General features: G+C 71.5%; 111 protein-coding genes and 1 riboswitch (2 of these 112 only partly in view). Of the genes, 60 read left to right on the forward strand and 51 right to left on the reverse strand.

Going from position 1 to position 108687, the window contains the following annotated elements; genetic code table 11:
* The 5 genes from ACQEVJ_RS21700 to ACQEVJ_RS21720 all read left to right on the forward strand — a co-directional run.
* On the forward strand, positions 1 to 3211 hold the 3' portion of the coding sequence (locus tag ACQEVJ_RS21700) for an efflux RND transporter permease subunit (RefSeq protein ID WP_433103743.1). 53 nt of this gene lie to the left of the window's left edge; the window shows 3211 of its 3264 coding nt (coding positions 54-3264); its start codon lies off the left edge, out of view; its stop codon occupies positions 3209 to 3211.
* An 80-nt stretch (positions 3212 to 3291) separates the two neighbouring features.
* Positions 3292 to 3921, forward strand: a complete 630-nt coding sequence (locus ACQEVJ_RS21705) for an ArsR/SmtB family transcription factor (RefSeq protein ID WP_433103745.1) — start codon at positions 3292 to 3294, stop codon at positions 3919 to 3921.
* Entirely contained in the window at positions 3918 to 5231 is a 1314-nt protein-coding gene (locus ACQEVJ_RS21710; protein WP_433103747.1) for an MFS transporter, read from the forward strand. The genes ACQEVJ_RS21705 and ACQEVJ_RS21710 overlap by 4 nt, the downstream gene beginning before the upstream one ends.
* A gap of 223 nt (positions 5232 to 5454) precedes the next feature.
* Positions 5455 to 6882: an adenylosuccinate lyase gene (gene purB, locus ACQEVJ_RS21715; protein WP_433103749.1), complete on the forward strand. Its 1428-nt coding sequence runs from the start codon at positions 5455 to 5457 to the stop codon at positions 6880 to 6882.
* Positions 6883 to 6890: 8 nt separating this feature from the next.
* The gene (locus ACQEVJ_RS21720) at positions 6891 to 7655 is read left to right on the forward strand and encodes a GNAT family N-acetyltransferase (protein WP_433103751.1); all 765 of its coding nucleotides are present in this window, start codon (positions 6891 to 6893) and stop codon (positions 7653 to 7655) included.
* Positions 7656 to 7735: 80 nt separating this feature from the next.
* Here the strand turns inward: ACQEVJ_RS21720 and ACQEVJ_RS21725 are convergent, their stop codons facing one another.
* Positions 7736 to 8473, reverse strand: coding sequence for an HAD family hydrolase (locus tag ACQEVJ_RS21725; protein WP_433103753.1), 738 nt, complete (start codon positions 8471 to 8473; stop codon positions 7736 to 7738).
* A gap of 98 nt (positions 8474 to 8571) precedes the next feature.
* Between ACQEVJ_RS21725 and ACQEVJ_RS21730 the strand changes: the two genes are divergently transcribed.
* Both ACQEVJ_RS21730 and ACQEVJ_RS21735 read left to right on the forward strand, forming a co-directional pair.
* A complete protein-coding gene (locus ACQEVJ_RS21730; protein ID WP_433103755.1) occupies positions 8572 to 8991 on the forward strand; it encodes an ArsR/SmtB family transcription factor in 420 nt (139 codons plus the stop codon).
* Positions 8988 to 9434 carry an SRPBCC family protein gene (locus ACQEVJ_RS21735; RefSeq protein ID WP_433103757.1) on the forward strand — a complete coding sequence of 149 codons (447 nt, stop codon included), beginning with the start codon at positions 8988 to 8990 and terminating at the stop codon, positions 9432 to 9434. The genes ACQEVJ_RS21730 and ACQEVJ_RS21735 overlap by 4 nt, the downstream gene beginning before the upstream one ends.
* Positions 9435 to 9668: 234 nt before the next feature.
* On the opposite strand, the gene ACQEVJ_RS21740 is transcribed toward ACQEVJ_RS21735, so the two are convergent.
* Entirely contained in the window at positions 9669 to 10586 is a 918-nt protein-coding gene (locus ACQEVJ_RS21740; protein WP_433103759.1) for an NADP-dependent oxidoreductase, read from the reverse strand.
* A 339-nt stretch (positions 10587 to 10925) separates the two neighbouring features.
* On the opposite strand from ACQEVJ_RS21740, the gene ACQEVJ_RS21745 reads away from it, so the two are divergent.
* The gene (locus ACQEVJ_RS21745) at positions 10926 to 11801 is read left to right on the forward strand and encodes a helix-turn-helix transcriptional regulator (protein ID WP_433103761.1); all 876 of its coding nucleotides are present in this window, start codon (positions 10926 to 10928) and stop codon (positions 11799 to 11801) included.
* A 231-nt stretch (positions 11802 to 12032) separates the two neighbouring features.
* Complete coding sequence (locus ACQEVJ_RS21750) at positions 12033 to 13538, forward strand: RICIN domain-containing protein (protein WP_433103763.1); 1506 nt, start codon at positions 12033 to 12035, stop codon at positions 13536 to 13538.
* A gap of 37 nt (positions 13539 to 13575) precedes the next feature.
* Here ACQEVJ_RS21750 and ACQEVJ_RS21755 read toward each other — a convergent pair whose 3' ends face one another.
* Together ACQEVJ_RS21755 and ACQEVJ_RS21760 are read right to left on the reverse strand one after the other, a co-directional pair.
* The gene (locus tag ACQEVJ_RS21755) at positions 13576 to 14739 is read right to left on the reverse strand and encodes an RNA polymerase sigma factor (RefSeq protein ID WP_433103765.1); all 1164 of its coding nucleotides are present in this window, start codon (positions 14737 to 14739) and stop codon (positions 13576 to 13578) included.
* Positions 14736 to 15143 carry a YciI family protein gene (locus tag ACQEVJ_RS21760; protein WP_433103767.1) on the reverse strand — a complete coding sequence of 136 codons (408 nt, stop codon included), beginning with the start codon at positions 15141 to 15143 and terminating at the stop codon, positions 14736 to 14738. The genes ACQEVJ_RS21755 and ACQEVJ_RS21760 overlap by 4 nt, the downstream gene beginning before the upstream one ends.
* 165 nt (positions 15144 to 15308) lie before the next feature.
* Here ACQEVJ_RS21760 and ACQEVJ_RS21765 point away from each other — a divergent pair, with 165 nt between their 5' ends.
* Both ACQEVJ_RS21765 and ACQEVJ_RS21770 read left to right on the forward strand, forming a co-directional pair.
* Positions 15309 to 16121, forward strand: coding sequence for a MerR family transcriptional regulator (locus ACQEVJ_RS21765; protein ID WP_433103769.1), 813 nt, complete (start codon positions 15309 to 15311; stop codon positions 16119 to 16121).
* Positions 16118 to 16675, forward strand: coding sequence for a GyrI-like domain-containing protein (locus tag ACQEVJ_RS21770; RefSeq protein WP_433103771.1), 558 nt, complete (start codon positions 16118 to 16120; stop codon positions 16673 to 16675). The genes ACQEVJ_RS21765 and ACQEVJ_RS21770 overlap by 4 nt, the downstream gene beginning before the upstream one ends.
* A 9-nt stretch (positions 16676 to 16684) precedes the next feature.
* Here ACQEVJ_RS21770 and ACQEVJ_RS21775 read toward each other — a convergent pair whose 3' ends face one another.
* From ACQEVJ_RS21775 to ACQEVJ_RS21785, 3 genes are read right to left on the reverse strand one after another with little or no spacing between them, the layout of a single operon-like run.
* A complete protein-coding gene (locus tag ACQEVJ_RS21775; protein ID WP_433103773.1) occupies positions 16685 to 17776 on the reverse strand; it encodes a tyrosine-type recombinase/integrase in 1092 nt (363 codons plus the stop codon).
* Positions 17777 to 17828: 52 nt separating this feature from the next.
* Positions 17829 to 18302 carry a ribosomal protein L7/L12 gene (locus ACQEVJ_RS21780; protein WP_433103775.1) on the reverse strand — a complete coding sequence of 158 codons (474 nt, stop codon included), beginning with the start codon at positions 18300 to 18302 and terminating at the stop codon, positions 17829 to 17831.
* A 60-nt stretch (positions 18303 to 18362) separates the two neighbouring features.
* Complete coding sequence (locus ACQEVJ_RS21785; RefSeq protein WP_433103777.1) at positions 18363 to 18938, reverse strand: helix-turn-helix domain-containing protein; 576 nt, start codon at positions 18936 to 18938, stop codon at positions 18363 to 18365.
* Between the two features lie 111 nt (positions 18939 to 19049).
* Between ACQEVJ_RS21785 and ACQEVJ_RS21790 the strand changes: the two genes are divergently transcribed.
* Both ACQEVJ_RS21790 and ACQEVJ_RS21795 read left to right on the forward strand, forming a co-directional pair.
* Positions 19050 to 19886 (forward strand): EamA family transporter, encoded by an 837-nt coding sequence (locus ACQEVJ_RS21790; RefSeq protein WP_433103779.1) that lies wholly within the window; start codon positions 19050 to 19052, stop codon positions 19884 to 19886.
* 38 nt (positions 19887 to 19924) lie between these two features.
* The gene (locus ACQEVJ_RS21795) at positions 19925 to 20572 is read left to right on the forward strand and encodes an FMN-binding negative transcriptional regulator (protein WP_433103781.1); all 648 of its coding nucleotides are present in this window, start codon (positions 19925 to 19927) and stop codon (positions 20570 to 20572) included.
* A gap of 64 nt (positions 20573 to 20636) precedes the next feature.
* On the opposite strand, the gene ACQEVJ_RS21800 is transcribed toward ACQEVJ_RS21795, so the two are convergent.
* On the reverse strand, positions 20637 to 22952 hold the full coding sequence (locus tag ACQEVJ_RS21800; protein ID WP_433103783.1) for a fibronectin type III domain-containing protein: 2316 nt from the start codon (positions 22950 to 22952) through the stop codon (positions 20637 to 20639).
* A gap of 247 nt (positions 22953 to 23199) precedes the next feature.
* Between ACQEVJ_RS21800 and ACQEVJ_RS21805 the strand changes: the two genes are divergently transcribed.
* From ACQEVJ_RS21805 to ACQEVJ_RS21825, 5 genes are all read left to right on the forward strand, one after another.
* Positions 23200 to 24141: a carbohydrate ABC transporter permease gene (locus ACQEVJ_RS21805; RefSeq protein WP_433103785.1), complete on the forward strand. Its 942-nt coding sequence runs from the start codon at positions 23200 to 23202 to the stop codon at positions 24139 to 24141.
* A gap of 12 nt (positions 24142 to 24153) precedes the next feature.
* Positions 24154 to 25035 carry a carbohydrate ABC transporter permease gene (locus ACQEVJ_RS21810; RefSeq protein ID WP_433103787.1) on the forward strand — a complete coding sequence of 294 codons (882 nt, stop codon included), beginning with the start codon at positions 24154 to 24156 and terminating at the stop codon, positions 25033 to 25035.
* Between the two features lie 26 nt (positions 25036 to 25061).
* Positions 25062 to 26426, forward strand: a complete 1365-nt coding sequence (locus ACQEVJ_RS21815; protein ID WP_433103789.1) for an ABC transporter substrate-binding protein — start codon at positions 25062 to 25064, stop codon at positions 26424 to 26426.
* 30 nt (positions 26427 to 26456) lie between these two features.
* Positions 26457 to 27953 carry a glycoside hydrolase family 36 protein gene (locus ACQEVJ_RS21820; RefSeq protein ID WP_433103791.1) on the forward strand — a complete coding sequence of 499 codons (1497 nt, stop codon included), beginning with the start codon at positions 26457 to 26459 and terminating at the stop codon, positions 27951 to 27953.
* Between the two features lie 82 nt (positions 27954 to 28035).
* Positions 28036 to 29220: an ROK family transcriptional regulator gene (locus tag ACQEVJ_RS21825; RefSeq protein ID WP_433103793.1), complete on the forward strand. Its 1185-nt coding sequence runs from the start codon at positions 28036 to 28038 to the stop codon at positions 29218 to 29220.
* Positions 29221 to 29239: 19 nt separating this feature from the next.
* Here the strand turns inward: ACQEVJ_RS21825 and ACQEVJ_RS21830 are convergent, their stop codons facing one another.
* Together ACQEVJ_RS21830 and ACQEVJ_RS21835 are read right to left on the reverse strand one after the other, a co-directional pair.
* A complete protein-coding gene (locus tag ACQEVJ_RS21830; protein WP_433103795.1) occupies positions 29240 to 30190 on the reverse strand; it encodes a DUF2218 domain-containing protein in 951 nt (316 codons plus the stop codon).
* A gap of 135 nt (positions 30191 to 30325) precedes the next feature.
* Positions 30326 to 31711, reverse strand: coding sequence for an HIT domain-containing protein (locus tag ACQEVJ_RS21835; RefSeq protein ID WP_433103797.1), 1386 nt, complete (start codon positions 31709 to 31711; stop codon positions 30326 to 30328).
* A 73-nt stretch (positions 31712 to 31784) separates the two neighbouring features.
* Between ACQEVJ_RS21835 and ACQEVJ_RS21840 the strand changes: the two genes are divergently transcribed.
* The 3 genes from ACQEVJ_RS21840 (at position 31785) to ACQEVJ_RS21850 (ending at position 33774) form a co-directional block, all read left to right on the forward strand.
* Positions 31785 to 32690, forward strand: a complete 906-nt coding sequence (locus ACQEVJ_RS21840; protein ID WP_433103799.1) for an aminoglycoside phosphotransferase family protein — start codon at positions 31785 to 31787, stop codon at positions 32688 to 32690.
* 75 nt (positions 32691 to 32765) lie between these two features.
* Positions 32766 to 33239 (forward strand): AAA family ATPase, encoded by a 474-nt coding sequence (locus tag ACQEVJ_RS21845; RefSeq protein WP_433103801.1) that lies wholly within the window; start codon positions 32766 to 32768, stop codon positions 33237 to 33239.
* Positions 33240 to 33354: 115 nt separating this feature from the next.
* The gene (locus tag ACQEVJ_RS21850; RefSeq protein WP_433103803.1) at positions 33355 to 33774 is read left to right on the forward strand and encodes an ester cyclase; all 420 of its coding nucleotides are present in this window, start codon (positions 33355 to 33357) and stop codon (positions 33772 to 33774) included.
* Positions 33775 to 33825: 51 nt separating this feature from the next.
* On the opposite strand, the gene ACQEVJ_RS21855 is transcribed toward ACQEVJ_RS21850, so the two are convergent.
* On the reverse strand, positions 33826 to 34593 hold the full coding sequence (locus ACQEVJ_RS21855) for a group II truncated hemoglobin (protein WP_433103805.1): 768 nt from the start codon (positions 34591 to 34593) through the stop codon (positions 33826 to 33828).
* A 99-nt stretch (positions 34594 to 34692) separates the two neighbouring features.
* Positions 34693 to 35571, reverse strand: a complete 879-nt coding sequence (locus ACQEVJ_RS21860; protein WP_433103807.1) for a LysR family transcriptional regulator — start codon at positions 35569 to 35571, stop codon at positions 34693 to 34695.
* A gap of 134 nt (positions 35572 to 35705) precedes the next feature.
* Here ACQEVJ_RS21860 and ACQEVJ_RS21865 point away from each other — a divergent pair, with 134 nt between their 5' ends.
* On the forward strand, positions 35706 to 36923 hold the full coding sequence (locus ACQEVJ_RS21865; RefSeq protein ID WP_433103809.1) for an MFS transporter: 1218 nt from the start codon (positions 35706 to 35708) through the stop codon (positions 36921 to 36923).
* Between the two features lie 84 nt (positions 36924 to 37007).
* On the opposite strand, the gene ACQEVJ_RS21870 is transcribed toward ACQEVJ_RS21865, so the two are convergent.
* Complete coding sequence (locus tag ACQEVJ_RS21870; RefSeq protein WP_433103811.1) at positions 37008 to 38372, reverse strand: nitroreductase/quinone reductase family protein; 1365 nt, start codon at positions 38370 to 38372, stop codon at positions 37008 to 37010.
* A 527-nt stretch (positions 38373 to 38899) separates the two neighbouring features.
* Here ACQEVJ_RS21870 and ACQEVJ_RS21875 point away from each other — a divergent pair.
* From ACQEVJ_RS21875 to ACQEVJ_RS21885, 3 genes are all read left to right on the forward strand, one after another.
* Positions 38900 to 39631 (forward strand): dienelactone hydrolase family protein, encoded by a 732-nt coding sequence (locus tag ACQEVJ_RS21875; RefSeq protein ID WP_433103813.1) that lies wholly within the window; start codon positions 38900 to 38902, stop codon positions 39629 to 39631.
* 49 nt (positions 39632 to 39680) lie between these two features.
* Positions 39681 to 39983 carry a hypothetical protein gene (locus tag ACQEVJ_RS21880; RefSeq protein WP_433103815.1) on the forward strand — a complete coding sequence of 101 codons (303 nt, stop codon included), beginning with the start codon at positions 39681 to 39683 and terminating at the stop codon, positions 39981 to 39983.
* 126 nt (positions 39984 to 40109) lie between these two features.
* The gene (locus ACQEVJ_RS21885; RefSeq protein WP_433112884.1) at positions 40110 to 40535 is read left to right on the forward strand and encodes a VOC family protein; all 426 of its coding nucleotides are present in this window, start codon (positions 40110 to 40112) and stop codon (positions 40533 to 40535) included.
* A gap of 367 nt (positions 40536 to 40902) precedes the next feature.
* On the opposite strand, the gene ACQEVJ_RS21890 is transcribed toward ACQEVJ_RS21885, so the two are convergent.
* The 6 genes from ACQEVJ_RS21890 to ACQEVJ_RS21915 form a co-directional block, all read right to left on the reverse strand.
* Positions 40903 to 41772: an ABC transporter ATP-binding protein gene (locus ACQEVJ_RS21890; RefSeq protein WP_433103816.1), complete on the reverse strand. Its 870-nt coding sequence runs from the start codon at positions 41770 to 41772 to the stop codon at positions 40903 to 40905.
* A gap of 20 nt (positions 41773 to 41792) precedes the next feature.
* Entirely contained in the window at positions 41793 to 42593 is an 801-nt protein-coding gene (locus tag ACQEVJ_RS21895; RefSeq protein WP_433103818.1) for an ABC transporter permease, read from the reverse strand.
* A complete protein-coding gene (locus tag ACQEVJ_RS21900) occupies positions 42590 to 43279 on the reverse strand; it encodes a hypothetical protein (protein ID WP_433103820.1) in 690 nt (229 codons plus the stop codon). The genes ACQEVJ_RS21895 and ACQEVJ_RS21900 overlap by 4 nt, the downstream gene beginning before the upstream one ends.
* A gap of 31 nt (positions 43280 to 43310) precedes the next feature.
* Entirely contained in the window at positions 43311 to 44237 is a 927-nt protein-coding gene (locus ACQEVJ_RS21905; protein ID WP_433103822.1) for an anti-sigma factor family protein, read from the reverse strand.
* Positions 44234 to 44788, reverse strand: coding sequence for an RNA polymerase sigma factor (locus ACQEVJ_RS21910; protein WP_433103824.1), 555 nt, complete (start codon positions 44786 to 44788; stop codon positions 44234 to 44236). The genes ACQEVJ_RS21905 and ACQEVJ_RS21910 overlap by 4 nt, the downstream gene beginning before the upstream one ends.
* A gap of 164 nt (positions 44789 to 44952) precedes the next feature.
* Entirely contained in the window at positions 44953 to 46119 is a 1167-nt protein-coding gene (locus ACQEVJ_RS21915; protein WP_433103826.1) for an erythromycin esterase family protein, read from the reverse strand.
* Positions 46120 to 46209: 90 nt separating this feature from the next.
* Between ACQEVJ_RS21915 and ACQEVJ_RS21920 the strand changes: the two genes are divergently transcribed.
* Positions 46210 to 46893 (forward strand): TioE family transcriptional regulator, encoded by a 684-nt coding sequence (locus ACQEVJ_RS21920; protein ID WP_433103828.1) that lies wholly within the window; start codon positions 46210 to 46212, stop codon positions 46891 to 46893.
* Between the two features lie 16 nt (positions 46894 to 46909).
* Here ACQEVJ_RS21920 and ACQEVJ_RS21925 read toward each other — a convergent pair whose 3' ends face one another.
* Complete coding sequence (locus ACQEVJ_RS21925) at positions 46910 to 47848, reverse strand: RNA polymerase sigma-70 factor (protein WP_433103830.1); 939 nt, start codon at positions 47846 to 47848, stop codon at positions 46910 to 46912.
* A 197-nt stretch (positions 47849 to 48045) separates the two neighbouring features.
* Between ACQEVJ_RS21925 and ACQEVJ_RS21930 the strand changes: the two genes are divergently transcribed.
* Complete coding sequence (locus ACQEVJ_RS21930; RefSeq protein WP_433103832.1) at positions 48046 to 48531, forward strand: carboxymuconolactone decarboxylase family protein; 486 nt, start codon at positions 48046 to 48048, stop codon at positions 48529 to 48531.
* Between the two features lie 25 nt (positions 48532 to 48556).
* Positions 48557 to 49897: an FAD-binding oxidoreductase gene (locus tag ACQEVJ_RS21935; protein WP_433103834.1), complete on the forward strand. Its 1341-nt coding sequence runs from the start codon at positions 48557 to 48559 to the stop codon at positions 49895 to 49897.
* Between the two features lie 87 nt (positions 49898 to 49984).
* Here the strand turns inward: ACQEVJ_RS21935 and ACQEVJ_RS21940 are convergent, their stop codons facing one another.
* Positions 49985 to 50956 carry a diacylglycerol/lipid kinase family protein gene (locus tag ACQEVJ_RS21940; RefSeq protein ID WP_433103836.1) on the reverse strand — a complete coding sequence of 324 codons (972 nt, stop codon included), beginning with the start codon at positions 50954 to 50956 and terminating at the stop codon, positions 49985 to 49987.
* Between the two features lie 28 nt (positions 50957 to 50984).
* Complete coding sequence (locus tag ACQEVJ_RS21945; RefSeq protein ID WP_433103838.1) at positions 50985 to 51380, reverse strand: DUF3224 domain-containing protein; 396 nt, start codon at positions 51378 to 51380, stop codon at positions 50985 to 50987.
* Positions 51381 to 51580: 200 nt separating this feature from the next.
* Between ACQEVJ_RS21945 and ACQEVJ_RS21950 the strand changes: the two genes are divergently transcribed.
* A complete protein-coding gene (locus ACQEVJ_RS21950) occupies positions 51581 to 52345 on the forward strand; it encodes an ATP-binding protein (protein WP_433103840.1) in 765 nt (254 codons plus the stop codon).
* Between the two features lie 70 nt (positions 52346 to 52415).
* Here the strand turns inward: ACQEVJ_RS21950 and ACQEVJ_RS21955 are convergent, their stop codons facing one another.
* Positions 52416 to 52865 (reverse strand): universal stress protein, encoded by a 450-nt coding sequence (locus ACQEVJ_RS21955; protein ID WP_433103842.1) that lies wholly within the window; start codon positions 52863 to 52865, stop codon positions 52416 to 52418.
* A 162-nt stretch (positions 52866 to 53027) separates the two neighbouring features.
* On the opposite strand from ACQEVJ_RS21955, the gene ACQEVJ_RS21960 reads away from it, so the two are divergent.
* From ACQEVJ_RS21960 to ACQEVJ_RS21970, 3 genes are read left to right on the forward strand one after another with little or no spacing between them, the layout of a single operon-like run.
* Positions 53028 to 53963: an ABC transporter ATP-binding protein gene (locus ACQEVJ_RS21960; RefSeq protein WP_433103844.1), complete on the forward strand. Its 936-nt coding sequence runs from the start codon at positions 53028 to 53030 to the stop codon at positions 53961 to 53963.
* Position 53964: 1 nt separating this feature from the next.
* Positions 53965 to 54756: an ABC transporter permease gene (locus ACQEVJ_RS21965; protein WP_433103846.1), complete on the forward strand. Its 792-nt coding sequence runs from the start codon at positions 53965 to 53967 to the stop codon at positions 54754 to 54756.
* Positions 54756 to 55556 carry an ABC transporter permease gene (locus ACQEVJ_RS21970; protein ID WP_433103848.1) on the forward strand — a complete coding sequence of 267 codons (801 nt, stop codon included), beginning with the start codon at positions 54756 to 54758 and terminating at the stop codon, positions 55554 to 55556. Before ACQEVJ_RS21965 ends, ACQEVJ_RS21970 begins: the two co-directional genes overlap by 1 nt.
* Before the next feature lie 100 nt (positions 55557 to 55656).
* Here the strand turns inward: ACQEVJ_RS21970 and ACQEVJ_RS21975 are convergent, their stop codons facing one another.
* The gene (locus tag ACQEVJ_RS21975) at positions 55657 to 56385 is read right to left on the reverse strand and encodes a TetR/AcrR family transcriptional regulator (RefSeq protein WP_433103850.1); all 729 of its coding nucleotides are present in this window, start codon (positions 56383 to 56385) and stop codon (positions 55657 to 55659) included.
* 106 nt (positions 56386 to 56491) lie between these two features.
* Here ACQEVJ_RS21975 and ACQEVJ_RS21980 point away from each other — a divergent pair, with 106 nt between their 5' ends.
* Positions 56492 to 58165, forward strand: coding sequence for an ATP-binding cassette domain-containing protein (locus tag ACQEVJ_RS21980; protein ID WP_433103852.1), 1674 nt, complete (start codon positions 56492 to 56494; stop codon positions 58163 to 58165).
* Between the two features lie 29 nt (positions 58166 to 58194).
* Here the strand turns inward: ACQEVJ_RS21980 and ACQEVJ_RS21985 are convergent, their stop codons facing one another.
* Positions 58195 to 58602 carry a VOC family protein gene (locus ACQEVJ_RS21985; RefSeq protein ID WP_433103854.1) on the reverse strand — a complete coding sequence of 136 codons (408 nt, stop codon included), beginning with the start codon at positions 58600 to 58602 and terminating at the stop codon, positions 58195 to 58197.
* A 259-nt stretch (positions 58603 to 58861) separates the two neighbouring features.
* Between ACQEVJ_RS21985 and ACQEVJ_RS21990 the strand changes: the two genes are divergently transcribed.
* From ACQEVJ_RS21990 to ACQEVJ_RS22005, 4 genes are all read left to right on the forward strand, one after another.
* On the forward strand, positions 58862 to 59104 hold the full coding sequence (locus ACQEVJ_RS21990) for a hypothetical protein (RefSeq protein ID WP_433103856.1): 243 nt from the start codon (positions 58862 to 58864) through the stop codon (positions 59102 to 59104).
* Positions 59101 to 60936 (forward strand): ABC transporter ATP-binding protein, encoded by a 1836-nt coding sequence (locus ACQEVJ_RS21995; RefSeq protein WP_433103858.1) that lies wholly within the window; start codon positions 59101 to 59103, stop codon positions 60934 to 60936. The genes ACQEVJ_RS21990 and ACQEVJ_RS21995 overlap by 4 nt, the downstream gene beginning before the upstream one ends.
* Positions 60933 to 62705: an ABC transporter ATP-binding protein gene (locus tag ACQEVJ_RS22000; protein ID WP_433103860.1), complete on the forward strand. Its 1773-nt coding sequence runs from the start codon at positions 60933 to 60935 to the stop codon at positions 62703 to 62705. The genes ACQEVJ_RS21995 and ACQEVJ_RS22000 overlap by 4 nt, the downstream gene beginning before the upstream one ends.
* 127 nt (positions 62706 to 62832) lie before the next feature.
* Positions 62833 to 63705 carry a helix-turn-helix domain-containing protein gene (locus tag ACQEVJ_RS22005; protein WP_433103862.1) on the forward strand — a complete coding sequence of 291 codons (873 nt, stop codon included), beginning with the start codon at positions 62833 to 62835 and terminating at the stop codon, positions 63703 to 63705.
* A gap of 25 nt (positions 63706 to 63730) precedes the next feature.
* Here ACQEVJ_RS22005 and ACQEVJ_RS22010 read toward each other — a convergent pair whose 3' ends face one another.
* The 6 genes from ACQEVJ_RS22010 to ACQEVJ_RS22035 form a co-directional block, all read right to left on the reverse strand.
* A complete protein-coding gene (locus ACQEVJ_RS22010; protein WP_433103864.1) occupies positions 63731 to 64129 on the reverse strand; it encodes a VOC family protein in 399 nt (132 codons plus the stop codon).
* Between the two features lie 93 nt (positions 64130 to 64222).
* Positions 64223 to 64540 carry a DUF952 domain-containing protein gene (locus ACQEVJ_RS22015; RefSeq protein WP_433103866.1) on the reverse strand — a complete coding sequence of 106 codons (318 nt, stop codon included), beginning with the start codon at positions 64538 to 64540 and terminating at the stop codon, positions 64223 to 64225.
* Positions 64537 to 65205: a TetR/AcrR family transcriptional regulator gene (locus ACQEVJ_RS22020; RefSeq protein ID WP_433103868.1), complete on the reverse strand. Its 669-nt coding sequence runs from the start codon at positions 65203 to 65205 to the stop codon at positions 64537 to 64539. The genes ACQEVJ_RS22015 and ACQEVJ_RS22020 overlap by 4 nt, the downstream gene beginning before the upstream one ends.
* A gap of 107 nt (positions 65206 to 65312) precedes the next feature.
* Positions 65313 to 65636, reverse strand: coding sequence for a DMT family transporter (locus ACQEVJ_RS22025; protein ID WP_433103870.1), 324 nt, complete (start codon positions 65634 to 65636; stop codon positions 65313 to 65315).
* 150 nt (positions 65637 to 65786) lie between these two features.
* Positions 65787 to 67031: an ATP-dependent Clp protease ATP-binding subunit ClpX gene (gene clpX / locus ACQEVJ_RS22030; RefSeq protein ID WP_433103872.1), complete on the reverse strand. Its 1245-nt coding sequence runs from the start codon at positions 67029 to 67031 to the stop codon at positions 65787 to 65789.
* Positions 67032 to 67040: 9 nt separating this feature from the next.
* Positions 67041 to 68237 carry a cytochrome P450 gene (locus ACQEVJ_RS22035; protein WP_433103874.1) on the reverse strand — a complete coding sequence of 399 codons (1197 nt, stop codon included), beginning with the start codon at positions 68235 to 68237 and terminating at the stop codon, positions 67041 to 67043.
* Between the two features lie 103 nt (positions 68238 to 68340).
* Between ACQEVJ_RS22035 and ACQEVJ_RS22040 the strand changes: the two genes are divergently transcribed.
* Both ACQEVJ_RS22040 and ACQEVJ_RS22045 read left to right on the forward strand, forming a co-directional pair.
* A complete protein-coding gene (locus tag ACQEVJ_RS22040) occupies positions 68341 to 69450 on the forward strand; it encodes a TetR/AcrR family transcriptional regulator (protein ID WP_433103876.1) in 1110 nt (369 codons plus the stop codon).
* Positions 69451 to 69517: 67 nt separating this feature from the next.
* Entirely contained in the window at positions 69518 to 70582 is a 1065-nt protein-coding gene (locus ACQEVJ_RS22045; protein ID WP_433103878.1) for a radical SAM protein, read from the forward strand.
* A 31-nt stretch (positions 70583 to 70613) separates the two neighbouring features.
* Here the strand turns inward: ACQEVJ_RS22045 and ACQEVJ_RS22050 are convergent, their stop codons facing one another.
* Complete coding sequence (locus ACQEVJ_RS22050; protein WP_433103880.1) at positions 70614 to 71567, reverse strand: helix-turn-helix transcriptional regulator; 954 nt, start codon at positions 71565 to 71567, stop codon at positions 70614 to 70616.
* Positions 71568 to 71629: 62 nt separating this feature from the next.
* On the opposite strand from ACQEVJ_RS22050, the gene ACQEVJ_RS22055 reads away from it, so the two are divergent.
* Positions 71630 to 72778, forward strand: a complete 1149-nt coding sequence (locus ACQEVJ_RS22055) for an epoxide hydrolase family protein (protein ID WP_433103882.1) — start codon at positions 71630 to 71632, stop codon at positions 72776 to 72778.
* An 89-nt stretch (positions 72779 to 72867) separates the two neighbouring features.
* Here the strand turns inward: ACQEVJ_RS22055 and ACQEVJ_RS22060 are convergent, their stop codons facing one another.
* Positions 72868 to 73752: a sigma-70 family RNA polymerase sigma factor gene (locus ACQEVJ_RS22060; protein WP_433103884.1), complete on the reverse strand. Its 885-nt coding sequence runs from the start codon at positions 73750 to 73752 to the stop codon at positions 72868 to 72870.
* A gap of 83 nt (positions 73753 to 73835) precedes the next feature.
* On the opposite strand from ACQEVJ_RS22060, the gene ACQEVJ_RS22065 reads away from it, so the two are divergent.
* On the forward strand, positions 73836 to 74285 hold the full coding sequence (locus tag ACQEVJ_RS22065; RefSeq protein WP_433103886.1) for a carboxymuconolactone decarboxylase family protein: 450 nt from the start codon (positions 73836 to 73838) through the stop codon (positions 74283 to 74285).
* Between the two features lie 74 nt (positions 74286 to 74359).
* Here the strand turns inward: ACQEVJ_RS22065 and ACQEVJ_RS22070 are convergent, their stop codons facing one another.
* Genes ACQEVJ_RS22070 through ACQEVJ_RS22080 form a run of 3 tightly spaced genes read right to left on the reverse strand, consistent with a single transcriptional unit; the run spans position 74360 to position 77566 of the window.
* Positions 74360 to 76168, reverse strand: coding sequence for an FtsX-like permease family protein (locus tag ACQEVJ_RS22070; protein ID WP_433103888.1), 1809 nt, complete (start codon positions 76166 to 76168; stop codon positions 74360 to 74362).
* Between the two features lie 2 nt (positions 76169 to 76170).
* Complete coding sequence (locus tag ACQEVJ_RS22075) at positions 76171 to 77028, reverse strand: ABC transporter ATP-binding protein (RefSeq protein ID WP_433103890.1); 858 nt, start codon at positions 77026 to 77028, stop codon at positions 76171 to 76173.
* Complete coding sequence (locus tag ACQEVJ_RS22080; RefSeq protein WP_433103892.1) at positions 76934 to 77566, reverse strand: PadR family transcriptional regulator; 633 nt, start codon at positions 77564 to 77566, stop codon at positions 76934 to 76936. The genes ACQEVJ_RS22075 and ACQEVJ_RS22080 overlap by 95 nt, the downstream gene beginning before the upstream one ends.
* Positions 77567 to 77752: 186 nt before the next feature.
* On the opposite strand from ACQEVJ_RS22080, the gene ACQEVJ_RS22085 reads away from it, so the two are divergent.
* Positions 77753 to 77890 carry an alpha/beta hydrolase gene (locus ACQEVJ_RS22085; protein ID WP_433103894.1) on the forward strand — a complete coding sequence of 46 codons (138 nt, stop codon included), beginning with the start codon at positions 77753 to 77755 and terminating at the stop codon, positions 77888 to 77890.
* Between the two features lie 37 nt (positions 77891 to 77927).
* Here ACQEVJ_RS22085 and ACQEVJ_RS22090 read toward each other — a convergent pair whose 3' ends face one another.
* Positions 77928 to 78896, reverse strand: coding sequence for an alpha/beta hydrolase (locus tag ACQEVJ_RS22090; protein WP_433103896.1), 969 nt, complete (start codon positions 78894 to 78896; stop codon positions 77928 to 77930).
* Positions 78897 to 79028: 132 nt separating this feature from the next.
* On the opposite strand from ACQEVJ_RS22090, the gene ACQEVJ_RS22095 reads away from it, so the two are divergent.
* The 3 genes from ACQEVJ_RS22095 to ACQEVJ_RS22105 all read left to right on the forward strand — a co-directional run bounded on the left by ACQEVJ_RS22095 (position 79029) and on the right by ACQEVJ_RS22105 (position 81145).
* Positions 79029 to 79790 carry a phytanoyl-CoA dioxygenase family protein gene (locus tag ACQEVJ_RS22095; RefSeq protein ID WP_433103898.1) on the forward strand — a complete coding sequence of 254 codons (762 nt, stop codon included), beginning with the start codon at positions 79029 to 79031 and terminating at the stop codon, positions 79788 to 79790.
* 112 nt (positions 79791 to 79902) lie between these two features.
* The gene (locus ACQEVJ_RS22100) at positions 79903 to 80625 is read left to right on the forward strand and encodes an SDR family NAD(P)-dependent oxidoreductase (RefSeq protein WP_433103900.1); all 723 of its coding nucleotides are present in this window, start codon (positions 79903 to 79905) and stop codon (positions 80623 to 80625) included.
* Entirely contained in the window at positions 80615 to 81145 is a 531-nt protein-coding gene (locus ACQEVJ_RS22105; RefSeq protein ID WP_433103902.1) for a MarR family winged helix-turn-helix transcriptional regulator, read from the forward strand. Before ACQEVJ_RS22100 ends, ACQEVJ_RS22105 begins: the two co-directional genes overlap by 11 nt.
* A gap of 32 nt (positions 81146 to 81177) precedes the next feature.
* Here the strand turns inward: ACQEVJ_RS22105 and ACQEVJ_RS22110 are convergent, their stop codons facing one another.
* Positions 81178 to 82398 carry an MFS transporter gene (locus ACQEVJ_RS22110; RefSeq protein WP_433103904.1) on the reverse strand — a complete coding sequence of 407 codons (1221 nt, stop codon included), beginning with the start codon at positions 82396 to 82398 and terminating at the stop codon, positions 81178 to 81180.
* A 102-nt stretch (positions 82399 to 82500) separates the two neighbouring features.
* On the opposite strand from ACQEVJ_RS22110, the gene ACQEVJ_RS22115 reads away from it, so the two are divergent.
* Positions 82501 to 83340, forward strand: a complete 840-nt coding sequence (locus tag ACQEVJ_RS22115; RefSeq protein WP_433103906.1) for a helix-turn-helix transcriptional regulator — start codon at positions 82501 to 82503, stop codon at positions 83338 to 83340.
* A 14-nt stretch (positions 83341 to 83354) separates the two neighbouring features.
* On the opposite strand, the gene ACQEVJ_RS22120 is transcribed toward ACQEVJ_RS22115, so the two are convergent.
* Positions 83355 to 83792: a helix-turn-helix domain-containing protein gene (locus ACQEVJ_RS22120; protein WP_433103908.1), complete on the reverse strand. Its 438-nt coding sequence runs from the start codon at positions 83790 to 83792 to the stop codon at positions 83355 to 83357.
* Positions 83793 to 83922: 130 nt separating this feature from the next.
* Between ACQEVJ_RS22120 and ACQEVJ_RS22125 the strand changes: the two genes are divergently transcribed.
* A complete protein-coding gene (locus ACQEVJ_RS22125) occupies positions 83923 to 84102 on the forward strand; it encodes a hypothetical protein (RefSeq protein WP_433103910.1) in 180 nt (59 codons plus the stop codon).
* 82 nt (positions 84103 to 84184) lie between these two features.
* On the opposite strand, the gene ACQEVJ_RS22130 is transcribed toward ACQEVJ_RS22125, so the two are convergent.
* The 3 genes from ACQEVJ_RS22130 to ACQEVJ_RS22140 form a co-directional block, all read right to left on the reverse strand.
* On the reverse strand, positions 84185 to 85339 hold the full coding sequence (locus ACQEVJ_RS22130) for an Ig-like domain-containing protein (protein WP_433103912.1): 1155 nt from the start codon (positions 85337 to 85339) through the stop codon (positions 84185 to 84187).
* 187 nt (positions 85340 to 85526) lie between these two features.
* Positions 85527 to 86336, reverse strand: coding sequence for an isocitrate lyase/PEP mutase family protein (locus ACQEVJ_RS22135; protein ID WP_433103914.1), 810 nt, complete (start codon positions 86334 to 86336; stop codon positions 85527 to 85529).
* A complete protein-coding gene (locus ACQEVJ_RS22140) occupies positions 86333 to 87385 on the reverse strand; it encodes a cytochrome P450 (RefSeq protein WP_433103916.1) in 1053 nt (350 codons plus the stop codon). Before ACQEVJ_RS22140 ends, ACQEVJ_RS22135 begins: the two co-directional genes overlap by 4 nt.
* 318 nt (positions 87386 to 87703) lie before the next feature.
* On the opposite strand from ACQEVJ_RS22140, the gene ACQEVJ_RS22145 reads away from it, so the two are divergent.
* Positions 87704 to 88795 carry a hypothetical protein gene (locus ACQEVJ_RS22145; RefSeq protein ID WP_433103918.1) on the forward strand — a complete coding sequence of 364 codons (1092 nt, stop codon included), beginning with the start codon at positions 87704 to 87706 and terminating at the stop codon, positions 88793 to 88795.
* Between the two features lie 42 nt (positions 88796 to 88837).
* On the opposite strand, the gene recD2 is transcribed toward ACQEVJ_RS22145, so the two are convergent.
* On the reverse strand, positions 88838 to 91099 hold the full coding sequence (gene recD2 / locus ACQEVJ_RS22150; protein ID WP_433103920.1) for an SF1B family DNA helicase RecD2: 2262 nt from the start codon (positions 91097 to 91099) through the stop codon (positions 88838 to 88840).
* Positions 91100 to 91397: 298 nt separating this feature from the next.
* Between recD2 and ACQEVJ_RS22155 the strand changes: the two genes are divergently transcribed.
* Both ACQEVJ_RS22155 and ACQEVJ_RS22160 read left to right on the forward strand, forming a co-directional pair.
* Positions 91398 to 92204, forward strand: coding sequence for an alpha/beta fold hydrolase (locus tag ACQEVJ_RS22155; protein ID WP_433103922.1), 807 nt, complete (start codon positions 91398 to 91400; stop codon positions 92202 to 92204).
* A 22-nt stretch (positions 92205 to 92226) separates the two neighbouring features.
* Complete coding sequence (locus tag ACQEVJ_RS22160; protein ID WP_433103925.1) at positions 92227 to 93018, forward strand: MerR family transcriptional regulator; 792 nt, start codon at positions 92227 to 92229, stop codon at positions 93016 to 93018.
* A 192-nt stretch (positions 93019 to 93210) separates the two neighbouring features.
* Here ACQEVJ_RS22160 and ACQEVJ_RS22165 read toward each other — a convergent pair whose 3' ends face one another.
* Together ACQEVJ_RS22165 and ACQEVJ_RS22170 are read right to left on the reverse strand one after the other, a co-directional pair.
* Entirely contained in the window at positions 93211 to 93570 is a 360-nt protein-coding gene (locus tag ACQEVJ_RS22165; protein ID WP_433103927.1) for a helix-turn-helix domain-containing protein, read from the reverse strand.
* A gap of 60 nt (positions 93571 to 93630) precedes the next feature.
* The gene (locus ACQEVJ_RS22170) at positions 93631 to 94236 is read right to left on the reverse strand and encodes a TetR/AcrR family transcriptional regulator (RefSeq protein WP_433103929.1); all 606 of its coding nucleotides are present in this window, start codon (positions 94234 to 94236) and stop codon (positions 93631 to 93633) included.
* 245 nt (positions 94237 to 94481) lie between these two features.
* Here ACQEVJ_RS22170 and ACQEVJ_RS22175 point away from each other — a divergent pair, with 245 nt between their 5' ends.
* Both ACQEVJ_RS22175 and ACQEVJ_RS22180 read left to right on the forward strand, forming a co-directional pair.
* A complete protein-coding gene (locus ACQEVJ_RS22175) occupies positions 94482 to 95330 on the forward strand; it encodes an LLM class flavin-dependent oxidoreductase (RefSeq protein WP_433103931.1) in 849 nt (282 codons plus the stop codon).
* Between the two features lie 15 nt (positions 95331 to 95345).
* Positions 95346 to 96290, forward strand: a complete 945-nt coding sequence (locus ACQEVJ_RS22180; RefSeq protein WP_433103933.1) for an alpha/beta hydrolase family protein — start codon at positions 95346 to 95348, stop codon at positions 96288 to 96290.
* Positions 96291 to 96380: 90 nt separating this feature from the next.
* Here the strand turns inward: ACQEVJ_RS22180 and ACQEVJ_RS22185 are convergent, their stop codons facing one another.
* Both ACQEVJ_RS22185 and ACQEVJ_RS22190 read right to left on the reverse strand, forming a co-directional pair.
* Positions 96381 to 96806: a tautomerase family protein gene (locus ACQEVJ_RS22185; RefSeq protein ID WP_433103935.1), complete on the reverse strand. Its 426-nt coding sequence runs from the start codon at positions 96804 to 96806 to the stop codon at positions 96381 to 96383.
* A 37-nt stretch (positions 96807 to 96843) separates the two neighbouring features.
* A complete protein-coding gene (locus ACQEVJ_RS22190; protein WP_433103937.1) occupies positions 96844 to 97545 on the reverse strand; it encodes an SDR family oxidoreductase in 702 nt (233 codons plus the stop codon).
* 87 nt (positions 97546 to 97632) lie between these two features.
* Between ACQEVJ_RS22190 and ACQEVJ_RS22195 the strand changes: the two genes are divergently transcribed.
* The 5 genes from ACQEVJ_RS22195 to ACQEVJ_RS22215 all read left to right on the forward strand — a co-directional run bounded on the left by ACQEVJ_RS22195 (position 97633) and on the right by ACQEVJ_RS22215 (position 102086).
* Positions 97633 to 98121: a winged helix-turn-helix transcriptional regulator gene (locus ACQEVJ_RS22195; protein ID WP_433103939.1), complete on the forward strand. Its 489-nt coding sequence runs from the start codon at positions 97633 to 97635 to the stop codon at positions 98119 to 98121.
* 167 nt (positions 98122 to 98288) lie between these two features.
* Entirely contained in the window at positions 98289 to 98726 is a 438-nt protein-coding gene (locus ACQEVJ_RS22200) for a MarR family winged helix-turn-helix transcriptional regulator (protein WP_433103941.1), read from the forward strand.
* Positions 98723 to 99568, forward strand: coding sequence for an alpha/beta fold hydrolase (locus ACQEVJ_RS22205; protein ID WP_433103943.1), 846 nt, complete (start codon positions 98723 to 98725; stop codon positions 99566 to 99568). Before ACQEVJ_RS22200 ends, ACQEVJ_RS22205 begins: the two co-directional genes overlap by 4 nt.
* 81 nt (positions 99569 to 99649) lie before the next feature.
* On the forward strand, positions 99650 to 100597 hold the full coding sequence (gene add / locus ACQEVJ_RS22210) for an adenosine deaminase (RefSeq protein ID WP_433103945.1): 948 nt from the start codon (positions 99650 to 99652) through the stop codon (positions 100595 to 100597).
* 136 nt (positions 100598 to 100733) lie between these two features.
* On the forward strand, positions 100734 to 102086 hold the full coding sequence (locus ACQEVJ_RS22215; RefSeq protein WP_433103947.1) for a serine hydrolase domain-containing protein: 1353 nt from the start codon (positions 100734 to 100736) through the stop codon (positions 102084 to 102086).
* Between the two features lie 28 nt (positions 102087 to 102114).
* Here ACQEVJ_RS22215 and ACQEVJ_RS22220 read toward each other — a convergent pair whose 3' ends face one another.
* From ACQEVJ_RS22220 to ACQEVJ_RS22235, 4 genes are read right to left on the reverse strand one after another with little or no spacing between them, the layout of a single operon-like run.
* Positions 102115 to 103311 carry an ABC transporter permease gene (locus tag ACQEVJ_RS22220; protein WP_433103949.1) on the reverse strand — a complete coding sequence of 399 codons (1197 nt, stop codon included), beginning with the start codon at positions 103309 to 103311 and terminating at the stop codon, positions 102115 to 102117.
* The gene (locus tag ACQEVJ_RS22225; RefSeq protein WP_433103951.1) at positions 103308 to 104087 is read right to left on the reverse strand and encodes an ABC transporter ATP-binding protein; all 780 of its coding nucleotides are present in this window, start codon (positions 104085 to 104087) and stop codon (positions 103308 to 103310) included. Before ACQEVJ_RS22225 ends, ACQEVJ_RS22220 begins: the two co-directional genes overlap by 4 nt.
* Complete coding sequence (locus ACQEVJ_RS22230) at positions 104084 to 105148, reverse strand: efflux RND transporter periplasmic adaptor subunit (RefSeq protein WP_433103953.1); 1065 nt, start codon at positions 105146 to 105148, stop codon at positions 104084 to 104086. Before ACQEVJ_RS22230 ends, ACQEVJ_RS22225 begins: the two co-directional genes overlap by 4 nt.
* Positions 105145 to 105714 carry a hypothetical protein gene (locus ACQEVJ_RS22235; protein WP_433103955.1) on the reverse strand — a complete coding sequence of 190 codons (570 nt, stop codon included), beginning with the start codon at positions 105712 to 105714 and terminating at the stop codon, positions 105145 to 105147. Before ACQEVJ_RS22235 ends, ACQEVJ_RS22230 begins: the two co-directional genes overlap by 4 nt.
* Before the next feature lie 156 nt (positions 105715 to 105870).
* Here ACQEVJ_RS22235 and ACQEVJ_RS22240 point away from each other — a divergent pair, with 156 nt between their 5' ends.
* The 3 genes from ACQEVJ_RS22240 to ACQEVJ_RS22250 form a co-directional block, all read left to right on the forward strand.
* Entirely contained in the window at positions 105871 to 106524 is a 654-nt protein-coding gene (locus ACQEVJ_RS22240; protein ID WP_433103957.1) for a response regulator transcription factor, read from the forward strand.
* The gene (locus ACQEVJ_RS22245) at positions 106521 to 107690 is read left to right on the forward strand and encodes a sensor histidine kinase (RefSeq protein WP_433103959.1); all 1170 of its coding nucleotides are present in this window, start codon (positions 106521 to 106523) and stop codon (positions 107688 to 107690) included. The genes ACQEVJ_RS22240 and ACQEVJ_RS22245 overlap by 4 nt, the downstream gene beginning before the upstream one ends.
* A 207-nt stretch (positions 107691 to 107897) precedes the next feature.
* Positions 107898 to 108031: riboswitch (cyclic di-AMP (ydaO/yuaA leader) on the forward strand.
* Positions 108032 to 108044: 13 nt separating this feature from the next.
* On the forward strand, positions 108045 to 108687 hold the 5' portion of the coding sequence (locus ACQEVJ_RS22250) for a CHAP domain-containing protein (RefSeq protein ID WP_433103961.1). 38 nt of this gene lie beyond the right edge of the window; only the first 643 of its 681 coding nucleotides appear in the window; the start codon lies at positions 108045 to 108047; its stop codon lies off the right edge, out of view.

The raw sequence follows: 108687 nt of genomic DNA on the forward strand, positions 1-108687 counted from the left end.
CACGCTGGTGCTCGCGGGTTTCGGCTTGTTCGCGATTCCCTCGTTGAAGCAACAGCTTTTCCCGTCGCTGCAGTTCCCGGCGGCGTTCACGGTGGCGAGTTATCCGGGTGCCGCTCCCGAGATCGTGGAGGAGCAGGTCACCAAGCCGATCGAGAGCGCGTTCCAGGGTATCGCCGGTGTCACCGACATCACCTCCACCTCGCGTGAGGGGATGTCCCAGGTGCAGGTGGCCTATGAGTACGGCACCGACATCGACCAGATGATCGGGAAGATGCAGCAGGCCGTGAGCCGGATCAAGGCGCAGCTCCCGGCCGACGTCGATCCGCAGGTGGTCGCGGGCAGCACCGACGACATCCCGGTGATGGCGATCGCGGTGGGCGACGGCGGCGACCAGCACGCCATGGTCGACAAGATCGAGAAGATCATGGTGCCGGAGCTGCAGTCGATCGAGGGCGTCCGGGACGTCACCGTCAGCGGCGCCCGCGAGGAGCGGGTCGTCATCACCCCCGACCAGGGCAGGCTCGCCCTGCTGGGGCTGTCGGCCGCGGCCATCCCCGACCTCCTGCGGGCCAACGGGGTGTCCATTCCGGCCGGCACGCTGACCGAGGACGGCAAGTCGCTGACCGTGCAGATCGGCGACCCGGTGCGCACGGTGAAGGACCTCGAGAACCTCTACCTGACCCCCGCCGCGCCCGCGGCGGGCCAGGGCTCCGCGGCCGGGCAGCGCGGCGGCGCGAGCGCGGGACAGGCCGCAGGGCAGGGTGCGGGGCAGAGCGCGGCGCTGGCGGCGGCGCAGGCACGGGCCGCCGCGGCCCGGCCGAAGCCGGTCAAGCTCGGCGACGTGGCCGACATCAAGGTCGAGGACGCTTCCGCGACCACGCTCACCCGCACCAACGGCACCTCGAGCCTCGGTGTGTCGATCACGATGGTGCCCGACGGCAACGCCGTGCAGATCTCCCACAACGTGAACGACGCCCTGCCGGACCTGACGCGCGCCCTGGGCGACAGCGCTGAGCTGACCGTGGTGTTCGACCAGGCGCCGTACGTCGAGCGGTCCATCGAGGACCTCACCACCGAGGGCCTGCTGGGCCTGGCGTTCGCCGTGGTCGTGATCCTGGTGTTCCTGCTGTCGGTCCGCTCGACCCTGGTCACGGCCGTGTCGATCCCGCTGTCGGTGGTGATCGCGCTGATCGCGCTGTGGATCGGCGACTACTCGCTGAACCTGCTGACGCTGGGAGCGCTGACGATCGCCGTGGGCCGGGTGGTCGACGACTCGATCGTGGTGCTGGAGAACATCAAGCGCCATCTCGGCTACGGCGAGGAGAAGCGGCGGGCGATCCTCAGTGCGGTGCGCGAGGTGTCCGGCGCGGTGACCGCCTCGACGCTCACGACGGTCGCGGTGTTCCTGCCGATCGCCTTCGTCGGCGGGTTGGTGGGGCAGCTGTTCAGCCCGTTCGCGATCACGGTGACCGTGGCGCTGCTGGCGTCGCTGCTGGTCGCGCTGACCGTCATCCCGGTGCTGGCGTACTGGTTCCTCAAGGCGCCGGCGATCACGCCGCAGGAGGCGCAGGCCGTACGCGAGGACGCCGAGCGCAAGGAACTGCGCAGCCCGCTGCAGCGGATCTACCTGCCGGTGCTGCGTTTCGCGACGCGGCGGCGCCTGATCACGGTGCTGATCGGGGTGGTGGTGTTCGTCGCCACGATGGCGCTGGTGCCCAACCTGAAGACCAACTTCCTCGACAGCTCGGGCAACGACACCACGCAGATCAGCCAGCGGATGCCGGCCGGGACCGACCTGGCGACCACCGACGCGGCGGCCAAGAAGGTCGAGGCGGTGCTGGCGTCCGACGGGGGAGTGAAGTCCTACCAGGTGACGGTCGGCGGCGGGAACCGCTTCCTCGGCGGGCTGGGCGGCGGCTCCGACCGCGCCTCGTTCTCGGTGACGCTGAAGGAGGGCGTGGAGACGACCGCCCTGGAGGAGCGGCTGCGGGAGAAGCTGAAGGGCCTGAACGAGATCGGCGACGTCACGGTCGGCGGCAGCGGCGGCGGGTTCAACTCCGACCAGGTGCAGGTCATCGTGCAGGGCTCGGACCAGGCCGCGCTGAAGACCGCGGCCACCGAGGTGCGCGACGCCATGGCCGGGATGGCCGGGTTGCGGGACGTCGCCTCCAACCTCGAAGACAGCGTCCCGCGGGTCGAGGTGCACGTGGACCGGGAGAAGGCCGCCGCCAGGGGCCTGACCGAGGCCGGGATCGGGCAGCTGGTCGCGCAGGCGTTCCGCGGCGCGCCGGTCGGCTCGATCGACGTCGACGGCCGCTCCAGCGACGTGATCCTGCGCGCCGGCGGTGACGCGCCCGGCGACATCGCGGCGATCAGGAAGCTCGCGATTCCCACGGCGACGGGCATGGTGAAGCTCGGCGACGTCGCCGACGTGGTGAAGGCCGACGGGCCGACCCAGATCAGCCGTCAGGACGGCGACCGCACCGCGACGGTGTCGGGCACCGCCGACGCGTCCGACCTGGGTGCGATCACCGCGAAGGTCACCGACAAGCTGAAGACGCTGACGCTTCCCGCAGGGGTGACGTACAAGATCGGCGGTGCGAGCTCCGACCAGCAGGACGCGTTCGCCGACCTGGGGCTGGCCATGCTGCTCGCGGTGGCGATCGTCTTCATGATCATGGTGGCGACGTTCCGCAGCCTGGTGCAGCCACTGATCCTGCTGGTGTCGATTCCGTTCGCGGCGACCGGCGCGATCGGGCTGCTGCTGGCCACCGACACGGCGCTCGGCGTGCCCGCGCTGATCGGCATGCTGATGCTGATCGGCATCGTCGTCACCAACGCGATCGTGCTGATCGACCTGATCAACCAGTACCGCGAGCAGGGGCTGGGCGTCGTGGAAGCGGTCATGGAGGGCGGCCGACGACGGCTCCGCCCGATCCTGATGACCGCGATCGCGACGATCTGCGCGCTCACCCCCATGGCGCTGGGCGTGACCGGTTCGGGTGGGTTCATCTCCCAGCCGCTGGCCATCGTCGTGATCGGCGGCCTGATCTCCTCGACGCTGCTCACGCTGGTGCTGGTGCCGACGCTTTACACGATGGTGGAGCGGCTGAAGGAGCGCATGCACCGTACGCCGAAGCAGCCCGCCTCGGGCGACGGTGACGGCGACCTGAAGGTGTACGGCAAGGAGGCGCTCGAACCGGCCAAGTGAGCCCGGCCCGGACGTAACCGCAAACAGTTCTTCGCGAAGAAGTCTTTGCGAAGAACTGTTTGCGGTTTACGGTGGGGTTCATGACCGATCACCGCGACACCCTTTACTCTCCGGATGCCGAGGACGCGGTCGTCCTGGACGCGAAGGGGCTTCGCGCCCTCGCGCATCCGGTGCGTGTGCAGGTGGTGGGCCTGCTGCGCAAGCACGGCCCGTCGACGGCCACCCGGCTCGCCGAGCTGCTGGGCATCAACTCCGGCGCGGCCAGCTACCACCTGCGCCGGCTCGCCGCCGCGGGCTTCGTCCAGGAGGACACCGGACGCGGGAACGCCCGCGAGCGCTGGTGGCGCGCGGTCTACCGGTCGACCTGGCTGAACGACCCGGACCTGGTCGAGCGGGAGCCCGAGGCGACGGTGGTGTACCTGCAGTCCGTGGCCGCCACTCACACCATGCGCGTTCAGCGGGCGATCAACGAGTTCCAGACGATGCCGCGCGCGTGGCGGAACGCGTCCGACATGAGCGATTGGGCGCTGCGGCTGACCCCGCAGGAGGCCACCGCCATGCGTGAGGAACTGTGGGCGGTCGTCACGCGATATCGCAGGGACAGCCCCGAGGCGGCCGGCGCCCCGGAAGACGCCGAGCGGGTGTCGGTGATCGTGCACATCCTGCCCGAGCTGGACGCGCCCGCCGCCGAGGAAGACGACGCCCGATGACGGGAGATGACGCGATCAGCGGCACTCCGTCCCGTGCGCGCAGGCTACGGCCGCTGGGCGGGTTGCTCACGGCCATGGCGGTCGCGTTGACCGGCACCCGCGTCTCGGCCATCGCGTTGCCGTGGTTCGTCTACGTCACGACCGGCAGCGCCACACAGACCGGGCTGGTGGCCTTCTGCGAGATGACCCCCTACGTGGTGGTCAAGGCGCTGACCGGGCCGCTGGTGGACCGGGCCGGGCCGCGGGTGATCTCCTGGAGCACCGACGCGGCCAGCGCGGCCGCCGCCGGCGCCGTTCCCCTCCTGCACGCCCTGGACCTGCTGTCCTTCCCCGTGCTGCTGGCCCTGGTCGCGGTGATCGGCGCCGTACGCGGACCCGGCGACCTGGCCAAGGAGGTGATGGTCCCCGAGGCGGCCGAGCGCGCCGGCGTGCCGCTGGAGCGGGCCACCGGCCTGTCCGGGGTGACCGAGCGGCTGGCCTCGACCGTCGGTCCGGCGGCCGGCGGCCTCCTGGTGGCGTCGCTGGGACCGCTGACCGGTCTCGTGCTCAACGCCGCGTGCTTCACCCTCGGGTCGCTGATCATCTCGCTGGCCCTGCCGCGCGGCATGGGACGCCCGGCGGACGGGGCCCCGGCCGCTTCCGGCTACTGGCGGCGTTTCGGCGAGGGCTTCACCTTCCTGCGCGGCGAACCGCTGCTCCTCACCATCATCGTCATGGTCGGGATCACCAACCTGCTGGACGCGGCGTTCAACACCGTTCTCCTGCCCGTCTGGGCCGGGCAATCCGGCAACGGGCCGACGGCGATCGGCCTGAGCAACGGCGTGTGGAGCGCCACGGCGGTCGCGGGCAGCCTGGTCGCCGCGGCCGTCGCGCACCGGATGCCGCGCCGGGTCGTGTTCTTCGCGGGGTTCCTGCTCGCCGGGGCGCCGAGGTTCCTGGTCCTCGCGGCCGACGCGCCCATGTGGGCCGTGCTGGCGGTGTTCGCGGCCAGCGGGGCCGGCGGCGGCTTCCTCAATCCGATCCTCGGGGCGATCACCTTCGAGCGGGTGCCGCACGGCCTGCGGGGCCGGGTCAACGCCCTGGGCGACTCGATGGCCTGGGCGGGCATCCCCCTCGGCGGCCTGGCCGCCGGTGCGGCGGCGGCCGCGTTCGGTCTCGGACCGGCGCTGCTGATCGGCGGCGCGGCGTACTTCCTGACCACCAACCTGGCCGCGCTGCTGCCGCAGTGGCGTGAGATGGACCGCCTGCGCGGCCGGGGCGTGCGGGAACGGGCAGCCGAGCCGGCGCCCGTCGGCGGCGACGTCCTGTGAGGTGGCCAACCCGCAACGACCAGGCCCGACTCGCACGCGAAGATCACCCCCCGGATGCGGTCGCGCAGGCCGAGCTCGGTGTGGTGGGCGGCGTGCTGCTCCTCCTGGCGTACGGGATGGTGGGCGTCCGTTTCCTGCGCCCCGAGCCGGCACACGGACGCCCCCGCGCGTGCCCGGCACCTGCGGACAGGCGGCAGGAGCGGGCTCAATAGACTGGGCCAACGTGAATGCCAAGCCGCGTATCCCGAATGTCCTGGCCGCCCGTTACGCTTCCCCGGAGCTGGCCCGCCTGTGGTCCCCCGAGCACAAGGTGGTGCTGGAGCGCAGGCTCTGGCTCGCCGTGCTGAAGGCCCAGGCCGACCTCGGGATCGAGGTGCCCGAGCAGGCGATCGCCGACTACGAGAAGGTCGCCGAGCAGGTCGACCTGGCCTCCATCGCCGAGCGGGAGAAGGTCACCCGGCACGACGTGAAGGCTCGGATCGAGGAGTTCAACGCCCTGGCCGGGCACGAGCAGGTCCACAAGGGCATGACCTCCCGCGACCTGACCGAGAACGTCGAGCAGTTGCAGATCCGCGACAGCCTGCTGCTGGTGCGCGGCAGGGTCGTGGCGCTGCTGGCCCGCCTGGGCCGCCTGGCCGCCGAACACGCCTCGACCGTCATGGCGGGGCGCTCGCACAACGTCGCCGCGCAGGCGACCACGCTCGGCAAGCGCTTCGCGACCGCCGCCGACGAGCTGCTGGTGGCCTACGAGCGGCTGGAGGACCTGCTCGGGCGCTACCCGCTGCGCGGGATCAAGGGCCCGGTCGGGACCGCGCAGGACATGCTCGACCTGCTCGGCGGCGAGGACCGGCTGGCCGCGCTGGAGGACCGCGTCGCCGCGCACCTGGGGTTCGCCCGCCGTTTCACCAGCGTCGGCCAGGTCTACCCCCGCTCGCTGGACTACGACGTGCTGACCGCGCTGGTGCAGCTGGCCGCCGCCCCGTCCTCCCTGGCCAAGACCATCCGCCTGATGGCGGGGCACGAGCTGGTCACCGAGGGCTTCAAGGAAGGCCAGGTCGGGTCGTCGGCGATGCCGCACAAGATGAACACCCGCTCCTGCGAGCGCGTCAACGGCCTCGCCGTGATCCTGCGCGGCTACGCCTCGATGGCCGGGGAGCTCGCCGGCGACCAGTGGAACGAGGGCGACGTGTCCTGCTCGGTCGTGCGCCGGGTCGCCCTGCCCGACGCGTTCTTCGCCTTCGACGGCCTGGTGGAGACCATGCTGACCGTGCTGGACGAGTTCGGCGCGTTCCCGGCGGTCGTCGAGGCCGAGCTGGGCCGCTACCTGCCGTTCCTCGCCACGACCAAGATGCTCATGGCGGCCGTGCGGGCCGGGGTCGGCCGCGAGACCGCCCACGAGATCATCAAGGAGCACGCGGTCGCCTCGGCGCTGGCCATGCGATCGCGCGGCGTCGGCAACGAGCTGCTCGACCGGCTGGCCGCCGACGAGCGTTTCCCGCTCGGCCGGGCCGAGCTCGACGCGCTGCTGACCGACCGGGCCTCCTTCGCCGGTGCCGCCGCCGGTCAGGTCGCGGCCGTGACCGCCCGGGTCGGCGAGATCACCGCGCGCCATCCCGGCGCCGCCGCCTACGTCCCGGGCGCGATCCTGTAGGGACGCGCGTGCGTGAGCTGGTGAGCGAGGCCGAGGTCGTCGCCGCCTCGGGAGACGACGACCTCCTCGTGTGGGCGGCGCAGGGCATGCGGCCCGGCGTGCGCGCCTGGGCGTACGGGGACGCGGTGGCGGTGGCCAGCCCCGAAGCGTCCCGGCGCGACCGCCTGGCGGTCCGGGGCACGGCCGCCCAGGCCGTTCCGCTTGTGCGGCATGCCCTGGCCGAGGCCGGGCCGTCGTACCGGCCGCTCGGCGACGTCGCGCTGATCGAACAGGTCGTCGAGGCCGCGCCGGAGCTGGAGCTCGCTGGGCGCTTCTCCTGGATGGGCACCGAGAAGCTCACCCCGCCCCGCCCGGAGACAGCGGGCCAAGAAGGGGCGGGACGGGAGGGGGCGGCCTCCTGGCTGGCGGAGTCCGCCGCCCGGGAGGTGGCCGAGTTGCTCGCCGCCGCCAACCCCGACTCCTACGCCGTGCCGGGCCTGCCGCGCGTACGCCGCTGGGCCGGCGTCCGGGACGGCTCGGGCGCCCTGCTGGCGGTCGCGGCGGACGCGTGGTCCGCGCCGACGGTGGGCCTGCTCGCCGGCGTCGCGACCGCCGCACCGGCGCGGGGACGCGGGCTGGGGGAGCGGGTGTGCCGGTTCGTCGCGTCCGCGCTGCTGGCGGAGCACGGTCGCGTGGCGCTGATGGTGGACGACTGGAACCGGGCGGCCGTCGTCGTCTACGAACGGCTCGGCTTCGCCCGGCGCCGCGTCGCCGCCGCCGGTCTGCGCACCTGACCTGCGCACCTGACCTGCGCACCTGACCTGCGCACCTGACCTGCGCACACCTGAACCTGGGCGCCGGAGTCTTTCGCGGTTCAGGCCGCGCGTGAAGGGCCGGGCAGGCGCGGGCGCGGCGCGGCCAGCACCTCGGGCAGGTCGCGCAGTGTGGTGATCCTCGTCACGGCGGGGGAGGAGGTGCCGGGCTCGGCGCGGTAGCGGTCGAGCCACACACCGTGCATCCCCGCCCGGGCGGGGGCGACCGCGTCGAGCAGGGGGTTGTCGCCGACCATGAGCACCTCCTGCGGGCGCAGGCCGAGCTTCGCCGCCGCCTCGTGGTAGCACTGCGGGGCGGGCTTGAACGCGCCGAGCGTGTCGGGCGTCAGGACCACCTCCATGCGGTCCATCAGCCCGATGCGGCGCAGTTTGGCCTCCTGCTGCACGGCCACACCGTTGGTGAGCACGCCCAGCGCGGGGGCGTCGTCGAGGGCCGCCAGCGCGTCCAGCGTCTCGGGCACGTCGGGGAAGGCGGCCCAGGCCGACTCGTAGTGGGTCAGGAAATCCGCGAACGCCGCGTCCGGGTCGGCCGGCTCGGGCAGCCCGAGCCGCCGGCAGAACTCGCGCAGCCGTCTGCGCCGCTGCTCGGCGAACGAGCACTCCCCGGCCTGCCACGCGGGCACGTGCTTGTCCTCCAGGTCGAGCCAGAGCGCCGGTGTCTCCGGCAGCAACTCGTGACCGGGGCAGACCGACTCGGTCCAGCGGGTCGCGGCGTGCGCGACCGCCCGGCGATGATCGAAAAGGGTCTCGTCGAGGTCGAACAGAATGGCCCTGATCACGAGTCCTCATCTTGACTCGGTCGTGTTTCCGCCGCGTTTCCTGGCTGTGAAGCCCCCGGAGATGACAGGTAGGAAATTTCCTACCTATTATGGGGTCCGTGGACGTCACCCCCACCGCCATACCCGGCGGGCCGCGGCCCGCCCCGGCGGAAGACGAGATCTTCGCCGCACTCGCCAGCCCGGTGCGGCGCGAGGTGCTGCGCCTGCTCCGCGAGCGCGGCCCCCAGTCCGTGCAGGAGCTGGCCTCCTGCTTCTCCATGGCCCGGCCCAGCTTCTCCGAGCACCTGCGGGTGCTGCGCGAGGCGGGCCTGGTCAGCGAACGGAGGGACGGCAGGCGCCGGCTCTACCGCCTGGAGCCCGTCCCGCTGGTCCGCGTCCGCGACTGGCTGGACCCCTACGAGCGGTTCTGGCGCGACCGGCTGTCCGCCCTGCGTCACCTGCTCGACGACACCGAAACCACCGAAACCACCGACGACGCCGGCGACCGCCGGACGGACCAGGACGAGGAGAGGCCATGACCCACGCCGACGACCCGACCGTGCTGCGCCTGGACGAATACCTGGCGCACCCGCCCGCCCGCGTGTGGCGGGCCCTGACCGACCCGGACCTGCTCGCCCGGTGGTTCATGCCGGGAGACTTCCGTCTGAGCGTGGGCCACCGCTACACGATGCACGGGACGGCCAGGCCCGGCACCGGGTTCTCCGGCATCGTCCAGGCCGAGGTGCTGGCCTTCGAGCCCGAGCGCATGCTCCGCCTGGCCTGGCGCGACGCCGACCCCGCCAGTCCCAGCGCCGCCGACTGGACGATCACCTGGACGCTCGAACCCGAAGGCCGGGGCACCCGGCTGTTCCTCACCCACGAGGGCTTCGACCCCGGCAACGAGATGCAACGGCGGGCCCGCTCCATCATGGACGGCGGATGGCGCCACCTGATGACCGGCTCGCTCGCCTCGGTACTGTGACCACCCGGGGCCGGGGCGTGGCCTTTGGGCAGGCCCGCGAGTTCGCGGCCGGCTCATGAGGCGACGGACGTGCCCTCACGGTCGGCCGCCGCCGGGCCGGACTTCGGGTACGCCACAGCCGGGCGTCGGAGATGTCGGCGATCCTCGGCGAGAACTGGTAGCCGCAGGTGGACATCCTGCTCCGGCCCGCCCTTGATGCGGTGCCGGTCGCGAGTGCGACGGGCCGTGCACTCCCTAGGGCCGGAGCACGATCTTGCCGTGCGTGTGCCCCCGTTCCAGCTCGCGGAACGCGTCCCGCACCCGTTCCAGCGGGTAGACGCGGGCGATCGGCACCTCGAGCTCCCCGCGCGCGGCGAGCCGGGCCAGTTCGCCGAGCACGACCGCGCACGCCGCCGCGCCTTCTCCGTAAGTCCGCGCACCGACCTTGGCCGCGGTCTGCCAGTCGCGGATCGTGTTGATCCGCTCGGGCCGCACACCCAGCTCCACTGCCAGATCGACGTAGCCGTCGCCGAACGTGTCGATGAAGGCGTCGACGTTCCCGCCCGAGGCCTGCCGGATCCGCTCGGCCACACCCTCCCCGTACTCGACCGGGACGACGCCGTGATCCTTCAACCAGGCGTGGTTCGGCTCGCTCGCCAGCCCGATCACCGTGGCGCCACGCCGCCGCGCGAGCTGCACGGCAAGGGACCCGACGCCGCCCGCCGCACCGGACACGACGACCGTGTCGGCCGGTCCGGGGTCGACCGCGAACACGGTGGCGTACGCGGTCGTGCCGGCCACGTACAACGACCCGGCCACGTCCCAGGACAGCCCCTCCGGACGCGGGGTCAGCTCCACGTCGTTCACCACGACGAACTCCGCGTGGCTTGCCCTGTTGTGGGTGAAGCCGAGGACCTCGTCGCCCACCGCGACGCCACGCACCTGCGGACCGGCCTCCACCACGACGCCGGCCAGATCGCTGCCCTGGCCGGAGGGGAACGTCGCCGGCCAGCGCTCGTGCCGTGCGCCCTTCCGGATCATCACCTCGCCGGGCTGGATCCCGGCCGCGCGGACCTCGACCAGCACCTGCCCGGGGCCGGGCACCGGACGCTCCACCTCCTCCACCCGCAGCACATCGATCCCGCCGTACTCATGGAACCGCACCGCCTTCATCGCGTGATCACCGTTCTTCCTCGTTCGGACGGGTATTGGGGTGCGACATCAACCGGTGGCCCCTGATGAGGACCCCGCCGCGATTGAGCCCCGGGCCGAGCGATGAGCGCGAGCAGGGGGCCCGAGCCACGTACGAAATGACGCAGCCGCGCGCCGGGCGCTTCCAGCACGGATTCCCTCATGAGACCGCCTTCATCGCGTGATCACCGCTCGTTTGGACGGGCCTTGGACGGCCACGCCTCGACTATCCCGTCGTCGTCGACGGCTGAGGAGCGGAGCGGTCTCCCTAGGATCGACGGTCCCAGGATGTGTTTGACGAACGGTGATATCACTGCCGATATGGGGATGCACCGCGACGACCTCGCCGATTTCCTGCGCCGGTCCCGAGAACGGCTGACTCCACGGGACGTCGGGCTGGTCGAGGGGCCGAGGCGGCGTACGCCGGGGCTGCGCCGCGAGGAGGTCGCGGCGCTCGCCGGAATGTCGGCCGACTATTACATGCGGCTCGAGCAGGCCAGGAGCCCGCAGCCCTCGGTTCAGATGCTGGCCGCGCTGACGCGCGCGCTGCGGCTGACCGTCGACGAGCGAGACCACCTGTACCTGCTCGCCGGGCACCGCCCGCCGGAGGGGACGCGAGCCGGAGAGTACCTGCGGCCGGGCATGCTGTACCTCCTCGACCGGCTGGACAGCGTTCCGGTCCAGGTCCTGAGCGATCTGGGCGACCTGCTGGCGCAGAACGACATGGCGCAGGCGTTGTTCGGGTGCGTGTGCACGGTGGCCCAGGAGGACCGCAACATCGTGCTGCGCTGGTTCACCGAGCCGGACGTGCGCAGCCACTTCGCCGTCGAGGAGCACGAGGAGCACGCCCGGCAGATGGTCGCCGACCTGCGCGCCGCGGTGGCCCGCCGCGGGGACGACGCGGCGTCCTGCGCACTTGTCATGCGGCTCCGCGCGGTCAGTGCCGAGTTCGCGGCGCTCTGGGACCGGCACGAGGTCGCGGTGCGCAGGTCGCACCCGTACCGGCTCATGCATCCCGAGCTCGGCAGGATCGAGTTCGACTGCGAGGTGCTGGCGACGCCCGCTGCCGACCAGCGGCTGCGGGTCTTCACCCCGCCGCCCGGCGGCACCGAGGCGCTGGACATGCTGCGCGTGCTCGGCCCGCGGCACCGGCACGAGACCGCCGCGACGCGCGCGTCCGCGAATGAACGTTCTTGAGACACCCTCAGAGGACGCTGTAACGGTCGTAGTGGTGCGGCTCGGGCCGCGATGAAAGTTTCCATCGGGTTCACACGATTGACCAGCGGGAACGGCGGGCGAGTTAGTTTGGTCGATTGACATATTCCCGAACGCGATTCTACGGTGCGGTGGCTCTCGCTCCGGTGTAGGAGATGCCGGGGCGAGCAGCGGTCCTCCTGTTCACCCAGCGCGCGTCCCGAAGGAGCGCAGATGCCTCCCGCACCCCCCAGAACAGCCGGAACAGCCCCGAGCCCGCCCCGGACCGCCCGCCGGACGGCGCGCGGAATCGCCGCCGTGGCGGCCGTGCCCCTGGCCGCCGTCGCGTTGCACGCGCTGCCCGCGCAGGCGGCGGTGCCTGCGGCCGGTGGTACGTATCAGATCAGCGTCACCAAGAGCGGGATGTGCCTGGACGTCGTGTCGGGGTCCAAGGACAACGGCGCGCTGGTGCAGCAGTGGGGCTGCACCAGCGGGGCCGCCTGGCAGCAGTTCACGCTCAACTCCGAGGGGTCTGGTCTTTTTACAATTGTGAACGTTAACAGCGGCCGGTGTCTCGACGTGCCGAGCGGGTCCATCACGTCGGGGGTGCAGATCCAGCAGTGGGGCTGCGGAGACGGCACCAAGACCAACCAGCAATGGCGCCTGGCCGCCTCCGGCTCCGGCACCTACCAGATCGTCAGCGTCGCCAGCGGCCTGTGCCTGAGCGACAAGGGCGCCTCCACCACCTCCGGCACCGCCATCATCCAGGAAACCTGCACCGCCAACACCAACAAACTATGGCTGTTCACCCCCGTCTCCGGAACCGGGGGCCGTACGTGGTCGGACAAGACCGACGGGTTCGCCGGGACCAGCGGCATGGGCGACAGCACCACCACCGGCGGCGCGGCCGGCGCGACGGTCACCGTCAGCACCTACGCCGACCTGGTGAAGTACGCCACCGCGAGCGAGCCGTACGTCATCAAGGTCAACGGCGCGATCACCGTCTCGCCGTACGGCACGGAGATCAAGGTCGCGTCCAACAAGACCATCATCGGCGTCGGCACCAAGGGGCACATCGTCAACGGCGGATTCTTCCTCGGCTCCGGCGTGCACAACGTGATCATCCGCAACCTCACCATCCGCGACACCCGGATGGCCGACGACGACCCGGACGACAAGGTCTACGACTACGACGGCATCCAGATGGACACCGCCCACCACGTCTGGATCGACCACAACACGATCACCCGCATGAACGACGGCCTGATCGACAGCCGCAAGGACACCACCTACCTGACCGTGTCCTGGAACGTCCTGTCGGAGAACAACAAGGCCTTCGGCATCGGCTGGACCGACAACGTCACCGCGCTCATGACGATCCACCACAACTGGATCCACGACAACAACCAGCGCAACCCCAGCACCGACAACGTCGCCTACGCGCACCTTTACAACAACTACCTGCAGAACATCACCGCGTACGGCAACTACGCCCGCGGCGCGACCAAGATGGTGCTGGAAAACAGCTACTTCGACCACGTCAAGGACCCCTACTACCGCGACGACACCGCTCAGCTGAAGCAGAGCGGCAGCATCGTGGTCAACTCGAGTGGGCAGCAGGAGACCGGCGGCTCGGCGTTCACCCCGAGCTCGTTCTACTCCTACACCCTCGACCCCGCCGCGGACGTCCCCTCCCTCGTGAAGACCTACGCCGGCCCACAGGCCAACATCGGGCTGTGAACACCCGGCCGCCGGGGCCGTACGCCCCCGGCGGCCCTCACCGCGGTCCCCGGCCCGGGCGACGCAGCTGTTGCCGCACGCGTGCGGCCTCTCGAGTGAGGTGGTCGCGCTCCGGCACGCTGGCAGCGGCGCGGGAGGCCTCGGCATACAGCTCGGCGGCGTGCTCGAGGTCGCCGGTGCGTTCGTGCAGGTACGCCGCCGCCGCGGCGTAGCGGGGCAGGCCGGGGTCCACGCCGGCCAGCGCCGCCAGACCGGCCTGCGGTCCGTCGGCCTCCCCGACCGCCACTGCGCGGTTGAGCCGCACCACCGGGCTGCCGGTGAGGAGCAGCAGTTCGTCGTACCACTCCACGATCTGCACCCAGTCGGTCTCGGAGGCGCTCCGGGCGTCCGCGTGCAGGGCGGCGATCGCGGCCTGCGCCTGGTATTCGCCCAGCCGGTCGCGGGCCAGCGCGGCCTGCAGAATCGCCACCCCCTCGGCGATCAGGCCGGTGTCCCAGCGTGATCGGTCCTGCTCGGCGAGGGGCACCAGGCGCCCTCCCGGGCCGGTGCGAGACGCGCGGCGCGCATGGTGCAGCAGCATGAGCGCGAGCAGCCCGGCGGCCTCGGGCTCGTCGGTCAAGGCGGCGAGCTGGCGGGTGATGCGGATCGCCTCGGCCGCCAGGTCGACGTTTCCGCCGTACCCCTCGTTGAAGACGAGGTAGAGCACCCGTAGCACCGTCCCGAGATCGCCGGGCTGGTCGAGCGGCAGCCCGGCGATCCGCCGCTTGGCCCGGCTGATCCGCTGCGCCATGGTCGCCTCGGGGACGAGGTACGCCGTCGCGATCTGCCGCGTGGTCAGGCCACCGACCGCGCGCAGCGTCAGGGCGACGGCCGAGCCCTGCGGCAGGGTGGGGTGCGCGCACAGGAAGTAGAGCCGCAGCGTGTCGTCCGTGGCGGGCGCCGGGCCGGCGGGAGGCTCGGCCTCCACGGCCAGTTCCCGCCCCCGCCGCGACGCCTCGGCGCGGGCGGCGTCGAGGAACCTGCGCCACGCGACCGCGACGAGCCACGCCTTCGGATCGCGCGGCGGATCGTCCGGCCAGGTTTCCAGCGCCCGGATCAGGGCCTCCTGCACGGCGTCCTCGGCCGCCGCGAATTCGGCTCCGCGCCGGACGAGGACACCGATCACCGCGGGCACGAGCTCCCGCAGCAGCGGCTCGTTCACTCGGTCACCGTGGGCGATTCGGTGAGGAACGGCCGGACCTCGAGCCACTCGTGGATCGGCTCGCCGCCGGCCCCGGGGGCGGCGGACAGCTCCCCGGCCAGCTGGACCGCGCGATCCCAGGACTCCACGTCGATGACCATCCAGCCGGCGATGAGGTCCTTGGTCTCGGCGAACGGGCCGTCGGTCACCGGTGGGCGCCCCTCGCCGTCGTACCGCACGAAGGTGCCCTCGGGTGCCAGCGCCTGTCCGTCGACGAACTCGCCCGTCTCTTCCAGGCGGGCCGCGAAGTCGCGCATGTACTGGATGTGCGCGTCGACCTCCTCCGGCGTCCACTGGTCCATCGGCGCCCAGTCGACAGCGGGGGCCGGGCCGCCTCGGTAGTGCTTCAGCAGCAGGTACTTCATGGTGATTCTCCTTCTTCGTCGCGCGGCCCGTCGTAGCCGCTCGTGTCCCTGGGACGGAGCCGGCATCACATTCTCGACACCCGGAAGCGTGCCGAGTTGCAGAACTTGCTTCTGCTCGGGTCCTGTTTGGACTCTCCCACTGGGGGAGACGCCATCCTGGGGCATGTGAACGACGACCTCCTGTCGATCGGGCAGTTCGCGCGCCTCGCCCGGCTCAGTGTCAAGCAACTGCGCCACTACGCCACACTCGGCCTGCTCGAACCCGCCTGGATCGACCCCGCCAGCGGCTACCGCTACTACCGGGCCGCCCAGGCCCGCGACGCGCTCGTCATCGGCCTGCTGCGCTCCCTCGACGTCCCCCTGCCCGTCGTCGCGGCCGTCCTGTCCGGCGCCGGGGGAGAGGAGTCCCGGGGAGGGGACTCCGCGGCCGCCGCGCTCGCCCGGGTCAGGGACGACCTGGAGGCCGAACTCGCCCGCCGCAGGCGCACCCTCAAGAGCCTCGAACGCATCCTCGCCACCGGCCTGCCCGGCCCCGAGGTCCACGTCGTCACCGAACCCCCGCGTCCCGCGATCGTCGTCCGCGACCTGGCGGCCACTCCCGAGGACATCGGCCGCGCCACGTCCGCCTGTGTCGCCCGCCTGATGGCCGCCGCGCCACCCGCACCCGCCCTGGTCGGGCTGTTCCCGCTCGACTACGGCGAGTCCATCCCCGTCGCCGCGGCGCTCACCGGCACCGGCCTGCCGCAGGTGCCCGGGGCCGACCCCGAGATCCTGCCCGGCGGCACGTTCGCCACCGCCGCTCATGTCGGCCCCTACGACCAGATCTCGCTCACCGCCCACGCCCTGCTCGCCTGGTGCGCCGAACGCGGGCACGCCCCCGCCGGCCCCCTCCGCGAGGTCTACGTCTCCGATCCCGCGGCCACCCCGCCCGAGCGGCTGGTCACCCACCTGATGATCCGACTGGAGAACGAAGAATGACCTGGTATTCCGCCGCCGACACCCCCGAACTCGCCGAATTCGGCCCCGTCACGGGCCTCGGCGTCACCGGGTGCGGCGCGCCCGGCGGACCCGCGCACCTCGCCGCGATCACCGCCCTGTACGCCGTCGCGGGACCCCTGACCGGTCTCGCCGGAGGACTGCCCATGCCCGTACTCGAAGGCCGCTGGTGGGTCGAGGACACCACCCGCCACCCCCTCGACGTCCCCAGGGACGAATGGCACTGGCACCTGTTCCTCCGCCTGCCCGCCGACCTCGACCCCGCCCTCGCCGAGCAGGCCCGCGAGGCCGCCCGCCCCACTCCCGGCATCGACGCCGTCCAGCTCGTCACCTTCACCGACGGGCGGTGCGTCCAGATGACCCACCGCGGCTCCTTCGCCGAGGAACCGAAGTCGCTCGCGCTCATGGACGAGTTCATGCACGCTCACGGCCTCGTCCCGGCCGGTCTCCACCACGAGCTCTACCTGAGCGGCGTCCAGGAGACCGACCCCGCGGCCCTGCGCACCATCCTGCGCCAACCCGTACGCACCGCATGAACACCCCCGCTACGCGTCCGGCGCGGCCTCGCCGTCCCGTCCGGCCTGGCCGCGCCGGCGGCGCAGCAGCGGATGCGACCCCATCGCCACCTCCAGCTCCCCGGGCAGATCGTCCCGGTAACGGCCGAGCGTCGACAGATCGCTGTGCCCCAGCACTCGCCGCACCGCGTCCATGTCCGTGCCGTCGGCCAGCAGGTGCGTCGCCGTCGTGTGCCGTAACCCGTGCGGCGTCACCGCCCGGCGCCGCCCGGGGTCCATCAGCCGCTGCACCCGGTCGATGACCGCCTGCACATCGCCCCGAGCCAGCCGCCTGCCCCGCCACGACAACAACAGCGCCTTCTCGCCGTCCCCACCCGCCCGCACCGCCAGGTACGCGTCGAGCGCCGCCGCCACGGCGTCCGGCAGCGGAACGTCGCGGGTCCGCCCGCCCTTGCCGAAGATCCGCCAGTAACGCACCCCGTCGTTGGTGTAGAAGTCCTCCACGTTGGCCCGCACCAGCTCCGACACCCGGGGGCCCAGCGTGGTCAGCAGCAGCACCACCAGCGCGTCGCGCACCTCCGTCCGCTGGTCGGCCCGCCGGCGGCGTCCCGCGCCTGGCTCCGCCGCCTCCGGGGACGGCGCGGCGGGGGAGCCGGCCGCCTCGATCAGGCCCTCGGCCTGCTCCCGTGTCAGCGCCCGGCGCTCCGGCCGCAGCCCGCCCCGCTCCCGCGCCCGCACCGACGAGGCCGCCATCGGATCCAGATGCACCCACCCCGCGGACGTGGCGTGCCGGAACAACGCCGACACCGACCGGCGGAACCTCGCCTGCGACGCCGCGCTCTGCCCCGTGCCTTTTCCCGTGCCCTTCTCCTGGGTGTCGCTCTTCTTACGCTCGTCCGGCTTGCGCGCGAAGGCCAGCAGCACCGCGTCCACGTCCTCACCGGTCAGGTCGTCCAGCACCTGGTCCGGCCCGGCCAGCCGTACGAACGTCGCCACGTCCCGTGCGTACACCTCGGCCGTGGCGGGCGACAGCGCACCGGTCACCGTCTTGGCCCGGACCAGCTCCACATAGCGGTCCCCGGCCTCCTGCACGGTCAGCCTGTTCACCTGTACGGGCAGCATGATCGACACCGTACCGAGCCGCACCGACAGCAAACGCCGCGGAGGCGCTCGCCTACGCCTCGCCGCCCTCCGCGTCGGCGACGTCGATCGCGTCGACGAACCGCTCGGCCTCCGGCTGGCCCATGCCCGTCTCGCCGCGCACCAGGAACACCGCCTGCTCGCCGCGTCCGGCCGCCTTCAGCTCCCGCACCCGCGACGCCAGATCCGGCCGCGCGTGGCCCGGGGCCACCGGCAACGGCCGCCCGGAGGCCAGGGTCTCGGCCAGGTCCTTGGCCTCCTTCAGCCCGAGCCCGGTCTGCTCGCGGATCAGCTTGATCGCCTCGATCTTCTTGTTCTGGGCGTACAGATCCCGCACCCGGTGCTGCAGGTCGGCCGAGACCGGCGGCAGGAGCCCGGGGCTGCGCCACGCCAGCCGCCCGGCGGGGCGGGCGCCGGCCCGCCGGGCCGCGAGCCCCACACCGAGAAGTGCGATCACGATGACGGCGAGGAGCAACAACACATACTCGGCCGGGCCGAAGTTAGGCATGCGGTGATCGTAAACCCCGCCCCACGGGACAGTCAGCCCCTCGGGCTCCTGGCCGGTGCGTCAGGCGGGACCGGGCGGCAGGTGGACGGTCATGACCAGGGTGCAGGTCGCGGTGCCCGAGCCGCGATAGACGTGCGGGGTGTCGGCGTCGAACGTGGCGGTCTGCCCGGCTTCGACGACGTGCTCGGCGCCGTCGACGATCAGGGTCATCCGGCCGGAGGTGACGCTGACGGTTTCCACGACTCCGGCCTGGTGGGGGTGGCTGGGGTATTCCTCACCCGGTTCCAGTCGCCAGCGCCAGACCTCGACGGGGGCCGGGCCCGAGGTCGTCAGCATGAGCCGCGCCTCGCCGCCCCGTTCTCCGGTCCACAGAGGCGCCACGGCGTCGGCGGCCACGACACGGACGCGGCCTTCGGGCGGTCCCTGCATCAGGGCGGACACCGAGACGCCGAGGGTGTCGGCCAGCCTGACCAGGGTGGCCAGGTTGGGGTTGCCCTGGGCTTTCTCCAGCCCCACCAGGGCGCCCTTGCTGACCTGGGCACGCCGGCTGAGTTCCTCCAGGGACAGACCCGCGCGGGTGCGGGCGGCCCGGACGTTGTATGCGACTGTCCGCAGGGCTGCGGCTGTCTCGGCCATCTGATCACCATACTGTGGCTGTGCCACTTCAATGCACCGTTCGGTCATTTGATTGTGCCGGTCGGTTTATTGTACGGTTCGGTCGTTCCAATGGGTGGCAAGGGATGTGCCGTGATCGCTCTGCTGCTGGCCCTCGGCAGCTCACTCGCGTACGGGTGCGCCGATTTCCTCGGCGGTCTCGGTGCCCGTAAGGCTCATGTGCTGCGGACCGTGGTGATCGCGGCTCCGGCCAGTCTCGCGGTCGAACTGCTGCTGTGGCCGTTGCTCGGCGCCTCGTTCAGCGCCGCGACCCTCGGCTGGGGCGCCGCGTCGGGGGTCGCCTCGGCGGCCGCGTTCGCCCTGCTCTACCGCACCCTGGCGATCGGTCCGATGAACGTGCTGTCGCCCGTGACCGCGCTGGTGTCCGCCGCGCTGCCCGTCGGTGCGGGTCTGCTGCAGGGGGAGCACCTGGGCGCCGCCGGACTGGCAGGTCTGCCGCTCGCGCTGGTGGCGGTGGTGCTGGTCAGCGCCGGACACGGCGCGGGCTCGGCGCGTCCCTCGCGTACCGCGCTGCTGCTGGCCTTCGGCGCGGGCGCCGCCATCGCCCTTCAGCTGATCTTCTTGCACCAGGCGCCGTCCGACAGCGGGGTGGCCCCGCTGATCGTGGGCCGGGCGGTCTCCTCGGCCGTCACCCTGGCCGCGGCGGGGCTGATGCGCCGTAGGCTGGGCGCCGAGCGGCCCGCGTACGCGATGTCGGCGGCCGCGGGTGTGCTGGACTCGGTGGCGAACCTGCTGTTCCTGCTCGCCGCGCGCAGCGGGGATCTCTCAGTCGTCGCCGTCGTCACAGCCCTCTACCCGGCAGGCACGGTCCTGCTCGCCCGCGGCGTGCTCGCCGAGCGCATCCACCGCGGCCAGCTCGTCGGCCTGGGCACCGCCGCCGTCGCCCTCAGCCTGCTCGCCCTGGCCTGAGCGAACTCGCAACCCACCACCCGACCAAGGAGAACGGCATGTTCGTACAGCCCTGGGACGCCGGCCTGGACGAAGCCGAATGGCAGACCTGGATCGCCGAAGGCCACGACTTCGGGCAGCTGAGCGTCAACGGCCTGCCCGGCCACCCGCCCATCGTGATCCCCACTCACTTCACCTGCGACGGACAGCACCTCCTCGTCCACCTCGCCCGGCCCAACCCGGTCTGGACGGCGATCGAGCACGACCCGAACGTCGTCCTCACCGTCATCGGCGACTACGCCTTCATCCCCGGCCCCTGGCGCGCCAAGGCCGGCACCCCGCCTCACGACGGCGTCCCCACCAGCTACTACACGGCCGTGCAGTTCACCTGCCGCGCCGCCATCGTCGACGACCCCGAGGCCAAGGCCGAGCTGCTGCGCCGCCAGCTCGCCCACTTCCAGCCCGACGGCGACCACGCCCCCGTCGCCGCCGACCAGCCTCCCTACGGCCGGATGCTGCCCGGTATCCGCGGCCTGCGCCTGGAAGTCGTCGACGTCCTGGCCAAGTTCAAATACGACGACCACAAACCGGTCGAGCACCGCACCGCCGTCGCCGACCACCTCACCGCACGCGGCCAGGGCCTCGACGTCCCCGCCGCGCACCAGCAGCGCCGCCGCCTGGACCGCATCGGCCCCTGGAAGCCCTGACCCCACCACCCGCGCGTGGGGGAGGCCGGGATCGAGGTCCTCCTGATCCCGGCCTCCCGGCGCGTCACTGGAATGAGATGGAGTCGATGGTGACGGTGCTGCGGCCGCCGTACCAGAAGCCCATCGCGAATTGCCCGGGGGAGGCGCGGTTGATCCCGTTGGCGGACATCGGGATCTTCACGTCCTGGTATGCGGTCGTGATGGCCGGATGGCCGCCGCCGTCGAGCGTGAAGTCGCCGAAGACCTTGGTCACCCCGCCGAGGCCGACGTTGAAGTGGGTCTGCTCGCCTCCTGCCGCGCCCTTGATCCGGATGACGAGGTAGGTGTAGGCGGACAGGTCGGTGTTCACGTCGCTGCCGAACCAGCCGCAGTTGTCGTAGCGCAGGCCGAGCGCCCCGCCGGACACGGCGCCGGAGCCGCCGCCGTCGAGGAAGCAGTTGCCGCCGGTCCATTTGCCGAGGTCGTTGCGTGCGGCGGACGGGTAGGCCGGGTCGCCGTCGAAGTCGTCCAGGACCAGGCCCGCGGTGGACGACGGAAGGGTGACGACGGTGACGGGCGCCGACGCGGCGGAGGTGTTGCCCGCGGCGTCGTACGCCTTGACCGTGTAGGTGTAGGAGGTCGCGGGATCCAGCCCGGTGTCGGTGAAGGACGTCGTCTGCGACGTCCCGGCCTGGGTGGCGCCGCGGTAGATCCGGTATCCGGCCACGCCGACGTCGTCCGTGGACGCCGTCCAGGACAGCGTGACCGAGCCCGCGGTGTGCGACGGGGAGACCAGCCCGGTGGGCGCGGTGGGCGCCGTGGTGTCCTGCCCGCCGCCCGTGCCGACGGTGACCGGGCCGAGGCCGAGCCAGCCGTCGGCGCCCTGGGAGGCGTTGGCGAAGCGGAGCTTCTTGGCGCTCGCGGAGACGGCTTCCAGAGGGTTCTTCACCCGCAGGACCCATTGGTAGCTTCCGTTGGGCACGCCGGACAGGTTCACCCCGGTCTGGAAGTACTGCGGGTAGCCGTAGTCCAGATAGGTGGGGTCCGGTCCCACGCCCCAGTCGGGGAACGCGCGGATCCTGAGCGGCATGACCGTGCGGAGGTCCCAGGACGTGTCGAAGGTCTTGACCACGGTCCCGGCGCCGTTCTTCAGGCCGAGGGTGACCGTCCACGGGTAGTAGAACGGCGCGACGCCGTTGTTGCGGATCCGCACGCCCACGTTCGTGGTTCCGCTCGCGGTGTTCGTGAAGTACGCGTTGTCGACGGTGAGGTCGTAGCCCATGAGCCGGACGGCGGCCGCGACGTTCGGGTCGCCCGGCGCGTAGCTCTGGCTCGTTTCGTTGATCTTCCAGGTGGTGTGCTCCAGCTCGATGCAGGCCTTCATGGCGTCGACCTGCCCGGAGCCGCCGGGCCAGGACGCGAACGCCGAGGACTGGATCTCGGGCCGGACCTCCCCGCCCATCGAGTCGGTGATCCACTTGTTCTCGGCGCCCGCGTCGAGAGCCCGCTGCAGCTGGGCGTAGCCGGCCCCGCCGAGCGACTGCGGCAGCGTGACGCCGGCCAGCGGCGAGCCTTCCCGATAGCAGAAGGAGTCGTCGTGGTATCCGATGTCCCGGTTCGTCGCCGCGCCCGCCGCCGAGTCGGGGTACCTGATCTCCAGCTTGGTCGTGCCGAACGCGTTGTCGTACGCCTGGATGATCTGCGCGGCGTGCGCGTCGGTCGGCATGAGGTTCGGGTAGGTGTCGCCGCTGGTGTCGGTGTCGAACGGCCAGGTGTGCCACTCGCCCCACAGCCCGATCAGGCCCAGGTGGACGAACCCGATGCGCGGGTCGCCGTCGTAGCGGGCGCCGAACGCCGCGATGAAGTCCTTCAGCGCGCCGAGCAGATACGGGCTGTCGTAGTCCGGGCTGGTGGTGCCCCAGAAGGTGTTGGTCCGGTAGGTGACGTGCCCGTCGAAGCAGTGCGGGATGGCGTTGCCCGGGTGGCTCCCGCTGCCGCCGGGATACTCCAGGTAGAACCGCACGGCCGCCTGGTTGCCGTACGAGGCGATCTCGTTCAGCGCGTTGTCGAGGATCGACCAGTTGTACCTCGAGCAGTCGGCCGGGTCGGTCATCACCTCTGACAGGCCGAAGTAGCTCCACATGAGGGAGTGCGGGTAGCCGGTGTTCTCGTCGCTCCCGGGCCAGTAGAAGCGGGCGAATCCCTTGAGCGGGTTGTCCAGCGGCGCGGGCGCGGACGCCAGCGGGTGAGCCTGCAGCGACGGGTCGGGTGAGGCGGGGGCCGGAGGCCGGGGCGGCGCCCCGCCCGCGGCCGGCGCGAGCGCCCGCGCCTGGGCGGCCGGGAGCAGGGCCGATGACAGGGCCAGCGCGACGGCGGCGAGCGCCGCGAGGGCCCGCCTCATTGGCAGGACAAGGGCAGGCATGACTGAGAAACCTCCGAGATACGTGGGCGGCAGGAGCCTGCGGCGGGCCGTGCATGACCCGCCGCATGGGGGTTGACGTGGGACGGAAGGGTTCGGGTGCGCTGCCGTACACTCCACAATTTATGAGGAGCTATTGACAAACTTTCGATGGGACACATCATTATTCGGGAGTCACCCCGTGACAAGGGGTCAATTTCACCGATCGCCGAGGACGATGATGAAAACGATGCGGGCCGAGGAACGGTCGCAGGTCGCCGAGCCGAGCGATGCCGGCGCACCCCCGCGAAGACGGGCCCGGCCGCGTGACGATCGCCGGGCGGCGTGGCTGTTCCTGATCCCCGCGCTCGCCGGCTTCGTGATCTTCTTCGGCTATCCGGCCGTGCGGGGATTCTGGTACTCCCTGACCGACTACAACCTGCTCAGCGCCCCGGCCTTCGTCGGCGGGGACAACTACGCCCGGCTCGTGCGCGACCCGCAGTTCTGGCACTCGCTCGCCGTCACCGTGTACTACGTCGTGGTCAACATCGGTTCGCAGATGCTGCTCGCGCTGGTCCTGGCCACGCTCATGCACCGCCTCACCCGGTCGGTGGCGCTGCGCGCGATGCTGCTGCTGCCGTGGCTGGTGCCGAACGTCACCGTCGGCCTTGTCTGGATCTGGCTGCTCGACGCCGACCTCGGCTTCGTCAACCACCTGCTGAAGGCGCTCGACCTCGGCACGGTCGGCTTCTTCGTCTCACCCGACTGGGCCATGCCGACGATCGCGATGGTCAACACCTGGGCGTACACCGGCTACACCGCGCTCCTGCTGTACGCCGGCATGCTGCAGATCCCGCCGCACCTGTACGAGAGCGCCGCCCTCGACGGCGCAGGCGAGCTGCGCATGTTCCGCTCGATCACGCTGCCGATGCTGCGGCCCGTCCTCGCGCTGGTGCTGGTGGTGTCGCTGATCGGCTCGTTCCAGATCTTCGACACGGTCGCGGTGGCGTCCAAGGGCGGCGGAGCCGGCAGCGCGATCAGGGTCATCTACTACTTCATCTACCAGCAGGCCTTCCAGTACTTCCACATGGGCTACGCCTCGGCGGCGGCACTCGTGCTCGCGCTCGTCCTCGGCGTGCTCACGGTCGTGCAGATGCGGCTGCTGCGGGCGTCCCGCTCGGACCTGGCCTGAGGAGACAACACGTTGCGGCGCATCTCGAACATGGGCCGGCTGCCGGCCTGGGCCATCCTGGCCGTGGCCCTCGTGCTCACCCTGTTCCCCTTCTACTGGATGGTCCGTACGGCGCTCACCCCGTCCGCCGACCTCTACGCCGACAGCGGCGCCCTGTTCCCGCGGCACCCGACGACGGTGAACTTCCTGCGCATCCTCGGGCTCACCAGCCAGGAGGAGGCCCGCGCGGCGGGCGGGTCGGGCGCGCGGCTCGACTTCGCCCGCTACCTGCTCAACTCGGTCGTCTACAGCGGCCTGATCGCGACGCTGCAGACCTTCTTCTGCGCGATGGCGGGGTACGCGTTCGCCCGGCTGCGCTTCCCCGGGCGGGAGCTCGTCTTCGGCGTGATGATCGCCGCGCTCATGGTGCCGCCGATCTTCACGCTGCTGCCCAACTTCGTGCTGGTGAAGAACCTCGGCCTGATCAACACGTTCGCCGGGGTGGTGGCTCCGACGATCCTGATGACCCCGTTCGCGGTCTTCTTCCTGCGGCAGTTCTTCCTGTCCATTCCGCGCGACGTGGAGGAGGCGGCCCGGCTGGACGGCAACGGCCCCTGGGGCGTGTTCTGGCGCATCGTGCTGCCGATGAGCCGCGGGCCGCTGATCACCATCGGGCTCACCACGACCGTGTGGGCGTGGAAGGACTACCTGTGGCCGCTGCTGGTCGGGCGTGAGGAGCAGACCCGCGTCCTCACCGTCGCGCTCGGCGTCTTCCTGCAGCAGTCGCCCAACACCCGCCCCGACTGGACCGGGCTCATGGCCGGGTCGACCCTCTCGGTCCTGCCGGTCCTGCTCCTGCTGGTCTTCCTCGGCCGGCGGCTGGTCCAGTCGCTCAACTTCTCCGGAATCAAATGACCCCCCTGCAAGAGAGGCACCGACCTATGAACACCACCAAGCGGGCAGGCGCGGCGCTGCTGTCGCTGGCGCTGGCCGGCACGCTCGCCGCCTGCGGGTCCGGCGGCGGCGAACCGCGGGACGACGCGGCCGGCGGCAACGTCACGATCGACTACTGGCTCTGGGACGACAACCAGCAGGCGTCCTACCAGGCCTGCGCCGACGCCTTCCACACGGCCAACCCGAACATCACCGTCAAGATTACCCAGACGGCGTGGGCCCAGTACTGGCAGAACCTCACCACCCAGCTCGCCGCCGGCCAGGCCCCGGACGTGTGGACCGACCACGTCTCCTACTACCCGCAGTTCGTCGGCAGCGGGCAGATCCTCGACATCCAGCCGTATGTCACCCGCGACAAGGTGGACCTGGCCCAGTACCAGGACGGCCTGGCCGACCTGTGGGTGAAGGACGGCAAGCGGTTCGGCCTGCCCAAGGACTGGGACACCGAGGCGCTCGTCTACAACAGCGCCATGCTCGCCGACCAGGGCATCAAGGCGGACGAGATGGCGAACCTCACCTGGAACCCCGCCGACGGCGGCTCGCTCCAGCAGGTCATCGCCAAGCTCACGGTCGACGAGAAGGGGCACAACGGCCTCGACCCGGCCTTCGACAAGAACCACGTCAAGGTGTACGGCTTCCTGCCGGAGTGGGCCGACGGGTCGCAGGGCCAGAACGGCTGGGGCGACCTGGCCGTGGCCAACGGATGGACCTACCTGGACAAGAACCCCTGGGGGACCCACTACAGGTACGACGACCCCAAGCTCGCCCAGACCATCGACTGGTACAGGCAGCTCATCGACAAGGGGTACGCGCCGAAGTTCGACAAGCAGTCCACCCTCGGCCGCGACGCGGTGATGGCCGCCGGCAAGGGCGCGACGACCTTCGCCGGGTCGTGGACCATCAACACCTACCTCGGCCCGGACGCCGAGCAGAAATTCGCCCTCGCCCCGATGCCCGTCGGCCCGGCCGGCGTGCGCAAGACCGCCATCAACGGCCTGTCGGATGCGATCTTCGCCGGCACGCCGCACCAGGAAGAGGCCTGGAAGTGGGTGAAGTTCCTCGGCTCGGCCGACTGCCAGGACATCGTCGCAGGCAACGCCGCCGTCTTCCCCGCGATCAAGACGGCCGGCGACAAGGCCGCGGCCGCCCACGAGGCCAAGGGGCGTGACGTGCACGCCTACCTCGACCCGACCAAGACGCCGGGCGGCACGTTCCTGCTGCCCATCACCGACCACGGCAACGAGGTCAGCCAGATCGTGCAGGACGCCATCCAGTCGGTCATCCTCGGCCAGGCCGGCGCGGCGGACGCCCTGAAGAAGGCCAACGACCAGGTCAACGCGCTGTTCACCTGAGACCCCGGACCTACAGAACAAAGGAGCATCATGCCGCTGCTCGTCGAGCTGGCAGGCCGTACCGTAGCCGTTGAGCCGACCGGCTCCGAGCCACCCCAGAAGATCGAGGGCGGGGTCGTGCTGCCGCCGGGCCGCGTGGCCGTGCTGCACGGCCTCGGCGACGCGCTGTTCTACCGGCACGGGCAGAACTCCTGGAGCCCGTGCGGCTGGCGGCGGCTGTCGGAGCCGCCGCTGCGCATCGCCGACCCGCGGCGCCGGGTCACCGCGGACGACCCCGTCTGGGACGACCCGTCCCGCCACCACTCCTCGGCCGTCGCCGCCCTGCAGGGCGGCGACGGGCGGGTCCTGCTGCTCGGCGCGCTCGGCATCGGCACCCCGCGCCTGGCCGCCGACCACGACACGCTCGCCGGCTGGTACGAAGACGACGGGGCGCCGTGGTTCCTCGCGTACGGCGAAGAGGAGGAGGTCTTCGGCGCCTACACCCGCGCGCTCGCCGCCCGCCTCGGCAGCCGCGACCGGCGCGCCGGGAACGTCTGGTGCAGCTGGTACGCCTACTACGAGGGCATCACCGAGGCCGGGCTGGCCGAGGACGTCGCCGCGCTGAACGGGCTGCCCTTCGACGTGGTGCAGGTCGACGACGGCTGGGAGGAGATGGTCGGCGACTGGGAGCCGAACGCCAAGTTCCCGTCCGGGATGCGCGCGCTCGCCGGCCGGATCGCCGACGCCGGGATGACCCCGGGGCTGTGGCTGGCGCCGTTCGTCGTGCTGCCGGGCTCGCGCACCGCCCGCGAGCGGCCCGAGCTGCTGCTGCGCGACGAACGGGGCGAACCCGTGGTCGCCGGCTACAACTGGGGGACCGCCTACTGGGCGCTGGACCTGTCCCGGGCAGACGCGCTCGACCACGTGGAGCGGCTCATCCGGCGGGTCGTGCACGAGTGGGGCTTCGGCTACCTCAAGCTCGACTTCATCAACGCCGGCGCCGCCCCCGGCGTACGGCAGGGCGGGATCGGGCGCGAGCAGGCCTACCGGCAGGCGCTGGAACTGATCCGCCGGACAGCGGGACAGGACGTGTACCTGCTGGGCAGCGGCGCGATCCTGCTGCCCTCGCTCGGCCTGCTCGACGGGCTGCGCAGCGGGCCGGACGTGGCGCCGATGTGGCAGAACTACGCCAGCGACGACCCGTCCGACGCGATGGCGCGCAACGCCGTGGTCAACACGCTGCACCGGCTGTGGCACGCGCCGCTGGCCGAGGTCGACCCCGACGTCGTCTACTTCCGCAGCCGCCTCAACCTGCTCACCGACCAGCAGCTCGGCTGGCTGCGCGACCTGGCCACGGTGTGCGGCTTCCGGGCGGTGTCCGACCCGCCGGGGTGGCTGCGCGCGGAGGAGCTGGCGGACATGACGGCGTACCTGTCGGCCCGGCCCGCCGTCGTACGCAAGGGCCGCTACGTGTTCGCCCTCGACGGCCGCGAGGTGGACTTCGGCCCGGCCGTCGCACCCGGCGGGCAGCTGTATCCGATCTCCTGACTTCCCACTACTCTTTTGTAAAGAGCGCAGCATTATTCAGGGGATCGCACAGGGGATCGCACAGGGGATCGAGGGGGCGACGGTGACGGAGCAGGTCACGACCGGGACGCTGGTCACGACCGGGACGGACGTGACCAGGATGCGGGAGCTCAACGCGCTCAGCATCGTCCGGGCGCTGCGGGGCAACCCGCCGTCCACCGTCACGGAGCTGGCCACCCGCACCGGGCTGTCCCGGCCAGGGACGGACGTCATCGTGCAGGGCCTGGTCGCCGACGGCTGGCTCACCGTCGTGGAGCCCGACGGCAGCAGCGTCGTCGGGCGCCCCGCCCGACGCTACCGGTTCAACGCCGGCGCCGGTCACGTGATCGGCGTCGACGTCGGCGCGCACAAGGTGCTGGCCATGCTCGCCGACCTCGACGGCGCCGTCACGTGGACCACCCGGCTGCCGGTCGATCCCGGCGCCGACCCGGCGGCGCGGCTCGCTGTCGCCGACGCGGCCGTCGACGAGTGCCTGGCCGCGTCCGGCCTGCGCCCGGAGGACATCTGGGCGATCACCGTCGGGGTGACCGGGCCGGTCGACGCCAGCGGCCGCACCACGCTGTTCACGCCGCTGCCCGGCTGGGCGAGCGTGAACCCGTCCGAGCACCTGGCCGCCCGTTTCTCCTGCCCCGTCCAGGTGGAGAACGACTGCAAGCTGGCCGCGCTCGCCGAACGCTGGCAGGGGGCGGCCCGCGACGCCGACGACATCGTCTACCTGCTGGCGGGCATGCGCACCGGCGCCGGACTGATCATCGACGGCACGCTGCGCCGCGGCTACGGCGGCGCGGCCGGCGAGATCGGCGCGCTGCGCGCCGTCCGCTGGCTCACCGCGCCCTCCCACCTGGAGAACTGCGCCAGCCTGCCCGCGGGCGTCGACACCGACGACGCGGCCGCCTGGGTGTTCAACGCCGCCCGCTCCGGAGACAAGGCGGCCAAGACGGCCGTCCGCCGCTACACCCGCGACCTCGCCGTCGGCACCGCCGCCCTGGTCCTCACCCTCGACCCGCAGGTCGTCGTCCTCGGCGGCGGCTTCTCCCGCTCCGCCGACCTCATCCTCGACCAGCTGGCCCGCGAACTCGGCCGCACCTGCCTGCGCGTCCCCGAGATCCGCGCCTCCACCCTCGGCGCGGAGAGCGTCGCCCTGGGCGCGCTGCGCCTGGCCCTCGACGAGGTGGACGCCCGCCTGTTCGGCGTGGGCCTGCCCGCGCCGGTCGCCCCGCGCGCCTGACCGGCACGCGCCTGCCGGGTCAGCCCACCCGCCGGGCGATCGTGACACCGTCGCGCACCGGCAGCATCACCGACTCGACCCGGCTGTCCCGCGCGATCGTCTCGTTCAGGCGGCGTACGGCCACCTGCGCGTCCCCCTGGAAGGCCGGGTCGAACACGCGCCCGCCCTGGAACACGTTGTCGAGCACGACCAGGCCGCCCGGGCTCAGCCGCGTGACCACCTCCTCGTAGTAGTCCGGATAGCTCTCCTTGTCGGCGTCGATGAAGGCGAAACCGACGACCGGCTCGGCCGGAAGCGCGCGCAGCGTCTCCAGCGCCGGCCCGATCCGCAGGTCGACGCGGTCGGCCACACCCGCGCGCTCCCAGTAGTTCCTGGCGATCGACGTCCACTCCGTGCTCACGTCGCACGCCAGCAGCCGCCCGTCCGGCGGCAGCCCCCGGGCGATGCAGATGGAGGAGTAGCCGGTGAACACCCCCACCTCCACCGCAAGGCGGGCCCCCGACATCCGCACCAGCATCGTCAGCAGGGCGCCCTCGTCGTGTGAGACCTGCATCCCGGCCGCGCCGCCCGTCTCCTCACGCGTCCTGACCACCAGATCCCGCAGCACCTCGTCCACGGGGGAGCAGTGCGTGAGCAGGTAGTCGTCCACGACGGGCGACAGGGTCCACGCCGCGTCGCCGCCGACCGGCGGCGACCAGTCGACCACGAGCTCCTCCTGGGTGGCGAACCGCAGCAGGTGACGGGTGACGACGTCCCGCACGTCGAGCAGCGGCTCCTCGCCGGCCGCGGTCGCGATCATCTCGAACCCGCCGCCGCACGGCCGCAGCACGCAACGCCCGGACCGCAGCTCGATCACCGCCCGGCCGTCGCCGCCGAGCACGGCCTCCGCCTTGTGACCCATGTGCGACACGAGCTGCTTGATGTAGCGCTCGGGCTTGTCGGTGACGACGTACGCCGTCGAATGAGGCATCGGCTTCCTCCATCTGACACACCAGGCGTCGAGACTTTTCGACGCTTCCGGCCGGACCCCCCGGCGGCGAGCCGCAGGGCTGCTGCTCTCGCTCTACCCCGCCGTCATCCCCACTCTGCCGCCCTCCCCGTCCGGCTAAAGCGCCTTCAGGAACAGCGCCCGATGACGCGCGATATGCGCGCTGTCGGTGAGATACAACAGATCGTGCCCCTCCGCGACATGAGCCGCGAACGCCTCGTGACCCGCCGCGGCCTCCGCGCGCATGTGGGCGACCAGATGCTCCAGCCGGGCCCGCGCGGTCTCCGTCAGCGTCCCCCGATCCTCCGCACAGAGCCGGTAGGCGTCGGCGAACAAGCGCAGCCGCCGTGCCTGCTCCTCCACCCCGGGAGCGCTCCCGTCACGGCCGGGATCATGCAACGGCACGAACCGGTAGGCGGCATACGCCACGTCCCACACCCGCGGCCCCGGATGCGCGGTGTCGAAGTCGATGAACGCCACCGGCCGCCCCTCCCGGAAGACGCAGTTGTACGGCGCCACGTCACCGTGACAGACGACCTCGGCCGGACCGCGCGGCGAAAAGTACCAATCCGCTCCCTCCGGAGGCGCGAAACCCACCGTCGCGTCGTGGTAGTCCCGCAGCAACACCCCGACACCGGCCAGCGCCTCATCCGCCATCGCGTACGGCGGCAGGGGATAGCCCGGCACCTCACCCGGGAGGAAATCCAGCACCTCCCGGCCCTCGCCGTCGCACCCGTGGGCTCTCGGCGCGCCGCCGAACCCGGCCGCCGCCAGATGATCCAGCAGAGCGCGCACCGCCGGCGTCCACCGGCGGGCGGGCCGGCGCACCGTGCCCCCGACCCGGACGACCCGGTTGACCCCGCCCCCGGTCAGCTCCTCCTCGTCCACTCCGGCCTGGTCGACTCCGGCCTGGTCGACTCCGGCCTGATCCACTTGGGGGAGACACGTTCCGGCCGGACCGGCGAGCGCCGCGCGCAACCTCTCCGCGAGGTCGGCCGCCTGCCGGAGCGACCACGGGATCACCCCGTTCTCCGTCATCAGGGCATGGAACTGCTGCCGCTCGTACGGCGTCCCGGGCGGCAGCGGCGCGATGTGCCAATGCAGGTGGGCGTTGCCCTGCCCGCTGCCCAGCGACAGCACATACGTGCGCTCGGAGGGGACGACCGCCTCGACCGCCAGGGCGACCCGGCGCACCGTCCGCATCAGCCGCACGTACGCCTCCTCGTCCAGGTCGCGGACCACATGCTCGACATGGGCCTTCGGCGCGACCAGGACCTTCCCCGGAAGCGTGGGATAACGGTCGAGGAACGCAATGTGCTGATCGTCTTCGAACACGACCTGTTCGAAGTCGTACGCTGGATCGCCCGCCACCACCGCGCAGACGAAACAGGGACCGCCCCTGGCACGCCGGACGTACGCGGCGACATCGAACTCTTCCTTCGCGTGGGAGACCGGCCCGGCCGGCTCGCGCCCCTCGGGATGGTGCCGGTCCTGCTCCGCCATTCCGTGATCGTACGAGACCTGGCGCGGGGAAATCCCGTTGCACGGTCAGGGGAGCGGCGGCGACACTCCCGAAGTGACCGATCATCCGCCCCCGGACGGACGCGCCGGAATCGACGCGACACTGGTGAAACGACTGATCGCGGACCAGTTCCCGCAGTGGCGCGACCTGCCCGTGACACCGGTCCAGGTCGACGGCTGGGACAACCGCACCTACCGCCTCGGCGAGGAGATGACGGTCCGGCTCCCGACCGCGGCCGGCTACGCACCGGCGGTGGACAAGGAACATCGGTGGCTCCCGGTCCTCGCACCGTCGCTACCCGTCGCCGTACCCGAGCCGCTGGCCAAGGGCGCGCCGGGGGCGGGATATCCGTTCGAATGGTCCGTCCGCAGGTGGCTGGAGGGCGAGACCGCCTTCGCCGGCCGCATCGACGACCTGCCCGCGTTCGCCGTCTCGGTGGCCGAGTTCATCCTCGCCCTGCAGAGTGCCGACGCGACGGACGGGCCGCGGGCCGGCGCGCACAGTTTCCACCGCGGCGCGTCCCCGGCCCACTACGACGACGAGACCCGCCGCGCCCTGGCCGCGCTCGACTGCCGTGTCGACACCGCGCGGGCCACGGCCGTCTGGGACGCCGCCCTGGGAGCGACCCGGCAGGGGAGGCCGGTGTGGTTCCACGGCGACATCGCGGGCGGAAACCTGCTCGTCAGGGAGGGACGGCTGACCGCCGTCATCGACTTCGGGACCTCGGGCGTGGGCGACCCCGCTTGCGATCTGGTCATCGCGTGGACGATGTTCGCGGGGGAGAGCAGGCACGCCTTCCGCGCAGCCGTACGCCAGGACCCCGCCACGTGGGCGCGCGCCAGGGGATGGGCGTTGTGGAAGGCACTGATCGTCCTGGCCAGGGTCATCGACACGGACGGCGCGCAGGCCGCCGACCAGCTCCGCGTGATCGACGAGATCCTGACGGACCGCGACGCCTGACCGGTGCGCCCCCCGCTCCCGTGGGGACCTCGCCGGGGGAGGATGAGGTATGAACCCGGCACGGAACCCGCGGCCATGACGACCCGGGAGGTCGCCGTCCTGGTCGGGCTGCAGGCATCGGGCAAGACCACCTTCTACCGGCAGCGGCTGGCGGCGACGCACGCCCATGTCAGCAAGGACAACTGGCCGAACGCCCGCCACCGGCAGCGACGCCAGCTCCGGGTCGTCGCCGAGACCCTGCAGGAAGGGCGGAACGTGGCCGTGGACAACACCAACCCCTCCCCAGAGGAGTGGGGCCCGCTCGTCGTCGCGGCCAAGGAACGCGGCGCCCGGGTCGTGGCCTACTGGTTCCCTCCCGACCTCACCGCGTCGCTGCACCGCAACGCGCAGCGCCCCGGCCGTGCGCGGGTGCCCGAGGTGGGCATCCACGCCACGGTGAGACGCCTCCGCCGCCCACGCCCGTCGGACGGATTCGACGCGGTCCACACGGTGACTTTCGACGACCGGGGCGGCTTCACCGTAAGAGACGAGGACGGCCCCGGCGGGTGAAGGACCTGTGGAGTGCCTGCGGACATGACGCTGAACAGGCTCCGGCAAAGACTGCGGAGGGTGAGACACACGGCCGCGTTCTGAGGGCATCCATCGATAGGGGAGGACCGACATCGTGGGCGAAGCCCGCCGAGTGCGCGACAGATACAACGCCGCGTTCAATGCGCACGACATTGACGCGCTGCTCGGCACGGTCAGCCCCGACGGGGCGTTCCTCACCCCGGAGGGCATGGCCGAGGGCCATGAGGAACTGGGCTCCTACCTGGAGGAGTTCTGGGCGGCCTTCCCGGACGTGCACACGGTGGTCCTGGAGTCGTTCGACGTCGGCGACATGACGGTCGACGAGCTGGTGCTGATCGGCACCCACAAGGGGCGTTACCTGGGACCAGGCGGCCGGGTCATTCCTCCGACGGGCCGCCCGCTGAATCTTCGCTGCTGCTACGTCTGCACCATCGAGAACGGGCAGATCGTCAGCCTGCGCCTCTACTTCGACCAGCTGGAACTGCTGTCCCAGCTCGGCGTGCCACTCGCGTGACCACCGGTTGGCGAGGGTCGTCGCCCCCGCCAACCGGTCAGATCTGTCAGATCACGAGGTGGGGGAGTAGGGCGGGGCCACCCCCCAGCCCCAGCGGGGGACAGGGGCCTGCTGCGGGGGGCGGGCGCCGGGCTGGGAGTTGGCGAAGGCGAGGCGGGTGCCCCACTCGATGTAACTCGCGAAGGCGGCGCGGAACTCGGGGTCCGCGGGCAGGCCGACCACGTCGGCGGCGTCCATGAGGAGACTGACCCAGCGGCGGCGCTGAGGTTCGGTGATGGCCTTGCCGAGGTGCTGGACGAGCATGTGGTGGTAGCCGCCCCGCTCGTCCGTGTAGCGGGACGGGCCGCCGAAGACCTCCGCCAGCCACATCGCGACATACCTGGGGTGTTCCGGGTCCATGTGAGCGAAGAGGGGGCCGATCAGGTCGTCCTTGAGAACCTGCTCGTAGAACGTCTCGGTGAGCCGCTCGAACGCCTCCGTGCCACCCGCCCAGTCGTACATGCTCGGGACCGAGGAGCCGGTGCCGCGCACGGCGGTCCGCTCGTAGTGCCGCATCTCCTCGATCTGCCGGACGTACGGTTTGATCGCGGAGAAGAACGCCCCGAAGTGCTCGCCGCCGCGGAAACCCTGCATGTGATCCTCAGCCGAGGTCCACGTGATGCGCAGGATGTACCACTCGGGCTCGTCGACGCACCGCGACACCTCGTAGTCCAAGCACTGCGGCGCGGCCGCCAAGGGCACCGCGGCACGTTTGTAGGCGGCTTCGAACTCGTCCGCGTCCTGCTGGTCGATCCGGTAGCGGATGTACTCGACGATCACGTGGACATCGCCCCCGAGGCCCCGGCTTCGAAGATTAAGATCATGACTGCATTGTAATCATGTAATCCAGTGTCAGAAGTCGTCTATCAGCGGCGCCGATCACACAGAGTCCGCCTGACCAGCGCGGATCAGCTCAAGGAAGGCCGTGGCCGCCGGGGACGGCCGGTTCTCCCAGATCAGGTACTCCACCCGGGTGGGAGCATCGCGAAGACGAATGAGACGCAGGTCGGAAAAGCGCGGCGCGTACGCGGCCGGCAGCATGCCCACTCCGAGGCCCTGCCGAACCAGATCGACCATGAGCTCGGCCGACGACACCTCGAAGGGCACCTCACGTCGCACCCCCGCCGCCGCGAAGGCCTCGTCCGACTGCGCTCGCCCGGCCGCGCCGACACGGAAGTCGATGAACGGTTCGTCCGCCAGGCTCCGCAGGTCCATCTCGTCCTCCGCCCGGTGATAATCGGGCGCGACCACGGCGACCAGCTCGCCCCCGCCGAGGCGGCGACTCTGGACGCCCTTGGGTTCCACGCGCGGTGGCAGGCCCAGGAACGCGACGTCGACGACGCCCTGCCGGACCCGCTCGATCAGCTCTTCGCTGCCCGTCGCGGTCAGCGTGATGTGCACCCGCGGATAGCGCCGGCGGTAGTCCCTCAGGGCGACCGGCAGGTCGACGGCCGCCACCGTCGGGATGGTGCCGACGGCGAGCCGCCCCCGGATCTCCCCGGCCGCCGCCGCCACCTCGGCCCGCGCGCGGTCCGCGGCCTCCAGACACTCCCGGGCCGCGCCAAGGAACGCCTCTCCGGCCGGCGTCAGCCGCACACGCCGGCTGGTCCGCTCGAACAACCGCGCGCCCAGCTCCCGCTCCAAACCGGCGATCTGATGACTGAGCGCCGACTGCACCACACGGCAGCGCTCGGCCGCCCGGGTGAAGTTCCTGGTCTCCGCGACCGCGACGACATACCTCAACTGCTGAAGCTCCATCCAACCATAGTGAATCACGATCGATATCGATGAAAAGCATGTGTTGGACTCATCGATCGACGCTCGCGCACTCTTGAACACGTCACGTTCCGACGGCGGACGATCTTCACTTGCAACCATCAGAAAGAACGACAATGGTCACCTACGACGAACACCGGCGCTCGACCTCGAGATCATGGCTCGGCGTCGCGGCGATCACAGCCAGTCTCTTCGTCTTCCTCACGACCGAGCTGATGCCCGTCGGCCTGCTTACCCCGGTAAGCGCAAGCCTGCGCATATCCGTGGGCGCCGCCGGGCTGATGGTCACTCTGTACGGCGTTTCAGCCGGGCTCGGCGTGCCCTTCATCGTGGCCTGGACCAGGCGCGTCAACCGACGCGTCCTGCTGTCCACGCTCCTCGCGATACTGACCCTGGGAAACACGATCACCGCGATCTCGCCGAACTATCCGCTGGTCCTGACAACACGGCTCATCATGGGCTTCGCCAGCGGGGTGTTCTGGGCCATAGGCGTGAGCATGGCGATGCGCCTCGTCCCGGAACGCCACGCGAGCAGGGCGGCCGCGATCGTGATGTCCGGCATCTCGATCGCCGCGGTCGTGGGCATACCGCTGGGAACAGCCCTGGAAAGCCTCACCAGCTGGCGAACCACGTTCCTGATCTGGGCCGGCCTCAGCGCACTGGTGTTCCTCGCGGTCGTCGCCGTCATTCCATCGCTACCGTCGACGAACGCGGTCTCGGTGCGGGAAGTCTTCGGACTCCCGCTGAAGAACGTGCCGCTACGTCTTGTGCTGTTCACCGTCGTACTCTTCGTGCTCGGCCACTTCGGCGCGTACACGTTCGTGCGCCCCTACCTGGAGCAAAGCGCATCCGCCACGCCCTTCTTCATCACCGTGGCCCTGATGGTCTACGGCGCAGGAGGCGCGGCGGGGAACTTCGCCGCCGGATACACGGTGAACAGAAATCCGAGGGGCAGCTTCATCGCCGGCTGCGCGGGACTCGTGACGTCCTTGCTGTTGCTGCTCACCATCGCTCACGGGCAGGCCGGTTCGATCATCACGCTGGTTCTCTGGGGAGTCTCCTTCGGCGTCGTCCAGCTCTCCCAGGTCAACATGACGCAAGCCGCCGCACCCGACACCTTCGAAGCCGCGATGTCACTCAACACCATGGCATACAACACATCCATTGCACTCGGGGCGCTCTTCGGTGGACTGTTCGCCGATCACCTGGGCGTCACAGGTGTCGTCTGGTTCGGTGCGGCACTGACGGCGGCCTCACTGCTCCTCGCACTCGGCACCCGCCAGAAGACCTCGCACACCATCCCCGGCGACGCGCTGGCACCCACCCCCAAGTAGACGGGCCCCGCACCAGCCCCGACCCGCGCAGGCGGCCAGCCACAGGAAACGCGGGTCGGGCGGTCAGCGGCGTCTACGGGCCGATCAGCGCGGCATCGCGCCCCTCGCCTGGGTGCCAGTGATCCAATCGCTGAGGCGACGGAGGAACGTCATCGCGATGGAGGGCGGGTCCTGCGCCATCACACTCGCGTGAAAGGCATGCGGCATGCCCTCGTACAGGTCGAGGGTCACGTCGACACCGGCGGCAGAGGCGGCTGCCGCGAAGCGGCGCGCGTCGTCCAGCAGCACCTCCATGGTCCCGGCCACGAGCAGGAGCGGGGGCAGGCCGTGCAGGTCGCCGTGGAGCGGAGACTGCGGAGCCTGGTCGGCGCGAGCTCCGGCCAGATACTGGGCGGTGACGTGTTCGGCGACACGGCGATCGATCACATCCCGGCCGTCGTCGGTGTCCAGGGACCGGCTGGACAGAGTCAGGTCGGTGAGCGGGGAAATCGCGACGGCCGCGCCGGGCAGGGGATCACCCGCGTGTTTGAGCGCCAGCAGCGCCGACAGGACGAGGGTGCCGCCCGACGACTCACCGCACACGACGACGCGGCCGGCGGGAACGCCTTGCTCAAGCAGGCTCCGATAGACGGCCACGACGTCGTCGAGGGCGGCGGGGTACGGGTGGGCCGGGGCCAGGCGCTGGTCCACCTTGAACACGGGACGCCGGGTTGCCTGGGACAGGCGATAGGCCATGAGAGGCTCCAGCCTCGGCTGGGCGTGCTCGAAGCCGCCTCCGTGCACGTACAGCGTGACGCCGTCCCCGGTGGCCGAGCCTTCGGTGGCGGCGACCCACTGTCCCGGTACGCCTCCGGTATGAGCGAGCGCGGGTGTCACGTCGGCGGCGAGCGGCGGAGTGCGGGTGACCAGTGCCTGGACCGCGGCCATCACGGCCGTGTGGTCGTCGGGGGTGGCGGGGATGTGCGTGACGTCCAGATCAAGGACCGTGTCGTGGACCGGTTTCAGGACCTCGCCTTCCGGCAGATCCGGGAAGAAACCGGAGCGCGGCGTCAACGCGACGACGGGCAGGACGCGGCCGGACATCGCCTCATAGCCGGCCCAGCCAGGGTCGGATTCCACAGCACGGGCGAAGAGCCGTTCGCGTTCCTCGCCTTCCAGGACGGTGGCCTCGGCCTCGATCGTGAAGACGTCGGTCTCCACGGTGACGCGGGGGTTGGCACGCAGGTTGTGATACCAGGCCGGGTGCTGCGGCGCACCGCCGGCCGAGGCGATGACCAGCATGCGGCCTCCCTCGTCGTGCAGGTAGCCGAGGGGGACGGTGTGCCGGGCTCCCGAACGGGCGCCGGTGGTGGTCAGGAGGAGCAGCCGGGCTCCCTCGAAAGGGCCGCCCACTCTTCCGCGGTTGGCGCGGAATTCCCGGATGATCTGCTGGTTGAAGTCGTACGGCATTCTCGGCTTTCTTGTCGGGACAATGAGCCCGGAATTCGTTTCCGGGCATGTCCGGGCATGACGAATCGACCACGTCGCCGAATGAGGGCCGGCGGTCATGAAAAGACGACGTACACGCGCGCGGCAAAGGATCGGCGCGGCGACGATTTCGCCGGCGCCGCGGGGCGCGCGGATGCGCGGTAAGAAGAATTCAGATCAGGAAACCAGAGATGCGGCGGGCCTCGCGCCCACCCGGCGCTCACGCCGTGGCCGGGTGCCTCACTCGCTTGTGGCCCATGGCCGACCCGGCAGTCACGTTCTTTACGCTATCGCCACCTCAGAAATGTGGCAACGTCAAGCCGCAGTGCCGGCAGGGTGACGTGGACGAAGGCAAACCTTGCCCTGAAGGGCCGTGATAGATTCACCGTCGCCGTGCATCGCCAAAACTGAGGAGGTGAGACCGATCAACGCTGTCACAGGTCGGGTCTCCCTCCCTCGCATGGCCTAGGGAGTGCCCGCAGTAGGCATCCCGGAAGGCGTGAAACGTCATGCGCTTCAGCTCTGAGACGTCGTTCGACGGCGTCCGCGAACAGCTTTTCACCCTCGGTGAGATTCCTGGCGTGCTCTGGACGCCGGAAGGAGCCGCCGGAACCCGGCCCCTCATCCTGATCGGACACGGCGGCGGCCGGCACAAGAAGGAGCCCGACGTCGTGGCCCGTGCGCGCCGCTTCGTGGTCGAGTGTGGTTTCGCGGTCGCGGCGGTGGACGTGCCCGGCCACGGCGACCGGCCGAAGGACGAGGAGTACGACAAGATCGCGACCGAGAACCAGGCGCGCATCGCGGCGGGGGAGGAGCCGGCTCCGCTCATCGCCGGTTTCCAGGCGCTCGTGGCCCGCCAGACCGTCCCGGAATGGCGGGCGGTGCTGGAGGCGCTCCAGCGACTTGAGCACGTCGGCGCCGGCCCGGTGGGCTACTGGGGTGTGTCGTTGGGGTGCGGGCTCGGCGTTCCGTTCGTCGCCGCCGAACCCCGGGTCCGCGCGGCGGTGCTGGGCCTGGGCGGGGCGCTGGCATCGGCCGAGGCCGCCGCGCGGATCACCGTCCCGGTGGAGTTCCTGCTGCAGTGGGACGACGAGCGGGTGCCGCGGGCCCAGGGCCTGGCGCTGTTCGACGCCTTGGCGTCAGCCGAGAAGACGCTGCACGCCAACCCCGGCATGCACGGGGAGATCCCCGAGTTCGAGACCGACAGCGCGCTACGGTTCTTCGCCCGGCATCTGGGTTAGGGCCGCCGCCTCGTCACGCGTGAACCAGGCCGGCAAGCGGGGGAGCGGCGTGCCGGTGACCGTGTTGCGACCGGCCATGTTCTATGACGGCTTCCACGACATCGGGTCGCGGCCGGTCGACGGGCAACTCGTACTGGGCCTGTGGCTGCGGCCCGATGTGCCGCTGATCGCGCCGCCGGCATCTGCACAGCAGCCGATCGGGCAGTCGCAGGCCGTCAGTCCAGCACCCGAAAGCTTCCGGTTCATACCGGACAGAATTCACCTTCTGTCCGGTATAGGGCTGGATAGGAGTCTTTGCCCCATAGAGGTGCCCTTTGTCGTACCAGAGGAGGGGCGAGAGCGTTCTCGTTGATGTGGGCGCCCAGAAGGAAAATCTTGGGACCCGGGGTGTCGAGAACGCGACACCGGCTCCGTCTCAGGTACGCCAGTGGCCACGACGGGCCGCGCGACAAGGAGGACCACCATGACGATCCAGCGGATGGACAACGTCGGCATTGTCGTCGACGACCTTGAGGCCGCCATCGCGTTCTTCGTAGAACTCGGCATGGAGCTGGAGGGTAAGGCGCTGATCGAGGGGCGTTGGGCGGCACGTCTCGTCGGGCTCGACGACCAGCGAGTCGACATCGCGATGATGCGGACCCCGGACGGTCACGGGCGGATCGAGCTGGCGAAGTACCACACGCCGGCGGCGATCAGCGGCGTGCCGGAGGACGCCCCGGCGAACACGCTGGGCATTCGCCGGATCATGTTCGCCGTCGACGACATCGACGACGTCATCGCCCGCCTGCGCACCCACGGCGCCGAACTCGTCGGCGAGGTGGTGCAGTACAAGGACGCCTACCGGCTCTGCTACATCCGCGGCCCCGAGGGCATCGTCGTCGCACTGGCCGAGCAGATCGACTGACGGCCTCGTCGCGGCAACAGCGCAGGGATGGTGTCATGTGCACCCTCAAAGGGCGTTCCGAAAACTCCAGGCCATCCGCCCTTCGGGCCCCTTCCGGCGTTGCTCGATAATGAACATTATGTCAAGTTAGCTGCTTGACCCCGCTCCTCCCGCTCCTCCCGCTTCTCCGCCGTCGCCCGGCCCCGACTGCAGGGCCGCCGTGCTGGAGGCCCTGCAGGGGTTCGGACGCGTGGGCGTACCCGTGCGGGGGTGTGAGAGGAGGATCTGGTGACGGCGCGAAACCGTCTGTGCGAACCGCCGATACCCCTTCGCGATCCCCGCGTAGCGGGCGGTTACGGACGGTGATCACCTACCTCTCCCCCGCTGTTCAGCCGCTCGCGCCCGCGTGCATGAGCGCGACGTACCCTTCCTCGAGCGAGGGCTGGACCGGTACGGCGCGGGGGTCGGGCCGGGCGGGGCTGACGAGACGGTAGTGGGTGCCGTCGGAGCGGCTGATGGCGGAGACGACGACGCCGGTGGCGGGTGGTGGCCCCTGGCCGACCAGTTCCCAGGTGATGCCTTCGGCCCGCTGGACGATGTCGGCGACGGGGCCGTTGAAGACGACCCTGCCGCGGGCCATCACAGCGGTGTCGCGGCAGGTCTGGGCGACGTCCTCGACGATGTGGGTGCTGAGCAGGACGGTGCGGCCGGCGGCGATGGAGGCCAGGAGCGTGCGGAAGCGGATGCGTTCCTCGGGGTCGAGGCCGGCGGTGGGCTCGTCGACCACGACCAGGGCGGGGTCGCCGAGCAGGGCCTGCGCGATGCCGACGCGGCGGCGCATGCCGCCGGAGAAGCCGCGGAGCTTGCGGCCGGCGGCGTCGGTCAGGCCGACCATGTCGAGGAGTTCCCCGATCTGGCGGCGGCGGGCGGCGGTGTCGTCGAGCCCCTTGAGCAGGCCGACGTAGTCGAGGAACTCCTGGGCCGACAGGTCGGGATAGAGGCCGAGGTCCTGGGGCAGGTAGCCGAGCCGGCGTTGTACGGCCAGGCGGCCGGTTCTGGTGGTGAGGTCGTGGCCGCCGACGCGTACGGTGCCCGCGGTGGGCGGCAGGACTCCGGCGAGGACGCGCATGAGCGTGGTCTTTCCTGCGCCGTTGGTGCCGAGCAGGCCGTACATGCCGCCGGGGACGGCGAGGTCGAGTCCGTCGAGGGCGGTGACCTTGCCGAACGTGCGGCGCAGCCCGGTGATCTGGATGTCCATGCGAGGTGTCTTTCCGAGGGTCAGGCGGACAGGTTTCTGCGGCGCAGCAGTGGTGGGGCCAGGGCGAGGGGCGGGAGGCTGAGCAGGAGGAGCAGGGCGATGGCCAGGGCGGTCGCCGTGCCGCCGGGCTGGGGGCGCAGGAACTCCAGCCAGCCGTCGGCTCCCGCGTACAGGGCCCGCTCCCCCGTCAGCCAGGTCGCCGGGTAGTCGCCCAGGGGGGTCAGCAGAGTGCCGGTCAGTGAGGGGAACAGGTCGGGGTTGAGCATGTTGCCCCAGAACCAATAGCCGACGAACAGCACCCGGAACAGCGGAGCGGTCGTCAGCAGCGGGCAGACGAGGGCGAAGGCGGTCACGAAGGCCAGCCCGGGAAGGGTGACCAGGGCGAAGGCGACGGCCGCCCAGGCGAACAGGGCGGGGTCGTGCCGGTGGGCGGTCTCGCCGGCGGCGGCGGTGAGGAGGACCAGCGCGGCGGGGACCGCGGTGGAGGTCAGGCCGCCGAGGTACTTGCCGGCGACGAGTGCGCCACGCCCGGTCGGGAGGCTTTCGAGCAGGGACGCCAGGCCGAGGCGGCGGTCGCGGGTGAGCCGGTCGGCGAGCACCATTCCGAAGCCGATCGGCAGGAGAATGGACATCAGCAGAGCCCAGCCCGCCATCACCTCGCGGGGTGATGCGCCGGGCGGCAGGTGGCGTGGTCCGCGGTCGCCCTGGGTGAGGGTGAGGACGACGGCGAGGGTGGCGGTGGTGATCCACAGGGACCGTTTGCGGATCTGCATGCGGAACTCGTAGCGGGTCACCGCCCACGTCTGTCGTGCGGTGGTCATGTCTCCTCCTCGGTGAGCAGGCGTTCGGGGCGGCGCAGCAGGATCAGGGCGAGGGCCGCGAGCAGGGCCCCGGAGATGGCCAGCGCCGCGCGGTTGGCGTCCCAGTCGGTGGGGACGCCGATGCGGGTGGTCATGAACAGGAAGAACGGGCGGAGCCCGGGGGTGGTGGCGAAGGCCGCGGCGAACAGTTGTTCGCCGAGCCATACGGCGGCGACGGTCGTGGTGGCGAGCACGACGCTGCGTCCGAGTGCGGCGACCAGGAGGGCGAGCCCGGTGAGCCACAGGAGTGGGGCGGCCCAGACGAGGGGCGCGTACGGCAGGCCGGGCCCGTTCCACCAGCCGCCGAGGGCGAGCGCGGTGGAGAAGGCGATGGACAGGGCGGCGCTGAGGCCGGTGAGGACGGCCAGGCGGCGGCCGAGGGTCGTGGTGTACGGGGTGGGCAGGGTGAGCTGGAGTTCGCGGCTCGGGTCGTGGGAGACGACGGCGACGGCGGCCATGCCGGCGGACAGCGGGATGAGTGCTTCCAGTCCGGTGAGCAGGATGCGTTCGAGCTGGGGGCGTGCGGCGCCGAAGGCCGCGGCGGCCGCCGTGAGGGCGAGGGTGGCGACGAGTGCGGCGGCGGGGGCCGCGCACGCGGTCCAGCCCGCGCGGCGCAGTTCGTGCCGCCACAGGGGTAGGTGCTTCACGGGGAGTTGGTACCGGCGGGGGCGTGAAGGTTCATCGCCATAGGTGGGCGGTGCGCCGGGATCGGGGCAGGCGCGGGCTGAGCAGGAGTGTGGCGGCCACGAGGGCGGCGGCGGCGGTCAGTACGGCGGGGCCGGGTGTCCACAGGGGGTCGACGAGGCGGAGTACGGCGGGGCTGAGGCCGGTCGCGGTGGTCTGGCCGGTTGACAGGGCGCGGGCCAGCCAGAGTGCGAGGGCGGTGGCGACGCCGGCGGAGGGCCGGTAGAGGACGGAGAGGGCGAAGCTGGTGGCCGACAGGGGGACGAGGGGGCCGAACCAGGCGGTGACCAGTCCGGCCGCTCCCCCGCCTGGGGTGAGTGCGGACAGTGTGAGGGTGGCCAGCAGGCCGGCGGTGACGGTGGCGGTGAGCACGAGGGTGAGCCGGGCCAGCAGGACGACGCGGGGTGGGGTGGGCAGGGCGGCGGCGAGTTCCGCGGGCGGGTCGTTGTCGGATCCGCAGGCTCCGGCGACGGCGAGGGCGGCCGCCAGTGGCACGGTCATGGCGAGGACCTGTGCGGCGTGGCCGGTGGGGGCGAGCGCGGCCAGGATGGCGCCGCCCGCGATGAGCGCGGCGGCGAGTGTCCAGACGGGCCAGCGGATCAGGGTTCGCTGTCGGGTGAGGATGCCGAGTGCCCGGTGGAGCGGACGGGTGCCGATGTCGCCCCGATAGGCGGGGACGGGCCGTGTGCCGGACGGGTTGGGGTTGATCGTCAGGCGGCGGCGGATGGCGGCGAAGAGGTCCGGGGTCGGTGGGGTGACCCGTGCGGTGTCGTCCTGTACGGCGGTGGCGGTGCGGTGCCAGGCGCGGGCCTGGGTGGCGCAGGCGGGGCAGGTGGCCAGGTGCGCGGTGACGGCGGCGGCGTCGTCGCCGGTGAGGTGGCCTGCGGCGTATGCGGGCAGTTGGTGCGTGGGATGGGTCATCGTGGTCTCCCCTCGACCTCGACGGGCAGGGCTCTGGCCAGGGCGGCGCGGGCGGTGAACAGCCTGCTTTTGACCGTGCCGACGGGGATGTCCAGGATCTGGGAGATCTCGGCGTGGGACAGGCCGGCGGACAGGGCGAGGGTGAGGACTTCCCTGTGGGTGGCGGGCAGTGCGGTGAGCGCGGCGGCGACGGCGGCGGTGTCGGCGCGGGCGAGCGCCACGACTTCGGGGTCGGGTTCGGTGGATGGGAGGTGGGCGGCCTCGTCCAGGGGGCGGGGGGCGGGGCGCCCGCCGTTCATGCGTTTGAGTGCTTGGCGGCGGCAGATGCCGTAGAGCCAGGTGCGGACGGTGGAGCGGCCTTCGTGGGATCCGGCCGAGCGCCAGACGGCGATGAACGTCTCCTGCAGGGCCTCCTCGGCGGCGCCGCGGTCGCGGAGCAGTCCTTCGGCGTAGGCGAGCAGGGCGTGGGCGTGCCGGGTGTAGAGCCGTTCGAAGGCATGCTCGTCACCGGTGGCGACCAGCCGCAGCAGCCGGAGGTCCGTGTCGTCCATCGTCTGTGGGTACTGTGCCGGACCGCCGGGGTTCAGTGCGAACCGCTGTGATGCGGGTCACACCTGTGGAGGCGGCCGATGGGGCCGAGCGGTAATCACCTGGCGAGCCCGCGCGGCATGTTGATGCGCGTGCGTGTCGGCGCTGCCTGACACGCACGCGTCTGTCAGCCCAGCTTGACGGCCTGCTTGAGGAAGACGATGCCGTCGATCATGTCGAGCTGGGCCGGGTCCAGCGGGAAATAGGCGAAATCGCGGGAGACGCGCGGGGCGGGTTTCGTGATGGCCTCGGCCAGGTGGCGGGCGTCGATGAGAGAGCGGTCCCACGGGAGCGTGGACAGGAGGCCCTCGACGGTGTCCGGGGGCGGGGTGTCGTCGCCGACCGTGCCGAGGGCTGTGGCGAGGAAGGCGTACCGGTCGCCCAGGTGGGTCGCGGTGATCGCTCCCGCGCTCCACCACTCCAGCGGCTGGTCGCCGAACGGCATCAAGCTCTTGTTCCGCTGCAGGTGGAGGTTGCTGGCGAAGACCAGGGCCGGGCCGTGCTCGGCGACGGCGCGCAGGTTGGCGGCCATCATCGCGTCCCGCAGGGCCGACAGCCGGGTCCACCGCGCTGGGGACGCGTCGGCCATCCGGTGGTGGTAGCGGAGCAGGCCGGTGGCGGTGCGCGCGTACAGTGCCGCCCGTTCTCTGTCCTCCGCGCTCAGGTGTGGTGCCTGCGTGTCGAGCAGTGCCGCCAGGTCGTCGGCGATCACTCGCAGTCGCTGGGCGTCGGCGGACTGGCCGATCGATTGGGACGGGTCCATGGCCGTGGCCTCGTTCGACCACCGGTCGTCCGGGCCCAGCAGCGTGTCGAGGGTTTCGGTGGTTACTACAGTGCGCGGGAGCGGGCCGTCGAGGAGGGCGTGGAGGGCGGTGAGTGCCTGGCGTGGGCTCGCCGCCCAATACTCCAGTGGGCCGTCGAATCCGAAGAACCGGAGCTTTTCGTCATGCTCCTCGTTGTACGTCCGCATCCAGCGCACGAGCTCGCGGTTGGCCGGTGACGCGCCGAAGCCGTGGCTGAAGCCGCGTTCCATGACGTCGTCGAGGGTGCCCGCGCCCGTCGTGATGTAGTCGTCCACCACGAGGCCCATGAGACAGTCGCTCTCGATGGCGAACGACCGGTAGCCCTCGTGCTCGACCAGATGCCGGAAGATCTCGTTGCGCGACTCGCCCAACTCCCCCACGAAGTGCCTGGCCTCGCCCAGGCCGAGCAGCAGGGGCCTGGCGGGGAGCGACCGGAGGAAGGCCGAGACGCCCGCGCCGTCGAGCGGCCGGGCTATGTCCTTGATGTCCATACCTTCGACGGTATCGCTGAACTCTCGGTGTAAACTTTTGGCGGCAATGCCCGCTCTTATCGCGATGGACCTTCAATCGGTGATGCATCCATGAGGCCGGTGGACCTGGCGCGTGAGCATGGCCTGTCCACCCAGGCGATCAGGAACTACGAGGACGCCGGCATCCTGCCCGCCGCCGAACGCACCGTCCACGGCTATCGCACCTATACGCCGCTGCACGCGCATGCCCTGCGGGCGTTCCTCGCCCTCGTGCCCGGGCACGGTCACCAGGCGGCGACGTCGATCATGCAGGCGGTCAACCGGGGTGCCGCCGAGGACGCGCTGCGGCTCATCGACGAGAGCCACGGCCAGCTCCTCGACGACCGCCGCACTCTTCAGGCCGTCGAAGCCGCGCTCCGCGATCTGGCGCCCGTGCCGCAGGAGCGCGGCGACACGTTCATCGGTCCCCTGGCCAGGAGGCTCGGCATCCGCCCTGCCACTCTGCGCAAGTGGGAGAACGCCGGGCTGGTCCGGCCGCGCCGCGATCCGCAGACGGGCTATCGGATCTACAGCGCGGCCGACGTACGGGACGTCCGGCTGGCCCACCAGCTCAGGCGGGGCGGCTACCTGCTGGAGCAGATCGCCCCGCTGATCGCCCAGGTTCGCTCCGCGGGAGGCGTCGCCCCGCTGGAGTCGACCCTGCGCGACTGGCAGGCCCGCCTGTCCGCCCGGGGCCGCGCCATGCTCAGGGGCGCCGCCGACCTGGACGCGTACCTCCGCGCCCGCGAACCCTGAGTCGGAAGAGCCGGGCTCAGCGGCTCACGGTGGTCTCCCGCTCCATGTGCGACAGCTTCTCGGGGTTGCGCATGGCGTAGAGCCCGGTGATGAGGCCCTCGTCGATGCGGACGGTGATGACGGTGTCGATGTCGCCGTCGAGCCGGACGATCAGTGCCGGGTGGCCGTTGACCTGTGCCGGCTGCAGCGATGCCGCGGGGGTGATCCGGCCCAGCACGTGGGCCACCTGGTCGGCCCCCACGACGGGCGCCAGTGCGGCCTGTTTGAGTCCGCCGCCGTCGCTCAGGAGGACGACGTCGGGTGCGAGGATGTCGAGCAGGCTCTGCAGGTCGCCGGTTTCGACCGCCTGCTGGAAGGCCTTGAGCGCGTTGCGGGTCTGGGCCGGGGAGACGGCGTCGCGTGGCCGGCGGGCGGCGACGTGTGAGCGTGCGCGATGGGCGATCTGGCGGACCGCGGACTGGCTCTTGCCGACGGCCTCGGCGATCTCGTCGTAGTCGAGGTCGAACACCTCGCGCAGGACGAACACGGCCCGCTCGGTCGGCGCAAGCGTCTCCAGCACCAGCAGCATCGCCATCGAGACGCTGTCGGCCAGCTCGACGTCCTCGGCCACGTCCGGCGCGGTCAGCAACGGCTCGGGCAACCACGGCCCGACGTAGGACTCTTTGCGCCGGCTGAGCGTACGCAGCCGTTTCAGCGCCTGGCGGGTGACGATCCGGACCAGGTAGGCACGTTGGTCCCGCACCGTGCCGAGGTCGACGCCTGCCCACAACAACCAGGTCTCCTGCAGGACGTCCTCGGCGTCGGCGGCCGAGCCGAGCATCTCGTAGGCGACGGTGAACAGCAGGTTGCGGTGGGCGACGAACGTCTCGGTGGCCGGGTCCACAGCGGAGTCCGTGCGGCTGCCACGAGCGAGGGGCCCGGCTGTGTCCGTCGGTTGCTCGCTGCGTTCGTTCATTGCCGGTTCCTGTCTGTTGGTTCTCAACCGTGCCATGCATAAGAGACCGGTTCCCACCACTTTGTGACACCTGCGATCGGTGACGCATGTCACACATCGGTGCTGTCACAAGGATCGGCTCGCCGGGATCTCTTGCTCGTCAGGACGCCGCGCCGGCCATCGGCGCGGCATGCGACACCACGAGTGAGGACCACGTCATGGAACCCCGTATCGACCTGATGGCCAACGAGCTCGGCGCCAAGATCGCCAAGCGGATCTACAACGTCGCCCTGGCGATCCAGCAGTCGCCTCTGCCCCAGGCCACCCAGGACCTGGTGATGCTGCGGGCCAGCCAGATCAACGGCTGCGGTTTCTGCATCGACTACCACACGAAGGACGCCGCGGCCGCCGGGGAGAGCGCGGTCCGGCTCCACCTGGTCGCCGCCTGGCGCGAGTCCACCGTGTTCGCCGAGGCCGAGCGGGCCGCGCTGGCGCTCACCGAGGAGGGCACCCGGCTCGCCGACGCCCACCACGGCGTGTCCGACGAGACCTGGGCCCAGGTGCGCGAGCACTACGACGACGACCAGATCGTCGCCCTGGTCTCCCTGATCGCCATGATCAACGCGTACAACCGGCTCAACGTGATCGTGCGTAACCCGGGAGGCTCCTACGAGCCCGGCATGTTCGCCGGCATGGCGAACTGACCGGTTGCCAAGCGGAAGGAACGTCATGAACTCAGCGCTTGAAACCCTTCGCCGTGACTTCGGCGGCGACATCGTCGAACCGGGAGCGGCGGAGTACGCCTCGGCCAGTCGCTCGGTGTTGGCCTCGGGCAGTCCCGCCTATGTCCTACGGCCCAAGAGCGTCGGGGATGTGCAGGCAGGTGTCAGATTCGCTGCCGGTGCGGGGCTTGTGCTGTCGGTGCGAGGCGGCGGCCACGGCTTCGCGGGCTTCGGCACCAACGACGACGGCGTGGTGATCGACCTCGGCAGGCTCGCGGACGTCGAGATCGTGGACAAGGAACGTCACCTTGTGAGGATCGGCGGCGGCGCCACCTGGGGCCGGGTCGCGGCCGCCCTGGCCCCGCATGGACTGGCGATCTCCTCAGGCGACACCAAGAGCGTCGGTGTCGGCGGGCTGACGTTGTCCGGCGGCATCGGCTGGAAGGTCAGGAAGCACGGCCTCGCGTTGGACAATATGGTCGCCGCGGAGGTGGTCACCGCCGACGGAGAGGTCGTGCGGGCCGGCGCGGAGGAGAACGCCGAGCTGTTCTGGGCCATTCGCGGTGGCGGCGGCAACTTCGGGATTGTGACCGCCTTCGAGTTCGCGGCTCACCCGACGACGGACGTCTTCTTCGGCAGGATCGCCTTCCCGGCGCCGGAGGCGGCCGCCGTGCTCCGGGGTTGGGCGGACCACCTCCGCGCCGCCCCGGAAGAACTCACCTCCATCGCGAACCTCGCCAATCCCCTGTCCGGCGGCCCCCAAGCGCCGGTCGAGATCCACGTCGCCTTCGACGGCGATGACCCGGAGCTCGCGGCCCAGGCCATCGACCCGATCCGCCGGCTCGGCACGGTGATCGAGGACGATGTCGCGCTGAGACCCTATGCCGACACGCTCGTGGACGGCGCCACCCTGCCGCCGGGCATTCACCTGGTCACCCGGAGCGCGTTCGCCGGCAGGGAGTCGGTGCCCGAGGTCCTTCGGATCCTCGCCGAGACCGGGGCGGCGGAGCAGGCGCCGTTCATCTCCGTTCGCAGCGTCGGCGGCGCGGTGTCCCGAGTCCCCCACGACACCACCGCCTACGCGCATCGCCAGGCGGAGTTGATGTTCGTGACCACCGTCGTGGGGCCGGAGCCGGTCATCCAGGCGGCTGGGCCCGTTCTGGAAGCGATCTGGACGAGGCTCGAACCTCACGTCGACGGCGCCTACGCCAACTTCCTCGCTTCTGCCACCGAAGAGGATGTCGCCGCGATCTATCCGGCGCGGACCTACGAGCGGCTCGCGGCGGTCAAGCGTCAGTACGACCCCGGCAATCTGTTCGCCCGCAACCACAACATCAGGCCTCGGTAGGGCGCGCGAAGCCGTCGGAGGCGCCCGCCCGGTTCGGATGACGTCCCTGAACCGGGCGCGGAGCGTTGGATGCCGGGACTTCCGTGGTCAGGCGGGGGTGTCGGGCAGGCAGACGGTGATGGCCTGGGGCACGACTTTGACCGTGATGCGCTTGACCTGGTCGCGGGCTCCCCCGTCCAGTTCGTACGCCATGGGGGTGCGGAGTTTGACCGATACCTTCCTGGCGCGGGTGATGCGGACGAAGGGGGATTTCTCGGCGTTGCCGGCGCTCATGCGGCCGAGGGTGCGGGCCCATTGGATGGGGCCTTCGGCGGTGGAGACGCCGACTTCGAGCCAGCCGTCGTCGTAGCGGGCGTCTTCGAAGACGTCGATGCCGCCGGTGACGGTGCCGACGTTGCCGACGAGGACGCAGCTGGCGTCGCCCTCGAACCAGTCGTTGTCGTCGATCTTGATTTTCATGGAGGTCACGGCGCCGCCGACGTGGCGCAGGCCGGTCCAGATGTAGGCGAAGCGGCCGAGGCGGTCCTTGAGGCCGCGGTCGGCGTCGGCGATCATCTCGGCGTCGAAGCCGACGCCCGCCATGACCGCGAAGTGCTCACCGTTGATCTTGCCGAGGTCGAGTCTGGCGCGGCGGCCCTCGAAGCCGATCCGTACGGCCTCGGGAAGGTCTTCGGGGATGCCGAGGTTGCGGGCGAGGAGGTTGGCGGTCCCGGCGGGAACGACGGCGACGGTGGCGTCGCTGCCGGCGAGGGCGTCGACGCAGCGTTGCACGGTGCCGTCGCCGCCCCACAGGAAGAACAGCTCGGCGCCGTCCTTGAGGGCCTGGCGGACCTTCTTGGGGGCCTTCTTGCTCTTGGGGACCTCATACCAGAGCAGGTCGTCGACGTCGTAGCCGGTGATGAGCTTGCGAAGCTCGTCGAGGCCGCCGCCGACGGTCTTCTTGCGGTGCGCGATGACGGCGACGCGGGGTGCCGGGGTCCGGGGGGTGGCAGGCGCGGCGGCGGGCTCTACCGGGGCGGCGGCCTCGTCCGTGGAGCGCCGATCAGCGGATTTCACCATGCACGGCGGCTACCCGGATGGCGGCCGGTTAGGCGTCGGGCAGCGTGTAGTCGAGGAGATAGTGGTGCCCGGCCGCCGCGCGGATGGTGCCCTCCCCGGTGAGGCCGGCCAGTTCGCCGGTGCCGCTGGTGGGGACGATCTGCCACGTCATCCACTGTTCGCCGTTGTGGCTGGCCGCGCTGTGCTGGAGTGCGAAGGTGCCCTTGCGGCCGTGGAGGGTGCCGTCGAAGTGTTCGACGCCGACGTAGGCGGCGGGGCCTTCGGGGGTGACGACGGTGAGGATCTCGGTGGTGCTGGTGCCGACGAGGTCGCCGTGGAAGGTCTTGGTGATGTGGTTGCGGCCGAAGGTGGCGCCTTCCTTCTCCTCGGTGGCCAGTTCGTTCCAGCCGGTGATGTCGAAGGTGCCGGTGGCGTGTCCGTTCATGGGTCCAGCGTGCCGCGCGTTGCTGTCATCTTCTGTCAGGTACGGCGGTGTCTGGTGGGTGAGGGGAAGGAGAAAGTTCGGCGAATGCCGCGAAGCCGGCAACTTTGCAGCCGTTCATGACAGATGATCGGAGGCATGGGTTTTCCCCGACCGGCCGTCCCGGTCCTCGCCGGCCGGTCCGTCCAGACCCGTCCAGCGCGATGCTGATCTCTCCCTTCCCTTCGCAGGAGGGCCGCAGGACCGCGTACAAGGTGTTCGGGTCGGCCGCGACCGCCCCGCGCCGGGCGCGCGCCTTCGTGCGGTGCCAGTTGCGGGGGTGGGAGCTCGCGCATCTGGCCGATACGGCGGAACTGGTCGTCTCCGAGCTGGTGACGAACGCGGTGCGGGCGACGGCCGCCGTGGTCAGCCCGCCGGTGGCCTCGTCGATGTTCCCGGTGGCCCTGCGTACGGTGGCGTTGCGGGTCCGGGTGGCGCCGGGGCGGCGCAGCCTGTTCATCGAGGTGTGGGACATCAGCGACCGTGAGCCCGTGCCGTGCGGCGAGGCTGACGACGGCCTGGGGGGCGACACCGGGGGCGAGCTGGGCGAGAGCGGCCGGGGGCTCGTGCTGGTCGCCAGCCTGGCCCGGCGCTGGGGCCACTATTCGGCGCCGGATCGGGGCAAGATCGTGTGGTGTGAGCTGGGCATCTCGCCGGTGGAGGGGTCGCGTCCGCCGGAGGCGGCGGGTGCTCCGGCCGCCGATTCCGGGCCGCGCGGGTGGTCGGGGGCGTCGGTTCCGGGTCCGCGGGAGCCGGTGACCGCGAACGCCCCTGCGGGAGCCTCTGCGGGGGTGTCTTCTGGGACGCTGCCGCGGCGGGTGCGGCGGCATCCGGTGGGCGCGCGGGCGGACGGCCCGGACGAGGCGACGTTGCTGCGGGTGCTTGAGGGCCTGCGGGCGCTGGACGTGTCCGGCCCGGACCGCATCTGAGCCGGCCCGCCCGGTCCCGGGGACGCGCGGTTGCGGATGCGCCGTAGGACAGCGGTGGGTCAGCGGTGGGTCAGGGGACGACCGTGACCGGCCAGCGGCCGGCGCGGACCAGGCGGAGCGCGACCGAGCCGATGAAGCGGTGACCGGCCTGCGTGGAGGCTCCCACCACGACCGCGTCCGCCCTGATCTCGTCGGCGATCTTGGCGAGGACGCCGGCGGCGTCGCCGTACTCGGTGCGGAAGGTGTAGTCGACACGCGAGTGGGCGGCCTGGGCGAAATGCTCCAGTTGTGCGCGTAAGTCCGCGGCGACCTGCTCCCCCGCCTCGATCACCGAGGCCGACGCGGCCGGCATCATCGTGCTGATCGTTCCGGGATTGGTGACGTAGACGAGGACGACGTGCGAGCCCTGGCGGCGGGCGAGCCCCCAGGCGTACGCGGCGGCGCGCAGGGAGGTCTCCGAGCCGTCGATGCCGACGAGGATCACCCGCGGGCCGTCGGTGCCCAGCTCGAACGTGTTCACGCAAGTCAGCGTAAGGCCACCGGGGGGCGTCCGGATCCACCCGGACCGGGTGGCGGTCTGACGGTCTTCGCCGGGTCGCCGGGGAGGCGGGGCGGGGCCCGGTCCTGGGGCGCGGATAACCTGTTGCGGAAATGTCGGGGCCGTTGGTTAGGGTCTCGAATCGTGGCTGATCAACCTCTGATCTACGCGCGTGGCCTGGTCAAACGCTTCGGGGAGTTCACCGCCGTCGACGGGATCGACCTTGACGTGGCGCCGGGAGAGGCGTTCGGTTTCCTCGGGCCCAACGGGGCCGGCAAGTCCTCGACCATGCGGATGATCGGGTGTGTGTCCACGCCGACCGCCGGGGAACTGCGGATCCTGGGCATGGACGCGGTGCACGACGGGCCGAGGATCCGCGCGCGTCTGGGGGTGTGTCCTCAGCTCGACAACCTCGATCCCGACCTGACGGTGCGGGAGAACCTGGTGACGTACGCCCGTTATTTCGGGCTGTCGCGGGCGGAGAGCCGCAGGCGGGCCGACGAGCTGCTGGAGTTCGTGCAGCTCCGCGACCGAGCCGACGGGAAGGTGGAGCCGCTGTCGGGTGGCATGAAGCGGCGGCTGACGATCGCGCGGGCGATGGTGAACGAGCCCGATCTCGTGCTGCTCGACGAGCCGACGACGGGGCTGGACCCGCAGGCCCGTCATCTGTTGTGGGAGCGGCTGTTCCGGCTCAAGCAGCGGGGCACCACGCTGGTGCTGACGACGCACTACATGGACGAGGCCGAGCAGTTGTGCGACCGGCTGGTCGTGATGGACGGCGGCAGGATCGTGGCGGAGGGGTCGCCGAGGTCGCTGATCGAGACCTACTCGACGGCCGAGGTGGTCGAGTTGCGTTTCCCCGGCATGCCCGAGGCGGGGTCGCGGTACGCGGCGGCGCTGGCGGGGGTGGGCAAGCGGATCGATCCGCTCCCCGACCGGGTGCTGGTCTACGTGGACGACGGCGACGCCGCGCTGGGTGAGATCCAGCGGCGTGGGTTGGAGCCGTCGAGCGTGCTGGTGCGGCGGTCGACGCTGGAGGATGTGTTCCTCCACCTGACGGGCCGGACGTTGGTGGACTGAGATGGCGCTGCGGACCGGGACGGCTCCGGCGCGGTCGGTTCATCCGACGATCGCGGTGCTGGAGCGGCACCTGACCCTCTACCGGCGGTTGTGGCAGGCGTCGGTGTTCTCCTCGTTCGTGCTGCCGGTGCTGTTCCTGCTGAGCATCGGCATCGGTGTGGGGGGTTACGTCGGCAGGGTTCAGGGGGTCGATTACCTGTCGTGGATCGTGCCGGGCGTGCTCGCGTCGACGGCCTTCCAGATCGCGGTGGGCGAGTCGACCTATTCGGTGCTGGGTGACTTCAAGTGGGTCCGGGCCTATCACGCGATGCGGGCCACGCCGGTGGGGCCTGCGGACATGGTCCGGGGTCATCTGCTCTACCTGGTCTTCCGGGTGATGATCGCGGTGATGGCCTTCCTGGTCGTGGTGGTGTTCTTCGGCGGGCTGCATTCGCCGTGGGCGCTGGTCACCCCGCTGGTGTGCGCGTTGCTGACGGTGTCGGTGGCGGCGCCGGTGATGGCGTTCGCCGCCACGATCGACCACGACAGTTATTTCTCGTTGCTGTTCCGGTTCGTGGTGATCCCTTCGACGTTGTTCGCGGGGGTGTTCTTCCCGGTCGAGCAGCTCACGGCGGTGTTGCGCCCGCTGGCGTACGCCTCGCCGCTGTGGCATGCGGTGGAGCTGTGCCGGGCGGCGACGCTCAGCACAGCGCCGGCCTGGCCGGTTCCGGTGCATGCCGGATATCTGCTGGCGTGGGCGGCGGCGGGTCTTTTCCTGGCGGTGCGGGCGTTCCGCCGGAAGCTGGAGGACTGATGGTGACGACACTGGTGGCGTCCCGGGTCTCCCCCGCCCGGGTGGGCGCGGTCATCGGCCGCAACGTGGGGGCGCTGCGCTCCGGGCCGTCGTACTGGATCGTCCTGCTGTCGGGCTTCTTCGAGCCGCTGCTGTATCTGCTGTCGATCGGTGTCGGCGTCGGCGCGCTGATCGGTGATCTGACGGTGGACGGGCGGACCATGTCGTACGCGTCGTTCGTCGCGCCCGCGATGCTGGCGGTGTCGGCGATGTCGGGGGCGCTGGCCGAGACGACGTTCAACTTCTTCTTCAAGTTGAAGTACATGAAGACGTTCGAGGCGGTGCTGGCGACGCCGGTGCGGCCCATCGAGATCGCGGTGGGCGAGCTGGTGTGGTCGATCGTCCGGGGTTCGCTCTACACCGCGATCTTCCTGGTCGTGATGGTGGCGATGGGGCTGGCGGAGCCGGGCTGGGCGCTGGCCGCGTTTCCGGCGACCGTGCTGGTGGGGCTGGCCTTCGGCGGGCTGGGGCTGGCCGTCAGCACGCTGATGCGGGGCTGGCAGGACTTCGACCTGATGGGCACCGGGCAGTTCGCGTTGTTCCTGTTCTCCGGGACGTTCTCCCCCGTGCAGGACTACCCGGTCGGTGTCGAGGTGCTGATCCAGCTCACGCCGCTCTATCACGCGGTGGAACTGGTGCGCGGCCTGTGCACGGGAGTGCTGGGGTGGGGGCTGCTGGGGCACGCGGCCTACCTGGTTGTGCTGGCCGGGGCGGGGGTCTGGTTCGCCTCCCGGCGCCTGACCCGGGTCCTGTGCGACTGACCCACCCGCCCGGTTCCCTCCGAACCCCTGATTGCGGCCTCAAAGGATTCGGGGAAAGCGGCCGCCGACGCGGAGGCGCTGCGCCGGATCCGCGCCTCGGCTACTCCTGCCCGGACCGCGTGGGCGCCTCGCCGGCGGCGGCCGTCCCGGTCTGGATGCCGTCCAGGAGCCAGTCGAGGCCGATGGCGAAACTGGCGTCCCAGTCTGCCTCCGCGACCAGGGGGCCATGGGCGGCGAGGACGGGATACCGCTCGCAGTTGGCGCGGAACCGCTCACGGGCGGCCTGTCCGGCGGCCTGGTCGCCCCGGGCCGTCCAGGTCGCCTGCATGAGCGCGGATCCGATGACGTAGTTGGACAGCCCGTACGCCGCGGCGGTCAGATGGGGTTCGACGACCCCGGCCTTCACGAGGGTGGCGTACAGGAACTCGCTGCGGGCGAGCACGTTGGGGCCGAGCATGGGGCGGCCCAGCAGCGCCGCCGACCAGGGGTGGTCGAGGAGAACGGCGCGCCACCCGCTGATCAGGGCGGCGATGGCGGCGCGCCAGTCGCGGCCGTCGTCCCCGGGGATCTCGACCGCCGCGAAGATCGCGTCGAGGGCGAGGTCGAGGACGTCGTCCTTGGTCTTCAGGTGCCAGTACAACGTGGTCGAACCGGTGCCGAGGCGCTCGGCGAGCCGGCGCATGGTCAGCCGGTCGGCGCCCTCCTCGTCCAGGAGGGCGACGGCCTCCTCCACGATCCGGTCCCGGCTGAGCGGGGGCGCGTCGCGCGCCGCCCGCGCGGGCGGCCGCAGCCACACGTCCCCGGCCGTTCCCGAGCCTTTCCCCGCCACTTTCGCTCCTCCTCCTCGCCCGGAGGCGAGTCTAGTATGGTGATCGGGCACCGGATCATTGATCCGGTCACTGGAACGTCGGTCCGGGCGGCGGAGGGGAACGACGGTGGCGGGACATGTGGAGGTGGACCGGCTCACCTACGTGCTGCCGGACGGGCGGCTGCTCCTGCACGAGGTGTCGTTCCGCGTCGGCGAGGGGGTCAAGGCCGGGCTGGTGGGGCCGAACGGCGCGGGCAAGACCACTCTGCTGCGGCTGATCGCCGGAGACCTGCGCCCGGACGACGGCCGGGTGAGCCACTCGGGCGGGCTGGGGGTGATGCGGCAGTTCATCGGTGGCGTCCGCGACGACAGGACCCTGCACGACCTGCTGCTGTCCGTGGCTCCGGAGCGGGTCAGGGCCGCCGCGGCGGCCCTGCGGCGGGCGGAGTCGGCGCTGGCGCCGGGTGACGACGAGGCGGCGCAGCTGGCCTACGCGCAGGCGATCGGCGACTACGCCGACGCCGGGGGCTACGACATGGAGGTGGTGTGGGACACCTGCGCGACGGCGGCGCTGGGCCTGCCCTACGACGCGGTCCGGCGACGGCCGGTGGGCACGCTGTCGGGCGGAGAGCAGAAGCGCGTCGTGCTGGAGGCGCTGCTGCGCGGCCCGGACCAGGTGCTGCTGCTGGACGAGCCGGACAACTACCTGGACGTGCCCGCCAAGCAATGGCTGGAAGGGCGGCTACGCGCCACGTCCAAGACCGTGCTGCTGGTCTCCCACGACCGGCGGTTGCTGGCCGAGGCCGCGGACCGGATCGTCACGGTGGAGTCGCGCGGCGTGTGGGTGCACGGCGGGGGGTTCGCCACCTACGCCCAGGGCCGCCGCGACCGCATCGACCGGCTGGAGGAGCGGCGTCGCCGCTGGGACGAGGAGCACGCCAAGCTCAGGCGCCTCGTGCAGACCCTCAGGCAGACGGCAGCCAACAACGACGCGCTGTCGTCCGCCTACCGGGCCGCCCGCACGCGACTGGAGCGGTTCGAGGAGGCGGGCCCGCCCGAGCGCGCGCCCAGGCGGCAGAACGTGCGGATCCGGTTGCGCGGCGGCCGCACCGGCAGACGTGCCGTCGTCTGCGAGGGCCTGGAGCTCACCGGGCTGATGCGGCCGTTCGACGTGGAGATCTGGTACGGCGAGCGCGTGGGCGTCCTCGGGTCGAACGGCTCGGGCAAGTCGCACTTCCTGCGGCTGCTGGCCGAGGCCGCGGACGCAGCGGTTCCCTCAAGCACGGTCTCCTCAGGCACGATCTCCTCGGGCGCCGTTCCCGCGGTGCGCCACAGCGGTTCCGCACGGCTGGGCGCGCGGGTGGCACCCGGCCACTTCGTGCAGACCCATGCTCGGCCCGAGCTGCACGGACGCACCCCTGCCGAGCTGGTGACGTCCGGGTATGCGCTCACGCTGAACGACGCCATGGCCGCGCTGGCCCGTTATGAGCTCGCGCCGGCCGCCGGTCAGCGGTTCGAGACCCTGTCCGGCGGGCAGCAGGCGCGGTTGCAGATCCTGCTGCTGGAACTGTCCGGTGCGACCCTGCTGCTGCTCGACGAACCCACCGACAACCTCGACCTGGCCAGTGCCGAGGCCCTGCAGCAGGGGCTGGCGTCCTTCTCCGGCACGGTCCTGGCCGTCACGCACGACCGCTGGTTCGCCGCCGACTTCGACCGCTTCCTCGTCTTCGGCGCCGACGGGACCGTGTACGAGAGCAGCGAGCCGGTGTGGGACGAGGCCCGGGTCAGGCGCGGCCGCTGACACCGTGGACACCACGGGCCGGGGCCTGATCATTCCCGCGGGCCGCTCAGGACACGCAGACGCAGAACTCGTTGCCCTCGGGATCCCGCCAGACCTGCCAGAGATTCTCGTGCATCTCCCCTACCGGGGTCTCCGAGCGCGGCGGCGCGGGCGACCGCGCCGGCGAAGTCGTCGGTGACCAGATCCAGGTGGATCCGGTTCTTCGCGGTTTTGGGTTCGGGGACCCGCTGCAGGGCCAGGTCGGGACCGAGACTGATCCAGTCGTCCTCACGACGGGTGATGCCCCGCTCCAGCAGCCGGCTCCAGAACCCGGCGAGGCCGTCGAGGTCGTTGGCGTCGATGACCACGCCACCCAGGCGAATGCTCATTGTCCGCGCTGAAGAATTGATCAAGGTCTGGTCCGGCCCGTAGCGTGCCGTCCGTTTGGTGGCGATCAATGCGCGGACGAGGCGTTCGTGCGCCGGTTCCGGACGGGGCGCGACGTTCTGGGCGTGGCGGTGCAGCTGGGCAAGCCGCCGCTGGCCGACGTCCAGGCGGCGGACGTGAAATCGGTCCCGGTTGGCGTCACCGGCAAGGTGCTCATACGCAGGCTCCGCCAGGAGTACGCGACCACAGCCGCTCAGCCCGGATGGACATGGGTCACCTCCTTTCCGGCGGATCGGCCTATTTAAATGCATTGCTGTGAGGTGGACACCAGTGTCACCATTCGGACGCTCGTCGCCTCGCCGGGCCGGATCGAGTTCGGTGCGGGAGCTGTCACAGCCCGATCTGGACGAGAAATTCGAGGAGCGCGCGGTGCCGGCGACAGCGTTGTTGTCGCTCGTCGGCCGGGAGTCCCCCGAGACCGGCCATGAGTGGAGCGGTCGACCAGGAGGAAAGATGTCAGGCGCCGAGGTCCGGGGCACGATCTCCCGTAGCCTCGACGAGGAGCAGGCGTGACCGCGGACACGCGTCGGCTGCCGCCCCCGGCGACGCGGTGGGTGATACCCGCCCTGGTCGGATATGCCTTCTCCGTGGCACCGGCCTTGACCACCCTGACCGCGGTCTTGGCCGTCCTCGCCGGTGCGGCCCCGGTCGGCATCACCGTTGGGATCGGTGAGCTGGTGGACGGGCTCACCTCGGCGATCGGCCAAGGGCTGGGCACCCCGGCGGCGCGGGAGTGCTATCGCTGGGTCGTCCTCATCGTCGTGCTGTTCTTCCTCACTCATATCACCGAGTCCGCGCGGACGGCTCTGGGCCGGGCACTCGGCCGCCGGGTCACCGGCAGGCTCGGCGAGCGCGTGATGATGGCCGCCTCCGAGCCGGTGACCATCGGCCACCTCGAGGATCCGGCCTACCTCGGCCGGCTCGAGCGGGCCCGGGGCAACGGGACCATCGACATGCCGCCCGGTGAAGCGATCTTCGGCTTCTCCACCAAGGCCTCGCTGTGGGTGACCAGCATCGGCTCCGCGGCTTTGCTTACCCGGGTCACCTGGGGGCTGGGGCTCATCGTGTTCGCCGTCTTCGTCGTGATCCACTCCCGGCTGGTACGGAACTACCGGATCGCCGTCATCGAGACCGTGAGTCAGACGACGAAGCTCCGCCGTACGTCCTACTTGCGGGACGTGCCGACCACGCCGGGTGCGGCTCGGGAAGTCCGTCTCTTCGGCCTCGCGGCCTTCTTCCGCGATGTCTACCAGTCGGAGTGGCGCGCGAACATGACGGAGGTCTGGCAACGGCGGCGTGAGCATCGCTTGTTCGTCGTCACTGTGGTCGTGGTCACCGGCGTCACGGTCGCCTCGGTTTTCTACTACCTGGGGTACCGGGCGGCGACCGGAGGTTCGACGGTGGGTGATCTGGCGCTCGGTGGCCTTGCCGTCCGGGCGCTCCTCCAGGTGCTCCGGGCGGACGAGGACGACCTCCGCATCGGCTTCGGCTCGAAGGCGGCCGCCGAGGCGTTCGCTTTTCCGGTCGTGGCGACGCCGGTCGGGCCGGACACCGATCCCTGGCCGGCGCCGGTCGCGACCATCTCCTGCGAGGACCTGCGCTTCCGCTACGGCGGCGCCTCCGACGAGGTGCTCCACGGCATCGACCTCGCCATTCCCGCGGGTCAGTCGCTCGCCGTCGTCGGTCTCAACGGGGCCGGCAAGACGACGCTGGCCCGGCTCGTCGCCGGCCTGGACGCTCCGAGCGGGGGTTCCGTGCGCGTCGGTGCGACCCCCATCGAGGACGCCAACCGCCGGAGCTGGCAGCGTCAGGTGGTCGCCGTCTTCCAGGACTTCGGCCGTTATGAGCTGACCGTGCGGGACAACATCGCCTTCGGTTCCCTGGCCCATGCGGACGACGAGGAGGGCCTGCGCGCCGTGGCGCGCCAGGCCGGGCTCCTGAAGTTCATCGAGGGACTCCCGAACGGCTGGGACACGGTGATGTCCAGTGGCTTCACCGGCGGGATCGACGCGTCGGGCGGCGAGTGGCAGCGCATCGCCATCGCCCGGGCACTGTTCGGCCGGCGGCACGGCGCACGGCTGCTGATCATGGACGAGCCGGCCGCGAGCCTTGACGCCCGCGCCGAGGCTCAGCTCTACGACACGTTCCACGAGCTCACCGCGGGCGCCACCACCATCGCGATCTCGCATCGGTTCGCGACCGTGCGCAAGGCGGAGCGGGTGGTCGTGCTCGATCACGGCCAGATCATCGAGGACGGCACGCATGAGGAGCTGATCACTGCCGACGGCCGGTACGCCGAGCTGTTCCGCCTGCAGGCGAAGCGTTTCGAGGAGGCACCGTCTTGATCAGCGCCCCGCGCTTCGTCCTCACGATCGGACCCCGCATCGACCGGGTCCGGTCCCTGCTCGTGGTGGCAGTGGCGATTCTCGAACAGGCCACCGGGGTCGGCCTCGCCGTGCTGCTCGGACTGTTCAGCGAGGCGGCGAGCCGGCATTCGACCAGCGGCGTGGTGACACTCGTGCTGTGTGTGGCGATCTTCGTGATGCTCACCCAGGGCACCTTCATCGCCGGCTATTTCACCCGCCTTCGCCTGCAGGAGGAGATTCAGAACGAAGTCGAGCGCCGGTTCCTCGACGTGGTCGGCACGACGCCGACGCTGGAGATCCACGAGCGTTCGAGCCGCTCCGACAAGGCGGCGGTGGTCCGTGGTGCGCGGGGCGACATCGGGCCGGCCTTCGACCGGCTGCTGTGGCTGGCCGGCGCCGCGCTGGCCCTGATCGCCTCGGCCGTCCTGATGGCCTCGGTCGTTCCCATCCTCGCCGTGCTGCCGCTCTTCGCCGTCCCCGCGGTGCTGGCCACCCAGGCGGCAGACAAGAAGCGCGGTCAGGCCGTGCAGCGCGCCACGCCTCGGACCCGGCTGGCCGGTCATCTGTTCACGCTCGCCACCACGGCCGCACCCGGTCGCGAGACCCGCCTCTTCGGACTGGCGAGCGAGCTGCGGCGCAGGCACCGCGAGGAGTGGGACTCCGGAGGCCAGGACATCGCCCGGACTGATCGACGGGCCCGGGTGCCGGTCGCGCTGGCTTGGCTGTTCTTCGTGCTGGCGTACGCGACCGCCATCGTCCTGATGGTGCGGGCCGGCCTGGCCGGCGACGCCTCGCTGGGCCTCATCGTCGCGGCCATCGCCGTCACCAGCCAGATCACCGGGCAGGTGCAGAGCTTGTTGACCTTGACCTTCTGGACGCTGGAGTCGCTTCGGGCAACCCGGGCGTTCCTCGACGTGGTGGAGGACGGCGCCGTGGAGCGGGCGGCCGTCGTGCCGGCCACGCCGGTGACGGTGCCGGCCCGGCTGGACGGCAGCATCAAGGTAGAGGGTCTCAGCTTCCAGTACTGGAACCGCGATCAGCCTTCACTGAACGACATCAACCTCGAGCTCCCGGCCGGCGCCGTGGTGGCCCTGGTGGGCGAGAACGGCGCGGGGAAGTCGACGTTCGTCAAGATGCTCAGCGGTCTCTACCGGCCGAGCGCGGGGCGCATCCTGGTGGACGGGACCGATCTCGCGCAGTTCGCGCCGGAGGACTGGCGCACCCGGATCACGGCGGCCTTCCAGGACCCGGTACACATCGAGATGTCCCTGAAGGACACGATCGGGCTGGGCTGGCTCGAGCATCGCGACGACCCGGAGCGGATCCTCGGGGCGCTGCGGACGGCCGGCGGCGACAAGCTGCTCGCTTCGCTGCCCGAGGGCCTGGAGACCCGGCTCGGGCGAAAATCGTGGGACGGCAAGGGGCTGTCGGGGGGCCAGTGGCAGGCGGTGGCCAACGCCCGGGCGGCGATGCGGCAGGCGCCGCTGCTGCGGGTCCTGGACGAGCCCTCCGCCAGCCTCGACGCACGGGCCGAGGAGTGGCTGTTCCAGCGGTACGCCGACCTGAGCCGCCTGGAGGGCGGCGTGACAATCCTCGTCACGCACCGCTTCACCACCGCCCGGGCGGCTGATCTCATCGTGGTTCTGGACGGCGGCAGGGTCGTCGAGGTCGGCACTCACGACACGCTGAGTGAGGCAGACGGACTTTACGCCGAGTTGTTCCGCCTGCAGGCCCGGTACTTCGTCTGAGCGCGTAGTCACAGGTTTTGTATGTAACGCGCTCGGTTGGAGGGTCGTACCGGCGCGAAGACCTCGTCGCCAGTCTGCGTCCAGCAAGTGAGGCGCCGGCCGCGTCGTCGTCGCGAGCACGATCGGCGTGTACGCGGGCGCGAACGCCTCCCACGGCGGCCCGGGCGAGCGCGGCGTGCCAGGCGAGGCGGCGCCCTCCTACGCGGGGGACGCGATCGACATGTTGTGCTACGCGCGCGACTGCGGGCGGGCGACCCCCGCTGATCGCCATGCGCGCGGGATAATGCCGGGCATGTACGGGGAGAGGGCGTCGCGTGTGCCGGACGCGGTGCTGTGGTGGAGCGCCTCCCCCGGCTCGGGAACCGCCGAGCGGCGCGTGCTGCCGGACGGGTGCATGGACGTGATCTGGGCGGACGGCGCGCTGCTGGTGGCGGGGCCGGACACCGCCGCGCACGTGGTGTCCGACCGGCCCGGCGCCCGCTATGTGGGGCTGCGCTTCGGCCCGGGCACCGGCCCGCTGGTCTTCGGGGTCCCGGCGCACGAGCTGCGCGACCGGCGGGTGCCGCTGGCCGACCTGTGGCCGGGCGCCGAGGCGCGGCGGCTGACGGAGCGGGCGGGCGAGGCCGCAGATTCGGGCCCTTCTCTGGGCGCGGTGCTGGAGGAGACGGCGGCGCGCCGGCTGGACGCGGCGCCCCGCCGCGCCGACTCCTCTCTCGTCGGCGCCGTCGTGAAGGGCGTGCGCGCGGGCCTGCCGGTCGCGCGCATCGCCGCCGACGCGGGGATCGGCGAGCGGCGGCTGCACCGCCGGTGCCTGGACGCGTTCGGGTACGGGCCGCGGACGCTCGCCCGCATCCTGCGGATGAACCGCGCGGTGGACCTGGCCCGCGGGGGCGCGCCGTTCGCCACGGTGGCCGCCGAGGCCGGGTACGCCGACCAGGCCCACCTGTCCCGTGAGGTGAGGTCGCTGACCGGCGTGACCCTCGGCGCGCTGACCCGCTGACCGCTGAGCTGCCGATCTGGGCCCGTCAGCCGGTGGGCAGGGCGGCGAACAGGTCCACGCCGTTGCCGTCCGGGTCGTGCACCGTCGCGTAGCGCTGCCCCCAGAACGCGTCCCACGGCGGCAGGTGTCCCTCGTATCCGGCCTCGACCAGGTCCGCGTACAGGCGGTCGACCTCCTCGGGGCCGTCGCAGCGGAAGGCGAGCCCCATGCGCGGCCCGCCGCTCGCCGGCGACCAGGAGGGATCGAACGAGCGGACGGTTGCGGCGGTGTCCCAGGCCAGGCGCAGCCCGCCGGGCAGGGTCACCTCGACGTGGGGCTCGGTGTCGGCGGAGGGCGGGATGTCCAGCCCGAGCCGCCGGTAGAAGGACAGGGAGGCGGCCATGTCGGTCACGACCAGGCCGATGAGATCGAACGCAGGTGCCATGACGGCCACGGTAGGAGGGAGGCGGGCCCGCCGTCTTGAACGTATCGGACACTCAGCGTCGGACATTCAGCGTCGGACATTCAGCGTGGACACTCAGCGGGAGAAGGGCGTGACGGCAGTGACGGCGGTCACCGGGATCGGCCCGTAGATGTGGGGGAACGTCTCGTCCGCTCCCTCGGGCACCTCCAGCCTGACCGGGCAGCCGAGCCGGGATTCGTCGATCTCCAGCAGCACCAGGGGCGCGGTGACGTGGGCGTAGTAGCGGCCCGCCACTCCGCGCGCCTGGGCCAGGTCGGCCGAGGCGTGGATGTAGCCCTCCTCCTCCAGGGTGCGGCCGAGGGTCGAGACGCGGTACTCGCCCGCAGTGACGGCCGCGTCCCAGTCGGCGGCCAGCGCGAGATGGAAGATCATGGGCTGACCCTAGCGGGCGGTCCGAGCGCGGCCAGCGCGCGGGCCACCGCCTCGCGGGCCCGGTCCCTGCCGTCGGGGCGGGCCTCGACGACGTCCTCCACCCACAGTCCCGACAGCAGACCGGCGACGAAGCGGATCTCCGCGGGCCCGCAGGGGTAGCCGGCGCCCTCCAGCACCGTGGCGACGATGTCGTCGCAGCCGTCGGTCCAGGCGCGGGCGATGGCCTGCAGCGCCGGGTCGCGGCCCGCCTGCAGGTACAGCTCCCACAGGCCGAGCTGGCGCAGCCGGTCGGAGGCGTACACGCCGGTGAGCGTCTCGGCGACCGCGAGCGGCGTACGGCCCGCGAGATGGTCCACCGTCGCCCGCATGCGGGCGAGTTCGCGCTCGACGAGCAGGGCGAACGCCTCGGCCAGCAGCTGGTCGCGGCTGGTGAAGTAGTAGGAGGTGGCCGCGAGGGGGAGATCGGCCCGGCGGGCGACGGCGCGGTGCGTCACGGCGGCGAAGCCGCCGTCGCCGAGCAGATCGACGGCCGCGTCCAGCAGCGCCTCCCTGCGGCGTACGGCACGCTCCTGCGGGCGCCGCGGCTGGGGTGAGACGGCCCGCGTGGCGACGCCGTGTGCGGGGGCCGCCGCCGGGACGGGTGCGGGCCGGTCCTGATCGGGCACGCCGTGATCCTCCCCTGGATCGTCGGGGCTCCGCCGTCTGCCGCGGAGCCGTCCGGATCACCCTTAGCGGGCGTGCGCCGCCGGGTCCACTGATCGGTGTCGACCGATCAGTGCGCGCCGGAGAGGTTGAGCACGGCGACCCCGGCGATGATCAGGGCGATGCCGGCGGCCTTGACGAGGTTCATGTGCTCGCCGAGGAACAGCGCGCCGATCAGCGCGATCGCGGCGGTCCCGGTGCCCGCCCACACCGCGTACGCGATGCCGACGGGCATGCGGAGCTTGAGCGCCCAGGCCATCAGGATGAACGAGGCGATGTACCCGACGGCGACCACGATGGTCCAGCCCCAGCGGGTCAGGCCGTCGCTGAGTTTGAGCGCGGAGGTGGCCAGGACCTCCGAGGCGATCGCGACGACGAGCAGGAGCCAGGCCATGGGAACCTCTCCGATAAAAACGGTACGCTTGTCCCAATTTTACGCGCCATGGCTTCGCAAAGCCATGGGTCGGCCGATCAGGCGCTCCAGGCTTGTGACCGGCTGGTGCCCCCGCGCGGACGAGGCGCCGCGGGCAGGCAGGGACAGCGATCAGGCGGACCTCCTGTCATGCCGCCGGTCCGGCCGGTCGCGGGGCACCAGCGTGGGATTGACATTGCCGAGGACGGTCTCCCGGGTGATCACCACGCGGGCCACGTCGTCCCGGTCCGGGATCTCGAACATGACGGGCAGCAGCACCTCTTCGAGGACGGCCCGGGCCGCGCGGGCGCCGGTGCGGCGCAGCAGGGCCTGTTCGGCGACCGCCTCGATCTCGTCCTCGGTGAAATCCAGTTCGACGCCGTCCATCGCCAGCAGCTTGCGGTACTGCGGGATGATCGCGCCGCGCGGCTTGGTGAGGATGCGGGTCAGCGTGGCCAGGTCTGTGGGGTGCAGGGCCGATACGACGGGCAGCCGTCCCACCAGTTCGGGGAGCAGCCCGAACGCCACCAGGTCCTGCGGCATGACCTCGGCGAGGAGGTCGTGCCCGGGCCGCGGCCGGGCGGCTGCGCCGAATCCCGCGCGGGTGCGGCCGATCCGCGCCTCGATGATCTCCTCGAGGCCGTCGAACGCGCCACCGCAGACGAACAGCACGTTCGTGGCGTCGAACGGGACGAACTCCTGGTGAGGGTGCTTGCGCCCGCCCTGCGGCGGCACGTTCGCCGTGGTCCCCTCCAGGATCTTCAGCAGCGCCTGCTGCACGCCCTCGCCAGAGACGTCCCGCGTGGTCGACGGGGCGCCGCCCCTGCGGGCGATCTTGTCGATCTCGTCGATGTAGACGATGCCGGTCTCGGCTCTCGCCACGTCGTGGCCGGCGGCCTGGATCAGCCGCAGGAGGACGCCCTCCACGTCCTCGCCGACGTACCCCGCCTCGGTCAGGGTGGTGGCGTCCGCGACGGCGAAGGGGACGTCGAGCGCCCGGGCGAGGGTGCTGACCAGGTGGGTCTTGCCGCAGCCGGTCGGGCCGAGCAGCAGGATGTTGGACTTGCCCAGCTCGACCGCCTCGTCCCCGCCGCGCCTGGGACGCAGGCGTTTGGCGTGGTTGTAGACCGCGACGGCCAGCGTCTTCTTGGCCCGCTCCTGCCCGACGACGTAGGTGTCGAGGTATGCGTGGATCTCCCGTGGCGGAGGAGGCGACGAGGGAACGGCTCCGGCCGGGTGCTCGGTGTCGCCCTCGATGTCGTCCTGGCCGATGAGCTCGACACAGGACCGGACGCACCCGTCGCAGATGAAGACCCCGGCGGGGCCGGCGATGAGCCTGCGCACCTGCTCCTCGCCGCAGAACGAGCACCGCGTCATGGCCGGGTTTCAGAAGGTCGCCGGCAGCGCGGCAAGCCGCCAGGTGCCGGGGTCGGGGGCGCGCAGCTCGTCCGCCGGGGCGGCCAGGGCCAGGCCGGGGAAGCGGCGCAGCAGCGCGGTGAGCGCGACCTGGGTCTGCACGCGGGCGATGGAGGCGCCGAGGCAGAAGTGCGGGCCGTGGGCGAAGCCCAGGTGGCCGGCGCCGGGCGCCCGGGTGAGGTCCAGCCGGTCGGGGTCGGCGAACACCCGCGGGTCGCGGTTGGCCGCGGCGACCAGGGCGGTGACCTTGGCTCCCTGGGGCACCGTGGCGCCGTGCAGTTCGACGTCCTCGCGGGCGTGGCGCGGGATCGCCAGCAGTGTGGGGCCGCACCAGCGGATGAGCTCCTCGACGGCCCCCGGCATCAGCGCGGGGTCGGAGCGTACGGCGGCGAGCTGGACGGGGTGGGACAGCAGGGCGGCCGCGGCGTTGGCGATGAGGTTGGTCGGCGTCTGCCCGGCGAGGACCAGGTGCCAGACCATGGTGACGATCTCGGTGTCGGTCAGCCGGTCTCCGTCCTCGGCCTGGACGCGTACGAGGTCGCCCAGCAGGCCCCCGGGCTCGTCGGGGTGATCGGCGCGGGCGGCGGCGACGGCGTCCTTGGCGCCCGCCATGATCCCCGGGATGGCCCGCGCGAAGTCCTGACCCGCCCCCGCGGCGACGGTGGCGCCCCATTCGCGCCAGCGCGGGCGGTCCTCCTCGGGGATGCCGACCAGCGCGCAGATGACGTCCATCGGCAGCGGCCGGGCGAAGTGACGCAGCAGGTCGACCTGACCGCCGTCCGCCTGTGCGGGCAGGTCGTCGAGCAGGGCGTCGACGACGGCTTCGATCCGGGGCCGGAACTCGGCGGCCCGCCTGGGAGTGAAGGCCGGGGCGGCCAGTTTGCGCAGCCGCGCGTGCTCGGCGCCGTTCATCTCGCTCATGGTCCGCATGTACGGCAGGCAGTCGTCGGGGACCTGGGGGCGCATGAAGCTGTCGGCGGTGATCTCGAAACGGGCGTCACCGAGCATCGCCCGCGCGCCGTCGTGCCTGGTCAAGGCCCATATCGGGCCGAGGCCGGGAATCAGCAGCCGGGCGAGTGGCGCGCGTTCGCGCGCCCGTCCGTACGCGGTGAAGGGGTCCCGCAGGACCTCGGGGTCGGTGAGGTCCACCTCGGGCAGGGTGATCACGGGCAACTCCAGATGTCAATCCCAGATGTTCTTATCATCTGAGTGGCGACGGTATCTTGGGTCCCGCCGTACGGCAAGCGGGCGTACGCGGACGAGGAGAGGGATGGGACGCCTCACCAGGGCCGAGCTTCAGGCACGCAACCGGGCCAGAGTGCTGGCCGCCGCCCGCGACGAGTTCGCCGAGCGGGGGTTTCGCGACGCCAAGGTGGACGCGATCGCCGACCGGGCGGGACTCACTCGCGGCGCGGTCTACTCCAACTTCCCGGGCAAGCGGGCCCTGTACTTCTCGGTGCTGGCCGACCTGGCCGAGCGGGAGGCCGGGCCCGACGGCACGCAGCGGCCCTCCCCCGCGCGTGGCGAGACGCCCGGCGCCGAGGCGCCCGGCGTGGTGACGGCCCGGGAGGCGCTCGCGGCGTTCGCCCGCGCGTGGGTCTCCCGGCTTCCGCTGGCCACCGACGGCCCGGCCAGGCTCGGCATGGACCTGATGCCGGAGGTGCTCGCCGACCAGCGGGTCCGCCAGCCGTTCGCGCAGCTCATGAAGCTGAACGCGATCGTGCTCGGGCTCGTGCTCGAACGGCTGGACGGGGACGCCTCCGCGCGGCGCCGGGTGCGGGTCGCGGAGACGGCCCTGACCACCCTGCACGGCGCGAGCCAGATGGCCGACGCGGCGCCCGGGTTCGCCGAGCCGTTCGACATCGTCGCGGCGTGCGCCGGGCTGGCGGACCTCGATCTCGGCGACCGGTGGGACCTCCCTCACCTGCCCTTCGTCCCTCAGGCGCGGCCCGCCGGCGAGCCCTGGTCGCCGCCGCCCGCGGTGGACGCGCTGCGGGGCGAGCCGGCCCCGCTCGCGCGTGACGGCGTGGTGGCGGTCCTCGGGCTGCACCGCCTGGGGGCCGTGGAGGAGGCGGTGCGGGCCGCGCCGCCCGGCGGCGAGGTCACCGCGGTCCTGGTCACCGGCGACGCCGGCGAGCTGGGGCCGCTCGCCCGGCTGAGCCTCGCCGACCTGCGCGCCTGCCTGCGGAGGGCGGTGCCCGCGCAGGCCTGGCCGCGCCTGCGCGTGGTGCACGACGACGAGGGGGCCGTGGCGGCGGCGGCCGGGGTGACCGCCGTGAGCGACGGGACAGAGGCGGCCGTCCGGGTGCGGTCGGGCCGCGTGGTCGCCCGCGCCGACGGGTACGGCGCCTGTCACGCCGCCGCCTCCGCCGAGCCCTGACCGCCACAGGCCCTACACGGGCGTGGACACTTGGCGCGAGGGTCGAATGCGTGTTCTACTGAACCTCATGCGTCGCGACGCCACTTCCCGCGCGGAGGACCAGCCCGCTGCGCGGCCCCGCGGGCAGCAGCAGACACCGCGGCAGCCCGGGAGGACTGTGCAGCAGTCGCTCGTCGGTGAGGGCCCCACCCGCCCGCGCGTCGAGCGGCAGGCCGTCACCCGCGTCTTCGACGGCATCACCTGCTACGAGGTGCCGGCCCGCGCGGCGCTCGAGCGGGTGCCCGAGGCCGCCGAGATGCCCTTCTCCTGGGGCGCGAGCCCCTATCGCGGCTGCGAGGCGGGCTGCGGCTACTGCACCGCCCGGCGTGGCCACCGCTACCTCGGCCTGGACCCGGGCCGCGACTTCTCCACGAAGATCGTCGTCAAGACCGACCTGGCCCGCCGCCTGCGGCGCGAGCTGGGCTCCCCCCGCTGGAGCGGCGAGCCGGTCGCGCTGGGCCTCACCGGCGACTGCTACCAGCCGGCCGAGGAGATCTACCGCCTGATGCCCGGCGTCATCCGGGTCCTCGCCGACGCGGCCAACCCGTTCACCGTGCTCACCAAGAGCCCCCTGGTCCTGCGCGACCTGGACCTGTTACGCGACGCCGCGAAGGTGACCCAGGTCGGCGCTCTGGTGTCGGTCGGCTTCGTGGACGACCGCCTGCGGCGCGCCGTGGAGCCGGGGGCCGCGACGCCGCAGCGGCGCCTGGAGATCTGCGCCACGCTGAACGAGGCCGGCATTCCCTGCGGTGTGCTGATGGCGCCGATCCTGCCGCTCATCACCGACTCCACCGATCACCTGATGGCGACCGTACGGCGGGCGGCCGAGGCGGGCGCGGTCAGCGTGACGCCCGTCGTGCTGCGCCTGCCCGCCGGCGTCCGGGAGTGGTACATGGGGTGGCTGGAGCGCGAGCACCCCGGTCTCGTCCCGCGCTACCAGGCGCTCTACGGCAGGGGCCAGGTCGCCGAGGACGGCTACCGGCGGCGGATCGCCGAGCAGGTGCGCGTCCTCGCCGAGACCTACGGCATCGGCAGGGACGCCCGGCGCTGGCGGCGGCGCCGCTCCCCCGACCGCCAGCTCGCCCTCGTCTGACCGGCGCCGATGCGGTCGCCGGGGAAATCCGTCACCGCTGCGCGGCCGCGCTGGCGAAGCGGTCGGACAGCTTGCGCAGGTGCCGGCCCAGTTCCGGCGGCGACTCGACGTCGAAGTCGACGTCGAGCATGCCCGCCACGAGCGCGACCAGGTCGAGTGAGTCGGAGGCCAGTTCCAGCAGGCAGGTGTCGTCGTCGATGGGGGTGACGACGCCGTCGACGCGTCCGGCGATCCGCGAAGCGGGGGCGTGCATCCTCAGCCGGGAGCGGTATGGCCAGACGTCGCGGCCGATCGTCCTACGCAGGTAGGCCGCCACATCGCCGTCGGGTGGCTCGCGGTGGGTGAAGCGGGGCCCGTTGGGTGTGCGCGGCGAGAGCCGGTCGACTCGGAACGTGCGCCAGTCGCCCCGGTCGACGTCCCAGGCGATCAGATACCACCTGCGGCCCCAGGAGACCAGGCGGTGGGGTTCGGTGGTCCGGGCCGACTGTTCCCCGTGGTAGCCGGCGTAGTCGAAGCGGAGTGTCTCGGCGGCGCGGATCGCGGCGGAGATCGCGGTGAGGACAACCGCGTCCACGGTGGGCCCGCCGCGTGGCGGGATCGTCACCATGGCGTCTTCCAGGGTTTCGACCCGGTGGCGCAGCCGGGACGGCAGGACGTGTTCGACCTTGGCCAGCGCGCGCAGCGACGCTTCCTCGATCCCGCCGACACTGCTCGCCGCGCTGGTGCGCAGCCCGACGGTCACCGCCACCGCCTCGTCGTCGTCCAGCAACAGCGGGGGCAGTGCGGTGCCGGCCCCGAGCCGATACCCGCCCGCGGGGCCCATCGTGGCGTGGACCGGATATCCCAGCTCGCGGAGCCTTTCGACGTCGCGCCGCACCGTCCGGGTCGTGACGTTCAGCCGTTCGGCGAGCTCGGTGCCCGACCAGTCGCGGTGGGTCTGCAGCAACGACAGCAGCCGGAGCAGGCGGGCCGGGGTTTCCAACATGCGTCGATGGTGACTGATGTGTAGGACCGGAGCTGTCCTACACAGGCGAAAGGCGGGGCGCCATGAGCACATCAGAACCGTTCCGCATCGACATCCCCCAGTCCGATCTCGACGACCTGGCCGGCCGCCTGGCCCGCACCCGCTGGCCCGACGAGCTTCCCGGCGCCGGCTGGTCCTACGGGGTGAACAAGGACTACCTCATGGAGCTGGTCGAACACTGGCGCACCGGCTACGACTGGCGCGAGCACGAGGCCCGCCTCAACAAGGTCCCGCAGTTCACCACCGAGATCGACGGCCAGAACATCCATTTTCTGCACGTACGCTCCCCCGAGCCCGACGCCACACCGCTGATCATCACGCACGGCTGGCCGAGCACGGTGTACGACTTCCTGGGCATCCTCGGGCCGCTGACCGACCCGCGGTCGCACGGCGGGAACCCGGCGGACGCCTTCCATGTCGTCGCGCCCTCGGTGCCGGGCTTCGCGTTCTCCGGCCCGACCCGCGAGACCGGCTGGGGGGCCGGCCGCGTCGCGCGGGCCTGGGCCGAGCTCATGCGGCGCCTGGGATATGAGCGTTACGGCGCTCAGGGGGGCGACTTCGGCAGCATCGTCTCCCCGGAACTCGGCCGGATCGCGCCGGAGCGCGTGATCGGCGTCCACGTCAACGCGCTGGCCACCGCCTCGACACCGGTCGACCCCGGCGAGCTGGACAGGCTTTCCGGCGAAGAGCGCGAACAGGCCAGGCGGAACCAGACGTGGTGGCACGGCCACTCCGGCTACGCCACCCAGATGTCCACCCGGCCGCAGACCCTGGCGTACGCGCTCAACGACTCCCCGGCCGGCCAGCTGGCGTGGAACCTGGAGTGGTTCGTGGACTGGGACCCCAACCGCACCGAGCGAACCCCCGTCGACCGCGACACCGTTTTGACCAACGTCACGATCTTCTGGCTGACCGCGACGGCGGGATCGGCCGCGCGGCTCTATCTGGAGACCGGATCGGAAGCGTGGGGCCGGCGCCCCGCGCCCTCGCCGGTGCCGACGGGGGTGGCGAACTTCCTCGGAGACCGGGCGATCCGCGGGCTGGCGGAGCTGTCGAACAGCGTCGTCCACTGGTCGCGGTTCTCCCGCGGCGGGCACTTCGCCTCGCTGCAGGCTCCGGACCTCCTGGTCACCGACATCCGGGACTTCTTCCGGAAGCTGAGCGCCCAGTAGGGGCGCCGGCCGGACAGGCGCGCCCACGCCCGCTGCGCGGGAGTGCCTGGAGAGCGCGGACCGGGCGCGGAGCCGGTTTCCGCGACGACTCACCCCGGATCCGGCAGGTCCATCGACGCGAGCCTGGCCGGGTCGATCACGACCGCGATGCGGGCGATCCGACGGTCGACGACGGTGAACGCCATGACCGACAGCGGGGTTCCGTCCTCACGCCACGACACGAACCCGGGAAGGCCGTTGACGAGCGCCGCCCGCCCCCGCGCGGCCACGCCGGTGCCCACACGGTGTTGCGCGCCGGCGGCGACCTCGGTGGCGCCGAGGACGACGACCACGCCGCCTGGGGTGCCGACGGTCAGCTTCACCTCGGGGTCGAGCACGCGCAGCAGCCCCTCGAAGTCGCCGCGGCGTGCCGCCGACAGGAAGGCCTGGACCACCTCGCGCTGCTCCCGCCCGGCGGCCGTCGGGTGCTCGGTCGTCTGTACCTTCCTGCGGGCGCGGCTGGCGAGCATTTTGGCGGCGGCGGCGGATTTGCCGAGGATCTGCCCGATCTCGTCGAACGGCACCGCGAACAGGTCGTGCAGCACGAACGCCAGCCGCTCGCTCGGCCCGAGCGACTCGAGCACGACGAGGAGCGCGAGCCCGACCGAGTCGGCGAGCGCCACGTCGTCCTCCGGCGCGGGGCCGTCGTCGAGCGTCACGACGAGCTCGGGCAGCCGGTCGTCGTAGGACGCCTCGGGGCGGGCCTGGCGCGATCGCAGGACGTCGAGGCTGATCCGGCCGACCACCGTGGTCAGCCAGCCGGCGAAGTTGTGGATGGCCGCCGTGTCCTGACGGGAGAGCCGCAGCCAGGCCTCCTGGACCACGTCCTCGGCGTCGGCGTGCGATCCGAGCATGCGGTAGGCGACCGCGCGCAGCCGGTCGCGCTGGGCCTCGAACGCCTCGGCCACCGGGTCCGCCGGGCTGGTGTCGGACATGTTTGTTACCTTCCTCGAATCTGCTCCGTCATGGGGATGACGGGCCCGGACGGGCCGAGGTAACCGATGAAGGAGCGACACTGATGGAAGCACGCATGAAGAGCCCGGCGAACGCCGACGTGACGACGGCGATCCAGCACCTCTACAAGGCGATTCACGCCGGTGGCGTCGACCCGCGCGTCCTTGAGCTGATCCACCTGCGGGTCAGCCAGATCAACGGCTGCAGCCCGTGCGTCTTCGCCGGGGTCGCGTCGGCCAAGAAGCACGGAGAGACCGACGAGCGGCTGCACAACGTGGTCGCCTGGCGTGAGACGCCGTTCTTCACCGAGGCGGAGCGGGCGGCGCTCGCGATGGCCGAGGCCGCCACCCGGATCCAGGACGGGGCGCCGGGTGTGACAGACGAGATCTGGGACGCCGCCGCCGCCCACTTCGACGAGAGGCAGCTGTCCGCGATCAACCTGGAGATCGCGCTGACCAACCTCTTCAACCGGATCAATCGCACTATCCGGGAGCAGGCCGGCAAGACCTGGTGAGCCGGGCGGGGCGTCATCCCCCCGAGACCGCGCATCCGCGAGATCACGGGATGACGCCCGCTTCGAAGGGTCCGTCAGGCGGGTTCGGCGTTGAGGGCACGGCCGGCGGGGCTGCGGGCGTGGGCCCATGCGGGCAGGGCGGTCAACGCCCCGATCGCCAGCAGGGTGGTGAGTACGGCGGTGAGCAGCCATGCGCCCGGGGGCGTAACCGTGGTGCCGCTGAACAGCCAGTACATGCCGAGTCCGGCCGGGATGCCCGCCCCTAGCGCGGGCACGGCGGGCAGGAGTTGTGCGGTGCAGAGCGCTGTGACGACCTGGCCGGGTGTGGCGCCGAGGGTGCGGGTGATGGCCAGGGCGCGCCGGGCTTGCATCGCGGTGCTCCAGCCGAGGAAGACGGTGTTGAGCACGGACAGTGCCATCAGCGCGAGGGTGACGCCGAGCAGCACCTGGCCGGTCACCATGTTCCGCATCACCTGTCCCCGCGCCGCGTCCACCGGTATCGCCATGAGGTTGGACGACCCGGAGTCGGTGCTCGCGTAGGGGGAGGCGTGGAAGGTGAGCACCACCGTGACCATGATGCTGGTGGCGGCCGTGCCGACGGCGGTCAGGGCGGCGCGGCCGGGCCGGCGGGCGAGCAGACGGACGCCGACCAGGAGTGAGGTGGGTAGGTACGCCGTCATGGCGGTCAGCCGCGGGTGAGGCGTGAGCATGTGCGCCGGATCGGCCAGGGTGTGGACGGTGCTGGTGCGGGCGGCGCGCAGGACGGGACCGAGCGTGCCGGCCAGGGCGACCAGGACGGCGAGGAAGACCGCGGCGACGACGATGTCGGTGGTCGGAGGGCTGACGGTGTTGAGCAGTCCGGCACTGGGGTCGGCCAGTCCGGGTGCGGCGAGGGTCCCGGCGGTGAGTCCGAGCGCGGTGGCCAGGACGGTCAGCAGCAGATACTGCGCCAGCAGGACGGCGGCGACGGTGCCGGGAGTGGCGCCGACGGCCTTGAGCAGTCCGGCACGTCGGTTGTCCCGGGTGGCGCGTACGGCGGCGAGCGCGGCGAGGGTGACCAGCGCGGCTGCGGCGAGCAGCCAGCCGCCGATGACCAGTGTGGGCCGGACGAACCTGAGCGCTTGCGCGTCCCCTTCGTAGATGGTCTGCCAGGTGTGGGTATTGACCCAGGACTCGCCCGTGAGGTCGTCGGTGAACACGGTGTCGCGCCAACGTTCCGTCGCGGAGGGGTCGGACAGCTTCACGTGGATCAGGTGGACACCGGGCGCGTCGCCGGCTGCCGCGCGGGTGTCGGCGGTGGTGAGCCAGACCCTGCCGCCGCCGTCGGACGGCCCGGGCCCTTGGGCCCAGTCGCTCCACGGATACACACTGGTGGCTGCGCTGATCGCGATCCCGACGACCGGATAGCCGCGCCTGCCGATGGTGACGCGGTCGCCGACGCGCACGCCGAGTGCCTGCGCGAAGCTGCGCTCGACCACCACACCCCCGGGACGCACCCAGGTGCCGGAGGTCACCAGCGGCCGGTCCACGGCGGACGGTGAGGTGTCGCGCCCCTCGACCGCCGTGTGCGCGGATAGGCCGTGTGCCCGGAAGGTGGTGTCGAACGCGAAGACCGGGTCGGCGAGCGCGGCCACGCCGGGTGCGTCCGCGAGGCGTTCGGCCAGGCCGGACGGGTCCGTGGCCGTCGTGATGACGATGATGTCGGGGCCGGCGGTGGCCGCGCGGGTGTTCACGTACGCGGTGGCCAGGGCGTTGTTGGTCGCCATCCCGAGGGTCAGGGAGGCGGTGGCGGCGGTGACGGCGATCAGGAACATGACGGCCTCGCCCGGACGGTGGCGTATGTCCCGCGCGACCAGGCGCCAGATCAGCAACAGGCGTCCCACGGTCAGTCCTCCCAGCTCAGCAGCGCGCCGAGCCCTGTGCTGCTGCCGTGGCCGTGCCCTGTGCCGCGGCCGTTGCCGTCCAGGCGGGTGTCGTCGGCCAGCATCCCGTCGCGCAGGGAGACGACGCGGTCCGCAGTGGCGGCGACGCGCTCGTCATGGGTGACCATGACCAGGGTCTGGCCGGCGGCGCGCAGCTCGTCGAAGAGGCGGAGGACGTCGTGGGTCGCGGCGCTGTCGAGGTTTCCGGTGGGCTCGTCGGCAAGGACCACCAGTGGCTCGTTGACCAGGGCGCGGGCGATGGCGACCCGCTGCCGCTGCCCACCGGACAGCGCCGAGGGCAGATGCCGGGCCCGGTCGGCGAGTCCGACCTGATCGAGAAGATCGGCGGCACGGCGGCGGGCGGCACGCGGTGAGGCGCCGGCGAGGAGCGCGGGCAGCTCGACGTTCTCCGCCGCGGTCAGCTCGTCCATCAGGTGAAAGGCTTGATAGACGAAGCCGACGGCGCGGCGCCGCAGCCGGGCCAGCGCGCGTTCGCCGAGGTGGTCGATGCGCTGCCCGCCGAGCCACACCTCGCCGTCGGTGGGCCGGTCGAGGCCGCCGAGCAGTTGCAGGAACGTCGACTTGCCGCAGCCGCTGGGCCCGGTCACGGCGAGCGCCTGCCCGGCGGGTACGTCGAGGCCGATCCCGTCGACCGCCCACACCTCGCTCTCGCCCTGCCCGTACACCCGCGACAGGCCGACCGCCCGCAGCACCGGCCCGGACGCCTCACCGGGTCGGCGGCCGGCCGGGCCCGCGCCCGGGCTGTCGTCCGTGTCTCTCCGCTGCGACCGGCCCCTGACCCGCCGACCGTCTCTCGTCATCCGTTTCCTCCGCCTTTCCTCGCGGGGCGCGGGCGGACCAGGTCCGCTCGCACGCCTGCAACCAGCGCAGATCGGCCTGCAACCGCAGCGCGATGCCCTCCAGCAACAGGCCGGCCTCCGAGTCGGTGTCGTGAGCGAGGGCGGCGTGCTGGGCCTCGGCGAGGCTGCGCATCAACTCCCGCCGCCGCGCGTCCACGAGCGTGAGCGGATCGGCCAGACCCGACTCCGCGGCGGCCACCAGCTTCAGATGGAACTCCGTCACGTCCGCTCTGGGCCCGGCGCTCTCGGCCATCCACGCGGCCACCCGCTCCTGCCCGGCCGCGGTCAGCGCGTACACCTTGCGCCTCGGCCCGCGCACCGGCGCGTCCTCACGCTCCTGGACGACCAGGCCCGCCTTTTCGAGCCGGGTGAGCGTCACATAGATCTGCCCCGCGTTCAGCGACTCCCCCAACGGTCCGAGCGCAGCCACCAACCGCTGGCGCAGGTCGTACCCGTGCGACGGCTCCTTGGCCAGTAGCGCCAGCACCACGTCCTGCACGGATCACCCTCCTCTGCGACCCCTCAATAGCTAGCGGTTATCTAAAAGGACGTCAAACCGGCCCCTCAACCCATCCACGGCCGGTCCACCAACCCGACCCGCCCGCTGCCCAGGCGTGCCCTGCCGCCGGTCCTCGGGGTCGGCACCACGTGGTTCGACCGCACCTGGACCGAGAGCTTCACCCGCATGATCCCCGCATCGGCCTACGACGGGCCTGGACACGTCATGTACGTGTCAGGCAAGAAGTGCCCGATCCGGCACGCCACCACATACCTGACCGACCTGGAGCTGCCCAAGCCCGGCACCACCTGCCCTGCCGAATGACCCAACAAGAACCCGCCCGTCAGCGCGGGGCGGACGATCACGCGCCGAGCAGGAATCCCGCGGCTGCACGGTAGAGCGCGCGACGGCCGGACTCCAGATGCATGAGGTGACCTCCCTCACTGATCTTGACGTCCTGCCGCAGCGGCGATGACGTCATCGCGGCGAACAGGCCACGAGCATCCTCGTCCGTGCACATCGAGTCCCACTCACCACGGACGATGCAGGTCGCCGCCTCAACCAGACTTGGCTCGTAGGCCAGATCGCCCGACCACGCGGCGAGGATGTCGGCCCGTGGCCCGCTAGGGGTACGCACACTCGGCGTGCTGCCCCCGCCGGAGACCGGATCGGTCGCCAGCCAGTCCGACGCCCACTGGTCGAACTGCGGGGTCAGCACGGGCGGGTGCCCGTCCGGGACGTCGTCGACGAAGCGGGAGTGCTGCTCGGCGACAGTCAGGGGAAACCAGCCACCCAGAGCGGCTGGATCCAGCGGGCCGGCCGAATCACGGCGCGCGAACGGCGCGAACAGGACCAGCCGGTCGACCAATTCCGGAAAGCGCCCGGCTACAAGGCCGGCGACCATGGTTCCCCACGAATGCGCCAGCAACGACACCCGCCCACCGCCGCGGACGGCGACAACGTGCTCCAACACGCGGTGGAGCTGACGGGCTGACTCGTGTGCCCTGCCCAGCGGCGGGACACCGGCCGGGTCGCCATCCTGGCCCGGATACCGCTCCGAGCGGCCGAAACCGGCGAAGTCGAACGCCCAGACATCCAGGCCCGCTTCGACGAGATCCGCCCCCCAGGACCGGCCGTCGAACGGATAGCTCACCGACAACGCGGACGGGAACGTGGCGCCGTGAACGTAGAGCACGGCCGGCAAGGACAGCGGCTCGCGGCCACGGTACGGGCGCTGTCGGCTGACGAACAGGTCCGGCTCGCCGGGGGCCGAGAGCATCGAGCTCTCGACGTCACGAGCAAGATAGTGCGCCAAGGTCATCTCGGTCATGAGGCGACTCTGGCGGGGAAACGCTTCGGCCGGCACCGAATCATGGTGTACGTGCCCTCAAGGGCCGGCAGGACCGCGCCGCTGGGGAGAAATCGATCGACACCCGGCGCGGGAGGTGGCTAGCGTCCGTGCATGGCTGTTTTCACCGACGCCGACCTCGACCGCTTCGTCACCGAGGGCTTCCTCAAGGTGGAGGAGGCGTTCCCCCGCGAAACCGGCGACCGGATCAGAGACCTGCTGTGGCGGCAGATCGGGCTGTCCCCCGACCGGCCGGAAGACTGGACGCAGCCGGTGGTGTGGGCCGCCCCCGACCCGAAGGGGCAGGGGCCGTTCGGGGAGGTGATGCGCGGCCCGCGTCTGACCGAGGCGCTGGACCTCGTCGCAGGCAAGGGCGGATGGGTGCCGCGCGGCACCATCGGCAACACGCCGGTCCGCTTCCCCCACCCCTCCGACGCCGGGGACACCGGCTGGCACATCGACCAGAACGATCCCGGACCGGCCGGCGCCTGGGGGACCGTCACCCTCAGGTCGCGCACGATGCTCGTGCTGGTGCTGCTGTCCGAGGTCGGCCCCGACGACGCGCCCACCCGCATCAGGGTCGGCTCCCACCTCGACACCGTCCGGATCCTGGAACCGTACGGCGAGCAGGGGCTGGAGTTCTTCGCCTCCGGCCCGGCGCTGGACGAGGCGACCGCGCACCGGCCCGAGACCTCAGCCACGGGACTGCCCGGCGACGTCTACCTGTGCCACCCGCACCTCGTCCACGCCGCGCAGCCCCACCGCGGCACCCGGCCTCGCTTCATGTCCCAGATCCCGCTCTTCCTGACCGAGCCGGTGGCCCCCGGCGACGCCACCCCCCTCGCCCGGGCCGTACGGCTCGGGCTCGGCGGCTGACCGGCCGCGCCGCACACACCTTCGCCGCGACGGCTTCAGGCCACCGATTTCGTCGGTTCCTCCCGGCGAGCTACGTTGAGTTTAGACCTAAACTCGTCGAGGAGGAATCGGCATGACGCGCACAGTAGTGGTCAGCGGCGGCGGCACCGGCATCGGAAAGGCCGTGGCGGCGCGCTTCGCGGCCGACGGGGATCGGGTGGCGATCATCGGCCGCCGCGCCGACGTCCTGGAGAGGACGGCCAAGGAGATCGGCGGCACCGCACTGACGGCCGACCTGAGCGAGCCCGCGGAGGTCGAGCGCGTGCGCGCCGACCTGGCCGAGCGCTTCGGCACGATCGACGTGCTGGTCAACAACGCGGGCGGCAACATCGAGAGGCACGGCGGTTCCGGTGACGTCGCGGAGCGGTGGGCCGGCAACTTCCGGGCCAACGTGCTGACGGCGGTGCTGCCGACCGAGGCGTTCCGCGATCTGCTGAACCCGAACGGGCGAGTCGTGTTCATCAGCTCGATCGCGGCCTTCCGCGGCTCGGGCGGCACCTCGTACGGGCCGATGAAGGCGGCCCTCCACCCGTACGCGTTCGACCTCGCCTCCGCCCTCGGGCCACGCGGCATCACGGTGAACGTGGTCGCCCCGGGGTTCATCGAGGACACCGAGTTCTTCCGCGGCACCATGGACGACGAACGCCGCGCGATGCTCGTCGGGCAGACCCACACCGGCCGGGCCGGGTCGCCGCAGGACATCGCCGAGACCGTGCACTGGCTCTCCTCGCCCGGCGGCGGGCACGTCACCGCGCAGATCATCCAGGTGAACGGCGGGGCCGAACGTGGCCGCTGAGCCGCAGCGCGACGGCGCCGACGCCATCCAGGACGCCTGGCGGCGGGAGCTGCCGGGCGTCCCGGTGGAGTCGATCGGGGTCATCACCCGGATCTGGTGGGCCGCCAAGGTCTTCGGCGACGAGCGCCGCCGTCTCCTCGCGAGCCTGGGCGTGGACGTCGCGACGCTGGATCTGCTGTCCACGCTGCGGCGCTCCGGCCCGCCCTACCGGATGAGCCCCGGCGAGCTGGCCGACGCGTGCATGGTGACGCGCGGCGCGATCACCCAGCGCGTGGAGCGGGCGGTCAGGGCCGGGCTGGTCGAACGGACCACCGCCGGGTCGGGCTACCACGCGCGCGCGGTCACCCTCACCGACGCGGGCAACGCCCTGCTCGACCGCGTCGTGGCCGGCCTGCTCGTGGCCGAGGACCGCCTCGTCGGCCACCTGCCGCCCGAACGCCGCGAGCAGCTCGCCGACCTGCTGCGCGAACTGCTCGCCGGACTCGGCGGCCCGGGCCTGACCGGACAGGTCGGGGACTGACCTTCACGTGTCCTTCCACCACCGGCCACGGCTCACATGGGAGCGCCGGGAGCCGGCGGCGTCGCGGGCTTGCGGACGATGAGCAGGTGCAGCGCGCCTGCCAGCACGGCGATGCCGGCGCCGGCATAGCACAGCTGGGTCGCCGAGATCACGCCGAGCAGGACCCCGCCAAGCCCCGCGCCGATCGCCTGGCCGAGGTAGATGCCCGAGGAGTTCAAGGAGATGACGACGCTCGGAAGGTGCGGGACGAACTCGGTGAGCCGGTGGTTGTTCGGCGTGGACACCGCCCACCCGGCCGCGCCGTTGAGTGCCATGAGGGCGAACGCGAGCGGCAGCGATGACGAGACGGCGAACGCGGCGAGGGTCACGGCGAGCAGGCCGATCGCGACCGACAGCGTACGGTCGGCGCCCCAGCGGTCGGTGAGCCGCCCGCTGCCGAACGCGCCGACGGCGCCGCCGAGCCCCCACGCGAGCAGGAGCAGCGTCAGGGTCGTCCCGTCCGTGTGCACGGTGTGGCCGAGGACGTCGGCGATGTAGGTGTAGACCATGATGGCGGCAGCGCTCTCCAGGAGCATGAACGCCACGATCGCCACCACCCGGGTGTGGGCCAGCACCGCGAACCGGGCGCGGAGCGGCACGGCGGGCGGCAGCGGCAGGGCCGGCAGGACGGCGAGCAGGCCGGCCAGCGCGACCGCGCCCACGCAGGCGACGAAGATCAGGCTCGCCTGCCAGGACAGGCTCTGGCCGATCCAGGTGCCGACGGGCACGCCGAGAACGGTGCCGACGGTCAACCCGCCGAGGATGGCCGCCAGCGCCCGGCCGCGATGGGCCGGCCCGGCGAGCGTGGCGGCCGCCGCGCTGGCGTTCGGCGTGTACAGGGCGGCGCCGAGGCCTGCCGCGACCCGCGCGACCAGAAGGAGCGTCAGCGTCGGCGCGACGGCCGAGGCGAGGTTGGCCGCGACGAAGACGGCCAGGGCGAACGCCATCAGCGGCTTGCGGGGCAGCTTGCTGGTGAGCGCGGCGAGGAACGGCGCGGTCACGCCGTAGGTGAGGGAGAAGACGGTGATGACCTGGCCGGTGGCGCTGATCGGCTGGCCGAGTCCCCGGGAAATCTGCGGCAGGATGCCGGCCAGGACGAAGGAGTCGGTGCCCATGGCGAAGGATCCGACCGCGAGGATCGTGACCTGCCTGACCCAGGCGCTGTCCGCGATGCTCGTGCGGCCGGTCGGTGATGCCGTTTGCTGAGTGCTCACACGGTCATCTTTGAACGGCTGGTTATCCTGGTACAGATTTCGTTTATGCTGGTATAAATCCCACCAGGCCGGACGAGTATCGATTGCGGTTTCATGGTCAGCATGATGAGGCGTAAGGAGTTGGCGGGCTTTCTGCGCTCTCGGCGGGAATCGCTCGGCCCCGAGGCGGCCGGGTTTCCCGGCGGCTCACGCAGGCGCACGCCCGGCCTGCGGCGCGAGGAGGTCGCGCAACTGTCCGGAGTGAGCGTCACCTGGTACACGTGGCTGGAACAGGGCCGGGACATCACCGTCTCCAGGCAGGTGCTCGAGAGCCTCTCGCGCGCGCTGCAGCTCACACCGGCCGAGCGCGATCACCTCTTCGCACTCGCCGGCGCGGCCCTGCCGGCCGAACCGGCGCGCTGGATGCCGGTCAGCCCGACGCTGCGGGCGCTGCTGGAGACGCTCGACCCCAACCCCGCCCATGTGATCAGCCCGTGCTGGGACCTGCTGGCGTACAACCGCGCGTATGCCGGCCTCATCGGCGGACTGGACGACCTCCCGGAGGAAGAGCGGAACACGGTCTGGCTGCTGTTCACCCGCCCCAGGATGCGCACATTGCTCCTGGACTGGCAGCGTGAGGCACGCGACATCCTCGGACAGTTCCGGGCCGCGGCCGACAAGAACCCCGACGACCCGCGGACCATCGCACTGGTCGACGCGCTGCTGGCGGCCAGTCCCGCGTTCGCCTCGATGTGGTCGGCCCATCCCATCCAGGCATTCGCCTCGGCGACCAAGCATTTCAACCATCCGCAGGTAGGGCGGATCACCCTCAACTACACGAAGCTGACCGTCACCGAGGACGTCACCCAGCACCTCGTCGTCTTCCTTCCCGCGACCAAGGATGACGCGGCGGCCCTGGAACGCCTCGCGGAACTGGACCGGCCCGTGTCAACCCGCGGCTGACCGCCAGGCGGCGGTCACTCGGGCCCCTTCACCAGGGTGGTGACGAGCCGGAGCACCTCGGCGGTGTCGGCCACGCCGCCCACGATGATGATTTTCAGGCTGGCCCTCTCCTCGTTGTAGACGGTCTCGATGCGCAGAGGCCGTTCGGCGGGGCTACGGCTCACGGCGGCGGCCATCAGCGTGTTGCCCAGGGTCATCATCTCGCCGGGGGGGATGGCGTCGATCTGCACGATGCTCGACGCCTCCATGTGGCGACGCCGCCTGGCCGTCTCGGCGGCCGGCGGCTCGACGGGACCGCCCATGAACGCCTCCAGGTCCTCACGGGCGATCCGGTACTGCTTGCCGATGCGCACCGCCTTGAGCCGCCCGTCGCGGACGTAGTTGCGCACCGTCTTGACGTGCAGGCCCAGCAGGTTCGCCACCTGCTCCACCGAGTACGGCTGCTGCGGCATCCCGCTCCCCTCCGATCGGCTCTTCAACACACCCTGTATATCCGTCCCCCAGGGAATGTTAGGGAGTCGTGAGGGGTCTGACGGCCAAGGTCATCAGATGGGCGGGCGACGCGGGCAGTAGTGTGCGTTCATGTTCCACCGCAAACCCATCGAAGAGCGCATCGCCGAGCGCGTCGCCAAGCGCCCTCCGCTGAAGGAGGGCAAGCACTTCGAGCACCGCCCCGCGATGATCGTGTTCTGTGTGATCATCGCGCTCGTCGTGCTGAAGATCCTGGGCGCCTTCGTCCTCATGAAGTGGGGCGTGCAGTAGGGGCGTGGCTCAGGCCGCGAGCCGGACGCCGGCACCCTGGGGCAAGCGCGGCGACTCCAGCGATGCTAAGAAGTCGACGGGATCAGGACTCCAGGGCGCTGCCCTGCTTCCACTTGCTGAACGGCATCTGCCAGAAGCCCCAGCCGTTGTTCCACTCCAGGAGCCGGTCGGTGCCGACGATCTTGACGATGTCGCCCCGGTGGAAGTTGTCGTAGAACCACTGGGCCTGGGAGGGGCTGGCGTTGACGCACCCGTGGCTCACGTTGGCCACGCCCTGGGAGCCGACCGACCACGGCGCGCCGTGGACGTACTCCCCGCTGTTGGAGATGCGCACCGCGTGGTTGACGACCTCCTTGTAGTACCCGGGGTCGCCCTCCTTCTTACCCGGCGAGATCATCGTGACGGGGTTGCCGCGTTCCATGGTCAGGTGGATGCCACTGGTGGTGGTGTACTCGCGGGTGGTCGCCTTGCCGGCGCTGATCTTCATGGTCTGCACGACCTTGCCGTCGCGCCGGACCACCATCATGTGGGTCCTGGTGCTGACCGAGCTGATCCAGGCCGCGCCGATCTTGATGGTCGCGCTGTGGTCCTCGACGCCGTACGTGTCGGGTCCGGCCTTCACACCGGTGAGGTGCGCGGTGAACTTCACCTTCTGGTGGGCGGGCCAGTACTTGGCCGTCCGGTAGATCACGTACTTGTCGTCGATCCACCGCCAGGCGCCCTTGACCGGCTTCTCCGCGTCCACCTCCAGGGCCTGCTCCACGGCGGCTTTGTCCTGCACCGGCTCGTTGAACCTCACCATGATCGGCATGCCGATGCCGACGGTCTCCCCCTTGATGCCGGGGGTGACGTCCACGACCTGCAGCCCGACCTTGGGCTTGAGGGTGGTGAAGCTGCTGGTCGCGGTGGCCGGGCCGCCCTTGCCGTTGGCCTTGGCCGACACCGTGTATCTGCTGGAGGGCTTGAGCGCCTGCTTGGAGGTCCACTTGGTGTGGGTGGAGTCGAACTCGCCCTCGATCGTCTCGTCACCCGCTTGGACGGTGACCTCCTCCAACTCACCGTTGGAGGCCATGACGACCACGGTCTTGTCAGGGCGCACCTTGGCGGTGCCCGTGGCGGGGCTGATCTTGATCGCTGGCGCCGGAATGGCGGGCGCGGCGTCGCCGGAGTCTCCGCCCGCCGAGCCTGGCGCGCCAGATCCGCCTGAGCATGCCGACAGAGCCGCGGTCAGCGCCACGGCGACTCCGGCGATCGGCCACCTCGAACGACTTCCAGTGCTCAGCACAACTACTCCCCCATGAGCGCGAAGGGCACCATAAGACCTTATTCGGGGTTGCCTCTTATGTTGGCATTTTCTCCTGTGCTCAGGTCACATTTCGGTCGCTTCTCCGGTGGACTCGTCTCTGTAGACGGTAAGGTGCGCGTCAAGACTGATCAAGCGCCGAGTCAGCACCCACTGTGACGAGGGACTGCACATCCCCGTACGACGGAAGGCCCGCGGGGATCTCCCCGCCTGAGGCGACCGCCCGGGCGGTCTCGGCCACGGCGTGCAGGGCCGCCCGCAGGAGCAGCGACCCGGTGCTGATCCGGCGGACGCCGAGTGCGGCCAGGCCCGCGACCGTGTGGCGGCCGGGCAGGAACAGCACGTTGAGCGGCAGGTCGACCGCGTCCACCAGCGCCCGCACCTCGTCGTCGGCGGCGACCCCGGGGACGAACACCCCGTCGGCCCCGGCCTCGGCGAAGGCCCGCAGCCGGGCGATGGTCGTGTCCAGGTCCCCGGCGCCCAGCCAGTAGGTGTCGGTGCGGGCGTTGACGAACAGCCCCGGCGCCCTCGACTTGACCGCCGCGATCGTCTCGCACCGCTCGCCGAGGTCCGCCAGCGTCCCGTCCGGCCGGCCGTCCTCGATGTTGACACCCGCCACGCCCAGGGCGGCCAGTTCGGCGGCGATCTCGGCCGCCCCCTCCGGCGTGTCCGAGAAGCCGCCCTCGATGTCCACCGACACCGGACACGGCAGCCCGGCCAGCCGCCGGGCCAGCGCCAGCGTCTCCGCCGCGGTGTCGCCGGTCGCGTCGGGCTTGCCCGCCGCCGCGGCGACGCCGAGGCTCGTGGTCCCGATCGCGGCGAACCCGGCGGCGGCCAGGACGGCCGCCGAGGCGTGGTCCCAGGCGTTGGGCAGCACCAGGGGGCGCCGCGTGTGATGCAAGGCGCGGAATGTTTCGGCGTGGGTGCTCATCGGGGTCCTTCCATGGTCTCGGAGCCGCCCTCCATATGGAGGCGGGCGGGCACGCGCAGGTTCGGCGACGGCTCGTAAGGGATCTCGGGTTCGGCGAGGCGGTGTCCGAGAGCGGCCTCCACGACGCCCGCCGCCAGGGCGAGCGCGGCCCGCTCCCCCGGGCAGGGCCTGACCCCGCTGCCGAAACCCAGATGCCCGCCGCCCTGTTGGAAACGGGCCTGCTGGAAACGGGCCTGCTGGAAACGGGCAGGGTCGAAACGGTGCGGGTCGGGGAAGACCTCGGGGTCCCGGTTGGCCGCCGCCAGGTCCAGCACGAGAACGGCCCCCGCGGGCACGGGGACTCTCCCGGCCGTGGCGTCCTCGGCTGCCACCCGGCGCGTGAGCCGTACGGGCGGGTCCCACCGCAGGGTCTCGGCGAGCAGCGCCTCGACCGGCCACCGTAGGGACAGGTCGGCGGGCAGGCGGGCCACGACGGCGAGGGTGTTGCCCACCAGGCCCGCGGTGGCGTCACACGCCTGGACCAGCACCCCCGCCACGGCGGCCAGCAGGCCGGGCTCGGGCTCCTCCCCTTCGTTCAGCGCGGCCGCAAGCACGCCCACCGCCGCGTCCCCCGCCGGCGCCGCACCGGGAGCGGGTGGGAGGTGGTAGGCGGCGGCCATGGCCGTCACCGCCGCGACGACCTCCTCCCGCCGGTCCTCCGGGACGCCGAGCCGTGTGGCGAGGACGCCGACCGGGACGCGGCGGGCGATCCTGGCCATCACGTCGACGCGAGCCCCGCCCGCCAGTTCGGCGCTCGTCCGCTCGCAGGCCTCGCGGCGTAGCTGTACGGGGTCGAGGGTGTCGAGCAACCCCACGACACGCGCGCGACGGCAGGCGTGCTCGTCCCCGTTGCTGAACCTGCTCACCGCCCCCCGCAGCCAGGCCATGCCCGTTCCCGGCGGCGCGGCGGGGGCGGGAGGGACGAGGAAGCGGGGGTCGGCGAGCACGGCGCGCACGTCCGCGTGCCGGGTGAGCCGCCGGTCCCCTCCAGCGGGCGGATCTGCTGTCATCGGTGGCCGGGGGCGCGCGGAGGCGGCCCCCTTCCCCCCTTCCTGTGGTGGTCGTCGCCTCTCCGGAAGGTTAGGGTCGCGATCCTTCGGCTCCGGTCGAACGATGAACGTTTCACGGCCGGGCACACGGCACGCGGCCCGGGGGCATTTGGGCCTTCTCAACGATCGGCGCGCGGGTTATCACAGGGCGGGAAGGCGATTGTGATCCCCGCGCCTCCCGAGAGCGTTCCACGGCTCCACGACTGGGCACCACGCGCCGGGCCACCCCGGCGTCGACATCTCGTACGCCCGCTGGGCACCACCGCGATGGAGGACGGCATGCGCCTGTTACGAACCGTGGTCACTCGATTACTCCTGCTGTGCGCGATGGTCGCCGCAGGCGCCGCCGCCGGGGCGGGGGCCGCGAACGCGGCGGTTCCCGACGTGTGGGGGTTCGCCTACGTCAACACCAACTCCGGCGTGCCGAACCTGTCCTATCAGGCGGGCAGCTGGACGTCCGGGACGGTCACCGTCACCCCCGGCGTCACCGGGGAGTACTTCGTGCGGTTCCCGCAGATCGGAATCCCCAAGGGCGGGATCGCGCACGTGACCGCGATCTCGCAGACGGCCGAGTGGTGCCAGATCGAGAAGTGGTGGCAGGCCGGCACGGACGAGATCGTGGCGGTGCGGTGCTACCGGTACGGCGGAGGCCCGGCCAAGGCGCTGTTCTCCATCGTCTTCGACAGCAGCAGCGGGGGGCTGTCGTCGGCGGCGCAGGCGTTCGGCTACGTCTTCTGGGACGGCTCGTCCGTCGCCTCCGACTACAACTCCTCGCTCGCGTCGAACGTGGTCATCCACAACTCCACCGGCGACTGGACCGTCTGGATGCCCGGCCTCGGCTCCCCCGCGGCGGCGGGGAACATCCAGGTCACCGCGGTCGACTCGGGCGCGCCGGCACGGTGCAAGGTGGGCGCCTGGAGTCCGTCGGCGTCCGGGCAGAAGATCGAGGTGCTGTGCCACGACGCGACCAGTGCGCTGCGCGACACCGGCTGGACCCTCACCTACCAGCGTGAGCGTGCGATCACCGGAGCGTTCGCGCCGCCGAAGCTGTTCGCCTACACCTTCGACAACACTCCGGCCAACCCCGGGCCGTACCCGCCCGTTCCCGCCGGGGTCAACTTCAACTACCCGGGGGCGACCAACACGGTGCAGTCGGCCGGGACCGGCCTGCGCCTCGTGACCTTCCCCAAGGTCGGGGCGCTGCCGAACGACGTGCAGGTCACGGCGTTCGGGCCCGGGCCGGAGTTCTGCAACCTGCTCACCTTGTGGACGACCTCGGGTTCGGACGTCTACGTCCGCGACGTCGCCTGCTACAACGGCACCACCCTGGTCAACCAGGCGTCGTTCGTGACGTACACCTCGGTGTACTGACGAGGCAGGACAGGGGCGGGCGCGCCGGCCAGGGCAAACGGATCAGGGCACGCGGAGGCGGTGGGTGAGCCCCGTGTGGCGGCGGCCCGCCCCGCGCGTGCGCACGGCCTGGCCGAGCGCCCGCCGCGACCCGACGATGACCACGAGCTTCTTGGCCCGGGTGATGGCGGTGTAGAGCAGGTTGCGCTGCAGCATCATCCAGGCGCTGGTGGCCAGCGGGATGACCACGGCCGGATACTCGCTGCCCTGGGAGCGGTGGATGCTGACCGCGTAGGCGTGGGCGAGTTCGTCGAGCTCGTCGAAGGAGTAGTCGACGTTCTCGTCCTCGTCGGTCAGCACGGTCAGCTTGCTCTCCTCGGGGGTGATGGCGGTGACGACGCCGACCGTGCCGTTGAACACCCCAGCCGCGCCCTTGTCGTAGTTGTTGCGCAACTGGGTGACCTTGTCGCCGACGCGGAAGACCCGGCCGCCGTACCGGCGCTCCGGCATGCCCTCGCGGGCGGGGGTCAGCGACTCCTGCAGGGCGATGTTGAGCGCGCCCGCGCCGGCCGCGCCGCGGTGCATGGGCGCGAGCACCTGTACGTCCCTGCGCGGGTTGAGCCCGAACTTCCTGGGGATGCGCCGGGCGACCACGTCCACGGTCAGGGCGGCGATCTCCTCGGGTTCATCGCAGGGGAACAGGAAGAAGTCGGGGAACTCGCGGACCAGGGGGTGCTGACCGGTGTTGACGCGGTGGGCGTTGACGACCACGCCGGACTCCTGCGCCTGGCGGAAGATCTGCGTGAGCCGCACCCGGGGGATGCCGGGGGCGGCCAGCAGGTCGCGCAGCACCTCTCCGGCGCCGACCGAGGGAAGCTGGTCGACGTCGCCGACGAACAGCAGGTGCGCGCCCGGGGCGACCGCCTTGGCGAGCTTGTTGGCCAGCAGCAGGTCGAGCATGGACGCCTCGTCCACCACGACCAGGTCGGCGTCGAGGGGGTTGTCGCGGTCGAAGGTGGCGTCACCGCCGGGGCGCAGCTGGAGCAGCCGGTGCACGGTGGTGGCCTCGTGCCCGGTCAGCTCCGCCAGCCGCTTGGCCGCCCGGCCGGTCGGGGCGGCAAGGATGACCTTGGCCCGTTTCGCGCGGGCGAGGGTCACCACGGAGCGCACGGTGAAGCTCTTGCCGCAGCCGGGGCCGCCGGTCAGGACGGCGACCTTCTCCGTCAGCGCGAGCCGTACGGCCTGGGCCTGCTCGGGCGCGAGGTCGGCGCCGGTCCGGCCGCGCAGCCAGTCGAAGGCGGCCGGCCAGTCCACGTCCGTGAACGCCCCGAGCCGGTCGTGGCCGGAGGTCAGCAGGGTGCGCAGCGTGCCGGCCAGCGACAGCTCGGCGCGGTGGAAGGGGACGAGGTAGATCGCGGGGACGGTGCTCTCGCCGTTCTCGTCGCCCTGGCCGTTCTCGCCGTTCCCCCTGGCCGGGACCTCCTCGCGGACCACGCCCTCCTCGGCGACCAGCTCCTCCAGGCAGGCGGAGGTCAGGTCGGGCGGCACCTCCAGGATCTTGACGGCGTCGGCGACCAGGTTGGGGGCGGGCAGGAAGCAGTGGCCGTCGTCGGCGGCCTGCGACAGCGTGTAGCGCAGCCCGGCCTTGACCCGCTCGGGGCTGTCGTGCGGGATGCCCACGGCCTGCGCGATGGTGTCGGCGGTCTTGAACCCGATGCCCCACACGTCGTCGGCGAGCCGGTAGGGCTCCTTGCGGACCACGTCGATGGAGTCCTCGCCGTACTGCTTGAAGATGCGCACGGCGATGGAGGTGGACACCCCGACGCCCTGCAGGAAGATCATCACCTCTTTGATGATCTTCTGTTCCTCCCAGGCGGCGGCGATCATCTTGGTCCGCTTGGGCCCGAGGCCGGGGACCTCGACCAGGCGCTTGGGCTCCTCCTCGATCACCCGCAGCGTGTCGGTGCCGAAGTGGTCCACGATCCGCTCGGCCATCTTCGGGCCGATGCCCTTGATCAGCCCGGAGCCCAGGTAGCGCTGGATGCCCTGGATCGTCGCCGGCAGGACCGTGGTGTACGACCAGACCTCGAACTGCTTGCCGTACTTGGGGTGGGAGCCCCAGCGGCCGGTGAGCCGCAGCGACTCCCCCACCTGCGCCCCGAGCAGCGGCCCGACGACGGTCAGCAGCTCGGTGCCCGACCGTTCGGTGGCGACCCTGGCGATCGTGTAGCCGGTCTCCTCGTTGGCGTAGGTGATCCGCTCCAGCACGGCGTCCAGCTGCACGCCGGGCGGCCTGCCCGTGGCGCCTCCGGGAGGATTCGTCATGCGTCGCATTGTCTCCCACACGGCGGGACCTTCCTGACCGGAACCGGCGCCGCAGGGGACGGACACCCGACCCGGACGTGAGCAGGCCCGGGCCCTGGACAGCGGCGTGCAGTGCCGACCTCGCCCGGCTGCGCCGCTGCGGCCACTCGCGCATGTCGCCGCGCCGATTGACCCTGACGCAGGGTCAATCTCTCAGCATGGTGGCATGACCACGGAAACCAGTTCCATCGAGGTCGCCGGACTGCGCAGGTCGTACGGCGAGCACGACGATGACGGAGGGCGGGCGGAGAGAGGCGACGTGACGCTGCGGCACTTCACGATCCAGCACGACGGCGTCACGATCCCGGTGTCTCGCGGCGGTCGGGGACGACCACTGGTCCTGTGCCCTGGGCTGAACTCGACGCAGGCGGACCTGCGCGAGCTGGCCGAGCTGCTGCGGCGCGACCACGACGTGGTGACCTTCGACCTGCGGGGCCACGGCCTCGCCTCGGCCGCCGATCGGTACTCCTTCGAGGACTTCCTCAGCGATCTCACCGCAGTGATGGCGGAGCCGGGAAACCTCGGCCTGCCCGCAGCGCCCGTGCTGGTGGGCTACTCGTTGGGCGCCGACCTGGCCGTGCACTATGCCTCCGAGCATCCTGACACTGTCGCCGAGCTTGTTCTCATCGACGGGGCGAACCCGGTGCCCGAACCGTTCATCACCGACGCCGTCCTGCCGGCGTTCCGGGCCATGTGGGAGGATCTGGCGACGCAGCAGGAGGCCGAGCGGGGCACCGCGCGTCAGGTGTTGCTCACCGCCCAGGAGATTGTCGAGCTGAACCTCGAGATCGATGTGGTTCGGTCCGAGATCCTCGACCGGTACAGGAAGATCGACCGGCCCATCCGCGTGATCATGTCGACCTCGATGGCCGGCGACAGCGGCGAAGGGCATGCGCCGCGGTTCAACCAGAACTGGCGTGCCGGAGTCGAGCGCCTTGTCCGCGAGCATCCGCGCATCGCCACCACCTGGCTCGACGCCGACCACCAGCTGGTCTTCACTCATGCCCCGGAGATCGCCCAGATCATCTATGGTGCACCAGGCCCAGCCGGTCGGGCGACATGTTGAGCGACTCCTGGAGACTGATCTGATGCTGACCATCGGTGAGCTGGCATCGTACGCCGGAGTGACGGTGCGCGCGGTGCGGCACTACCACGCCAAGGGGCTGCTGTCGGAGCCCGAGCGTGACCACTCCGGCTACCGCAGATACGACGCCGGCGCCGTGATCGAGGTGATCAAAATCCGAACGCTCGCCGAGGCCGGGGTTCCGCTGGCGCGGGTGCGGGGGCTGCTGCGAGCCGGCGAGGAGGAGTTCACCGCGGCGGTCGCGGACATCGACAGGCGGCTGCAGGCGGAGATCCGGGAGCGGCAGCGGCACCGCGAGCGAATCGCCCGGCTCGCCTCCGGAGACAGCCTGGCGCTGCCCCTGGAGGTGGTCGAGTATCTCGACCGGCTGCGGGCGATCGGGGTCGACGAGCGGATCGTCCGGGCCGAGCGTGACGGCTGGATCCCGCTGGCCGCGCACTCACCCGCGCGAGTCCCGGAGTGGATCGCACGCAAGCGGGAGCAGATCGACGACCCGCGGCTCGTCGGCTTCTACCTCACCCTGAGCCAGGCTCTCGACCGGGCCGACGACGACCCGCGGCTGGTCGAGCTGGCCGACAAGCTGGCCGGCTACATCACGTGTATGGCCGACGAGCGGGGCGAGGACTATGTCGACGACACCGATATGGAGTCACCGCTTGTCAGGCTGATGGACTCGCTGGCGTTCGACACTGTGCCGCCGGCGCGTCGGCTGATCGAGCTGCTGAAGCAGCGAGGCTGGACGGGCTGGACCAAGCTCGAGCGCGTGGCCCCCACACCGGGTGCGGCTCCCGGGTAGTGCCAGTGCGGGCAGGAAGAGTCTCGGTTCGGTCGTCGCGGGACCGCTTCGCGCGTGGTCGTGCGGTCCTGGCTCGTCGCGTGGTCAAGACGATGGTTGGTGCCGCCGCTGTAGTTGTGCGGGAATCGCGAGGCACACGGGGGTCATCTCCTGCGCGATCGCGCACCACGTCGGCCCGGGTGCGAGCGCGAATCACTCCGAGGACTTGACCACCGTCGGGAGTTGAGATGCGCGGGCGGTGGTCTGGCGACTGGTTCGGTAGCGGCCCGGGGTCGTTCCGATGATGTTGGTGAACGCCGCGATGAAGCTGCTGGGGTTGGCCCATCCGCAGGCGTAGGCGGTCTGGATGGTGTCGTGTCCGCCGGCGAGGAGCACGAGAGCGTGGTAGATGCGTAGCTGCGTGCGCCATTCGTAGAAGGTCATGCCTAGTTCGTTGCGGAACAGCCGGCTGAGGGTGCGGGTGCTGGCTCCGATCGACTTCCCGAGTTCGGCCGGCGAGGCGTTGTCTGCATCGACGCACGGACGACAGGCTTGCCGCTGAGGGCCACACAAGCCCGGTTCATCCGGCCCCCGATATCCATGCCGTCGTCTGGGGCCACGGCGCGGGCCACCCTACTCCGCGCGCGTGGCCGGCTGCAGGCGCAGTCCTGCGATGAGGAGTCCGGCCAGCCTGCGCGCGTCGTAGTGGGGGTCGTTTTCCGCGCCGATGCAGAGGTTTCCGACGCCGCGCATGAGCGCGATGGCCGGGATGTCGGAGCGGATCTCCCCGGCGGCGGCCGCGGCGTCGAGCAGCCGGGTGCACACGGGCACGAGCCGGTCGAGGAAGTAGGCGTGCAGGGCGTCGAAGCCGGCGTCGTCGGACCGCAGCACGGCGGCGAGCCCGTGCTTGGTGACCAGGAAGTCGACGAACAGGCCGATCCATCGCTCCAAAGCGACGTAAGGGGTCGAGCTGGACATTAGCAGGGCCGAACCGGCCTCGGCGCAGGCCTCGACCTGGTGCCGGTAGACGGCGATGATGAGGTCCGCTCGCGTCGGGAAGTGGCGGTAGATCGTGGCCGTCCCGACGCCGGCCTTGGCCGCGATGTCGCGTACCGGCGCTTCCACGCCCGAGGCGACGAAGACCGCGGCGGCCGCGTCGAGCAGGGTCTTCTCGTTGCGCCGTGCGTCCGCCCGTTTGGGCCGGGCCGCACTCCCCGCGCCCCCATCGCTGTCGTTCATCGCGCGGCTCCCTCCGCTACCGGACTTGCTAAACGGGACATGGTTCCGTATCGTCGAAAACGGAACACGGTCCCGGTTGCTCATGATGCCAGAGCAGGGGGCCGGCGACCAAGCCATGCCTGGTCATCACGCTTCCCGCATCCCCTCCCGCTCGAACGCCGGTGGCGCACTCCGCTCCGGCGCTGCCGGTATTCGAAAGGACCGACGACCCAATGCCGCACACCCTCCGTCCCAGTTTCGGGATCATGACCGCCCCGCAACAGGTCGGCTATCACGACGTCCTGCGGGTCTGGCGCGAGGCGGACACGATCCCGGAGATCGAGCACGCGTGGCTGTTCGATCACCTCATGCCGATCGGCGGCGACCCGGACGGGCCGGCCCACGAAGGCTGGACCCTGCTCGCGGCCCTCGCCGCGCAGACCCGGCGGCTGCGGCTCGGCGTGATGGTGACCAGCAACCGGTTCCGGCCGCCCGCGATGCTGGCCAAGATCGCGGCGACCGTCGACCACATCAGCGGCGGACGGCTCGACTTCGGCATCGGCGCCGGCTCACGGCCCGGCCACCCCCTGGCCCGGCGTGAGTACGAGGCGCACGGCCTGCCCTTCCACGACGCCGCGCACGCCGTGGGAAGCCTCGCCGAAGCCTGCACGGTGATCCGGCGGTTGTGGACCGAGGCCGAACCGTTCGACTTCCACGGCACCTACGTCCGGCTCACCGGAGCGTTCTGCAACCCCAAGCCGGTCCAGCGCCCCCATCCGCCGATCCTCATCGGCGGACGCTCGTCCCCGACGCTGCGCGTGGTCGCCGAACACGCCGACCTGTGGAACATCCCCGGCGGCGACATCGACGACGTCGTCCGCCGCAGTGCACTGCTCGACCACTACTGCGCCGAGATCGGCCGCGACCCCGCGTCCATCACCCGCTCGATCCATCTGCCCGTCTCCTACGACCGGCCAGGCCTCACCCGGGACGCGATCGAAGAGGCGATCGACGCGGGGTTCCGGCACATCGTCCTCGGGCTGCCGACGGCGCCCTACCCCGCCGGCGTCGCCCGATGGGTCGCCGACGAACTCATCACCTCGCGAAACAACTGAGAGGAAGACCAACCCATGAGCGAAGCAACCCTGGCGGTTCCGGACCTGGCCGTCAGCGCGCCCAGTCCGGTCATCTCGGTCAAGCCGGTGGTGCTGCCGGCCCCCGGCCGTGGCGAGGACCTGCGCGTACGCGTGTCCGCGCCGGCGAACGGGCGGAGACTGCCGGTCATCGTCTTCTCACACGGCTTCGGGGAGTCGATGGACGGCTACGGCCCGCTGGCCGACTTCTGGACCGCCCACGGCTTCGTGGTGATCCAGCCAACCCATCTCGACTCGAGGACGCTGAACCTTCCCCCCGACGACCCCCGTACGCCGCTGATCTGGCGTCACCGCGTCGATGACCTGAAGCGCGTCCTCGACGGGCTGGAGCTCATCGAGGATTCCGTTCCCGGCCTCGGCGGGCGTCTCGACCGAGGCCGCATCGCAGTGGCCGGACACTCCTGGGGCGCCCAGACGGCGAGCATGCTCCTGGGCGCACGCGTCCTCGACTCCGAGGGCGAGCCGGGAGAGGACATGTCCGACCCGCGGATCAGAGCGGGTGTGCTGCTCGCCCTCCCCGGCAGGGGCGGAGCGGACCTGACTCCGTTCGCCGCCGAGCACTTCCCGTTCATGAACCCGGGCTTCGCGGAGATGACCACACCGGCCCTCGTGGTCGCGGGAGACCACGACCAGTCCCTGCTGTCCGTCCGGGGGCCGGACTGGTTCACCGACGCGTACTTCTCGAGCCCGGGCGGAAAGAGCCTGCTCACGCTGTTCGGGGCGGAACACTCGCTCGGCGGGATCTCCGGATACAACGTCACGGAGACCACGGACGAGAACCCCGGACGAGTCGCCCTGATCCGGCGGCTCACCTGGGCCTACCTTCGCACCGCGCTCGGCCTCGGTGATTCCGTCTGGCCGGCGGCACGCGCCGCCCTGGCGGAGGCCGCCGATCCGCTGGGCCGGATCGAATCCCGGTGAATCCCTGACAGGCGCACCGCGTGGTGGTGCCGTGAGCAGACCCGGTAGATGCCGAGCTACGGCGCGGCTCGTCTGTTCCGAAGGCGGTGGTCAGTAGGGGAATGCCGAGTTGCTCTCGGCCCAGAGCTTCTCGGCGTCGGAGCCCGCCGGGGGCGGCGCGATCCCGTTGATCATCCAGAGGTCGTCGCTGGTCTCGTCGACGTGGAACTCCCAGTGCAGCCCTGCGTTCCGTTCGAGGTGGGGCTGCAGCATGCCCTTGATCCACTGGGCGGTCCGGCGCCGGCTCTCCCGATCGGGGTTGCGGCGGGCGATGTGGTCGATGACGACGCGGACCCCGGCCGGGGTGGGCTCCCCGCCGACGTAGAAATCCTCGGGCCGGGTCTGGTGGAACAGCGTGACCACGTAGAACCGGGGCAGCCCGATCTGTTCGTAGTGGTCGGCGATGCGGGAGGCGAGTTGGTGCTTTTCCTCGTCGGTGAAGATTCCGGGCGTGTGATGAATGGTCCACAGTGGCATGGCGGTTCCGTACTCCCTCAAGTGTCGGGACGCGATGTCAACGGGCGGCCGAGATGGTCAGGCGTTCCACGGGGCCGGACAGCGCCGCCTTGGCGGCGACGGTGACGTCGTCGGCGAGCACCTCCGTGGCTCCGGCCTCAAGGCCGTCGACGATCCGCGCGGCCACCTCGGCCGGCGTCGCCTTCGGCAGCTCGATGGCGGAGACCATTTCGGTGTCGATGAACCCTGCGTGTACGCCGACGACCTGGGTGTTCTGGCGCGCCAGTTCGAGCCGGAGCGAGTTCGTGACCGACCACGCCGCCGCCTTGGACGCCCCGTAGGCGCCGCTGCCGGCCAGCCAGGACAGCACGGAGTGCATGTTCACCAATGCGCCGCCACCGTTCGCGGCCAGGATCGGCGCGAACGCCCGTGCCACCCGCAGCGGCCCGAAGACGTTGACGTCGAACGTCACGGTGGCGCGTTCGAGGTCACCTGTCAGCAGTGGAGCCGGCAGCAGGATTCCGGCGTTGTTGAACACGATCTCGACGTCGGTGGCGACCTCCGCGAGGGCCGCGACCGACGCCGCCGAGCGGACCTCCAGCTCGGCGGTGACCACCTCTGGCCGGTCGTCGGCGTACGCCGAGCGTGCGGTCGAGTACACCTTTCGCGCCCCGCGCGCCAGCACCTCGTCGACCAGCGCCGCACCGAGTCCACGTCGGCCCCCGGTCACCACAACCACCCTGCCCGCTACCGCAACCACAGCATCTCCACCTGAGTAACGATCCCGTTAGTGAGACGATTGAAGCATGCCAGGCTGGATAACGCAATCGTTAGTTACACTGGCGGGATGGCGATGGAGTTCGAGGAGCGGCTGCGCGACCGGGATGCGTGGTCGATCGGCGACGGATGCTCAGCGGGACGGGTGCTTGATCTGCTCAGCACCAAGACGGTGTTCCTGGTGGTCCGCGAATGCTTTTACGGCACAACCAGGTTTGACGACTTCGTGGCGCGGATCGGGGCATCGGCGCCCGCGGTGTCGCGGGCACTCAAACAGCTGAAAGCCGCGGGTATCGTCGCGTCCGTTGTCTACCGGGAGCCGGGGAGCCGGGCCCGAGACGAGTACCGGCTGACCGAGGCCGGTGAGGACCTGCTGCCGGTGTTTCTGTCGCTGATGCAGTGGGGCGACAAATACCTACAGGAAGGCCGCCCACCCCTGTCGTTCGTCGAGTCCGGCACCGGCCGTCCGATAGGGGTCCGCGTAACCGCCGTGCCGGCGCCGGAGACGATGTGTGACGACATCGAGATCCGGCTGAACCCCGCCTGGCGGCGCGACTAGCGGCCGCGACCGGCAGCACCCGGTGCGGATCTGCCAGTGCAGGTCGTGATTGCCGGTGGCGCAGGCCTTGGCCTTGAGCACCTCCTCGGGTCGCCGTCGATCCGTCACGAATTGTTATGGATGACTACAAATTGCCTAGGCTAAGTTAGCGTGCTAAGTTATGAGGCATGGAACGGAACCTCAGCCTCAACCTGCACGTGCTGACCGCCCGGCTGGACCGGGCCGCCGACCGGATTCTCCGGGCGGAGCACGACATCTCCTACAGCCGCTTCCTGGCGCTGACCCTGGTGGGAGAACTGGGGGCCTCGACGCAGCGGACCCTCGCCGAATACCTCGGCGTGACCGAGCCGTCGGTGAGCCGCATGACGGCCGTCCTCGCCGCCGACGGTCTTCTCGACGTCCAGCCCGACCCCGCCGGAGGCAACCGCCGGCGGCTGAGCCTCACCGACGAGGGAAAGAGGCGGGTGGCTTCGATCCGGCAGGAGTTCGAGGACCGGCTGGCGGCGGTCGTGGCGGCAAGCGGCGTGCCGTACGCCGAGTACGCCGAGCACACCGCGCGGCTGCTGACGACGTTCGACCGGCTGGAGCGGGAGGCGGGCAAGTGACCCGGAACATCGAGATCCCGTCCTTACACCAGGGCACGGTCCGGTCGGCCGACGGCACGGCGATCGGTTATCGGACGATGGGCGCCGGGCCGGATCTCATCGTGGTCGGCGGCACGCTGCGAACCTCGGAGGACTACCTGCCACTGGCCGCCACTTTGGCCCGCTCGTTCACGGTGCATGTCGTCGACCGGCGCGGACGCGGCGCCAGCGGCCCCCAGGGATCCGAGTACTCCCTGGACAAGGAGGTGGAGGACCTGCGGGCCGTCCAGGCCGCGACCGGGGCGCGGCTGGCGTTCGGGCACAGCTACGGCGGGCTCGTCATCCTCGAGACCGCGCGCTCGTTCCCGCTGTTCGACCGCATCGCGGTCTACGAGCCCGGCGTGCCCTGCTCCCCCGTCCCGACCGGCTGGATGGCCCCGTTCCGGGAACGGCTGGCCGCGGGCGACCATTACGGCGCGTTCGTCCACTTCGTCCGAGGTTCCGGCGGCGCGCCGGCTCTCATGACCAAACTGCCACACTGGTATCTGCGCACGGTGATGCGCCTGGTGTTGCGCGGGCCGAGTTGGGAGCGCATGCGGTCCCTCCTGTGGGCATGCCTGGCCGAGCACGAGCAGATCGCCGCCCAGCATGGCCGGCTCACGGAGTTCGCGGACGTGACCGCCCCGGTGCTGCTCCTCATCGGCGGACGCTCCAAGCCCGAGCACCGAGCGGAGTTCGCCATGCTGCGCGAGACCCTTCCCGACGCCACCCTCGAAACCATCGACGCCCTCAACCATCTGTCGCCGACGGAACCCAAATCGGGCCCGGTCGTGGCCGAGCGGGCGCTGCCGTTCCTCCTGTGAGGATCCAGCCGTGCGTGGTCGCCGTTGCCGCACGTCGAAATCATGTCCGTAGCGCGGGCGCCCACTGCTTAGGGTTCTGCCGTGAGAGATCTCCGCCTGTTGCCCAAGGCTCACCTGCACACCCACCTGGAAAGCACCGTCCGTCCCGCCACGATCCGCGAGCTGGGAGGCGAGCCGCCCGTCCAGGACCGGCCGTTCACCGATTTCAGGGAGTTCGCCGACCAACGGGCCACAGTGCGCGCGCTGCTGCGCGACTACGGGCACTTCCGTCGTATCGCCGAGGAGTTCTGCCAGGACGAGGCGGCCCAGGGCGTCCGCTACGCGGAGGTCACCTTCACCGCGGCGAGTCACGGCGAGCGTCTCGGGGATCCGGACATGCCGCTGGAGGCGGTGGCGGAGGGGCTCGCCGCGGGCACGGAGCGGTACGGCATCCAGACGCGGGTGATCCTGGATCACTCCCGCCGTCGCTCGGTCGAGCGGCTGTGGCGCAGCCTCAAACTGGCCGCCCGGCACCCGCAGGTGATCGCCATCGGCCTGGCGGGAGACGAGTCCTACCCGGCGGCGCCGTTCGCCGAGGTGCTCCAGGCCGCCCGCGAGGCGGGGCTGCACCTGGTGCACCACGCCGGGGAGACGGCAGGCCCGGCCAGCGTCTGGGAGGCCTTGACGGTGGGGCACGCGGAGCGGATCGGCCACGGCATCCGCGTGCTGGAGGATCCGGACCTGGTGGCCGAGCTGCGGAGACGCCGCGTGCCGCTGGAGGTCTGCCCCTCCTCGAACGTCCTGCTCGGGCTGGTCCCGTCGCTGGCGGAGCACCCGCTGCCGCGCCTGGTCGAGGCCGGTCTGATGGTCACCCTGAACACGGACGGAGAGACGTCGCTGGCGGCGGAATACCAGCGCGCCCGGGAGATCTTCGGGTGCGGCGACGCCGAGCTGGCGAACCTGGCCCGCGCCTCGGTCGAGGGCAGCTTCGCTCCCGCAGCGGTGAAAGCGCGGATCGGCGCCGAGATCGATCAATGGCTGAGCAGATGAGAGGAAAGCCGTAATCGGCCGGCTTCCGCTTACCGGCACCGCGTCCCCGAGACGAGGAGTGGCCTGGGCCGACTCCGGGGCCGCGCGGGCGGTGGGGCGCTAGCCTGGTGCGGATCACGGAAAGGGGACGACCGGAATGGTGCTGGAGGGAACGGCCCGCGCACTGCTGCGCAGGCTGGCGGCCGAGCAGGCGGAGGCACGGGTGCCGTCGCTGGTGGCGGCGATCGTGCGGGGCGGCGAGATCGCCTGGTTCGGGGCGCGCGGCCGGGTCGGCGGGGAGCCGCCCACCCGGGACACCCAGTACCGCATCGGGTCCATCACCAAGACCCTCGTGGCGACCGTCGTCATGCGGCTGCGTGACGAGGGCCGGCTCGACCTGCTCGACCCACTGGACAAGCACGTGCCCGGCACGCCGCTGGGCGACGTCACGGTCGCCCAGCTGCTGTCCCACAGCGGCGGGCTGACCGCCGAGTCGCCCGGCCAGTGGTGGGAGCGCACCCCGGGCGTGCCGGCGGGCGACCTGGTCGCCGCGCTCGGCCCCGAGTCCGCCCGGCACCGGCCCGGCCGCCGCTACCACTACTCCAACCTCGGGTTCGCCCTGCTCGGCGAGCTGGTCGCTCGCAAGCGGTCGGTGCCGTGGGACGAGGCCGTACGCGAGGAGGTCCTGGAGCCGCTCGGCATGCGCGACACCACCCCGCGCCCCCGTGCGCCGCACGCCACCGGGTACGCCGTGCACCCCTGGGCCGACGCGCTGCTGCCGGAGCCGGAAAACGACCACGGCGCCATGGCCCCCGCCGGGCAGATGTGGTCCACGGCCGCCGACCTGGCCCGCTGGGCGGCCTTCATCGGCGGCGACACCGGTGAGGTGCTGCGCCCGGCCACGGTCGCCGAGATGCGCGAGCCGGCCGTCGTGGAGGACGGCGACGTGTGGATTCGCGGCTACGGGCTCGGCCTCCAGCTCACCCGGCACACCGGGCCCGGCGGCCCGCGGCGGCTGGCCGGCCACACCGGCTCGATGCCCGGCTTCCTCGCCACCGTGTGGGCCGACCCCGCCGACGGCGTGGCCGTGCTGTGGATGGCCAACACCACCTCGGGCATGCGCAACCTCGACACCGCCCTGCTGGACATCCTGGCCGAGCACGAACCGCCGCTGCCCGCCGAGTGGTCGCCCTCCCCGGTGGACGAGGACCTGCTCGCGCTGACCGGGCCCTGGTATTGGGGGCCGACGCCGTACGTGCTGCGGGTCCTGCCGCAGCGCGGCCTGTCGCTGACCCCGGTGAACGGGCAGGGCCGTGCCTCCCGGTTCGTCTCCCAGGCCGACGGCACCTGGACCGGGCTCGACGGCTACTACGCCGGGGAGACTCTGCGGGTGGTCCGCTCCCCCGGCGGGGCGACCCACCTGGACCTCAACACGTTCATCTTCACCCGTGAGCCGTACGACCCGGCGGCCCCGGTGCCGGGCGGCGTCGACCCGGCCGGCTGGCGGTGACCGGCCAGGCGACCCGTCAGATGACCGGTCAGGCGGTGGCCAGCGCGACCGTCGGCGACAGGCGGGCCGCACGCATCGCCGGATAGAGGCCGGCGAGGGTGCCGATGACGAGCGTGGCGCCGACGGCGCCCGCGAACGCCCAGGCCGGGACCACCGGCGGCCAGTCGCGCGACAGCGCGTAGCCGACGGTGGCCAGGCCGCCCAGCGCCGCGCCCGCGATCCCGCCGAGCGCCGACAGCAGCAGCGACTCCGCGAGGAACTGCAGGCGCACCTGCCCGCGGGTGGCGCCCAGCGAGCGGCGCAGGCCGATCTCCTTGCGCCGCTCCAGCACCGAGATCACCATCGTGTTGGCCACGCCGACCCCGCCGACCAGCAGCGCGACCGCACCGAGGCCGAGCAGCAGGTTGGTGAACGCGCTCGCGGCCGCCGCCCGGGCCGCCAGCGCGTCGGAGGGCCTGCTGACCGTGACCTCCTCCGGGTTCTCCGGGTTGACCGTGCGCGGCAGCACGGCCCGCACGGCCTCCACCGACTCCTCGGCGGACCGCTCGTAGATCGTCGTCGGGTGGCCGTCGAAGCCCAGGTACTTCTCGGCGGCCGGGAACCCGACGAGCGCCGAGCGTTCGATCTCCGGGGCGAGCGGCATCGGGCCCAGGACGCCGACGACGGTGAACCACCGTTCGCCCATCCAGACCTGTACGCCGATCCTGGTGATGCCGAGCCGTTCGGCGGCCTTGGCGCCCAGTACGACGGCGGGCCGCGCCTCGGTGGCGGCGTTGAGCCAGGCGCCCTTGACGGCCCGGCCCTCCAGGGTGGTGAGCAGGTCGGCGGTCGCGGCCTGGACGGCGATGCCGCCGGTCACGGCCTTGGGGATGCGGTCGGTGCGGCGGATCGTGGTGTCGATCGTGCCGGTGGCCGAGGCCGTGCGGACCGGTCCGATGCGCCGGACCATGCCGAGCGCCTCCACGGGCAGCTTGGCCTCCTCGCCGAACATCGTCTGCCCCGGCGCGACGGTGAGCAGGTTGGTGCCGAGCCGGTCGAGTTGGCGCAGCAACTGCTCGCGGGAGGAGGACGAGATGCCCAGCACCGCGATCATGGTGGCGATGCCGATGGCGATGCCGAGCGCGGACAGGACCACCCGCGCGGGGCGGGTGCGCAGCCCGGCCGCGCCGGTCCGCAGGACGTCGGACGGCCCGAGCCTGGCGGGGGTCAGCCGCTGACGGGTCATCGTGGTGCTCCCTTCGCAGACCCCGCCGTTTCGGCATCCGGCGCCGTCTTGGGGTTGGGCCCGGGAGGGCGGCGTCCGGTGCCCGCCCCCGCGTCGGCGACGACGAGGCCGTCGCGTACACGCACCTGCCGGGGGCACCATTCGGCGATCTCGGGGTCGTGGGTGATGACCGCGATCGTGGTGCCGGCGGCGTGCAGGTCGCGCAGGACCCCCAGCACCTCCGCGCCGGCCGCCGAGTCCAGGTTGCCGGTCGGCTCGTCGGCCAGCAGCAGCGGCGGGTCGCCCGCCACGGCGCGGGCCACCGCCACCCGCTGCTGCTCGCCGCCGGACAGCTGGTTGGGGCGGTGGCCCAGCCGGTGGCCGAGGCCCACCCGCTCCAGCGCGGCGGCGGCGCGTTCCCGCCGCATCCGCAGCGGCGTGCCGGTGTACAGCAGGCCGTCGGCGACGTTGTCCAGCGCGCTCACCCCGGGCGCGAGGTGGAACTGCTGGAAGACGAAGCCCAGGTGGCGGGCGCGCAGCGCGGACAGCTCCCGGTCGGAAAGCCCGGCCACGTCGTGCCCGGCGATCCGCACTATGCCCGTGGTGGGCCGGTCCAGGGTCCCGATCAGGTGCAGCAGGGTCGACTTGCCGGAGCCGGACGGCCCGGCGATGGCGACCAGTTCGCCGCGTTCGACCAGCAGGTCCACCCCGCGCAGGGCCCGCACGCCGCCGCCGTACTCCTTGGTCACCTCGCGCAGCTCCACCACGTAGGGCTGCTCGGGCTGCGGGATGCTCATGTGGCGGGCACCCCGACCTTCATGCCCTCGGCGAGCCCGGCGCCGGTGATCTCGACCATGCCGCTGCCGAAGGCGCCGAGCTCCACCGGGACCACGCGGGTGGAGGGGCCCTCGACCACCTCGACGCCGAAGCCGCCCTCCCGCAGGGCCAGCAGCGCCTCCACGGGCACGGCCAGCACGTTCTCGCGCCGGTCGCTGACCAGCTCCACCTCGACCGGGGCCTTGTCGAGGCGGGTCTTCGGGGTCTTGCTCAGGGTGATGTCGACGTCGATGGTGCTGCCCTCGTCCTGGCCCTGCCCGGACGGGACGGCCTGGGCCACCGTGCCGACCGAGGTGATCTTCCCGGTGACCCGCTCGCCGCCGGGCAGTTCCACGGTGACCTTGGCGCCCTTCCTGGCCAGCGACTGGTCGTCGGTGGACAGGTCCACGTGCACCAGCCGCCGTACGCCCGACACGGTGAGGGCCGGACGACCGGGGGTGGTCCTGTCGCCGACCTCGACCTTGGCGTCGGTCACCCGGGCGGCGGCGGGCAGGAAGACCACCTGGGAGGCGTCCACCTGCCCGGTCTCGGGCAGCCCGGCGTCGTCCTGCCATTCCTTGACGGCCAGGTAGGTGGCGTAGCTGAAGTGGTGGTCCACGGTCAGGTCGTCGCCGTAGCCGAGGACCTTGAGGTTGCGTTCGAGCTGCTCGACGTCCGGGCCGTCGTCGACGCCCTGCCGCAGCGGGCGGTACATCGGCAGCGAGCCGTACATGAGGACCACCGGCCTGCGGTCCACTCTGAGCAGCGGGCGGCCGCGCCGGACGACCGCGCCCTCGGCGGGCACCCAGGTCACGGTGCCGGAGGCGTCGGTGGTCACCTGCCGCTCGCCGGAGTAGGTCAATGACCCCTCCACGGTCTTGGTGTCGACCAGGTCCTGGCGGGTGATCGACGCGGTGGCGGGCACCGGGGGCGGGGACGGCTCGGCCGCGCCGGCGCCGTCGCCGCCCGCGACGGCGACGGCCGTTCCCGCGGCGGCCAGGGCGAGGACGCCCGCGCCCGCGATCACGAGGCCCCTCCTCACGGCTTCCTCCCCGGCGCGTTCTCCTCGCAGGCCTTCTGCGCCTCTTCCATCGCCTTCTCCTGGCCCGGCTTGAGCTTGACCTGGATCCCCTGTCCGGGGGCCGGATCGGAGATGTCGATGCCGTGCTCGCGCATGCACTGGGCGAACTTGACCATCCGGTCGCGCGCCTCGGGGTCGTCGCCGCCGAGCTTGTCGCCGACCGCGTCCTTCATGAAGTGCTGGCAGGCCTGCATGGCCTTCTGCATCGAGGCCTCGTCGCCCTTCTTGCCCATGATGCGGACGCGGCCGTCGGGGCCGGGGTCGGGCACGTCCACGCCGTGCTCGCGCATGCACTGCGCGAACTTGAGCTGGGCCTCCTGGCGGTCCACCGTGGCCGAGGCCGACGGCCTGGCCGTGGCGCCGGTCCCGGCGCCTGACACGGTGCCCGACGTGGCGCCGCCCGCGCTGGCGATCCCGTCGTCCGCGGGGGCCGCGCCGCAGCCGGCCAGTGCCAGTGCGAGCCCCAATGTGAGCCCCAATGTGAGCCCGAGTGCCGGACCCAGGGCACGCAAAGGTCGTAAGCGCATGAGTCGTTCCTCCTCTGTCGCTCCTTCTCATCCAGGGCGTTCGCCCGGGACGGGGCCCAACTCCAGCGGAGGCGGTGCTAAACGCGGATAAGCGATCTCCGCTTATCCGCGGCTAACACCCCCTGCGCCACTCTCGGAGGCGAGCGGGAGGTTGGGATGCGGGTGCTCGTGGTCGAGGACGAGGAACAGCTGGCCGAGGCCGTCGCCCGGGGGCTGCGGCTGCACGCCATCGCGGTGGACGTGGCCTACGACGGTCAGGAGGCGCTCGAGCTGGCCGCCTACGTCGACTACGACGTGGTCGTGCTCGACCGCGACCTGCCCGAGGTGCACGGCGACGAGGTGTGCCGGGAACTGGTCACGGCCAGTGGGGCGAGCCGCATCCTCATGCTGACGGCGGCCGGGCGGGTGCGCGACCGGGTCGGGGGCCTGTCCCTGGGCGCCGACGACTACCTGGTCAAGCCGTTCGCGTTCGCCGAGCTGGTGGCCCGGATCCGGGCGCTGGCCCGGCGCTCGCCCCGGGCGATGCCTGCGGTGATCGAGCGGGCCGGGATCCGGCTCGACCCGGCCCGCCGTACGGTGGTGCGGGACGGGCGGCAGGTGGCGCTGGGCCGCAAGGAGTTCGACGTGCTGCACGAACTCATGCGCGCCAGCGGAGGGCTGGTGACCTCGGCCCGGCTGCGGGCGAACGTGTGGGACGAGCACGCCGACGCCGGCACGGGCGTGCTGCGCGTCACGATCACCTCGCTGCGCCGCAAACTTGGCGAGCCCCCGGTGATCGAGAACGTGCCGGGCCGGGGGTATCGGCTGTGATCCGCGTCCTGTCCTTGTGGGGCAGGCTCGGCCTGCGGATGCGGCTCACCCTGCTGTACGGCGGGCTGTTCTTCCTGGCGGGGTCGGTGCTGCTGTGGTTCACCCACCTGCTGACCGCGCGGGCGCTCAACCAGCGGTTCGTGGTGGCGGTGGCGTCGAAGGTGACCGGCACCCCCGATGCCGTGTTGGGGGGCAGGCTGCCCGACAGCGACATCCTCGCGCAGCGGGTGCGCACCGACGTCGAGCAGGGCGCGGCCGACGTGCTGACCGACGTGCTCCGCTCGTCGGTGATGGTCATGATCCTCGTCGGGGCCGTCGCCGTGGTGCTGGGCTACCTGGTGGCCGACCGCGCGCTGCGCCCGCTGGACCGGGTGACCGAGACCGCGCAGCGGCTGTCGGAGAGCACGCTGCACGAGCGGATCGCCCTGCGCGGGCCGCAGGACGAGGTCAAGCGCCTCGCCGACACCTTCGACGCGATGCTCGACCGGCTGCACCGGGTGTTCGACGCCCAGCGCCGGTTCATCGCCAACGCCTCTCACGAGCTGCGCACCCCGCTGGCGGTCAACCGTACGGTCCTGGAGGTGTCGCTGGAGGAGCCCGCGGCGTCGGAGGACCTCAAGGCGCTGGCCCGCGCGCTGCTCGGCACCAACGCGAGGTATGAGCGGCTGATCGAGGGACTGCTCATGCTGGCGCAGTCGGAGCAGGAGCTGAGCGCCCGCAAGCCGGTCGACCTGCGGCAGATCGTCCGTATGGCGATGGAGCAGATCGACCTGCAGCCGCGCCGCAGGAAGGTGGTCGTCCACGAGGACCTGTCCCCGGCGGTCGTGCACGGCGACCCGCTGTTCCTCGAACGCTGCCTGGTCAACCTGCTGGAGAACGCGATCAAGTACAACGTGCGTGACGGAGAGGTCTGGGTCCGGCTGCGGGAGGACGAGGCCGGGGTGAGCGTGACGGTGGAGAACACCGGGCCCCTGGTCCCGCCGTACGAGGTGGACGACCTGTTCGAGCCGTTCCGCCGGCTCGGCGGCGACCGCGTCCGCTCCGCCCGGGGGGCGGGGCTGGGCCTGTCCATCGTCCGGGCCATCGCCGTGGCGCACGGCGGCGGGGTGGAGGCGCTCCCCCGGCCGGAAGGCGGCCTGGCGGTGACCGTGCGCCTGCCCGGGTGAGCCCGGGTTTGCGCTGACGGCGAACCCGAGCGGCCCCGGTTACCCGCCCTCGCCGGGTTTGCCGCCTACCGACCAGTAAAATCTCAGTTGTTCTAACTTGACCGGTTTGACCTGGTCTATTACGTTTTAGGCAGCTCAGGGCGTACTTGCTCATCTCAATGGTCAAGAAGCCCACCTCAGACCGACGCGGCCGGCCCATTCCGGCCTGCCGCCCGGCCGCCGAGTCCGCGTCCGCGCGGAGCCGGGGACCCACCTCTCCTGGGGTGAATCGGCATGCGTGCCGTAGGGCGACTTCCAGCCCGAACCCGTCAGCTAACCCGGTAGGCGGCATGGAAGTAAGGGAGTTCGCCCCACATGCACGTCCTCAACACCTGTCTTCGCGCTGCCCTCGCGGGCGGGGCTCTCGCCTCGGCCGTGCTGATCTCAGCGCCGGCAGCGCACGCGGACAACCCGGCCACCGGCAAGGGCCCGGCGGCCGCGAAGTCCATGTCCGAGATCGCCTCCACGCTGCCCAAGGTCAGCGCGGACGACGTGCTGAACCTGGCCAGGAGCCAGATCGGGATCAGCGAGAACGCCTACGGCGGCGGGACCAAGTTCCAGCAGTGGTACATGACCACGCCCCGCGCCCGCGAGACCCTCGCCCGCGACGGCGGCACGCTCAAGGGCTACCTCAACGCGGCCTGGTGCGACATGTTCGTCTCCTGGGTGGGCCAGCAGCTCGGCATCGGCCCGGTCATGGGCTCCGACGCCTACACCGTGGAGCACGCTCACTGGTTCGCCGACCACAGCCGCTGGGGCCGTACGCCCAAGCCGGGCGCGGTGGTGTTCTTCAACTGGAACGGCAGCAAGAACATCGACGACGTCCAGCACGTCGGTTTCGTCGTCAAGGACAACGGCGACGGCACGATCCGGACCATCGAGGGCAACACCGGCGACGGCGGCGCCGTCGAGGCCCGCACCCGCCCCACCTGGCAGGTCGTCGGATACGGCTACCCGA

The sequence above is a fragment of the Microbispora sp. CA-102843 genome (genome assembly GCF_050936215.1).
In the GTDB taxonomy this organism is placed as follows: domain Bacteria; phylum Actinomycetota; class Actinomycetes; order Streptosporangiales; family Streptosporangiaceae; genus Microbispora.

What these genes read in the sequence shown, in the direction of transcription:
- ACQEVJ_RS21705 (WP_433103745.1), top strand. Translation starts at nt 3,292, where the DNA reads ATGACCGATCACCGCGACACCCTTTACTCTCCGGATGCCGAGGACGCG.
- ACQEVJ_RS21710 (WP_433103747.1), top strand. Translation starts at nt 3,918, where the DNA reads ATGACGGGAGATGACGCGATCAGCGGCACTCCGTCCCGTGCGCGCAGG.
- ACQEVJ_RS21735 (WP_433103757.1), top strand. Translation starts at nt 8,988, where the DNA reads ATGACCCACGCCGACGACCCGACCGTGCTGCGCCTGGACGAATACCTG.
- ACQEVJ_RS21740 (WP_433103759.1), bottom strand. Translation starts at nt 10,586, where the DNA reads ATGAAGGCGGTGCGGTTCCATGAGTACGGCGGGATCGATGTGCTGCGG.
- ACQEVJ_RS21745 (WP_433103761.1), top strand. Translation starts at nt 10,926, where the DNA reads ATGGGGATGCACCGCGACGACCTCGCCGATTTCCTGCGCCGGTCCCGA.
- ACQEVJ_RS21750 (WP_433103763.1), top strand. Translation starts at nt 12,033, where the DNA reads ATGCCTCCCGCACCCCCCAGAACAGCCGGAACAGCCCCGAGCCCGCCC.
- ACQEVJ_RS21760 (WP_433103767.1), bottom strand. Translation starts at nt 15,143, where the DNA reads ATGAAGTACCTGCTGCTGAAGCACTACCGAGGCGGCCCGGCCCCCGCT.
- ACQEVJ_RS21770 (WP_433103771.1), top strand. Translation starts at nt 16,118, where the DNA reads ATGACCTGGTATTCCGCCGCCGACACCCCCGAACTCGCCGAATTCGGC.
- ACQEVJ_RS21775 (WP_433103773.1), bottom strand. Translation starts at nt 17,776, where the DNA reads ATGCTGCCCGTACAGGTGAACAGGCTGACCGTGCAGGAGGCCGGGGAC.
- ACQEVJ_RS21780 (WP_433103775.1), bottom strand. Translation starts at nt 18,302, where the DNA reads ATGCCTAACTTCGGCCCGGCCGAGTATGTGTTGTTGCTCCTCGCCGTC.
- ACQEVJ_RS21785 (WP_433103777.1), bottom strand. Translation starts at nt 18,938, where the DNA reads ATGGCCGAGACAGCCGCAGCCCTGCGGACAGTCGCATACAACGTCCGG.
- ACQEVJ_RS21795 (WP_433103781.1), top strand. Translation starts at nt 19,925, where the DNA reads ATGTTCGTACAGCCCTGGGACGCCGGCCTGGACGAAGCCGAATGGCAG.
- ACQEVJ_RS21800 (WP_433103783.1), bottom strand. Translation starts at nt 22,952, where the DNA reads ATGAGGCGGGCCCTCGCGGCGCTCGCCGCCGTCGCGCTGGCCCTGTCA.
- ACQEVJ_RS21805 (WP_433103785.1), top strand. Translation starts at nt 23,200, where the DNA reads ATGCGGGCCGAGGAACGGTCGCAGGTCGCCGAGCCGAGCGATGCCGGC.
- ACQEVJ_RS21815 (WP_433103789.1), top strand. Translation starts at nt 25,062, where the DNA reads ATGAACACCACCAAGCGGGCAGGCGCGGCGCTGCTGTCGCTGGCGCTG.
- ACQEVJ_RS21820 (WP_433103791.1), top strand. Translation starts at nt 26,457, where the DNA reads ATGCCGCTGCTCGTCGAGCTGGCAGGCCGTACCGTAGCCGTTGAGCCG.
- ACQEVJ_RS21830 (WP_433103795.1), bottom strand. Translation starts at nt 30,190, where the DNA reads ATGCCTCATTCGACGGCGTACGTCGTCACCGACAAGCCCGAGCGCTAC.
- ACQEVJ_RS21835 (WP_433103797.1), bottom strand. Translation starts at nt 31,711, where the DNA reads ATGGCGGAGCAGGACCGGCACCATCCCGAGGGGCGCGAGCCGGCCGGG.
- ACQEVJ_RS21845 (WP_433103801.1), top strand. Translation starts at nt 32,766, where the DNA reads ATGACGACCCGGGAGGTCGCCGTCCTGGTCGGGCTGCAGGCATCGGGC.
- ACQEVJ_RS21860 (WP_433103807.1), bottom strand. Translation starts at nt 35,571, where the DNA reads ATGGAGCTTCAGCAGTTGAGGTATGTCGTCGCGGTCGCGGAGACCAGG.
- ACQEVJ_RS21865 (WP_433103809.1), top strand. Translation starts at nt 35,706, where the DNA reads ATGGTCACCTACGACGAACACCGGCGCTCGACCTCGAGATCATGGCTC.
- ACQEVJ_RS21870 (WP_433103811.1), bottom strand. Translation starts at nt 38,372, where the DNA reads ATGCCGTACGACTTCAACCAGCAGATCATCCGGGAATTCCGCGCCAAC.
- ACQEVJ_RS21875 (WP_433103813.1), top strand. Translation starts at nt 38,900, where the DNA reads ATGCGCTTCAGCTCTGAGACGTCGTTCGACGGCGTCCGCGAACAGCTT.
- ACQEVJ_RS21885 (WP_433112884.1), top strand. Translation starts at nt 40,110, where the DNA reads ATGGACAACGTCGGCATTGTCGTCGACGACCTTGAGGCCGCCATCGCG.
- ACQEVJ_RS21890 (WP_433103816.1), bottom strand. Translation starts at nt 41,772, where the DNA reads ATGGACATCCAGATCACCGGGCTGCGCCGCACGTTCGGCAAGGTCACC.
- ACQEVJ_RS21895 (WP_433103818.1), bottom strand. Translation starts at nt 42,593, where the DNA reads ATGACCACCGCACGACAGACGTGGGCGGTGACCCGCTACGAGTTCCGC.
- ACQEVJ_RS21905 (WP_433103822.1), bottom strand. Translation starts at nt 44,237, where the DNA reads ATGACCCATCCCACGCACCAACTGCCCGCATACGCCGCAGGCCACCTC.
- ACQEVJ_RS21910 (WP_433103824.1), bottom strand. Translation starts at nt 44,788, where the DNA reads ATGGACGACACGGACCTCCGGCTGCTGCGGCTGGTCGCCACCGGTGAC.
- ACQEVJ_RS21915 (WP_433103826.1), bottom strand. Translation starts at nt 46,119, where the DNA reads ATGGACATCAAGGACATAGCCCGGCCGCTCGACGGCGCGGGCGTCTCG.
- ACQEVJ_RS21920 (WP_433103828.1), top strand. Translation starts at nt 46,210, where the DNA reads ATGAGGCCGGTGGACCTGGCGCGTGAGCATGGCCTGTCCACCCAGGCG.
- ACQEVJ_RS21925 (WP_433103830.1), bottom strand. Translation starts at nt 47,848, where the DNA reads ATGAACGAACGCAGCGAGCAACCGACGGACACAGCCGGGCCCCTCGCT.
- ACQEVJ_RS21930 (WP_433103832.1), top strand. Translation starts at nt 48,046, where the DNA reads ATGGAACCCCGTATCGACCTGATGGCCAACGAGCTCGGCGCCAAGATC.
- ACQEVJ_RS21935 (WP_433103834.1), top strand. Translation starts at nt 48,557, where the DNA reads ATGAACTCAGCGCTTGAAACCCTTCGCCGTGACTTCGGCGGCGACATC.
- ACQEVJ_RS21940 (WP_433103836.1), bottom strand. Translation starts at nt 50,956, where the DNA reads ATGGTGAAATCCGCTGATCGGCGCTCCACGGACGAGGCCGCCGCCCCG.
- ACQEVJ_RS21945 (WP_433103838.1), bottom strand. Translation starts at nt 51,380, where the DNA reads ATGAACGGACACGCCACCGGCACCTTCGACATCACCGGCTGGAACGAA.
- ACQEVJ_RS21950 (WP_433103840.1), top strand. Translation starts at nt 51,581, where the DNA reads ATGCTGATCTCTCCCTTCCCTTCGCAGGAGGGCCGCAGGACCGCGTAC.
- ACQEVJ_RS21965 (WP_433103846.1), top strand. Translation starts at nt 53,965, where the DNA reads ATGGCGCTGCGGACCGGGACGGCTCCGGCGCGGTCGGTTCATCCGACG.
- ACQEVJ_RS21970 (WP_433103848.1), top strand. Translation starts at nt 54,756, where the DNA reads ATGGTGACGACACTGGTGGCGTCCCGGGTCTCCCCCGCCCGGGTGGGC.
- ACQEVJ_RS22010 (WP_433103864.1), bottom strand. Translation starts at nt 64,129, where the DNA reads ATGGCACCTGCGTTCGATCTCATCGGCCTGGTCGTGACCGACATGGCC.
- ACQEVJ_RS22015 (WP_433103866.1), bottom strand. Translation starts at nt 64,540, where the DNA reads ATGATCTTCCATCTCGCGCTGGCCGCCGACTGGGACGCGGCCGTCACT.
- ACQEVJ_RS22025 (WP_433103870.1), bottom strand. Translation starts at nt 65,636, where the DNA reads ATGGCCTGGCTCCTGCTCGTCGTCGCGATCGCCTCGGAGGTCCTGGCC.
- clpX (WP_433103872.1), bottom strand. Translation starts at nt 67,031, where the DNA reads ATGACGCGGTGCTCGTTCTGCGGCGAGGAGCAGGTGCGCAGGCTCATC.
- ACQEVJ_RS22040 (WP_433103876.1), top strand. Translation starts at nt 68,341, where the DNA reads ATGGGACGCCTCACCAGGGCCGAGCTTCAGGCACGCAACCGGGCCAGA.
- ACQEVJ_RS22045 (WP_433103878.1), top strand. Translation starts at nt 69,518, where the DNA reads ATGCGTCGCGACGCCACTTCCCGCGCGGAGGACCAGCCCGCTGCGCGG.
- ACQEVJ_RS22050 (WP_433103880.1), bottom strand. Translation starts at nt 71,567, where the DNA reads ATGTTGGAAACCCCGGCCCGCCTGCTCCGGCTGCTGTCGTTGCTGCAG.
- ACQEVJ_RS22055 (WP_433103882.1), top strand. Translation starts at nt 71,630, where the DNA reads ATGAGCACATCAGAACCGTTCCGCATCGACATCCCCCAGTCCGATCTC.
- ACQEVJ_RS22060 (WP_433103884.1), bottom strand. Translation starts at nt 73,752, where the DNA reads ATGTCCGACACCAGCCCGGCGGACCCGGTGGCCGAGGCGTTCGAGGCC.
- ACQEVJ_RS22065 (WP_433103886.1), top strand. Translation starts at nt 73,836, where the DNA reads ATGGAAGCACGCATGAAGAGCCCGGCGAACGCCGACGTGACGACGGCG.
- ACQEVJ_RS22075 (WP_433103890.1), bottom strand. Translation starts at nt 77,028, where the DNA reads ATGACGAGAGACGGTCGGCGGGTCAGGGGCCGGTCGCAGCGGAGAGAC.
- ACQEVJ_RS22085 (WP_433103894.1), top strand. Translation starts at nt 77,753, where the DNA reads ATGATCCCCGCATCGGCCTACGACGGGCCTGGACACGTCATGTACGTG.
- ACQEVJ_RS22090 (WP_433103896.1), bottom strand. Translation starts at nt 78,896, where the DNA reads ATGACCGAGATGACCTTGGCGCACTATCTTGCTCGTGACGTCGAGAGC.
- ACQEVJ_RS22095 (WP_433103898.1), top strand. Translation starts at nt 79,029, where the DNA reads ATGGCTGTTTTCACCGACGCCGACCTCGACCGCTTCGTCACCGAGGGC.
- ACQEVJ_RS22100 (WP_433103900.1), top strand. Translation starts at nt 79,903, where the DNA reads ATGACGCGCACAGTAGTGGTCAGCGGCGGCGGCACCGGCATCGGAAAG.
- ACQEVJ_RS22115 (WP_433103906.1), top strand. Translation starts at nt 82,501, where the DNA reads ATGATGAGGCGTAAGGAGTTGGCGGGCTTTCTGCGCTCTCGGCGGGAA.
- ACQEVJ_RS22120 (WP_433103908.1), bottom strand. Translation starts at nt 83,792, where the DNA reads ATGCCGCAGCAGCCGTACTCGGTGGAGCAGGTGGCGAACCTGCTGGGC.
- ACQEVJ_RS22125 (WP_433103910.1), top strand. Translation starts at nt 83,923, where the DNA reads ATGTTCCACCGCAAACCCATCGAAGAGCGCATCGCCGAGCGCGTCGCC.
- ACQEVJ_RS22135 (WP_433103914.1), bottom strand. Translation starts at nt 86,336, where the DNA reads ATGAGCACCCACGCCGAAACATTCCGCGCCTTGCATCACACGCGGCGC.
- ACQEVJ_RS22140 (WP_433103916.1), bottom strand. Translation starts at nt 87,385, where the DNA reads ATGACAGCAGATCCGCCCGCTGGAGGGGACCGGCGGCTCACCCGGCAC.
- ACQEVJ_RS22145 (WP_433103918.1), top strand. Translation starts at nt 87,704, where the DNA reads ATGCGCCTGTTACGAACCGTGGTCACTCGATTACTCCTGCTGTGCGCG.
- recD2 (WP_433103920.1), bottom strand. Translation starts at nt 91,099, where the DNA reads ATGACGAATCCTCCCGGAGGCGCCACGGGCAGGCCGCCCGGCGTGCAG.
- ACQEVJ_RS22160 (WP_433103925.1), top strand. Translation starts at nt 92,227, where the DNA reads ATGCTGACCATCGGTGAGCTGGCATCGTACGCCGGAGTGACGGTGCGC.
- ACQEVJ_RS22170 (WP_433103929.1), bottom strand. Translation starts at nt 94,236, where the DNA reads ATGAACGACAGCGATGGGGGCGCGGGGAGTGCGGCCCGGCCCAAACGG.
- ACQEVJ_RS22175 (WP_433103931.1), top strand. Translation starts at nt 94,482, where the DNA reads ATGACCGCCCCGCAACAGGTCGGCTATCACGACGTCCTGCGGGTCTGG.
- ACQEVJ_RS22180 (WP_433103933.1), top strand. Translation starts at nt 95,346, where the DNA reads ATGAGCGAAGCAACCCTGGCGGTTCCGGACCTGGCCGTCAGCGCGCCC.
- ACQEVJ_RS22185 (WP_433103935.1), bottom strand. Translation starts at nt 96,806, where the DNA reads ATGCCACTGTGGACCATTCATCACACGCCCGGAATCTTCACCGACGAG.
- ACQEVJ_RS22195 (WP_433103939.1), top strand. Translation starts at nt 97,633, where the DNA reads ATGGCGATGGAGTTCGAGGAGCGGCTGCGCGACCGGGATGCGTGGTCG.
- ACQEVJ_RS22200 (WP_433103941.1), top strand. Translation starts at nt 98,289, where the DNA reads ATGGAACGGAACCTCAGCCTCAACCTGCACGTGCTGACCGCCCGGCTG.
- ACQEVJ_RS22215 (WP_433103947.1), top strand. Translation starts at nt 100,734, where the DNA reads ATGGTGCTGGAGGGAACGGCCCGCGCACTGCTGCGCAGGCTGGCGGCC.
- ACQEVJ_RS22220 (WP_433103949.1), bottom strand. Translation starts at nt 103,311, where the DNA reads ATGACCCGTCAGCGGCTGACCCCCGCCAGGCTCGGGCCGTCCGACGTC.
- ACQEVJ_RS22225 (WP_433103951.1), bottom strand. Translation starts at nt 104,087, where the DNA reads ATGAGCATCCCGCAGCCCGAGCAGCCCTACGTGGTGGAGCTGCGCGAG.
- ACQEVJ_RS22235 (WP_433103955.1), bottom strand. Translation starts at nt 105,714, where the DNA reads ATGCGCTTACGACCTTTGCGTGCCCTGGGTCCGGCACTCGGGCTCACA.
- ACQEVJ_RS22240 (WP_433103957.1), top strand. Translation starts at nt 105,871, where the DNA reads ATGCGGGTGCTCGTGGTCGAGGACGAGGAACAGCTGGCCGAGGCCGTC.